We start from the raw sequence: 114,026 nt of genomic DNA, 5'->3' as shown, positions 1-114,026 counted from the left end.
ACCCATGATTTCCCAATGTCCTGTCATCGTATCCTTACCAGCTGAGATTTCTTCCATGCGACCATACGCACTCGGTGCATCCGATGCATCGATGCCTTGAATCGGCTTGATGTTCGAAAGTCCAAGTTTACCCATGTTCGGCATGTTCAATCCGTTATGTTCACGCGCGATATGCCCGAGCGTGTCGGCCCCTTTGTCACCGAACTGTTCAGCATCTGGTGCTTCACCGATACCGACCGAGTCCATGACGACTAAGAAAATACGTTTAAAATTCTTCACAAAAAATTCCTCCTTTTCGGTGTCTAGGCACGAGGGTGATGCTTACGATACACATCATGCAATCGTGATTTGTTGACGTGTGTATACACTTGCGTCGTCGCTAAATCCGCATGACCGAGCATCTGTTGAATGGCGCGTAAATCCGCACCGTTCTCGAGAAGGTGTGTCGCAAAAGAATGACGGAGTACGTGCGGTGTGATTTCTTTGTCAATTCCAGCAAGTTTGGCTCGTCGTTTGATCATCTTCCAAAATCCTTGGCGACTGAGCCGTCCTCCTCTGCCGTTTAAAAAGAGCGCTTCGGTCTCTCTGCCGCCAAGTCCGTTACGAGCTTGTTGGATGTAACGCTCGACAAAACTTTGGGCAACCGAGGATACCGGAATGATTCGTGCGCGCTCGCCTTTCCCTTCACATTGTAGATACCCCAATTCGAACTGCAAATCATCCAAATCCAAACCTAAAAGTTCACTGACCCGCATCCCTGTCCCGTAAAGCAATTCAAGCATGGCTCGGTCTCGTAACGAGAGCGGGTCCGACGTCGGGACGCTGTCCAACAGACGTTCAACTTCCGCTTGTGACCATGTATCCGGAAGTTGCTTTTCTGCTTTTGGAGATTCTAGGTAAAGAGACGGATCGGTCGTCGTGACTCCGGTCATTTTGAGATGATGATGAAACATCCGGATCGAACTGACAGCTCGTCTTAATGAGGACGAGGCACGCCCCGCCTGTGACAGTTCTTCGATATGTTTGACGATATGCGAACGTGTCACTTCATTCCACTCTTCTACCCCAAGTTGGGTCAAGGTCGATGCGTACTGCGTCAAATCGCTCGCATACGCCTGTCTCGTATTCGCGGACATCCGCTTTTCAACTGTCATGTATTGAAGAAATGACTCGATATGCGAACGCATCATACCCTCCTCCTTCCTTGTTTCACCTGAATACGCTTACAGCATATCACTTATGTAAACTGTTGTGAAGATGTCTGACCTCATTTTTTTTTCACTTTTTTGTGAACGTTTACGTGATAAAAATACATCTCAGAATTCTTATTTTTCTGGCATCTTCAAATGAGAAACGTTATACTACAAATAACTTATTAAAATATTTTAAAAAGTGGATAGGAGTTGAATCGTGATGAAAGATCCGCAACATGAATTACTAGTCGACATCCGAAAGCAAATTGCCCTACACAACGTTTCGACAATTTCCGAGTTGAGTAAGGCCACACACGTTTCATTCCCTACCGTTAAGAAGATGATTGATGACATGATTGAACACGGTGAAGTCATCGAACACGGTCAACTTGCCCCAAGAGGAGAAAAACCCGCAAAAAGTTATAAATACAATCCAACATTCCGATGTTGCCTGACCCTATATATCGAAGCGAGCGAGATTCACTATCGCTTGATTGACTGTCAAACTCAGAATGTTGAAGAAGGTGTAACTTTAGTCTCAGGCACGCATTTAGAGACGTTAGGCAAACTCGTCGATACATTCGATGAGCACACAATAAAAATCGGTGCCATCTCTGTCGGCGTCGCCGCTGCAGTCGATACGGGTCGAATTGTTTTCGCCCCAGAATATCCATCACTGGCGCATTTAGATTTGAAGAACTGGTTGATGGAACGAACTGGACTTCCGGTCGTCATTGAAAATGATATGAATGCCGCCGTCTATGGATTTTCCATACGAGATGAGACCACAACACATCAGTCCATCGTCTATCTCGGCCTCGGAAAGAATGGTCCAGGTGCTGGTATCTTGCTCGATGGACATGTCGCTCGCGGACAATCCGGGTTTAGTGGTGAAGTTTCATTTCTTCCGCTTTATGATGATGCAACTTTCTTTGACCGCATAAAAAACAAGCCTTATGGACCACATGTTCTGAAAAAAGAAGAAATCGATGCATTAGGAAGGCTCGTCGCTACATTTGCTGCGACACTAAACCCACACACATTCATCTTTTCAGACGTCGACCTCATTCCTGACGATCTGTCTCACATCGACCGCGCATGCGAACGATATCTTCCCTCTCGTCACCTTCCTCGTCTACGGATTGGGGAATGGGAAGAGGATTACTTTTCCGGACTGGCTCGCCTCGGCATTGAATTGATGCTCGAAACGATTCCGCGAGGTGACGTATGACGATTGTTTTGTTGGCCGTGATCTATCTCGCATTTATCAGCCTTGGTCTTCCGGATGCCCTCATCGGTGTCGGGTGGCCACTTATGCATCAAGAATTCTCCGCACCCGTATCGATGGTCGGATGGATTTTTATGACGATTGCTGGTGGAACGATTCTTTCGAGTCTACTGAGCGGTAAACTATTGAAACATTTTGATACGAAACAAGTCACGTTCGGTTCGACATTACTCACAGCGCTCTGTCTGTTCGGATTCTACTATGCTCCTTCAATCGGTTGGCTATTCGTATTCGCCATCCCGCTCGGTCTAGGCGCCGGTGCCGTCGATGCCGCTCTGAATCATTACGTTGCCGAACATTACGAAGCACATCATATGAACTGGCTACACTGCTTTTGGGGAATCGGCGCGACCGGGGGACCACTCGTCATGGCGGGTGTATTAACAGAGGATGGATGGCGTGACGGCTATTTGATTATCGCCGCCGTTCAGTTCAGTTTAGCTCTCGTATTGTGGTTGTCTTTCCCACTTTGGAAACAGAAAGAGGATTCCACTGCACATCCTCAAGAAACAGCCGTCACGACACTCGATCGCAAGCTACCGACCGGAGTGTCCTATGCATTGGCCACATTTCTACTTTACTGCGGGGTCGAAGCGTTGATTGGGTTATGGACGAGCAGTTATCTTGTGCAGATGAAACAGTTTTCCATTGCGACGGCTGCGGCATGGGTGTCCATCTACTACGGTAGTATCACAATTGGACGGTTTGTGAGCGGATTCCTCTCGTTCCGTTTCACGAACAAACAGATGATTCGGATGGGACAAATACTCGCCCTTGTCGGAAGCATCCTCTTCTTCATCCCAATCTCCGCGACGATGCTCGTCGGCTTGATGCTGATTGGCTTCGGATTGGCTCCGATTTATCCAAGTATGCTTCACGATACGCCGAATCGGTTTGGCTCGGCACAATCGAAACGTTTGATGGGGTTTCAAATGGCATTCGCCTACTCAGGGAGTACGTTTCTCCCCCCGTTATTCGGATTAATCGTGTCTATGACTTCACTCCGTTTTTTACCGTTTGTGATCATTCTAATCATGACCGGGATGCTCTTCAATACAGAACGGTTGAATCAAATGATTAGACGAACATCAGAGGAGGATTCTATATGAGAATTGAACATGTCGCCCTTTGGGTAAACGACATCGAAAACATGCGCAGGTTTTACGAAGTCTATTTTGATGCACAGTCAAATGATAAATATGAAAACGAGAAGAAACAGTTTGAATCGTACTTTTTAACGTTTCGAGGTTCACGTTGCCGACTCGAACTGATGAGACGACCTCACCTTAAAGAACATCCGAAAGAATCGGCCGGGTATGCACATCTCGCCTTTTCACTAGGGAGTAAACACGCGGTAGATGCCTTGACGGAACGCTTTCAACTTGATGGATACACACACGTTGACGGTCCACGGACGACCGGTGATGGTTATTACGAAAGCGTCATCCTTGATCCGGAAGGCAACATCATCGAATTGACAATCTAAACAGAAGGAGACAACACACATGATCCAGGCAATTTTACTTGATTTAGACGGAACGCTGTTAAATGACGAGAAAATCATCACGGAACAGACGAAGCGCACGCTACTTGCATTGCAAGAGCAAGGTGTCAAAGTGGTGCTTGCGTCAGGACGTCCAAAGCGAGGGATGATTCGCTATGCACAAGAGTTGAAATTGAACGAGTTCGGCGGGTTGATTGTCTCTTCTAATGGAGCATGTGTCACGGACGCTTCTACAGGCGACACGCTTTTTGAACAAGCAATGCAAATCGAGGATGTTCGCTCAATCTTAAAGCACTTAGAGCACTACGAGGTCATCCCAATGATTAACGATGATACGTATATGTATGTGCGCGACGTTTTCGAGGGACAACTTGAAGTGAATGGAAAATTGATTAACATCATCGAATATGAATCGAGAGGCGGTCAGTTCCAATTGCGAGAAGAACCGAACTTAATCGAGATTATCGACTTCCCCGTCCATAAGATTCTCGTTGCTGGCGAGCCTTCATACTTACGAGAGAATGCAACTGCATTAGCTGGTCCTTTCACAGGTCGGGTCACGAGTATGTTCACAGCGGCGATGTATTATGAATTCACCGATTTCGGCATTGATAAGGCGAAGGCGCTGCGTCACGTCTTCGAGGACTTGTGTATCAATCGTGACCACGTCATCGCTTTCGGAGATGGTCATAACGACCGTTCAATCATTGAATACGCAGGAATTGGGATTGCCATGGGAAATGCCGTCGATGCATTGATCGACATTGCGAGTGAGGTCACGACATCAAACAACGACGATGGGATCTCGAAGATTCTTGAGCGATATATCACACATTGAAAAAGGACAGATGACCTGTTGGGGTCGTCTGTCCTTTCTGCATTAACCGTTGATGACTGCTTTATGACCTTCGAGTGTGACGCCTTTTGCTTGGCATACTTTACAGATACCGTGAAACGTCAAGCGATGGTCTTTAATCAAAAATTCGTATTTACTCTCGACTTTTTTCTCAACATCGACGAGCAAGTCTTCCATGATTTCCTCGACCGAGCCGCATTCGACACAGACGAGATGGTGGTGCGAATGGTTCGCCCCTTCTGGACGTAAGTCAAAGCGTGCAACTCCGTCACCGAAGTTGACTTTATCGACCACGCCGAGCTCTGTCAATAATTCTAATGTGCGATAAACCGTTGCGAGTCCAATTTCTGGTGCGATGCTTTTCACGAGCATGAAGACGTTCTCCGCACTTAAATGGTCACTCTCATTCTCAAGTAAGATACGTACCGTCGATTCACGTTGTGGTGTTAATTTATATCCTTTGGCGCTCAATTGCTGTTTAATTCGTTCAATTCGCGTTTCCATAAGGCGCCCCCTCTTTACATAGTTCACTACTGAAAGCATACCGAAGTTTTACTCAATTTTCAATTTAAAATCATTACTATGTAAGTTTATCATATAAGTACTTAGATTAGAATTATTTCAATCTAGACAATTGCCACCATTGGATTGCCATAATTGTCTTGGCGTCGGTAATGATGCCTCGTTCCAGTAAATCGACGGCTTCATCAAATGAGTATCGTTTCACATTTAAAAATTCATCTTCGTCTAAATTCATCTCACCGGCAGATAACCCTTTTGCGACATATACATCGACCCGCTCACTGCAGAACCCAGGTGCCACAAAAAAAGAAAAAATCTTTTCAAGCGATTCCGCCGTGTAGCCCGTCTCCTCTTCGAGCTCGCGCTCGGCACTCGCCATCGGCTCTTCCCCTTTTTCCAACTTACCGGCTGGAATCTCAAGCGACATCGATTCAAACGCTTTTCGGTACTGCTCCACCATGACGATGTTGTCCGATTCATCAATGACGAGTACAGCGACGGCTCCGTTATGATAGACGAGTTCACGTACAGACGTGTTTCCGTTCGGAAGGGAAACGACATGCTTTTCCACATCGAAGATTTTGCCTTGATAAATGACTTCCCGCTCAATCGTTTTTTCTTCCATATGATTACTCCTCACTTTTCGATATACTCTGATTATGAGTCAAACCTACATTTCGAACAAGGAGGAATCCAAATGAGTGAACTCGGACTCGGAACGATGACGATTTTGAAACATGGGGAGAAAGAGGCAAAGAATATCCTGGAAACGGCCATTCAATCGGGGATTCGCCATATCGATACGGCAGACGTCTATAAACGACAAGCTGTCGAGCGTGTGATTGGGGAAACGTTGGGTCAAGAGCGACAACACTTATTTTTGGCGAGTAAAGGTGGCAACGAATTGACTGAGGAGGGCATGCGTTGGAATCCTGATCCGTCCTATTTAGAGGAAGCATTGCACGGATCGCTCGAGCGATTGAAAACCGATTATCTGGATTTATATTATATACATGGCGGCACGCTCGAGGATGACCTCGAAGCAACGATTGAATGGACACAAAAACAAAAACGAGATGGTCTAATCCGACAAATCGGACTCTCGTCGATTCGTCCGAACGTCATCAACCATTGGGTCAAATCCGGTGCCCTCGATGTTCTCATGACACCGTATTCCCTACTCGACCGCCGGGCAGAGACGCTCAACATTTCAATCCCCATCGTCGGTCGAGGGGTTCTTGCCAAAGGCCTATTAACGGATGAATGGGAGACTCGTCTCGGAGATAAGGGATTTGAGACGTGGCGAAAAGAGGAACTCGCAAGTGAATTGGCGATGATGCCGACACCGATTCAAGCCTATGCACTCGAAGCTGCAAAACGGTTCTGTGACGTCGTCTTACCAGGCGCCTCTTCAGTCAAGCAATTGAACGAAACGATTCGTTCATTTGAGACCAAAACCGATGATGAAGTGCTTGATCGCTTACTCGCTCGTTTACCGGTTCACCCATACACAAAACACGTGACCTGATCCGCTCAGGTCACGTGTTTTTCGTTGCGTGCTTGAATCTGTTCGATCGCCCAATCCGCCCATCCGGCATAGTTCTCCATCATTCGGATCGCATACTCGCTCGTCAGCAAATAGCCAAGTGTATCCTCGTCCGATTGATGTTCTTCTTGAAACATACGAATCTGTTGTGCGACCTGCTCATGGTGTGCCTTTGTCTCTTCGATATATCGGACCGCTTCTTCAACCGGCAACAATTGGAGCAGACTGACACGCAGGAGGTTTTCATCCTTCATTTTCGGTTGGAACGACGTTGGTTGACGTAACCAATTGATTAACTCTTCTCGTCCTCGATCCGTGATGGAGTATATTTTTTTGTCTGGCAACTCTTGTTGAGAGACATGTTCCGCCGAAACGAGTGCCTCTTCTTCCATCTTTAACAGTTCCCGATAAATCTGTGTATGATGGGCGTTCCAAAAATGAATCATCTGCGCCTTGAACGTCGCGTTCAAGGCGTACCCGGTCGCAGGCTGATGGGTCAATAACCCGAGCAATGCGTGACGTAACGCCATATCCATCACCTTTTCCTTCTCATGCTATTTTTATTAGTGTATCACATTCTCAAATGGTTTCGAGAATGCCAATCTGTTGACGACCCGTTAAAAACCCGACAAAATAGATAGAAGAAAGGAGAGTTGTCTATGCAACCGATTCATTCATCACAACAATTTGACGAAGCCACAAAAGATCATGGAATGGTGGTCTTCACTACATCATGGTGCCCGGACTGTAAACGTCTGGACATGTATGTCGATGAGCTTGTCAAAGACTATCCACAATTTAACTGGCACGTCGTCGACCGCGACGAACTCCCAGAGCTATCTGATGCACAAGAAGTTCGCGGCATCCCTTCACTTCTTTACTATAAAGACGGGGTAAAACAAGAACACCTCCACTCGGCGAACGCCAAGACGGAGATGCAAATCCGTTCTTTCCTCGATACGATCCAAGCATGACCTGATTCCTGCAGCCCATTCGACTGCAGGATTTTTTTGTACACACCTCTGTCATCCTCGATTATACTGTAAGAAATAACCAAATGAGAAAGGGAAACAATCATGACGTTTACACGCCTTTTCACTCCACTCTGTTTTACCATGTTGATGTTGGTCGGCTGCATACAACCATCCACGTCACCATCCATGCCGTCTGATGACGAGACGGCTATTATAAAAAGTGCTGTTACCTATCTACAAAATAAGAATTGGCTACCAACCGATGAAAACGGGAAACAGGCTACGATTCAATCCATTACAGTCGATGATCGTTATGACTTAGTCGATGATCGGTTTGAAGGAACACGTGCCTGGCTCGTCACGTTCCCCCCTGATCCACAGCGTACGGTCGAGATTCCACAAGTACTCGTTGAATCGGAATCGAACGACGTGATTGGTCATCTTTTAAGCGAATAACGTGAACCTCCGACTACTTGTAATGCCGAACATACCGCGAGTCAATCCACCGCTTCATATAATATGGAGTCCGACCATGCCATGTAAACTTTCCATATGTTAGCAAGGCGCGCCCTGGTGTCGTCAGTAATATATTCATCGATTGACGTCTCCGAAATGGTCGACTTGTTTCCTCTAGTAACCGTTTGCCGACATAGCGCCCTGACCTAACAGCATCGACGCCTCCATTTAAGGAGGATGCCATATCTCCTGTTACATATATATTTGTAAAATGATGATGACGTAAATATTTGTCTACCTCTATAAAACTCTCAGGTTTTGCAAGCCCTGATTCAGTCCACCATTCCACGGGAACAACCCCCGTCGCATCCAATAAAAGCCCTTCCGATGTGTCTGCATGAAACGCCTGTTTGACGACCATGACCCCTGTTCTGACCAACAATCGCTCGATGTGCTTTCTAGTATGGACCGAGACGTCTGGTAATATCTCTTTTGCATACAGTGTCACATCTTTTGTGCGAGCACACGTGAACGCCAATTCTACGCCGGCCTTCCCGCCTCCGACGATGGTCACTTGTGAACTCGATTCGATTTGGTCGAGTAAAGCTTGTGACATCGGTTTAAGTGGCGTGCCGATTCCCCGACTTTTCGCACCGGTCGCTAAAACGAGTTGATCGTATTCAAACATTCCGTTTTCTGTTTGAACCGTCTGCTGAATCGGGTCAATCGAGAGCACCCGCTTTGCGACCGGCTCTAGTTGAGGTGATCGGACCGTAGCTGAATCCATGAGCCCGGCAATCACTTGTGGAAACGCACCTGTATAAATCGTCTGGCAGTCTCCGATGAAGCGAACATCATAATGTTTGCATATCTCCTCAATACGATCGAGAATTTCTAGCTGTCCGTGTCCAAGTCCGGCCAACACCAACTTCGGTTTCATCGCAAAATCCTCCGCGCCTCAATGAATCGTTGTGTGATTGTCATGACTTCAAGCAATAAAAAGATAAGAGCAATCCCGCCGACCCAGTTCGGGAAGAGAATCATCAACGTGAACAAAATGAAGCACTCTGTTCGCTCGATAATTCCTGGCTGATAGTAAAACGTCTTCTCTGAGCGCTTTGAACTACTCGCACCGACAGCTAGGAACAGTGTCATGGCGATCACAAATGAAGCAATCAGAATGAGAAAAATAGGCATATATTCCGGGTAACGAAGGGCAAGGGCAATCACGACCGACAATTCGACGAATCGGTCCAAGACGAGGTCAAGCACCGTTCCAAACCCACTCGTTTTCGACTTTCGAGCCATCGTCCCATCTAAAACATCAAACAAGCCAGATAGCCACAGTAAGATGACGGCAGTCCAGTGCATATCATTATAGATAAAGATTCCGGTCGAGATTCCGATGATTCCTCCAAGTACTGTCACTTCGTTCGGCGTGAAATTCCATTTGAGCAACCGATTCGCTCCACGCTCGATGACCGGTTGAACGTAACGACTTCCGTATGTATCGAGCATACTATTCCTCCTTTCGTTTAATTCGATAAATCATTCCAGTTTGGTACGTTTCACACGTCGGTAACATGACGGATCGTCCATCCTTGAACTGATATTCCCCGAAACATTGACCGAATCGATAAATTTTCTTCATCAACTGAACCGACACACCAGTCGCTTCGGATACCTCCACTTCAGACAACGGTCGCAGTTCTCCATCGAGCATGACAAAGTCACCGAATCCAGGGGCCGTATCGTATAACTCCGCAACCGTCCCCGTACGTGTCACCTTGCCTTCATCAATCAGCGTCACCTGGTCTGCCATGAGCATCGCTTCTTCCCGATCATGAGTGACCAATACCGCCGTCAAGTTGAGTTCTTTCACTAAGTCCCGGATAAAACGCTGCAAGTCGAGCTTGAGTTTGGGATCAAGGTTTGTAAAGGGTTCATCTAATAACAGTAGTTCTGGTTCAGCAGCTAAAGCTCGGGCAAGACTGACCCGTTGTTGTTCGCCACCAGACAGTTCGTGTATCTCGGCATCATATCGGTCACCGAGTTGAACGACTCGTAGCCAATGTTCGGCTTGCTTACGAGAACGCTCTCGAGTCACGAGCGTGACATTCTCTCCGACTGTCAAATGTGGGAACAATAAAGCCGTTTGCGATAGCATCGTCACGCGCCGTTTATGCGCAGGGATAGGGATTAAAGAACGGTGATTCCATTTCACGTCGCCGCTGTCAGTCGACTCAAGACCTGCGATGATTCGTAGAATCGTCGATTTCCCTGAACCACTCACACCGACGATTGCGTGAATGTCGTGAGGTTTAACCTCGAAGTCGACACCATTTAGTATTTGTTTCGTTCCAAATTGTTTATATAGATTTTGTACATTCAAACTCATTGAAGACGTCCTTTCAGCATACGCACCATATACCGATCCCATCCTGAGAGCAGGAAATAGAGGAGAACGGGGAATAGGATGAGCATCCATGTGTTCGAGAGAGCTAGACCACGATTGTTTCCCGCATAAGATTGATACAATTCTGTCGTCACGGTCGGAATCAATCCCGCACCAATCAACTGGATCAGCGCAAATTGACTGAGCAAAATGACGGTCGTGAACAACGCGATGGTCCGCATCAATCTAGAAAAGAGCGGATACAGCACGTACATGACTCGCCGTCTCGATGGCAGAATCCGAGCTTGTTCCAAAAGTGGTCGACCGATGACCGCCATTCCGTTGTAGGCGAGGCGGATTGAATAGGGAATCGTCACGACGAGCAGAGCAAGGGTGACGCCGACATACGTCCCAATCAGACCGGCTTCCGCCAAGATCAGATAGAGGCCAAACAATGTGGCCAGCATCGGAATGAACAATGGTAAAAAGACGAGCCATTCGATGACATGTTTCCATCTAGAATCTGTCCACAATAGCCACCAGGCACACATCATCGAGAGCCACACATTGATCCCAGATAAAATCACAATCAATCCTATCGTATGAACGATTGCCATGTTGTTCTCGATTTCAAATGACGGGACTACGAAAAAGAGGCTGATAAACGGTATGAACGTCAAACAGATGAGAAGCCCTTGTCGAATCATCGTCTCACCCCACGTTCAATTCGTCGTCGTATGGATGCGGTCAATACGTAAGATAGGAATACGCCGATTCCGACAAGACATGTCCAGACGAGGGCGACCGCATAAGGCTCTGTCGCCTCTAAATAGAGTCCAGTCGACAGTCGTTCATACGCGAGGACACCGATGAGTTTCGGGTAAGTCACGCCGAGCAATGCCGGGATCTCGTATGCGAACGAGATAAAGGCGATTAAAATCCATGCCGAATCGAGTAATGGTTTCATCAGAAACGGCAACTCCCCATGTTTGAATTGGTCAAACGGAGAGAGTTGGAGCGTCTTCGCCATCTCGACGTAACCCCGATTCAATTGCTCATATGTCCCGAGCATCATTAAAAAGACGAACGGTGTCTCCTTCCATATATAGGTCAGGATGACCGTGACATAGTTTCGTTCGTTCGCCTCAATCCATCCGATGCCGTTCATTCCGGTGAACAATAACCAAAACAGGTATGCAGCGGCAATGTGAGGGACAAACATCGGAAGTCGGAGTACAGATGATAGGAAACGCCAACCTTTTTGGACGACCGTTCTTGCAAGCCACGTCCCGATTACAAGCGATAGACCGGTCGATACGCTGACGACATAAATCGTCGTGACGAAACTATCGCGCCACGTCTCATTTGTTAAAAGCGAGCCCCAATCCATTCCCATTGACTCTATGGCGAGAAAGACGAGAGCAGTGAGAGGAAGAAGCGACACCATGATCGTCACTGCGACACTACTTCGCAACACGTGGCCACTCCTCGCGGACGGTGTCAATCACGTTCGGTCCATAATCCGGAATCGAACGTTCGAGCAACTGCTCCGAGTCTGGGTACGTGACACCCTCCCCTAATTCTTCAAACGCTCGTTGGTCATTCACATCAAGCTTCGTTAAGTCGAGTGATGTGCCGTCTCCCCAATATTCTGGTCCTTGTTTGACAAGCTGTGCTTCAGGAGACAACAGTTCTTGAAGAAGGACTAACGCCCCATCTGGATTCGGGGCATTGAATGGGACTGCTAAAAAGTGTGTCGAGGCAATGGAGTGATCGAGGACGAGCGCGCGTGTCTCTCTCGGGAAAATCCCTTCCGTCACCTCCGCCTCGGCTCGACGTTCGTTGAATCCCATCGTCATCCAAACTTCTCCCGATGCATAGAGCTGATCGAGTTGTTCGAGCGTCTTTGGATACGTTTGTCCGTCTTTCCACAAATTCGGAGACCACGCTTTCAAGTCATCCCAGAACGAATCCTCAATGGTCGCTTTTTGGTCCAACTCGTCACCGTATCGTTCATACAATAGATGGCGGACGAAGGCATTCCCGGTGAAATCTGTGACTTCAGGATACGTGAATCGACCTGGATTGTCTTCAGTCCAGCGACGTAATTCTTCAAACGATTGCGGAGGATTGTCCACTTTCGAAGCATCGTAATGCATGATGAATTGTACATTCCCCCATGCGAGCTCCAAGTCCTCTGTCGGGGTGCCGGCATCTGATTGCTGGGCCGTTTCGTTTAATAACTCGGCGTTCGGGACACGTTCCATCAGTCCGTCTCGAAGAAGACCAGCCTCTTTCGCATTTCGGAAATTATCGCCATTGATCCAGACGGCATCAATCGTCCCGACTTGTCTGTCCGCTTTTTTATCGAGTGATAATTGTCGAATGAATTCTGCCGTATCCATTGCGACACGGTTCAATTCGACATTGTAAGATTCCTCGAGGCGAGGTGCCACGTAGTCATCGATGTAGCTGTTGATGCCCTCGTCCCCACCCCACATATATAGGTTGACGGTCGACCCTTCTGCCGTCGTCGCTGCTTTTTTATACTAGTCCGAAAACTCAACTGCCTGTTCACTCCCACACGCTGCCACGAATGTTAGCATGACAGTTGCGAGCAGTACTCTCCATTTCCTCATCATAATCCCCCTTTTTTTTTTTTTTCAAATCCCCGTTTTGCGAGCATTTCGAACATGGTTGGACAGATTGCATACACATTCGCCCCTACGTTCATCCACCACGGCGCATTGATTTCACGTTTTCGCTTACGACTTCCTCTGACAATCGCATCAGCCAATTGTTTCGGGTCAAGCATGATCCTTTGAACACTTTCAGCATATGTACCACTTTTATCAGCTCGATTAAAGAACGGCGTTGCAATCGGTCCTGGATTGACCGTCATGACGTGAATGCCACGGGGCTTCAACTCTAGCCTGAGCGCGTTCGAAAACTGTAAAAGTGCCGCCTTTGACCCTGCGTAGACGGCTGACTTAGGTGTCGGTACTTTCGCAGCCTGTGAACAGATGTTGACAATGATACCCTCTCGCTCCATCACGCGGGCGACATCTCGCGATAACAGCATCGGTGCGAGAGCGTTCACACGCATCGTTTCTTCTATCACATCCGTCGACTGATCGGTCACAAAATCAAATTCGGCCATGCCTGCATTGTTGACCCATACGTCAAATTTCCCGAACCGTTCGCTCACATCATGAACGAGAGCGGTTGACTTTGCGACATCCGCGCACATCCAATCCCCTTCACATGTTGCGGCAATCTTTTTTAACCGTTCTTCATTTCTTCCAATCAACAATACGTTGTATCCATATTCATAAAAAGAATGCGCCAATGCGGCACCGAGCCCGCTTGACGCACCAGTAATGACTACTCTTTTCACGACATCACTTCTTTCTTCGTATAAATCCATTTTTGATCTTTTCGACGCCTCTCGATGTCGCCACGTTCCTCGAGTAAACTGAGTCGTGCAAACACTTCACTGAAGACGAGCGGCATCCCACGTCGCATCTTTCGTCCATATAACTTCATTGACCAATCAAAAACGCTAAGTCCATCTTCCCATTCGGCAAGCAATTGTTCACTGCGCTCATACCGTTGGCGAATTCGACTCTCGATTAAATCATTCGGATGGTGAATCGGTTCACCGTGTCCACTGACGACGAGCTTTAAATCAATCCCACGTAATTTTTTAAGCGAATCGATATAGAGAATGACGGGGGATGCAAATCCTTCGTCATCATACGGCTGTTCGATGAGCGGATTTGGTTCGACCTTGTCGATGAGATGATCTCCGGCAATCAAGACTCCTCCGGGACCAATCAACCCGAGCTGGTCACTGGCGTGTCCAGGTAAATGGATTGTCTGCCACGCCCCATCCGAGGTCAATGCTTGCCCGTCCCCGAACGTCATCGTGACAGTCGTCGGACCAATCCAGCGAAGCGCTTCGCGATAGTCTGGTAATTTTTCCACGAGGGGAGCCGGGGCCCCGAAAGAGATGGCCAATTCATGTAAAAAGTGATTGCCACGCTTCAAAAAGTTTGGGGTTTGCTCTAAGTATCGAACGAGCTTTTCATGCCCGTACACGGGGATGGATGCGTCGCGAAGACGCCATGCTTGTCCGGCATGATCAGCATGATGATGTGTCAAAAATAAAAAGTCGATATCCGCCAACGAGAGTTCAAGCTCTTCAAGTTGACGGTTCAACGAGGTCCACGCCTCTTCTGTGTCTGGTCCACAATCGACCATGAAGAAGCGGTTCATATGTTCAACGATATATACGTTCACGTTCCCGACTTCGAACGGTGTCGGGATATCGAGTCTTGCCAGTTGGCTAGAAATCCAGTCCGCCATGTCATCACCACCCCTTCTTCCTGTCTTTCTCCATTATACCCGTCTGAAAGATGCGTTTAAAAACAAACAAAAAAGAGGGAGATGTCTCTCCCTCATGAATGATTCATATTATAGGTTGATGACCGTCACTTTATCACGTGTCATCGTCTCAAGGCTACGTCCGATTCCTTGAACGCCGAGTCCCGATTGCTTGACACCGATGAATGGGAAGTGGTCTGGACCGCGTTCTGTCCGTCCGTTCACTTGGACCGTACCGACTTCTAACTTATCAGCGACCGTGAAGGCGCTATTGACGTTTTGTGTGAAGACGCTCGCCTGAAGACCAAACTCCGATTCATTCGTGAGTGCGATCATCTCGTCGAGTGATTTCACACGGATGACCGGGAGGACTGGTCCGAACGGTTCTTCCCATGCGACACGCATATCTGTCGTCACATGATCAAGCAATGTCGGGTGAAGCAAGTTCCCTTCACGCTTATTACCGTAAACGACCGTTGCCTTTTTATTGACGGCGTCGTCAATCAAACCCTGTACATAATCCGTCGTCTTCGCATCAACTAAAGGAACGATGAAGCTGTTCTCTTCCGGTGAACCGACTGAAAGTTTTGCGACACGTTCTCTCAACATATCGACGAGCTCATCCGCTTGATTTTCAAGGACGAAGACGCGCTTGATTGCTGTACAACGTTGACCTGAATATGAGAACGCTCCGCTGACAATTTGGTCAGCTGCTAACGTCAAGTCTGCATCCTCTAAAACGAGGGCTGGGTCTTTCCCGCCGAGTTCGAGTACGACCGGTACCATCGACGCTTGTTGTGACAAATGTTGACCCGTACCCGTTCCACCTGTGAACGTGATCATGTCAATCCCTGGGTGTGATGTCAAGTAGTCACCGATGACCGAACCGCGACCTGTCACGAGGTTCAACAGACCTTTTGGAAGACCGGCATCGTGAAGAGCCTCGACCATCTTGATCCCACTGATTGCACCTTGCGTCGCTGGTTTGAAGACTACCGCATTTCCTGTGACGAGCGCCGGCGCAATCTTAGCAGCTGCCAAGTTTACCGGGTAGTTGAACGGTGAAATCGCGAGGATGACACCGAGCGCTTCTTTCTTGATAATGGCCATCTTGTTTTTTGAGCCACCTGGGAATGAATCGCCTTGCATGAAGCCGCCATTGAAGCGAATTCCTTCTTCTGCCGTATAACGAATGATTTCCGCCGTCCGTACGACTTCCTTCTTCGCGTCGTTCAAGTTTTTCCCGACTTCTCGCATGATGATTTGACCAATCTCATCCACGCGTTCTTCGAGTTTTTCTGCCCATGCATACAATAATTCAGCGCGCTTGTTGACCGGAAGCGCCGCCCATTCTTGTTGTGCACGTTTTGCGCCATGGATGGCTTCATCGACTTCATCGCGTGACATCGCTTGAACGCGACCTACGACTTCGTCTTTATATGGTGAAACGAGTTCAATCGTTTCGTTGCTTGAAGATTCCTGCCATTGACCATTCAATAAATATGGATATGTGTTCATACTCATCATCTCTATCTGCCTCCTGAGTAAGCTGTAATATCTCGTTGCCAACCCCATTGTATGCAGATTTTTTTGCATTGGACAACTATAACGATTCAGTTTATGAGATGTAAACGGTTACTATGAAACTTTTTGTGAATTCTGATGAGAGTTGACACTATTTTTACTGTAGATTTATCGATTGGATACCGATAGTAAAGATGAGAGTACGTGAAATAGGAGGGACTACCATTGAGCACTGATCATAATATTTTACTTGAAGCAGGAACGAACGAACTTGAAATCGTCATTTTCCAAGCTGGACCGTTCTTGTTCGGCATCAATGTCATGAAAGTACGTGAAATTATCACGATGCTTCCATTGACGCCACTCCCAGGTACGCCTGAAGCCATCATGGGATTAATCGAGCTGCGCGGTGAAGTCATGACCGTCATCGACCTTCCGATGGTCATCAGCCATCCGCGTGAAGTCGGAAGTGATGATCGTTTGATTGTCTGTGAGTTCAACGGTGAGAAGTCGGTTCTTCGTGTCGACCAGGTAACCGAGATCAAACGCATCTCTTGGGAACAAATTGATACCCCGTCCGATCTCGCACGTGGTGTTCAAGGCATTACAAACGGTGTCGTCAAAACAGGTGACCAGATGATCATCTTGCTCGATTATGAGCGAATCGCGCTCGAGTTGTCACGTAAGGACATCATGGCTCGCGAATCTGTGAAGCGACTCGGCGCTCGTGAGCGCTCGAACAAAAACATTTGGCTAGCTGAAGATTCAGAAATGCTCCGCACATTGATTCTCGACACGTTGGATGACGCGGGGTACTTCAATACGACTGTCTTCAATAACGGGAAAGAGGCACTCGATGCGTTTGAACAAGAAGGTGCCGAGTGTGACCTCCTCATCACCGACATTGAGATGCCACAGATGGATGGACTTCATTTGACGAAGCGTCTTCGTGAGATGGACCAATACGCAACACTTCCAATCATCATCTTCTCGTCACTCATTTCAGATGACTTGAAACATAAAGGGGAAGCCGTCGGTGCGAACGCTCAAATCACGAAACCAGAAATCGGAATGTTGATTGCGACGCTCGATGAATTTGTAGGATAATAAAAAAGTTTGCGACTTCTCCGTCGCAAACTTTTTTATGTGAATTGTTCAAAATGCGTATTCCATTCGGTTAAAAATCGCTTACTATGCGATTCGATGGTTGCCAATGTTTCGGTCGCTCCATCTAGATGTGCATTTTCTCCAGCCACTTCAAGGTCGTGGAAAAGAAGCGCCGTCTGTTCTAGACCAACTGAATAGGAGGCCCCTTTCAATAAATGGGCGAGTTGCTCGACGCGAGAATAATCTTTCGACTCGACTGCCGATTGAAGTTCAGGATACTTCGCCTCGAACTGCTGGATATATGTGGTTGCAATTTTATTTAAGAACTCAATGTTTCCGTTTGCGATTTGGTGAAGCTCTGCTAGTTTTTCTTCATTGAACAGAGCGTCTTCGGGCATTCTAGTCAATATAACCCCTCCTCAATAAACGATATTCCAATCGTTCCCTCTCACTGTAACACGTTTTCGAAAGAAAACAAAAAAACTCCTGCTTTGGATTGCACTCTTCATTTTGGCTACCTATAATAAGATTGAGTTAAGGTAGGAGGAAGATGCATGCTGACGATTTACCGTACTGACGCATCAGGCCATGTGGATGAAATCGAAGACTTTGATAAAGGAAGCTGGATCCAACTCGTGAACCCGACAAAAGATGAGGCCGATCAAGTCATCGAGGCGTCCGGCATTCCAGAAGACTTTGTATATGACCCACTTGATATCGAAGAGAAAACACGTTTTGAAAAAGATGATGAAGGACTTCTCATGATCATCGACGTTCCGTATGTGGAGGAAGATGATACAGGTCGCACGTATAATACGATCCCGCTCGGTATCATCGTGACCGGACGACATTTCATTACCGTCTGCTCGCGAGATCTCGACGTGTTGAATTTGTTCGCTAACGGGAAGGCAAGACTGTTCCGAACAAACTATCGTAGTCGCTTCGTCTTTCAGATTTTACATCGTGTGAGCATGACGTATTTGCGCTTCTTGCGTCAAATCGACCGAAGAATGGACGAACTCGAGCAAGAGTTGCAGCGTTCCATGCGAAACCAAGAGATTTTCCAGTTGATGAACCTTCAAAAATCTCTCGTCTACTTCATGACTTCGTTAAAAGCGAATGATAGCGTCTTGGACCGAATCGTCAAGACACCGAGTTTGGAGAAGCATGAAGAGGACGAAGAACTACTCGAAGACGTTTTTGTCGAACACCGACAAGCGATGGAAATGGCATCGATTTATAACGACATCATCAGCATCAAGATGGAAGCATTCGGATCCATCATTTCGAACAATGTTAACTTCGTCATGAAATTCTTGGCATCCATCACGATTGTCCTCAGCATCCCGACAATGATATCTGGAATTTTTGGGATGAACGTTCAAGTTCCATGGGAAGGACAACCGTTCGGATTCATCATGGCCATCACGATGATGATTGGATTTTCCGGTCTCGCCTTCTATATCCTTTGGCGAAAGCGATATTTCTAGCAAAAAAGAGCCTGACGCACATTGCGTCAGGCTCTTTTCATGTGATTTTGACCGTGACGAGACATAGGTCGTCTTCAATTTCAATCTTTGGCACAAGCTGTTCAGCGACGTGACGACTATAGTCAAGACCATATGTGGAAACGTCCTTTTCTAGCCATCGAATCCCATCATCGATATCTTTGCTGTAACACTCCATGAGTCCATCCGTATACATATGAAGCGTCATATTCGGTGTGATGTCAATCTCTTTGGATTCATAATTCGGTTCCTCGAACATACCGACTGGTACCCCTGTCGTCTCAAGACGACAGTTTCCTTCTTCTGACGTCACGATGACAGGCGGATGACCCGCATTCACATATTCGATTCGACGTTTTGTCGTGTCGATGTAGCAATAGACCGCCGTGAAGTAGCTGTGCATATCGTCACCCGAGAAGAGGAACGTCATCTGACGGTTCAACTCCGTCATGACGTCTACCGGATATTGCACGTTCCCGACAAGCCCCGGTAGGATTGAACGGATTCCCATCGTGATGAGCGCCGATGAGACCCCATGTCCCATGACATCAAAGATGATGACCCCGTATCGGTCCGGTGCGACCTGAAACCACGCGTACATGTCTCCGGCTAGTTTTTTAGAAGGCAGATAGAGCGCACGAACATCAATCTCTTCATTACTGATTGGTGGCGTAAGCGCACTCTGTTGAATCTTTTGGGCAAGGTCCAAATCATACTGAAGACGGGCCTCATAAATTTTCCGTTCATCAACAGCCGCCTTATAACGGAGGGCAGAACGGATTCGTGCGAGTAATTCTGTTATTTTGATTGGTTTGGTCGTGTAATCTGACGCCTCCGCATCGAGTCCCTCGGCAATCTGCTTCTCTTCCGTTCGTCCGGAAACCATGATGACCGGCAACTCTTCAAAGTCAGCCATCTGCCGAATCCGTTTGCACGTCTCGATTCCTGAAATTCCAGGCATTTCGACATCCAACAGGACGAGATCATACAGCGATGCGGCTTGTGGGGCCATCAGTAAATCGAGCGCTTCTTCCCCACTCGAGACCGATACCGTCTCATAGTCGTGCTGGTGAAGCAGTTGCTCAAGTACGAGCGTATTGACCGGTTCATCATCCACAATCAAAATCGCCATGACTATCCCTTCCTTCTCTACGTAGTAATCTATATCGTATTGTACCATATCTTTTCACTCGCACACGACATAACCGTCTATTCATTCTAGTTGAAGAACCTGTCCACTGTTTGGCATACTGAAGAGAGAAAGTGAGGGGTTCATATGGCCTGGATATTCGCCGTAAGCGGTTTAATTATTTTACTCGTCCTCATCGCATCCATCGTCGTCATCCAAAAAGGATACGCCTATAAAGACAATAAAGACGACATCGTGCTCGACTATGACGAAATCAATCGTCGCATTGAAGATGACAAGAAGAGAGAAAAGACTGACCAGACAGAAGGGCCGCTCTAATGCGCGACCCTTTTTTTTTTTTATTCAAATCTAAGTATACCTTTTTCTAAATACAATGAGGCATTGAATGTCTTGTCTCCCTTTTTGAACGTATTGACGTTCGACTGCCCGCCATTGATCATTTGCTTCAACTCATCTTTGACGAGTCCGACGCCAAGCACTTGTTTGGAGACGGTGAAGCGACATCCTTCCCGATAACCGCTGCACCCGATGAACTTTGGATGTTCGACAAGCCCTTTCCCACAATTCGGACAGACACCAAATGATGCCTTCGGTCGAGTCTTTCCTTTCTTGCCATAACGTTTCGCCTCAATCGTATAGCCCTTTGGATTAGCCGCCTCTACTCGCGATTTCGCTTCTTCGACCAAATGAACGGACATCTTCTTCGCTTGTTCAATGAATTCGGCAGCGGATGCCGATGCTTGACCGATCTCATGGAGTCGCTTCTCCCATTTCGCCGTCATTGCGGGTGATGCCAAAATACTATCTCCGAGGACATCAATCAACAGGCGACCCTTGTCTGTTGGAACAAGCTCTTTTTTTTGAAGTTGGACATAGCCTCGCTTCTTCAATCCATCGATGATGTTGGCACGTGTAGCCTCAGTCCCAAGACCCTCTACTTCTTTCATGATATGAATCAGCTCTTCGTCATCGAGTTGTTTCCCGGCGACTTTCATCGCCATAATGAGCGCGCCCTCCGTATATCGCTTCGGTGGCTCTGTCTGTTTCGACAACACTTCAACTTTCTTCTCTTTTAATTCTTCACCGACCATCATCGCAGGAAGCTCGACATCTTTTGATTTCATCTCAACGACTTGTCGATAGCCAGGACTCACAACGACGGTTCCTTTTGCTCGATACAAGTCGCTTCCATCAATCAAATCAACCGTTGTCTTCTCGAGCATCGCTGCGGGTGCAAAGGCCGCAAGGAAGCGTCGATTGATCAAATCATACAGTTTCGCATCATCCCCACCGAGTCGAGTGATGTCACCACATGCCTCCGTCGGGATGATTGCGTAGTGGTCACTGACTTTCTTGGCATTGACATAGCGTCGATTTTTTGACGGGTCCTCAGTCAAAAGGTCACGAAGTCCGGCATAGGCTTCGGACTTTAGCAGTCTTGCCTTTGTCTGTGGAAATAGCGTTGCCTCATCTGGTGTGACAAATCCCGAATCGGTCCGAGGGTAACTAATCCACCCTTTCGTATATAATTTTTGAGCGATATCAAGTGTCTTTTTCGCTCCGAATCCGAAGCGTTTCCCTGCCTCCGCTTGTAATCCGGATAGACTGAACCAAAATGGCGGTTGCTCAATTTTTTCTTCTTTGTCGATTGTCTTCACAATCGCAGTTCCAGATGCGCGTTTGACGACCGCATCAGCTTCCTCACGCGTTTTGAGCTTTGTTGTCTTTCCAAACGTGTACTTCGCTTTGAACGTGCCTCGACCTTTTGCAAGTGTCGCCTCGACTTCGAAGTATGGTTCTGGCACGAATTGTTTGATTTCTCGTTCGCGATTGACGATTAAGGCAAGAGTCGGGGTTTGCACACGACCGAGCGAGAATACGTCTTCAATCCCAATCGTCTTCAACAACGTCGTATAGGCACGAGACGCATTCATCCCAACGAGCCAGTCCGCACAGGCGCGGCTCATCGCCTCATGGTAGTATGGAATCGTCTGTTCACCTGGCAACAGTTGCGAGAATCCACGATCGACTGCTTGCTCCGTCAAACTCGAGATCCATAGTCGAGCAAGCGGTTTTTTGTTACCTGCGAGTCGGAGGATCAGACGAACGATTGCTTCCCCTTCCCTTTCGGCATCCGATGCGATGATGACATCAGTAATCGAGCGATCATGGAGCCATTTTTTGATGGCATAGAACGGTTTCGATTTCCCTTTTGAAATACGATAATCAAATCGTTCTGGGACAATCGGAAGTGAATCGTACTTCCACGACTTCCATTCCGGTCGATAGTGCGACGGTTCTTGAAGTTCACAAAGGTGACCGACCGCCCATACAACAATCGCCCCTTCCGGGAAACGGGGACAAGGTGAGATTTCAATCTCGTCTTTTCGCTTTTTTGATGGGTAGGGAGCAGCCAACTTTTGAGCTTGTGATGGCTTTTCCGCAATGATTAGTCTCATAAGAACTCCTTACTTTGCCTCCTACATAATGGCAAGACGTACATGATTAGCTAGCTTCTCCTATGTATTTTACTATATCAAGTCAAAGATGGACACATCGAGAGGGGAGCATTTGTTTGCTATTTTTGAATCGTGTATTGCCTCGTGGCTGTTTTCCGATATTATTAACAGAGAAGTACAACTGTGAAGGAGTGTCGCCATGTCTTATCTCATCTTGTTCGCTGCTGTCTTTTTCTTATCGACGAGTGTCCTCTTCGTCAAATGGACGTCGGCACCTGCCGAGACTGCCGCATTTTACCGTATGCTGTTCACGTGTCTCATGTTGTTACCGTTTGTCGATTTCAAATCACTCATCACCACGCGCCTCATGACTCGCTACGCTCTACTCCTTAGCGGAACGTTACTGGCGTTTCACTTTTGGCTTTGGTTTTTGTCACTCGATTACACGACGGTTGCCAGCTCCACACTATTTGTCACGTCGAGTCCAATTTTTGTGTTGATCGGGAATGCACTCATCTTTAAAAAGAATCCGACTCGAAAAGGACTTGCCTTCGCGCTCGTCGCTGTCCTTGGGGGCATGCTCGTTGCTGCGGGGGACATTCAACTCGGCCGTGAAGCCCTCTTCGGAGACCTACTCGCCTTGATTGCCGCCCTATTGATTGCAGGGTATTGGCTCGTTGGACAGCATGTACGAGCTTCGATGAACACGAATACATATTCTTTTAGCGTATATCTCGTTGCGACGGTCGTGCTTTGCTTCATGTTGCTCGTTCGCGGCACGACATTCACTGCCTTTGAATCCATCAACTGGTGGTACTTCCTCGCGCTCGCTTTCTTCCCGACAATCCTCGGGCACAACCTGTTCAACTATGCGCTTGCCCGTGTCAGTGCGACCGTTGTCAGTATCACGATTCTTGGAGAGGCGTTGTGGGGAATGCTGTTTGGATACGCCTTCTTCGGAGAGCGACTTGGACCGTTCCAATGGATCGGAGCCGTCGTCCTCCTCAGTGGGATATACTTGTTCCTAAAAGAAGACGCCCGCTCGACACGAGCGGACGTTTGATTATAAGTTTGTCGCTTTTGGATTTACATCATGTGCTTCTTTATCTTCTTCTGAAGGACGGAACAATAATTTACGGTCCCAGAATGCCAAAGCAACAGCCGTCAAAAATGTCATCGCATCAGCGATTGGGAATGCCAACCATACGCCGAACACTCCGAGGAACGACGGGAGAATAAAGACGAGCGGAATCGTGTAGAGCGTCTGACGTGAAAGGGACAAGAACATAGCGACGCGTGCTTTCCCGAGGGACTGATAGATTCCATTGACGAGCATCTGAACACTCGGAAGGAAGGAAACGGCGAACAAAATGTGAATCGCCGTCACACCGCCAGCAATGAGCGCCTCATCCGTCGAGAACCAGCCCATGAGTGTTTGCGGGAATAGCTGCAGAATCAACCAAATGATGACAGCAATCGCAATCCCGGCCCGCATCGCCGTCCAAATGGTTTCACGCATTCGGTCGAATCGCTCTGCACCGTAGTTATATCCAACGATTGGTTGCATCCCTTGGACGATTCCCATGATTGGCATACCAACGAGCGCCATGAACTTGTTGATAATGGCGAAAATGGCCAATTCTTCGGTCCCACCGTACGTACCGAGCATCACGTTGACACCAACGAATAAAATGGATTGGGACACCATCATGATGAACGAAGACGAACCGATTGCCATGATTTCTTTTATCTCATCGAATCGAATCCGGAACTGACTCCACTTGAAGCGCAGTTCCGTTTTTGGTTTTCGGGCGAAGAAGAAGCGCAGCATCAATACGGAACCGATGACTTGGGCGAGTGCCGTCGAAGTCGCTGCCCCGTACATGCCCCAGTCGAACGTGAAAATGAAGAGCGGGGTCGTCACGAGGTTGACGAGAACGGTCGTCAGCATGACCTTCATTTGATAAGGTGCCTGTCCTTCAGCACGAACCATCGCACTCGAAGCGAGTGTGAACATGAAGAATGGTGAACTGATCAAGACAACTGATAAGTACTGTCGGCTGAGATCCATGATTTCGGTCGTCGCACCGAACACTTTCAAAATTTCATCTAACATAAAGAAAGCAGAACTGACCGCAAGTGCCGCAAACAGACCGACGAGGACAAGTACGTTCAAGAATGTAACGGCTGCACCGGCATCGTCACCGCGTCCAAGCTTCCTCGAACTGATAGACGCCCCACCTAGACCAACGGCACTCGACACGGCCATTAAAATCATCTGAATCGGAAACGCAATCCCGATGGCAGCGACTGCCGATGCACCGATCCCTCGGGCGACAAAAATCGTATCAATGATATTGTAGAGCGCCGTCACGAGCATCCCAATCATCGCCGGAAGCGATAACTTGAAGAGGAGTCTGCCGATGGGCTCAGTCCGTAATTGCTCCGTATTTTGGTTCATTCTTCCATCCCTCCGTCTCTACTTCTTAGGGTAGCAGGATTGAACGGAACGGGCGACTATGTTGGCTCGGTGGATGTGTCAAACGAGCGAACGAGCACGCACACCTTTTCGCTTACGCATAATGTAATCGGTTGCGACCGGCCGATCCACTTTTACACGAATTGTCATCATCGCTTGGTTAGCAGACTCGAGGAGGTGACCGTCCACATCCTCCATCGTATCAATGACTTGTGAAAAACGAACAAATCCGGGTCCGAAAAATTCAACTTCTTCACCGATTGAAAAGTGATTCCGCTGTTCGAGCGTTGCCATACCCGTCACAGGGTCGTATGAGATGACACGAGCCGCAAACGCAAATTGCGGAATCGAACGAGGTTTCCCGAACAATTGCTCTTTTTCAGTCGGGATCCCGTAATAGAACCCGGTCGCGAGTTCACGTTGGGCCGCTTTCCAAATTTCTTCTTCCCATGCAGGGTCGAAGACGAAATGCTCTGGATCTTCACAGTACGCATCAATCACTTGACGATAGACGTTACACACCGTCGCGACGTAATGAATCGATTTCATTCGTCCCTCTATCTTCAAACTATCGACTCCTGCCTCCACCAAGTCAGGAATGTGGTGGACCATCGATAAATCAACTGAACTCATCGAGAACGGCTCTTCGTCACGCGCTTCCATCTCTTCTGTTAGAAGATCACCTTCTTCAAAGAAACCATATTTCCAGCGGCATGATTGGGCACATCCCCCACGGTTGGCATCTCGTAATGTCATGTGATTTGATAACGTGCATCGACCGGAATACGAGATACACATCGCCCCATGGACGAACGTCTCAATTTCGACATCGACTTCCTGTTTCATTTTAATGATTTCATCCATCGATACCTCACGAGCCAAGACGATTCGTTCGAGTCCTTCTTCCTTCCAGAAACGAAGGGTCTCGTAGTTTGTCGCCGAAGCTTGGGTCGACAAATGGACGGGCAACCCTTCTGCTTCCGTAAGACAAGTTTCAATCATCGCTGGATCCGAGACGATGACTGCATCGATTCCGATATCTCGAAGTGTTCGGAAGAAGTCACCTGCCCCCTCGATATCGCCTTCATGCGTCACCATGTTCGCAGCGACGTATACTTTCGCGCCGTACGCATGTGCGAAGGCTACCCCTTCACGCATCTCGTCATAACTGAAATTACCGGCACGTGAACGTAACCCGAACTGCTGTCCGCCGATATAGACCGCATCGGCACCATAATGGATGGCCATCTTTAATTTCTCTAAGTTTCCTGCTGGCGCTAATAATTCTGGACTTCGTTTCATCTTGATCCCTCACTTAATCTCTTCTGGTTTTCGTAACCACAGTCCCGTACCGAGACGGAACGTTTCCGGTTGAAGCTCGTGAAGACGATGTTCCATCTCTACACGATCAAATCGACCGTTCAACAAATTCGTCCGGGCATAAGTAAACAACTGAACGATTTCAACAAACTGGTCCCCGGCGTGCCATCCGTCTAGCTTCCACGTGTGAAGTCCATTTTTGACTAACGTCGGAAGCTGACCCATGAGCGTCAAATCCTCAGAGAAAATATGGGTGCCGTTCTCGTCCTCATAGATGGGATAACGACTGGTCGTATCTGCCGGTTCGCTCATATAAAATTCGCGTTGTTTTGCTTCTTCAACCGGTCTTCCGAGTTCATTAAAGTAATTCGTCACGAGTGGGCGTTTAGAGTGATGGATGCATGTCGGACCATATACTTGCACTTCAACAGGAAGTCCGATTTGCTGCTGGATCAAGACGAGTTCTTCGATTGTCACTTCGCGGGCGACGACCGCTCCAATCGCTTCGCGTTTCCCCCAAAATTGGATCTGTTTGGCGGATGTGACGAGCGTTTGGGCATCATACCAATACGGAATCTTTGCCTGTCGAATCAAGCGAATGGCGCCGGGGTCTCCAGCGGTGACATCATCGACTCCTATCGTTTTCAGCGTTTGCAAATAATCTTTTAACTCTTCAATGTGGTCATTGTGCATCAGGTTGTTGACGGCTACCGTCACTTCTTTCCCATACCGATGGGCAAGTTGTGTGACTTCTCTCACAGCATCGATTGTCCAGTCACCTTTTTGTCTCAACCCAAACCTTGAATTTCCGATATATAGTCGGTCCGCGCCGGCTTTGATTAACGCTTCTGCCTGATCAACGCTTTGCGCCGTAGTGACGAGCTGAATCATCATATTTGTTCTACTCCCTACTTTGTGAGTCTAATCACATTTTCTTGCTATACTTTAGCATATGTTTCAATGTGCGAACGGAGCAGGATTTTAACAACTCGTGAAGAATTCAGTAACAATGTATGACTTTTCATCAAAGGAGTGGATCATGTTGTCAAAGACAGCTTTAATCACCGGCGCCTCGATGGGCATCGGTCTAGACTTGGCCGTACTCGCCGCTCGCGACGGCTACGACTGTATTTTAGTATCTCGGAACGAACCACGATTGCATGAACTAAAAAAAGTACTTGAGACACGTTATCGCATCAACGTACATGTCTTTGCTCTAGATTTGGCAAAACATGGCGCAGCAGTCCGATTGACGGCGATGATTGCCGAAGCTGGCCTCACTGTCGACTTTTTAATTAACAATGCCGGGTTTGGCACGTCCGGCGCGTTCGCCGACCTTGATGCTGAGACGGAAGCCGACGAGGTCCGATTGAACGTCAATACGTTGACCGAATTGACGAAAGCCTATTTGCCTGGCATGCTCGAACGTGACCACGGATATGTGTTGAACGTTGCATCTGTCGCTGCCTTCCAACCTGGTCCATATATGGCCGTCTATTACGCGACGAAAGCCTATGTCCTCTCATTCACTGAAGCGATTCATGCCGAGGTGAAAGGTAGTGGCGTGCATGTGAGTGTGTTATGCCCTGGCCCGACGGATACGAACTTCTTTAATCGTGCCGGGAGTGAATTGTCATTCTCGAAAATGCCATCTCATCTCGTCGCCTTCTTCGGATACAAAGGGGTGATGAATAACAAGCGTGTGGTCATCCCTGGACTCTCTAATCAGTTATTGGTCGGGGTCGCCAAATTGATGCCACGAGCTCTCAGTCTCGAAGTATTAAGTCGCGTCCAAAAAACGGCTGATGGAACACCTGCTGAATCGACCACATGAAAAAGGAGCGACCGCATCGGGTCGCTCCTTTTATGGTTCAGAGTGTAAGCGAGAGACGTTCACAAGCCGGTGTAGAAATACACCTGCCGGAATCATAGTCATCAGCGCTGTAGCGATGACGACTCCCCACGCCATGACGGCATCGAGCGTCAGGTCTCCTGACGTGAGCTGGTCCATGATGCTCAGTTGTTCCACGGAAAGCACAATCATGAGTGCTGGCCACACGCTCGCCGCAAGGATGCTGATCATGGCTAAACGGGCTCTCGTGTAACGTTTTGCCAATAGAATCAGGTTTAATAAGATAAACAATAGTCCTACGAGTAGAAACATGCCGACTTCTGTGAGATTGATATACGCACCCATCCGTCGTTCACCTCACTCAAAATGATATGACTATTGTATATTTACCCGAGTTGACGAAGGAATATGCGCTCGAACAAGGGACGGATTAAAAAGAGGAAAACGACGTTCGATAGCCCATGTGCCAAGTCAAACGGGACGCTGAGTAGAAGTAGCTTCCAAAAATCAGCTCCAATCACTTCGAAGAACGCTAGATTGGTCGTCCATCCATATATAAATCCGGACAAAAAACAAAAAAAAAGAAAAAGGATGTTCGACTTCATCCATAACGGTCTAAAACTGCTGACGAGCGTTACGATAAGGAGCCAGCCTAAAAATTGATAGAAGACGAACGGTCCGATCCCGAGCAACAGACCTGACAAGATGGGTACGAAAAGCGCAAGGACCGCCGCAGCATTCAATCCAATACATAGTGCCGTCAGCATCAAAATGGCTGTCGTCGGTTGTACGTTCGGAATCGTCATGAAAAGCCAGCGACCGATGACTGCGAGTGCCAAAAGCTGCACGAGCGGTTGAACCGGGAGATCAGATTTCTCAAATCGATACAGCACCAGGATGGCAATCAGAATAGCGAGGACGTATGTGACCATAGCGTACTCCGTTCTTGAAAGAGTGACCGTTCTCCTTGAAAGACCACGCGACCACTCGCAAGGTAAATCACGTCCGACGCTTGGTCGACTAACGCCAAATCATGTGTCGCACAAAGCACGCGTGCTGATTCGGACTTTTTCAAGAGCGCTTCAAGGAACGCCGTACGTTCCCCATTCGTTAAATCCACCGTCGGTTCATCGAGCAAAAGGACGCTTGCCGAGTCGTTCAGGACGGCTTGTAGTTGAGCGATCCTCCGGTTCGATTCTTTCGGAAACGGACCGTATTCCGTTTCGGCAGGAAGATAAGCAGCTCGCTCCCCCCGCTTCACCCGTCCACGAAGAGGGCGTCTGCTCCTTGCTAAAAGTTCGAGCAACGTCGATTTTCCACTTCCGTTCGTCCCAATACAGACTGTGAGGCCAGGTTCATTCATTTGGACCGTCACTTCTTCAATGGCATAAGTCGCCTGAAGCGGATGACGATAGGATACATCGGTCGCTTCAATTCTTGGTATCGTCTCCGATTGTCGGAAAGTGATTTTCATGTCTTCAGACGATTCTTGCGCCCGTTCCGTATAACCAATCCGAACACCGAGACCGGAAGTACGACGAAGTAGCATCTCTAGATGTTCTCTACGGAATTGATCGAGGTGGCGGAACGGTTCGATAAGTACAATTGCTTCGGGCTGATCTAATAGAGCATAAGCGACTTGTACAATCTGTTGCTCACCGCTTGAACAGGCGTCAAACGCTTTTGGATACAGGGCATCGATTTGTAAGAGTGAGGCGAGTTCCGCCCCCCGAAGCGAATCAACACGGGATAATAAATGACCAACTTTTCCTGAGAATGGTTGATTCATTCTGATGACTCGAGGACGATACCGCTCGATATATGCCTCGAGCGACCCGTCAACGGTAGAAAGCCATTGCATCACGAACACCTCCTTTTGTGACGTATGGATAGATGAGCCATGGGATGATGGTCCACTCGAGTGATACGTAGCCAATCAAGCCAATCATAAAGAGTTGGAGAACATCCTCAAATCGGAATCGACGCATCGGCTCGACCGCAAATCGTGGCTCATGCCTTTGGCTATTAATGCCAATCTCGATTGCTTCTTGCCACGCTTTTTTGGGGTGACTTCTGAGCGACTGACGTACCGCTCGTTCCATCGAAGGAATAAGTGCCCACGCCCCGTACAAGAGGGAAGTTGAACGGGGCCATTTATAGAGAAGTGGGAGCAATCGTTCCAATCGAACAATCCGAGAAATCCACAGCATGCCAAGTAAGAAAGTAGCCAACTTCAATAGCTGACGCCATATGTAAGTGAGCGATAACTCCCATCCAAACAATGCAGGGAAGACCGAGACGAGAGCAAACGCAATCAATACGATGAGCATCGTCCATGGAAACCGACGTTCAAGCATGAGCAAAAGAACAAGGCCGATGACAAATACTGTGACATCATGGATATACGTCAGAATGAATAGATGACTAAATAGAAAGAAAAGGAGCGTGACAGGATGTCGCCGCTCCCAATCTGCCTCATTCGAAGAAAGCAATCGCATCTTCTTCAAACCGCCACTGAATGACATCCGTCGATTCTACTTCTTTAGCACCGGCCCCTTCATCTCCGGGCGCGCCATTAAAAGCAAATACCCAGCCTGACGATTGTCCTTCTGATTTTTCTTCGATGCCTTCGATTGCCGTCACGTACGACATGTCTCCGCTTCCTGTCACTTCTAGATCAAGCCCTGTCGCTTTTAATGCGTCGAGCACGGTCGCATCCTCTTCAAGACAAACACTCTTCTCTTGATAGAGCGTCTCCTCCGTCGCCGCATTGTATACGGAAATGGTTGGAGTTACATCGCAGGTCTCTTGTTGTGTTTCTTCTCCGCCACATCCGACAAGAAGTGCGGTCGCTAATAGGGAAATACTTAAATACGGTTTGATCATTCTGTCAAATCCTCTCGTTGATGTATCGAATAGTTATATAGTATCGCAAAACGTTCGCCTGAACTCCGTCCTTCCCTTGTCAGTCCGACGAGTTGGATGCTGTTTGCGAGGACCGGTTCGCGCTGGAGCCAGAACTTGACCAGTTCATTGTCCCGATTAATCATGAGCATCGATTCGTTTTCGAACGTATACATGTCATACAGTCCATCATAGGAAAGTTGTAACACTGGGGCAGAAACGACGTCAGTATACTCCTCCCACGAAGGACCTCGTAACGTCGACAGCATGTGGTCGAATTCGACTAGCTTTTCAAAGAAGGCCTGTCCAGATTCTTTACGTAATTCATCCACTTGTTCATACGAAAGTTGTCCTGAGCCGTATGTTACACGGATCTGTTGGAACGATTCGGCTCGTTCCACCATGAGTAAGTACTCAATGGATTGAACGTTCCCTTCTCGGTCAATCTGTAGTTTCCCACGATCTAATTTAATCGATTCACTATTGATTCGTTGTAACAACTTTTCAGTCATGTCATCAAACGATTCATCCGTGACCGAAACGGCGCCGATTTGTTGCGATTCGGAACGAAACCCGGATTGATCGAATAACGGGACAAAAAGCAAAAAAAGAAAAAAGAAGAACCCTAACAGTGCCCCATACCATTTATACCGGCTGTTCTGTTTCAGAAAGAACAAAAAAGACAATAGAAAGCCAATCGGAATGTGAAAACCGCCGATGGGGAAAGACACGATTCCAAGCAGTGAATAAAATAAGAACTTTGGAAAAAAGTTCGCTTCCGGCTCTTTTAATTGATTCAATCGAATCCCTAATAGAACGCTGATTACTAAAAAGGCTGCCCATACATAGAGTTGAATGGTCACATCAATCCCCCACTGTATATTCTAAAAAGTCCGTCGCAACGAGACTCGATGGAAAATCCGACACAACTTCTTGAACAAATTCTTCCTCTCGTCCGACATAGCGTGCTGAGATGTGTGTCACAATCAGCTTGCCGACGGCGCACGCATTCGCTAGCGCGGTCGCTTCACGTGTCGTCGAGTGACCATACTTCCGAGCGAGCGCTTGTTCCGCCTCCATAAACGTCGCCTCGTGAACGAGGAGGTCTGCTCCATCCGCCAACTTCTGCGCGTTCTCACACGGGATTGTATCTCCTAAAATCGCTACGATTTTTCCCGGAATCGGTTCAGTGACGTATTCTTTAGAGTCATACCATTTTCCTTCAAATTCAAATTGGTCTGATTCTTTGATTGTTCGATAAATCGGTCCACTTGGAATGCCGAGTTCTTTTACAAGGTCGACGCGTAACATGCCCGGTTTTTTTTGACCATCGATTCGGAAACCGAATGAAGGGAACCGATGCTCTAATTTTCGCACAGTGACGAGATGGTCGTCTTGTATGAATGTGTCCCCGTCGGAGTACTCGATCACGGTCAGCTCATATCCTAAATGTGAGCCCGTGACACGCAACGTAACTTCTAGCCATTTTTTCAATCCTTTTGGTCCATAGACGGTCAAGGGCGAGGCCCCATCGAGTGCCGAACGAGTCGACAAGAATCCAGGCAATCCGAAGACATGGTCACCATGAAGGTGTGTCACCCATACCGCGGTCACTTTCCTCGGTTTGATTTTCGTGTAGAGCATTTGATGTTGTGTGCCCTCTCCACAATCAATCAGCCAGGTCACGTTCGATAAATCGAGTGCAAGCCCTGATACGTTGCGCTGTTTCGAAGGCATCCCCGACCCAGTTCCTAAAAACTGTAACTTCATAAATATTTAAGTCCTTTCTTCAAACCGTCCATGCTATACTTGACGTAATCGCTGAAAAGGATGTGATTTGTGATGACCAAGGCAGAACAACCCGAATCGATTTATGAGACGATTCGAGAACGAGCAGCTTTGATGAATCGCTTGCACCAACAGGAACAAGGCACCTCTATCCGCATTCACGACATAGCGATCGAACTTCATTGCACAGACGAGTTGATTTTAGAATCACTGGAGTTCGCAGCATAACGAGTACGAACACATACGAAGAGCCGACGAATGGTCGGCTCTTTTTTATTGCTTAGGTGATGCGACTTCTTCAACGATTGTCACGACATATTCGACGAGTTTATACAACTCTTCAAGTGGCATGCGTTCGTTCGTCGTATGAATCTCTTCATAGCCTACAGCCAAGTTGACTGTCGGGATTCCGCCACCTGCGATCACGTTGGCATCCGACCCTCCACCTGAATGGAGGATTCGTGTCGGGCGTCCGATTGTCTGGGCCGCACGTTTCGCAACTTCAACGACTTCGTCGCCTTCTTCAAACTTGAATCCAGGATACATGATGTCGATGTCCACTTCGGCACGACCACCGAACGACTCAGCGACCTCGATGTACGCTTGTTTCATCGTTTCCGCCTGTTTCTCCATCTTCTCATGGATGAGGGAACGGGCCTCAGCAAGAACTTCGACATAGTCACACACGATGTTTGTCGCGCGACCCCCTTCGAAACGTCCGATGTTGGCTGTCGTCTCTTCATCGATACGACCGAGCGGCATCTTCGCGATGGCTTTCGCTGCGATTTGAATCGCCGAGATTCCTTTTTCAGGTGCGACACCAGCATGAGCCGTCTTCCCGTAAATCTTCGCGTTCACTTTTGCTTGAGTCGGAGCGGCGACAATGATGTCTCCAACTGGTCCATCCGAATCAAGGGCAAAACCGAACTTCGCATCGATTTTCGATAAATCCAATACTTTCGCACCGACGAGACCTGATTCTTCCCCGACCGTGATCACGAACTGGATTTGACCATGTGGAATTTGTTTTTCTTTCAATACACGCACGAGTTCGATCATCGCAGTGAGGCCGGTCTTGTCGTCTGCTCCGAGAATCGTCGTACCATCCGTGACGACATATCCGTCTTTGATGCTCGTCTTGATTCCTTTACCTGGAGTGACCGTATCCATGTGAGCCGTAAAGTAAATCGGATCAACATTTTCTTTCGTTGCAGGCAACGTGATGATCAAGTTGTTACCAGAGTGTGCCGTCTTCGTTGATGCGTCGTCCTCGTAGACGTCGCAGCCAAGCTCTGTGAATACACCTTTCAAATGTTCACAGATGACCGCTTCTTCCTTCGTTTCTGAATCGATGCCGACCAATCCTAAAAATGTGTCGAGCACGCGTGTCTCGTTTACCATAAACAACATCCCTCCATCCAAACATTTCTTGACCATTATATCAAACTCCCCTGGATTGCACGAATCTTTTCCATTCTGTACAATGATGGCAAACACGTATATGGAGGCAAAAAATGAAGAAAAAACAGAAAAGACGACAACGCATCATTCAAATCGGCGTCGTCGTCATCGTCTCAATCTTTTTAATCAGCACGTTTCTCTCGAGCATGACCATGTTCTTTTAAGAGCAAGATGTATCGCTCTTTCAAGATCAAGTAACTTTTTACATCAGATAAAATATTCAATAAGGATGAGCGTACCTCGAATTCCTCACGCGTCGTGGGGAGAGGTACGTTTTTTTGATAATGCTCAATCATCTCTTCAAGCTCCTGTAGAAAGACGGAGGCATCGGCCTGCTCGTTCACATGGTCCCCGACTCGACGTAAGAACGTCGCGACCGGTTTCGCTTCATTGACGACCATCGTGATTTCTCTGGCGTTATCCGCGACTCGTTTGAGAATATCATACTGCCGTTCACGCATCCGGAAGTATAGATAGTCCATGTCTTCATTCCGCTTTCCGATTGAGTTTCCCATACGGCGAAGGGCTAAATCTTTCCCCTCTTTCAGATAGTCCCGTGTCTTGATGAGCATCATCGAGTGGTTGTTATAGACTCCCGTCTCGACACATGCCGCCACGTCATAAAACAGTACTGCGAGCGAGCGGTCGATATTCTCTTTAATCCGTTCAATCTCACGGTCGAGCGTCGGCATGTACATGTTGACGACGAGCCCGACACCGACACCGATTGCAATGAGCAATAGCTCATTGATAAATAACTCCAGTGTAAACTGTGCCTCGGTGTAAAGATGGGTCAAGATGACGACACTCGTAATGAGCCCGTCTTGCAGTTTCAATTGTTGTACGAGTGGAATGAAAATGACAAAATAAAGTGTGAGCGTCACCGGTGAATAGCCGAGTAGCGTGAACATCGCCGCACCCATTCCGATGGCGAGAAGACTTGCCATGACTCGTTCATAGGAGGCGCGAATCGATTTTTTACGCGTCTCTTGAATACTTAAAATGGCGATAATGGCTGCAAATACAAAATAATCGAGATGAATTGTTTCGGAAATGAGCATCGCGATACCTGCTGCGACCGCGGTCTTTAACGTCCGCGTTCCAATTTTCATACTAATTTCCCCCTTCTCCATCAAATTGTTGACTAAATCAACTCGTTTGGCAATTCAAAAGTTTGGAAGTGATTTGATTGAAACGAAAGAAAAGACTTAAGGTTTGGCCGATGATTGCGACACTTAGTCTCGCCATCGCAGCCTTTTTATGGATTCAATCTTCCCGTGAAGACACCTATACCGTCGAAACGGTGACGAATGGCGACCGTGTCACGAGGTCGTTCGAATCTCTCGCAGAAGCAAAACGATACATGACAGCCGGTAAGAACCGGACATTGTTCTCCCCCTCTGGAGAAGTACTCGATTTTACAGGTACCGGAGTCGTCGTCACTCCGAGTGATGCTATCACAAACTTATATAAAGATGCATCATTTAAAACACGACAATCCTATGTCGCTGGTGGCACGAGACTTCAACTAATTGAACGCGGAGACGATCATCTTAAAGTACGTATCTCCGGGGCGGATGTGTATGTCAAACCGGATCAAATGGCGTTATTTCCTGAAGCAGTTGTGAAGAGACGTGGATTTTACGAGATTCGAGAAGGTGACGTCTACCATACGGTGGAAGCGAACGCCAATCTCGCCGGTACGTTCCTTGTAGATCCGACAGAAAAAAACTCGGATGACCGTTTTTACACAGAACGTGTCCAAGACGTCTTCGATTCTCCTTATCAATTTGCATCGATTCGCACGTCGTCCCCATATTCGGCTGACGAGTTTGATCAATATTTAAAATCCATCGATTCACCACTCGCTGGGGAAGGCAAGTCCTTTAAACGGGCAGAAGATACGTATAACATCAATGCCTTATTCCTGCTGGCGGTTGCCGGGCATGAGTCCCGATTTGGAACGTCCGATATCGCTCGAGACAAGCGGAACCTATTTGGGTTCCGCGCGACAGATGACGACCCGAGCGGGAATGCGACATCCTTTAAAACAATTGACGCCAGCGTACAAGCTGCTGCTGAATTGTTTGCGACTAAATATGTCACAGGGCCGTACGCTCGTGGCGATTATCCCGGGAACAAGCAGGAAGGCATCAATATCTTCTATGCATCCGATCCATACTGGGGCGAGAAAGTTGCTGGTACAATGTACACGATTGACCGTGAACTCGGTTTGAAGTACTTGAAAAAAATTCAATGAAAAGCAGCCCGGCTCATACGAGTCGGGCTGCTTGACGTCTGTATACGTTTCAGGACAAAGGAATGATTCAATATGAATCAACATCTTATTGAAGGATTTTCACATCACAAGACGAATAGTATAAATGAACGACCATTCATTTTTGAGGGGGAATTAAGATGAAAACGATTTGGATTACCGGGGGATCGTCCGGCATGGGGAAAGCGATGGCATTAAAATTTAAACAGGAAGGATGGAACGTCGCTATCAGCGGTCGAAACGAGGAACGACTACTAGAAGCGATGAACGATTTGAATTCAATCGATGCAGGTCAGGCGATGAGTGTGCAACATGACGTTCGTGACTATGAAGGATGCGCGAAAGCACTGGCTGACATCGTATCCGCTTATGGACCTGTACACGCACTCGTCAACAATGCTGCCGGAAATTTTGTGTGTCCGACTCTTGATTTATCTCCTAATGGTTGGGCAAGTGTCATCGACATCGTCTTGAACGGGACATTCAACTGCACCCATGTTCTCGGGAAACATTGGGAAGCAGATGAAATCCGTGGCGGCTCCATCATCAACATGGTCGCTTCCTATGCGTGGCAGGCAGGACCTGGTGTCGCACCGAGTGCGGCAGCGAAAGCAGGGGTCTTGAACTTGACGCGAACACTCGCGGTTGAATGGGGCTATCAATTCGGCGCGCGGGTCAATGCCATCAGTCCTGGACCGATTGAACGGACAGGCGGCGCTGAAAAGCTCGTCTCCCACGTAAAAGAAGTAGAGCGTATTCGCCGTAACGTCCCACTTGGACGTTTTGGGACACCGGAAGAGATCGCGGACCTCGCTTACTGGATGGCATCAGACGAGATGCGCTATTTAAACGGGGATTGCATCTCTCTTGACGGTGGTCATTGGTTGAACAAGCATCCATTCTAATCAAAAGGACGACCGAATATACTCGGTCGTCCTTTTATATGTCCACCCCATCCCATTCTTCATGAAACTGTTCTAGGAACTGCTGCATGAAAGCATGACGTGACATCGCTAGTTGTTTTGCTTTTGCGGTATGCATCATCGACGCCAGCTTCAACAGCTTGTCATGAAAATGTTGAATGGCACTCTCTTCCGACAAATCGAGCGGAGTTTTGCGAGAACCCGCGAACTGGAACGTTCGCGCAATCCCGATGGCCCCCATCGCATCAAGACGGTCGGCGTCTTGCAAGATTTCGCTTTCCCGGGTCGTCGGGGTCTTGCCTTTTGAGAAGGAGACCTCATCAATCACCGCCATCACCAATTCCACTTGCTCTTCAGTGATGTCAATTGAGGACAGATGCTGTTTGACGAGACCGTTCGGACGACCGAGCTTATGATCTTCCACGTCGTGTAAATATGCCGAGAGGAGGAGAACCGTCCGATTGACCGGTTCATCCTCCATTAAACGTTCCACTAGTCGGACGACACGCGTAATGTGGGCGACGTCATGACCCGACGCGTCATCTGCATGAATCGTTCCGATGAACTCTCGCGTCGCTTGAATCACGTCCATGCTTAAATCTCAATCGTCGTATTCGGTTCAATCAAGAGACCTCGACGGTGCAATTGGTCACAAAACGCCTGAGCATCTTGTTTAATCGGCGGGAACGTATCAAAGTGGATCGGAACGACACGTTTCGCTTGAAGCCACTGCGCCGCATCTAAAGCGTCTGTTGGCCCCATCGTGAAGTTGTCTCCGATTGGAAGGAACGCGACATCGATTTCAAACCGTTCACCGTACATCTTCATATCGGAGAATAGACTCGTGTCTCCAGCGTGGTAGAGCGTCAGTTCGTTCGTCTCGATGATGAATCCGGCAGGCATCCCCATATAGACCGGTGTATCCCCCATGTCAAAGCTCGAACTATGGAACGCTTGCGTCATCGTGACGCGTCCGAACGGAAAAGCATGACCTCCCCCGATGTTCATCCCGTGAACAGAGAAGCCTTTTTTCTCGTAATACGTTGCGAGTTCATGTGTCGCCACAATCGTCGCACCCGACGATTTCGCAATCAATTCGACATCCTCGATATGATCGAAATGAGCATGTGTGAGCAACAAATAGTCCGGACGTAGTGTAGAAGGGTCTATTTCCGTATGAGGGTTACTCGTCAAAAATGGATCGATCAACACGTTTACGCCATCAATCTCAAATCCTACAGTCGCATGTCCATAATAGGTGATTTTCACGTGTATTCATCCTTCCTTCGTAAGTTCAGATTACAACACTTTCTCCAAGAAACGTTTCGCCCGGTCTGTTTGCGGATTCAACAACAGGTCAGCCGGTTTTCCTTCTTCCATGAGAATCCCTTCATCCAGGAAGAGGACGCGGTCTGCCACTTCACGGGCGAAGCCCATTTCGTGTGTGACGACGACCATCGTCATCCCAGTCTCAGCCAACCCTTTCATAACGTCGAGTACTTCATTGACCATCTCAGGGTCAAGTGCCGATGTCGGTTCATCAAACAACATGACGTTCGGTTCCATCGCCAAGGCACGTGCGATGGCGACACGCTGTTTTTGTCCACCCGAGAGTTGGCTCGGATAGGCATCGATTTTTTCAGAAAGGCCGACACGTTCGAGTAATTTCTTCGCACGTTCCAGCGCTTCCGCCTTGCTAACTTTTAAGACGTTGATTGGTGCATACGTCAAATTGTCCAATACGCTCATATGAGGGAACAAGTTGAACTGTTGGAATACCATCCCGATGTTTTGACGCGCCTTCGCGACGTTCGCCCCTTTTTTTTTGAGCTCGAATCCGTCGACACTGACCGTCCCGCTCGTTGGAATCTCAAGCATGTTCAAGCAGCGTAGAAATGTCGATTTACCAGACCCGGACGGTCCGATGACAGCAACCACTTCACCACGCTCGATCGTCGTCGTGATTCCTTTTAACACTTCTAAGTCACCAAATTGTTTGTGTAGGTCTTTTACTTCGATCATCTTCCATCACTCTTTCTTAACCGTTTTTTTTGACGTTGTCCAAGATACGTCAAGATCATCACTATCGTAAAGTATATCACACCGGCGAATAGAAGCGGTTCGAAGTAGATTGCCTTCTGCCCACCGACGATTTGCGCACGACGCATGATATCGAGCACCCCGACCGTCGAGACGAGGGCAGACTCTTTCGTTAATGTGATCATCTCGTTCACAAGAGCAGGCAAGATGTTCTTGAACGCCTGTGGCAAGATGATGGAACGTAACTGTTTGACATACGGGACACCAAGAGCATCCGAAGCCTCCCACTGTCCTTTATCTACTGCTTGGATACCCGCTCGAATAATCTCTGAAATATACGCCCCCGAGTTGAGCGAGAAGGCGATGACCGCTGACTGGTACGGTGTCGTGATATATCCCGTCAGTTGCGGCAATCCGAAGTGGATGATGGCGAGTTGCAAAATGAGTGGTGTCCCACGGAACACCGCCGTATAAGCATGTCCGATAAAGTTAATCAGACGATTCGGGACAATTTTTAATGTAGCGACAACAATCCCAAGTGAGATCCCAATCAATGCCGAGACGATCACCACTTGGAACATGACTGGAATCCCCTCAAGTATATAAGGGATCGAATCATAAATCCGGCTAAAATCCATAGTGAGTTCCTCCTAAAAAAGGGCTGACCGATTCATCTTCAGTCAGCCTCGTACGATTCATTATTCGGCTGGCGCAGCCTCTTCTTCAAACCATTTCTGTGCTAACTCTTCGATTTCTCCACTGTCGATCATCTTCTTCAACTCTTCGTTGAATTGATCGCGGAGTTCATCATCTTTACGGAAGGCAGCAGCAGAACCTGCTTCTTCTTCGTCCACAATTTCAAATGTCGTCAATTCACTATCTTGCTCGAGGTATTTTTTCGCGACCGTATCTTCGATGACCATCGCGTCAATACGTCCTGTCTTGATTTCTTGAATGATCTCAGGAATCTTGTTCAACGAGACGATCTCAGCATCTGTGATTTGATCTTGTGCAATCCCTTCTTGAATCGAACCGAGCTGGACTCCGATCTTTTTCCCCTTCAAGTCTTCAAGTGATTGAAGCGAATCATCTTTTGACAAGATCAAGTTCACCGCTGTGAAATAAATATCTGAGAAATCGGCATTTTCTTTACGCTCTTCTGTCGGAGTCATCCCCGCCATGACGAAGTCGACTCGACCTGCATTGAGGGCTCCAAGTAAGCTTCCGAAATCCATATCTTCAATTTTCAATTCATATCCCATGTTCTCTGCCACTTTTTTGGCGATATCGATATCAAATCCGACAATCTCGTCGCCATTCGCTGTATCGACGAACTCATATGGGAAGTAATCGGCACTTGTACCCATGACGATGACTTTGTCATCCTCACCATCGGTCGATGTCGATCCTCCTTCGTTCACGTCTGCCCCACACGCGACTGAGAACGCGGCCAGTCCTGCTAAACATAATGCTAGAAAACCTTTTTTCATCTTCATCTCCCTTTCATAGTTGAATGATAATTATCAGAACTTTAACAAAATTATGACATATGTGTGAACGTAGCTCAACTGTTCTATGACACATCAGTTGTCCGACTTGTGTCTTCAACCACTATATACACATAATTATTACTTGTAAAGTATATTCATGAAAAAAATACAAAAAAAGAAGGTCACATTCGCTCGAAAGCGAAATATGTGACCGTTCCATTGTCGCGTGACCCATACGGTTGCACCTGTTTGACCGAAGTCATCGGAATGGCACTATACACATGTGGATAACGTTCTCCATCCTCATCCAACTCATAATGTAGCAGCTGACCAAGTCGGTTGACGTGTAACGATACGAGAACGACCGCTTCACCCGAATACGACTTTTTGACGACCTTTCCAATCTGTTGCGGCGTACAACATTTAATCGTCCCTTCAGATTGAAGTGACGGTTCATTGATCTCACCGCGTGACAGGGCAATCATATATTCTGCCTCCGTCATGATTTTGATGACTGGTTCCATATACCCTGCCCCTTTTCACAAAAGCGCAAAGGCAGTGCCTTTGCGCCGATGCTTGATTATGCGAAGTAGATGTCGAACAATGTTTGCAATTGGTCGACGAGCTCTTCAGCAGTCGATGACTCGATTTCACTACGCTCTACCATCGTCACGATGTTGCCATCCTCAAGAAGTGCGATTGACGGTGAAGACGGTGCATATCCTTCAAAATACTCACGTGCACGATCTGTCGCTTCACGGTCTTGACCAGCAAACACGGTCACGAAATGGTCAGGCTTCACACCTTCCATCTTGTTGACGTATGCGGCAGCTGGACGAGCAATCCCGCCTGCACACCCACAAACCGAGTTGACGAGGACGAGTGTCTTCCCTTCTTTTTTCAGTGCTCCGTCTACTTCTTCCGGTGTCGTGAGCTCTGTGTATCCTGCAGCACGTACTTCGTTACGCGCTTGTTCGACTACATCTTGAAAATATAATTGAAAATCCATGTTGTTTCCCCTTTCGACATTTCGTCTGTACTCCCTTATTTTACGTCTTGTTCTACCTCGAGGACAAGTCTATCGCTCAATTCACGTTCTAAGAACGGGTCTGCCCCTAACATCTGTTTGAAAGCAAGGTAACGTGCCTTCGTCTCTGCGCTCGCCTGACGGTTCGTCAAGTAGGCACGAATCATGATATTTTTCGGCGTATGCTCGAGGTCGATGAATTCGAGCAGCTGGACATCATACCCGACAAGTCCAAGCAGTTCAGCCCGAATGGAATCGGTCGCGAGTGAGGCGAACCGTTCTTTGATCAAGCCATGTTGGAGCATCACGTCTAAATTCGACGCTTGAATTTGACGATTCAATTCCTTTTGACAACACGGAACGCTCAAGATGACTTTCGCGCCCCAGCGGACGGCACGTGCCAACGCCATGTCTGTCGCCACATCACATGCATGAAGGGTCACGACCATATCAACAGCTGTTTCCCCTTCATATTCATTAATGTCTCCGACTAAAAATTCGAGCCGTTCATATCCTAAGTCTTTCGCAATCGATGCACACTCTTCAATGACCTCTTTCTTCAAATCGAGCCCTGTGATATGGACGTCATATCCTTTCATCTCATGAAGGAAATGATAGAGCGCGAACGTCAAATACGACTTCCCTGACCCGAAATCCAAGATTCGAACGGTACGGTCTGCCGGCAAGTATTTCAGTGAATCCTCAATGAACTCGAGGAAACGATTGATCTGTTTGAACTTGTCGTACTTTTGACGCTTCACTTTTCCGTCCGTTGACTGAATGCCGAGTCGAATGAGAAACGGAACTGGCTCGTCGAGTGGAAGCACATACTGTTTTTCCCGATTGTGGCTCAGTTGAACTTCTTTTTGAGCCGTCCGCTTTTCTTTCAATGTCACTTTGAACTTTTTCGATAATTGGAACTGGAGGTCGGAATCTTTTAACTGAAACTGTCCTTGTCGGAATGTTTCGAGAAGCTCATTCACTTCTGTGACGGCCTCATCTGGTGTCAAGTTTTTATGGTTCATCACCCGCTCATACTGATACTCGAACTGGATATGATACGCATTTCGTAACATGACCGGTTTCAATTTGACCCGTCTGAGATCGCTAGATTTTTGACGGGGTTGACTGATGGTCGCCGACACGAGATGATTTGATTGTAAGACGTCTGCGAGACGCTCTTGTAACGCTTTATATTCCAATGGATTCAATCCTTTTTTAGAAATTTTGAAACATATCGTTTCACCTGTCCGTACATACTATTACACGAAGACGACGTTACGTCAAAGGAGGATACACATATGTTTAAAAAGATTTTATCATCAATCGGAATCGGTGCCGCAAAAGTCGACACACGCTTGAATGAGAGCCACTGTTCACCCGGTGGAGAACTCACTGGAGTCGTCCATATCGAAGGTGGTTCGGTCGAACAATCCGTCGACAGTATCTATCTCTTCTTCAATACGTTGTATAAACATGAGGTGAACGATAAGTCGACATACTCGACGATAAAGATTGAAAAAATCTTATTGAATGAAGCACCGTTTATGATTGGTCCCGGAGAAGTGAAAGAAATTCCGTTCACAGTCAACGTCCCGTTCAATACGCCACTCTCTGTGAGCCAATCGAAATCATGGATTGAAACGGGCCTTGATATCGCCCAAGCTGTCGATCCAAAAGATGAAGATGCGATCACCGTACAACCGAATGCAGTTCAACAAGTCATATTAGATGCGATGGACGAGCTCGGATTCCGTTTGAAGAAAGCCGACACGGAGATGCTCCCGGCACGTCATCGTTCGGGACGTCTTCCGATTGCCCAAGAACTCGAGTATTCAGCGAACGGTTCGCGATTCGGTCGCCAGTTAGACGAGGTAGAAGTTGTGATTCTACAAGACGAGGATGCCATCGAATTGCTCATTCAAGTCGACCGCAGTGTCCACGACCTCGGAAGTCTCTTTGCTGACTTGACGGGAACGGACGAGTCGACTCATCGTGTACGCTATGACGCCGCACGTTTATCAGTAGCTGAAGTTCGTCGCGACATCGAATCGATGATTGAACAATCGATTTAAGGAAATCACCAACACGCCATTTCTATGAATGGCGTGTTTTTCTGAGGTATTGAATTTAATCATCCATTTTTTTACAATGAACATATGGAATAAACCCTTTTCTGGAGGTGACTACATCTTGTTTGCTTTAATAATGATTGGGAGTCTTGGTCTTGCAACGCTTGCCTTACCGATTCTAGAGACCAGTCTTTCTGATTCACTCGCCTATTTCACGCTTGGTGGACTCGAAGTCCTGATTGGTTTGATTGCCATGTGTCTCATGCGCAATCCGTCGACAAACGCCTTATCATTCATGAAGTTCATGCCCTATCTTGTACTATTGATTCATTTCCCTACCTCACTCCTTTTGCTTTGGATTTCTTCGGTCAGACATGATGGGGTTTCTGCATTTTCATTAAACTATATTTTTATATACTGGATGTTCCTTCTCGTGTTCGTCGTAGTCAGCAGATTGACGTACCGTGTCCATCAACGACGATTCGAAGGTGCATGATTAGAAAGGATGATTCTACATTGGATCTACTTCAATTTCTTTACGACCGAGCAATTCCACTCACACTATTCACGACGCTCGGCCTATTCAGTCTCATGTTTGCGTTCGCACTATATAAATCCAAACCACGACTCTCCAAAGGACTCGTCACAATGGGCATGTCTTTCTCGTTCCTTCTCTTACTGATCTCAGCCGTAAGCTTCGTCTTCACGGTATTCCTTGGCTATAACTCATAAGAAATGGAGGCACCCCACTGGGGCGCCTCCATTTTTTAATCAATATACGGTATATGTGTTCGGGTCAATCGACTCGAGTGAGTGCTTGATCGCTTGTAAGAACTGACCTGCGACGAGACCGTCAAGGACACGATGGTCGACAGACATACAAAGGTTGACCATATCGCGTGCCGCGAACATCCCGTTCATCCAGACCGGACGCTTCACAATCGACTCGACCGATAGGATTGCCGCTTGTGGGTAATTCAAGATTGGTGCCGATTGAATCGAACCAAACGCACCCGTGTTGTTGATGGTGAATGTCCCACCACGCATCTCTTCAGCCTTCAAGCGGTTCTCACGCGCTCGCGTTGCCACGTCTTGAAGGGAAACGGCTAGTCCTTTAATATTCTTCTCATCCGCTTGGCGAATGACCGGAACGTATAGGGCGTCGTTTGCCGCGACGGCTACCGAGAGATGGATGTCTTGGTGAACTTTGATGTGATCTCCTGCCCACTCCGAATTCATCATCGGATACTTCTTCAATGCTTCGATGGCTGCCTTCATGAAGAATGGCATGAACGTCAATTTGACGCCTTCCCGTTTCATGAACTCATCTTTCAACTTTGCACGGGCTTCGACGAGGTTCGTCACATCCACTTCAATCATGAGCCATGCGTGTGGCGCCTCATGCTTCGAGCGGACCATATTGTTCGCAATCGCTTGACGTACCCCGGCTGTCGGAATCGATTCATAACGGCCAGATGAAGTCGAGGATGATGCGATCGGTTGTGACGGTTCAACGACAGGACGTGGTGCCTCAGTCGGAACGTCCAACTTCGTCTGTACCATCGTCTCTTGGACAGGCGCTTGTGTCGCTTTCTCAGAAGTCGATGTCGGACGTCCTTCTGATAAGTAACGAAGAATATCTTTCCGCGTGATCCGACCGCCTAGACCGCTTCCGCTCAGTTCATTCAAATCGATATCGTTCTCATTGGCGAGTCGGATGACGGCAGGAGAGTATCGACCGTTTCCACTTTGTTTTTTCGGTGCAGTGGCGACAGCTTGCTTAGAGACGGATTCTGCAGGTGCCGTTTCTGCAATCGGTTCTGTCTTCGTCTCAACTGCAGCTTCCTCCGCGCTCTCGACTTCCATCGTCAATACCGGTGTCCCGACGCTGACGGTCTCCCCTTCTGGAATGAGAAACTCTTTGACGACTCCTGCGCTAGTCGCAGGAATCTCTGCCGTCACTTTGTCCGTCATGACTTCCGCGAGTGGTTCATATTCTTCCACACGGTCTCCCGGTTTGACGAGATAGGTCGTGATTGTTCCTTCTGTCACACTCTCCCCAAGTTGGGGCATAGTAATCGTTTGTTCCATGGAGATGCCTCCTTAAAACGCCGCGAGCTGACGCGCCCGCTCGGCAATTTTTTTTGGGGATACGATAAAGAATTTTTCCATCGGTGGTGCATACGGCATTGCCGGCACATCGGGGCCAGCCAAACGCTCAATCGGCGCATCGAGTTCGAAGAGCGCCTTCTCCGCGATAATCGCCGCCACTTCTCCGATGATGCTTCCTTCTTTGTTGTCCTCCGTCACGAGTAGCACTTTACCAGTCTTCTTGACCGATTCGATGATCGCTTCTTGGTCGAGCGGGTAGACGGTACGAAGATCAAGGATGTGCGTGCTGATTCCTTCTTCTTCGAGCGTTTTCGCAGCCTCTTGTGCCATATGCACGCAAAGACCGTACGTGATGATCGTGATATCGTCACCTTCCCGTTTGACAGCGGCCTTACCGATTTCAACCGTGTATTCGTCCGTCGGCAATTCCGCCTTCAAAAGACGATAGGCACGCTTATGTTCAAAGAAAAGAACAGGGTCGTTCGAACGGATTGCTGCTTTCAACAATCCCTTCGCATCGACAGGGTCAGATGGAATGACGACTTTAAGACCTGGCGTCGAACTGAACATCGCCTCGACTGATTGCGAGTGATAGAGAGCCCCGTGAATACCCCCACCGAAAGGAGCACGGATGACCATCGGACATGTCCAATCGTTGTTTGAACGGTATCGAATTTTTGCCGCTTCTGAAACGATTTGGTTCACTGCTGGCATGATAAAGTCTGCGAATTGCATTTCTGCGATCGGTCGCATGCCGTACATGGCAGCCCCGACTCCGACTCCGGCAATCGCACTCTCAGCGAGCGGTGCGTCGATGACACGATCCTCTCCATATTTTTCAATCAACCCTTGTGTGGCACGGAATACACCACCACGAACGCCGACGTCTTCCCCGACGACGAAGACGTTTTCGTCGCGCTCCATTTCCTCATGAATCGCTTCATTGATCGCTTCGATAAACGTTTTCATCATTTTTCCTCCTCATAGACGTAATCCAGTGCAGATTCAGGCGATGCATACGGTGCTTTGTCCGCATATGTCGTCGCTTCATTCACTTCAGCATCGATTTGTGCATCGATTTCAGCAAGTGTATCCGCCGTTGCGATTCCGTCGTTCACAAGTCGTTGACGGAACAATTGAATGCCATCCCGCTCTTTTAACCCTGCCAATTCTTCTGCTGAACGGTATGCTTTGTCATCATCATCTGATGAGTGTGGCACGAGACGTTCAACTTCTGCTTCGATTAGCGTCGGTCCTTCTCCGCGAAGTGCACGTTCACGCGCTTCCTTCACGACCGCATAGACAGCAATCGGGTCTGTCCCGTCGACTGTCACACCTGGCATGCCATATCCTTTCGCTCGATCTGACACGCGCTCGCATGCCAACTGTTTTGTAAGTGGAACCGAGATTGCATACTTGTTGTTCTCACAGAACAAGATGACCGGCAACTTATGGACACCTGCAAAGTTTGCGCCTTCATGAAAATCTCCTTGGTTAGAGGACCCTTCCCCGAACGAGACGAATGTAACGAGCTCTTCCTTTTTCATCTTCGCCGCAAGTGCAATTCCGACTGCATGTGGGACTTGTGTCGTGACCGGAGACGAACCCGTTACGATACGATGCTCTTTCGAGCCGAAGTGACCAGGCATCTGACGACCACCTGAGTTTGGATCTTCCGCTTTCGCGAATGCCGATAACATTAAATCTCTTGATGTTTGACCGAAGTGAAGGACGACCGCCACATCACGATAGTAAGGTAGGACATAATCAATCCCTTTCTCGAGGGCGAATGCCGCACCAACTTGCGCCGCTTCTTGTCCTTGACATGAGACGACGAATGGGATTTTCCCGGCGCGGTTCAACTTCCACATCCGTTCATCAATTTTACGTGCACGAACCATCGTTTCGTACATCGCCAATAAATCTTGTTTTGTTAAACCAAGCTCTTCATATGAGTTTACAGTCATTTGTTCCATCCTTGTTCCTCCTTAGGCGTGAATCGGTAATCCATCGACGGCGAGAGCCGCTTCTTGGAAGGCTTCGCTCAGTGCAGGATGCGGGTGTACAAGTTGTCCCATCTCCCAAGCCGTCGCATTTAAGACGAGCGCGAGGCCACCTTCTGTGATGAGTTCGGTCGCTTTCGGTCCGACGATATGAACACCGAGAAGGTCATCTGTCTCTTGATCTGAGACGAGTTTGACGAATCCGTCGGCTTGCCCTTCAATTCTTGCTTTTCCGAGCCCATTGAAACGGTACGTTCCTGTCTTGACGTCATGTCCAGCCTCTTTTGCCGCTTCTTCTGTCAAACCGACCGAAGCGACTTCAGGGACACTGTATACACAGCGTGGAATGAGCGCGTAATCGAGCGGTGTCGGCTCAAGACCGAGAATCGTCTCGACTGCCTTCACACCTTCTGCAGAAGCGACGTGGGCGAGTTGCAACTTCCCGATACAGTCTCCAATTGCGAAGATATGACGTTCCTTCGTCCGATACTGGCTATCGACTTGAATGATACCGTTCTCTACGACGATTGACGTGTTTTGAAGACCTAAGTCTTCCGTATTGGCGACACGCCCCACTGAGACGAGGACACAGTCCACGCTCAACATCTCCTCACCTACAGCGAGCTCCACCGCATCGTCGTGAATCGATGTACGTTCAGCGTCGACCGTCACGCTCTTCTTCATGCGGACTCCGCGCTTTTTCAAAAGACGCTCCACTTCACGCGAGACCGCCTTGTCCTCGAGTGGGAGTAATCGATCGCCTACTTCGATCAATGTCACGTTCACATCAAGGTCGACGAGCATGGACGCCCATTCGACTCCAATGACCCCTCCACCGACAATCGCAATCGATTCAGGTAGCGTTTCAAAATTGAGGAGGTCGTCCGAATTCAAAATCCGTTTGTGATCGAACGGCAATCCAGGAAGTTCACGAGGAATCGACCCTGTTGCGATAATCAGTTGATTCGGCAAAATCAGTTCTGATTCACCGCTTTCATCCTCAACGGATACAGTCCCTGGTTGTGGTGAGAAGATACTTGGTCCAAGAATAGAGGCCTTTCCGCGGAACACTTCGATTTTCCCTTGTTTCATCAAATGTTCGATTCCCTTTTCTAGTCCAGCCACAAGATCACGCTTATACGTTTGAGCGCGTTCCATATTGAACGTCACATCTCCCGTCTCAACGCCATATGTCGCACTTTGCTTCGCTGTTTGATAAACATGTGCAGCTTTTAAAAGCGCCTTCGTCGGGATGCATCCTCTATGTAAGCAGGTGCCACCTAACTTTCTCGCCTCGACGATTGCGACAGATTTTCCTGCCTGGGCCGCCTTGATTGCAGCCACATATCCTCCTGGTCCTCCACCGATGACGACAACATCAAATTCTCGTGCCATGTGTATCCCCCTCATAAACTCGTGCGGTCTCTTCGTTCTCGATGACGCGAAGTGCACCTTCAGCCAACGCTTTAAGCTCATCTTCACCCGGATACACGTGTACCGGCGCGAGATAAGTGACACGCTCCTTGATTTTTTCAGTCAGCCACTCGGAATATGCGATTCCGCCCGTCAGTAAGATGGCATCCACACGACCACATAATGTCGCGCCGTGTTTTGAAATCTCTTGAGCGACACGATAAGCCATCGTCTCATACAACAGTCTCGCCTCGTCATCACCTGATTCAACCCGTTGCTCGATTTCAATGGCATCGAATGTACCGAGATGAGCAAACAGACCACCTTGACCTACAATTTTCTTTTTCATTTCCGATTCTTTATACCTGGTACTATAACATAGTTCTACTACCTGTCCAACAGGAATCGAGCCAGCACGCTCCGGCGCGAGCGGTCCATCTCCGTCGAGACCATTATTCACGTCGATGACTCGACCTGCCGTATGGGCACCGACCGTGATTCCTCCACCAAGATGCGCAACGATAAGATTCAACTCATTGTAATCGCTTCCATTTTCGGCCGCGAATCGTTTCGCGACAGCCTTTTGATTGAGGGCATGGAAAATGCTACGACGATTGATTTCCGGCATGCCTGTCTTTCGGGCCAATTCGCCCATCTCATCGACGACGACCGGATCCACAATGAAACTAGGAATCCCTTCAGCTCCCCCGATTTTCGAAGCGATCAGACCACCAAGATTCGATGCATGCATCCCAAAACGTCCGCTCGTCAAATCTTCACGCATGAGTTCATTGACCGTATACGTTCCAGACGTCATCGGTGCAAGCAAGCCACCACGACCGACGATCGCGGTCAAATCATTGACCGCGATGCCCGTCTCTTCTAACAAGGCGCGTACTTCTTGCTCACGATGAGGCAACTGCTCTGGAAGTGTGAGACCCGTCACATCGATTGAATGTCGGACCGTACGTGTCATCACTTCTTCCTTCCCATCAAACAATCCAACTTTCGTCGAGGTCGACCCTGGGTTGATTGCAAGAATTAGCCGTTTTGTCATCTTAGCGTCTCCCTAGAATGCTTTTTTCAACTTTAAGGAACTGGCTGCGTGAACGCGACATCATGTGAATCCGCTCTTCCGCCATCTTATCGGCCGCTACATGCGTTGGTACACCATCACGTTCTGCGATCTCAAAGACGCGCATCATGTTGTCATAAATGAGTTCGACTTTCTTCATTGCCCGTTCACGGTTGTAGCCTTCAAGTTCGTCCGCGACGTTGATGACACCACCTGCATTGATGACGAAGTCTGGTGCATAAAGGATTCCGTTCTCGTCGAGCACGTCTCCGTGACGATCTTCTGCTAATTGGTTATTGGCAGCGCCTGCGACGATTTGTGCTTTCAATTGCGGAATCGTTTTGTCGTTGATGACGGCACCGAGAGCACATGGTGCAAAAATATCACATTCGACCGCATAAATCTCATCTGGTTTGACGACCGTCGCACCAAAGTCTGCTTCTGCACGTTTGAGTGCTTCCTCATTAATGTCGGTCACAATCAAATGAGCACCCTCTTCGTGGAGGTGACGGCACAAGTTGTAGGCAACGTTTCCAACACCTTGAACAGCGACGGTTTTCCCTGCGAGCGACTCAGTCCCGAATTTCCATTTCGCAGCAGCTTTCATTCCACGATACACACCATATGCCGTGACCGGTGAAGGGTTACCACTTGAACCGAATGCAGGACTGACGCCCGTGACGTAATCCGTTTCCATGTGAATGAAGTCCATGTCGGCAACTGTTGTATTTACATCTTCAGCCGTGATGTAACGACCACTAAGAGATTGAACATATCGTCCGAATGCACGGAAGAGCGCCTCTGATTTATCTGTCTTCGCATTTCCGATGATGACGGCCTTCCCGCCCCCAAGGTTGAGACCCGCTGCAGCATTTTTATATGTCATTCCTTTTGCGAGACGCAACACATCCGTGAGTGCCTCTTGTTCTGATTCATAGTTCCACATACGTAGTCCACCGAGAGCTGGCCCGAGCGTCGTGTCATGGATGGCGATGATCGCCTTTAGTCCAGACGCTTGGTCTTGGCAAAATACGATTTGCTCATAGTCCTCAGATTATAAGACATCAAAAATACGGAAGCGTGGCTCTGTGTTTGTTTCCATCATGATTAATTCCTCCTGTTAAGTATGATTAATGTTTAGCATGTAACAAAGCGAATGCGAGGGAATATAGCTTCGCTTCGGCAGTATCGGCACGACTTGTCAATACAACAGGGGCAGATGCGCCGACGACAATCGCCGCTACGCTCGCCTCTGCGAAATACATGATTGATTTATAAAGGACGTTGCCGACCTCTATGTAAGGTACGACTAATAAATCGGCTTGACCGGCAACTTCACTGTTGATTCCTTTTTGCTTTTCTGCGACCATGTCGACAGCGTTGTCGAGCGCGAGCGGTCCATCTACGACACAGCCCTTGATTTGTCCACGTCGATTCATTTGGCTAAGTAGTGCCGCATCGAGAGTCGCATTCATTTGTGGATTGACTACCTCGACTGCTCCAATGGCTGCGACTTTCGGCGATTCGTAACCGATGTCATGCATCGCTTCTACCGCATTGTGAATAATTTCGACCTTCTCTTCGAGTGTTGGTGCGATATGAATCGCCGCATCCGTCACTCCAATCAACTTTTCACGATTCGGAATTTGGAATAGTGCGATGTGGCTGAGCGTCCGCTTCGTACGGAGTCCAGCTTCACGATTAAGGACGGCTTTCATAAATGTCGATGTCGACACCATCCCCTTCATGAGGACGTCCGCCTCTTTATTTTTCACAGCTAATGCGGCACGTCGCGCAATCTCAACGTCACCTTTCGCATGTAAAATATCGACGGCTGACTCATCGATTCCATGCTGTTCACATAACTTTCGGATCTCTCGAGCTTCACCGAACAAAATGAAGCGTGACAGTCCATGATCCGTAGCGAGTTTTACGGCCCGGATGACTTCTTCGTCCGCTGCCCCCGCAATGGACACGGTACAGCCTTCTAACTCTTTTGCGTTCGTCAGCATCCGTTCAAAATTCATCATTGTCCCCCCTTGCTCTCTACACTATATCATAAGCAAGTTTGTTTCCTAAATTGTAAGCGCTTTATAATGCGGATGACCATGCAAATTAATGCTCACCGTGCATAAATTTTCCTGCAAATTATTGCATGGTGTCAAGCTTGTTGTATAATGTTCGAATCGAAATCTTCAATCGGCGGGCTGCTTCTGATTTGTTGCCACTTGCCTCTTCAATTGCTCGTTCAATCAAATCGCGTTCATATTTTGCAACGGCCTCGTGAAACGTTCCAGATTCGACCACTTTTTGACTCGTGGAACGATTGGATAACTGCAAATGATGTGGGGCGATCCACTGTTCGGAGCTTGCCATATAAATCATCGCACGACCGATCACATTCTCCAGTTCTCGCACATTCCCTTTCCAATGCTGGCTCTTCAGTAATGTTAAAGCATCTTCGTCAACGCCGCGTACACTCCGACCGTATTCTTGATTCAGTTTCCGGATCATCCGTTCACATAGTGCCTCGAGTTCATTCAGTCGCTCACGTAATGGTGGGATATGGATCGGCATCCGATTGATTCGGTAATACAAATCTTCCCGGAATGTTCCGTCTGCTACTTTTTGTTCGAGATCGGCATTCGTTGCGGCAATGATTCGGACATCGATTGGGATTGCCGTCGTCCCTCCGACACGGACAATTTCATTTTCCTGGAGGACACGTAAAAGCTTCACTTGGACATCAAGAGGGAGCTCTCCGATTTCGTCTAGAAAGAGTGATCCGCCATCCGCTTCTTCGAAATATCCGGTTTTCCCGCCTCGTTTAGCTCCACTGAAGGCTCCATCTTCATAACCGAATAGCTCACTTTCAAGAAGGGTAGGTGAAATCGCCGCACAGTTCACGCGAATGAACTTTTTATATTTTCGAGGAGATTCCCCGTGAATGGCATGGGCGAACAGTTCTTTTCCTGTTCCCGATTCTCCACGAATCAATACCGTCACTGGGGTCACAGCGGCAAGTTTCGCCTGCTCGATGACAAATCGCATGGCGTCACTCGTAGCAATGATATCGGCAAACTGATATTTGGCTTCTAGATTCCGGATGCGTGTTTTTGCCTCCTGCAATTCATCACGTAGGGCACGAATCTGAGATACGTCACGGATGACCCCAACCGAGCCTCGCAACTTACCTTCGACGATGATCGGTTCTGCATTCACAAGAATATCTCGTCTCGTCGCCCCAATTTGCATCCGAATGTCTCGAACGCCTTGCCCGGTCGATAGTACTTTCAAATGGACGCTTTCCTGCATTCCGATATCTGCCGTCGCTGGTTTGTCGACCACATCTTCTTTTTTGAATCCGGTTAACCGTGTATAAGACGGATTGATCAAAATCGTGTTACCGTGATGATCTGCGACCGATATGGCCTCACTCGTACATTCAATGATGGCCTCGAGCATTTGTTGATTCTGTTTCAATCTTTCAACCACAATCCGAATAAATTCCCCTGGTAAGACGACCGCATCCTTGAAATGATCCTTTAATTGTTCAAACGTTTGATGTTTCCCCGTCGTTTCGATGACAAAATCTAGTGTCGCATCCGCATACTGTTTCCAATCGTCCGCCACAGATATGCCATAACTTTTAGCAAGGGCTATTCCTTCTGCAGATGTATCAGAATCTACGACCGCTACAATCGTTGCAAGCGGCGAATCCATCAGCATATGAAGGACTTCGGTCCCCCCTTTTCCTGCCCCCACAATCATCAATCGTTTATTCATACATATTCCCCCATCATCATTCTTCTCTATTTTATGCTACTGAATCCTCACCTGATTCGCAAGCTGCCCAAAAATAGACCGTGTCGAACAGATCGATTTCTGTTAAAATAATGTATGGTAAAGGAGGAGATTGCATGCGTTTTATCGCGCTTCTAATCTTAATCGTCCCTGGGTTATTAGGTGTTTACGGAATCAAATTGCTACGCGATAGCTTCTTTTTGAAGACGAGCGCACCGTTTTCATGGTTCGATTCACTCGCTGCCGCCTCCATGTTGCAGGGCACCTTTGGGCTTCTGCTCGCCATGGGCGGGATCGGATTTGTAGCTGGCTATATTTTTAACAAAAACAAAAAAACAGGAAAAGTACAACGCCTCGACTCATAAAAACACAAAAAAAGGTTCCCTAACTTGACTTCATTTCAAGTGCGGAACCTTTTATTCATATTGAATTGTGATCACTACGGATGATCTCCTTTCAAACTACGTTACTTACTTTGACATGAAATCCAACGTCTTCTTAATGAAGAAGTATGAAAGAACTTTAGTAACTGCCGTCTTGCGTGAACGGAATCTTACCATTCGAGTTACTAACTGATTTACTTATCGGATCATGTCGAACCATCCATCGTGAAGTCGAACGCTTGCCATAAACTGTTCAACGGTTGACAACACTCCTTTTGGTTAACTGAACGATTGTTTTTTCCTATACCAACCCCTAGCTTCGAGTTGATAATAGAATCGCCTCGCGAATGAGCGACTGTCGCGACCTCACGTCGGGACATTAACGACTTGAGGTGTCGTTCCCACCTCTGAGCTATAATCGGATAGCGAACCGAGATGATTTTGGTTTCTTCAAACGTTGCTCCGGAACAAGTTTGAAAAGCGTTCATCTGACGCTTGTCCAAGTAACTTGGTACACCTTTATTATAACAAAGGTCCATCATTTTGCAAGCGCTTTCTTTCATAAAGTAAATAAATCTAAAAGTGAAAGTTTAATCAAAAAAGACTAAGTCCCATCACGACTTAGTCTTCATGAAATGATTCAATTATTTTTAAACGATACGTAGGTGACAAAGTACGAGATGAACTCCGAGTTTTTCGGGCTTCGTTCACGCTCTGGTCGCCCTTCGAACATCTCATGATCACGCATGCCGTTCTCCCATGCCGTCTTGATTGCATGACGCATTGCTCGTTCTACACGAGAGGATGTCGTCTCATGCTCTTTTGCGACCATCGGGTACAATTCTTTCGTGATGAGTCCGAGTAAATCTTGCCGTTCTCGCACGTAGATGACGGCTTGACGAATATACTTGAACCCTTTGATGCGCGGAGAGATTCCGAGTTGCTGAAGCAGGAGTGAGATTTCAATTTCTTCTGGCGTCATTCCGTCAAATTCTCGATTTGTCCCTTCTGACAATTCACGAATTTTCGTTAATAACTGTTGGATATTGAACGGTTTGACGAGGAAATAAGAGGCCCCGAGTTGCACGGCCTGTTTCGTCACTTCATCTTTTCCAAACGCACTCAACATGATCACTTCCGGCTTGTCATCACCTAATTCTTCATTTAGGCGTTGCAATACTCCGATTCCATCCAAATGCGGCATGATAATATCGAGTAAGAGTACATCCGGTTGGTGTGTCTTGACGACATCCAAGCATGTTTCTCCATCGTGTGCCGTACCTACGACACGAAGATCAGGCTCGGATTCTAGTTGTCGGCTCAACAAATCGACGATTTCTCGATTGTCGTCCGCAATACATAATGTAATCACTTATGACACTCCTTTGATGAACTTCTGTTTTACTTGTTGTGACATCTCAAGTAATTCTTCGACGTGTTGCTTCGTCAAGTCTGTCATTTGAGCGCCAGCAATCATGCGACCCAATTCGTCGATTCGACTTTCACGGTCGAGGGACGTCACATTTGTTTTCGTCCGTTCATTCGTTTCGGTTTTAGTAATGTAAAGATGTTGGTCTGCCATCGCAGCAACTTGTGCCAAGTGCGTGATACAGAGGACTTGAGAGCCGACAGAAAGTCGGAAGATTTTTTCACCCATCGCCTGCGCGACACGTCCAGAGACCCCTGTGTCGACCTCGTCAAAAATAATGGAGGCCACTCCCACCGTTCTTGAGAAGATTGATTTGAGTGCGAGCATGACACGGGAAAGCTCTCCTCCTGAAGCGACTTTTGCGAGTGGTTTGAACGGTTCTCCAACGTTCGTCATCATATAAAACTCTACGTCATCTAAACCATCTTGTTTAAGCGATGTGGTTTTGAAACGGACCTCGAACGCTGTTTTTTCCATATATAGTTCTTTCAACTCTCGATGAATCGCATGCTGAAGCGACTCCGCAGCCACCTTACGCGCTGAAGAGAGTCTCATACCAGCATCTCTTGCAATCTGCTCTAATCGAATGAGCTCATCTGAGAGCGTCTGTAAATGCTCCTCCCGGTTCGTCATCGACTTCAATTCATCCGATACTTGTTCGCCATAGGTGATGACTTCTTCGATCGTCGTCCCATACTTTCGTTTCAGTTGCTGGAAAAGAGCCAATCGTGACTCAATCTCATCCAATCGAATCGGGTCAAATTCGAGCGAATCTAACTGGTCCCGGAGTTGAAACTTTGCATCCTCCAACAAATAATAAGCGTTAGAGATTGTCTCCGATACAGATGTCAAAGACGAAGAGAGCTGTGACGCCTCTTCCATCTCGCGCATCGCCACTCCGATTTGATCGAGTCCATTTGACTCCTCGGCAACCGCCTCATACGAGAGACGAATGTGTTGATGAATGCGTTCAAAGTTGGCCAATTCATCCCGTTCTTCTGTCAACGCCTGTTCTTCCCCAACTTTTAATTCAGCCGCTTCGATTTCTTTCGTTTGAAACGACAAAAGATCCATTCGTTGAGCAAGCTCCTGCTCACTTTGACTAAGACGCTTCAATTCATCGGCGACTTGTTTCCAGGCCGCAAATGCCGTTTGATATTCCTCGACTAACGGACTGATTTCTTTTTCGGCGAAATGGTCTAATATGCCAAGATGAAATTCCGCATCCATTAAATGTTGATGTTCATGTTGACCGTGAATATCGACTAGGAGCCGTCCGAACTCCCGTAACGTCGAGAGCGGCATCATTTTCCCGTTCACACGGCAGACGCTCTTCCCGCTACTATGTAGGTCTCGACGTAAGATGACTGTCCCATCTTCAACATCGATGCCATATTGTTCGGCCGCTTCGATGACCGGGTGATCCGGTTCAATCATGAACAGACCTTCGATTTCAGCTTTATCTTGACCATATCGCACGAACTCACTTGAGCCACGTCCTCCAACAAGCAATCCAATCGCATCCAACAAGATCGATTTACCGGCACCTGTCTCACCCGTGAGCACAGTCATACCTCGATTAAACGGAATGTTTAATTCGTCAATAATCGCAAACTGTTTGATTGATAGTTCTGCTAACATACGTACGTTCACCTCATAACATTCCGAGTAGTCGATCGATGATTTGCTTCGCTTTCTCTTCATCACGTGCAATCATTAAAATCGTATCATCTCCACACACCGTTCCAATCAATTCATCCCATGATAGATGATCAATCAAGACACCGATTGCATCAGCATTCCCCGGAAGCACTTTCATGACGACCAAATTTTGAGCAGAATCGACCGAGACGAAACTGTCACTAAGGATTCGCTTCATTTTACCGTATGGATTAAAGCGTTGATCCGCAGGCAAGCTATATTTATACCGTCCATCGTTCAATGGGACTTTGACCAGATGTAACTCTTTAATATCCCGAGACACGGTTGCCTGTGTGACCGGATACCCCGAGCGACGTAGCTCATCCACTAACTCATCTTGCGTCTCGATTTCTCGATTCGTCACGATGTCTCGAATTTTAATCAATCGCTGTCCTTTGTTCATAAGCGCTGACACCTCATTTTTTGTTTCACATACACATTATCATTCTAAAATAATGTCGAAAAAAGGTCTAGCATTCCAGGTGGGGTTTCCACCATTCCCCATCTAGTAGACGAGTAAAGGAAAAAGCTACAGACGACGAGGTCTGTAGCATCATTTTATCCCTTAAGTTTGGCATGGGCCGCGTTTACGACCTCTTCGACTTGTAGCGATGGCGAGACGCCACCTACTCCTGTGTACCGAGCGAAGAGAAGAAACTCGATGTTCCCATCCCCTCCAGTGATCGGAGAGTAATCCAAAGCTTCGACAAAGAAGCCTTCCCATGCGAAGTATCGGACCATATCGCTTGCGACTCGTTCATGGACGTTACGGTCCCGAACAATTCCTTTTTTCCCGTCATCGGCCTTCCCTGCTTCAAATTGAGGTTTGACGAGCGCCATGACGACACCGTCTTGCTTCAAAATTTGTTTCAACGGTGGCACCATCAGACGAAGCGAGATAAAAGAGACGTCAATCGTTGCGAAATCTGGTTTAATCGGGAACTGATCGGCCGTCGCGTGGCGGAAGTTCATCCGCTCCATGACGACGACGCGATCATCGCTCCGTAGTTTCCAGGCAAGCTGATTATAGCCGACATCGACCGCGTACATTTGAGTCGCGCCGTTTTGAAGCGCACAGTCCGTGAACCCACCCGTCGATGAGCCGATGTCGATTCCGACTCGTCCAAAGACATCAAGCGGGAAGACGTCGAGCGCTTTCTCGAGTTTCAAGCCGCCACGTCCAACATAAGGAAGAACTTGACCCTTCACTTCGAGAGGGATATCATCAAACACTTTATCGCCCGCCTTGTCTAGACGTTCTGTCCCACTATAGACGAGACCGGCCATGACCGACCGTTTTGCCTTTTCCCGTGTTTCAGCAAGTCCACGTTCGACGAGCAATACATCTAATCTAGTTTTCTTTCTTTTTTCCATAATCCCTCACACATTCTGTCGATTTGTCTCCATGACGAACCGTTCAATCGATTCCGCCATTTGGGCAGGTCGCAGTCCAATCTCTTCTAGGAGCTGGTTGACACCGCCATGCTCGATATATCGATCCGGAATACCGAGACGTTGAATCCGTGGAAACGCTCCGGCTTCATTCGCGTGTTCAAGCACGCTACTTCCAAAGCCACCGGCGAGAGCAGCCTCTTCTAATGTCACGAGCGGAATCCCCTCTGCATAAAGTGAAGTCAGCATCGCATCATCGAGCGGCTTGATGCTACGACAGTTGATGACGCGCACACTGAGCTTACCTTCTAATAGTGCTCGGACTTCGAGGGCGTCTTGCACTTGGGGACCGAACGTCAAGATAGCGACATCTGTCCCTTCTGCCTCGACTTTCCAATCATCGAGTGAAATTTCTTGAAGCGTCTCACTCATCGGAACACCGATACCTTCACCACGCGGGAAACGAATCGCAATCGGTCCACCATCGTAACGGAGTGCAGAATAGACGAGTTGTTGTAATTCTTCTTCATCTTTCGCCATCAAAATTCGAATGTTTGGCACGTGACGCATGAAGGCGATATCGAACACACCTTGGTGCGTCTCTCCATCCGCTCCGACAAGTCCAGATCGGTCAATCGTGAACACGACGTTCAAGTTTTGACGACAAATGTCATGGACTAGTTGATCATACGCGCGTTGGAAGAAGGTCGAATAAATCGAGACGACCGGTTTCAACCCTTGCGTCGCCTGTCCCCCAGCGAGGGTGACCGCATGTTGCTCGGCAATTCCGACATCAAACATACGCTCCGGGAATTTCTTCGTAAAGCAATCGAGTTTCGAACCGACACTCATCGCTGGTGTGATCAACGTCACCCGTTCGTCTGACTCAGCCACTTTCGTGATTGTCTCCGCGACGACTTTCGAATAGCTTGGTCCTTTCGGTTTGCCTTTGATGACTTCACCGGATTCAATTTTATAAGGTCCAAGACCGTGCCATGTTCCGACACCGTCCAATTCAGCCGGACGATATCCCTTCCCTTTTTTTTTAATGACGTGGACGAGAACCGGACCGTCGATTTTCTTCGCGTACTCAAGCGTTTCGAGCAAGTCTTTCAAATCATGCCCATCTGTCGGCCCAAAGTAAGTGAAGCCAAGTTCTTCAAAGAACGTTCCCGGAATGAGAGCAGATTTTAAGAGGTCCTTCACCCGTTCCCCGCTCCGTTCAAGTGAACTCCCGACGAGCGGGATGTGTTTGATGAGTGACTCCATTTCTTCTCGAGCATGCTTCAACTTGCGCGATGCCCGGATACGACCAAGCATATTATGCATCGCTCCTACGTTCGGCGCAATCGACATCTCGTTATCATTTAGAATGACAATCACGTTCTGTTTCTCGGCACCGATGTGATTGAGGGCTTCAAGTGCCATCCCCCCAGTCAAAGCACCGTCCCCGATGATGGCGATGGCACGATCGTTGGCGCGCCCTTTCAATTCATTCGCAATCGCAATCCCCATGGCTGCAGAGAGGGAAGTCGAACTGTGCCCTGTTTCCCACACATCATGCTCGCTCTCACAACGTTTCGGGAAACCACATAACCCATTGTATTGTCGGAGAGTATCAAACTGGTTCGTACGTCCTGTCAAAATTTTATGAACGTATGCTTGATGACCGACGTCCCATACGAGTTGGTCTTTCGGACTGTCAAATACACGGTGCAAGGCAAGCGTCAACTCTACAACTCCCAAGTTTGGCGCCAAATGCCCTCCCGTCACTGCCAATTTTTCAATCAAGAATCGTCTAATGTCTGAACCGAGCGATTCGAGCTCTGATACAGACATCCGTTTCAGGAACGACGGGTCTTGAATGGATGTCAAGTCCATAATGACCATCCTTTCTCCTCACATTTTACTGATTCGTACCTTACATTTTACAAGAATGTGACGGCATATGCCACACATTCCCCAAAACAAAGGTGACACGATGTGCTCATCGTGTCACCGAGGTCAATGATTTCGTTTCACTACAAATGATAGCATCTCAAGAAGCAACGGCGCTGGAACTGAAAGTGATTCAATTGCAGCGTGTGCCGCTCCCACTTCTTGCTCAAGAGCTTGCTTCGCTCCCTCCAAGCCGAGAAGCTTCGGATAAGTCGTCTTATCATTCAATTCATCTGAGCCGACGCGTTTTCCGATTGTTTGTTCATCTCCGACGACATCGAGGATATCGTCTTGAATCTGAAAAGCGATGCCAAGATGACGTCCGAACTGTTTGAGGTGCATCCGATCTTCCACCGATGCCCCTGCCAAAATCGCACCGGCTTCAAGTGCATAGACGAGTAGCGCACCTGTCTTGCGTTCATGAATGGATTGAAGCTCTTCAAGTGTGACGTCGTTCCGCTTTTCAGCCAGCATATCATCCAACTGCCCACCTACCATACCTGAGCTACCGGCCGCCAATCCGAAAATACGAATAATCTCGACGACATCTAGCGCTGGGAGTGGCATCTGTGTGAGAATACGGAATGCGTCCGTCAATAATGCGTCCCCAGCCAAAATAGCGGTCGCTTCATCAAACTGACGATGATTGGTCGGTCGTCCACGACGAAGATCGTCATCATCCATGGCCGGCAAATCATCATGGATGAGTGAGTATGTATGAACCATCTCTAAACTCGCCGCCACCTCTCGTCCTCGCTCGAGTGACATGCTATACGTTTCAAGGACGGCATAGACGAGAGCAGGACGAATGCGTTTCCCGCCAGCCTCTAAAGAATACGTCATTGCGTCTCGTAATCGTTTCGGCATCTCACTCGACTCAATGAGTTCCTGCATCGCCAGTTCGACGGTCCGTTTCCACTTGTTCAAGTCATCGGTACGGTTCATGCGGATCCTCCTTTTTCACGAAGCGTCCCATCAAGTTCTAAAATTTCATCCATTTTTTTCTCTGCGGCAGAGAGTTTTGTCTGGCACAATGCAGACAAGCGGACACCTTCCTCATATAGGGTCATCGCTTCCTCTAATGGGACATCACCGCTCTCGAGTTGCGCGACGATCTGTTCGAGGCGCTCGAGCGCCGCCTCAAATGTCTGTTCTTTCTTTGTCACCGACAATCCTCTCCTTCACCTCAGCGATCGCATGACCATCCCGAAAACGAATCGAGACGTCACCATCGCGTAATTGTTTCACGTTCTGCACATAGGTCCCATCTTGTTCGATGAACGTATATCCACGTGACAAGACGGCGAGTGGACTGACTGCATGCAATCGTCCAACCTGTTGCGCAAATTGAAGCGTTGCTTGTTCTAATGGTTTCGTTCGACGGAGTCGCTCGACCATATGATTGACTTCTTCCCCTTGCTTGGACAACGTTTTTGAAAATCGTTTTACATCTAGCTGCTGTGACAACTGACGGAGCTGATGAGTGGCTTGGGTGAGATGTCGCCTCATCCCTTGCTCGAGACGGATTTCCGACTGGGCGAATCGTTCCCGTTTCTGAGATATCGTGTACCTCGGTGATTTTAATCCATAGCTATTGATCATCCGTTCCACACGGGTTCGCGAATCATCCAATTGGTCTCTGACGGCTTTGTGCAGATGGTTATCCAAACGTTCTACATCTTTTCGCTGCGCATCAATCATCGCGGTAGCGAGTTCAGCCGCCGCTGTCGGAGTCGCAGCCCGAACATCGGCAACGAAATCCGAAAGCGTAAAGTCTGTCTCGTGACCGACAGCAGAAATGATGGGAATCGTGGACGCATAGATTGCCTCCACCACAACATCCTCATTAAATGCCCAAAGTTCCTCGATGGAACCACCACCGCGCCCGACAATGAGTACATCACAATCGGTGCGTTCGTTCATCCAGCGAATGGCAGAAGCAACTTGTGGAGCCGCCATTTCGCCCTGTACAGCAACAGGGGCGAACGTAATCGCCACATGTGGTGCACGACGTCGAAGTGTGGTTGCGATATCGTGGAGCGCCGCACCTTTTGGAGACGTCACGATTCCAACGCGCTCTGGAAACGTCGGGAGCGGGTGCTTCCGCTCCTCGTCGAACCATCCCATCTCCTCTAATTCACGCTTTCTCGCCTCATATCGTTCAAACAATAGACCGATTCCGTCTTGTCGCATCAATTCGACATATAGTTGGACATCTCCCGTAGCCTCATACATCGTCACCTTTGAGACGGCGATGACTTTCATTCCATCTTTCGGTTCGAATTGAAGTTGTTTGGCATCGCGAGAAAACATGACAGCTTTCATCCGAGACGCGTCATCTTTCAACGTGAAATAACAATGACCGGATGAATAACGTTTGAAATTTGAGATTTCACCGATGACCGCGACTTGTCGAAGCAATACATCATCATCAAGTTGTCGCTTCACATATCGAACAACTTCAGAAACCGGAAGTGGATTAGCCACGTGATGCAACCTCGACCGTATTATGCATGAGCATCGTGATGGTCATCGGACCGACACCACCCGGAACAGGGGTGATGGCACTCGCCTTCTCCTTAACAGCTTCATAGTCCACGTCACCGACTAGACGACCTTCGACCCGATTGACTCCGACATCGATGACAAGCGCGCCTGGTTTGACCATGTCTGCTGTGACTAAACCAGCGCGTCCGACCGCGACAATCAAAATGTCCGCTTGTCGTGTCATCTCACCGAGGTCAGCTGTTTTTGAATGACAATATGTGACCGTTGCTGATTCATTCAAGAACAAAATGCCTACCGGTTTACCGACAATCTGACTACGACCGACGACGACAACGTGCTTTCCGGCGATCTCGGTCTGTGTTTTTGCGAGATGCAAGATGCCGTGCGGCGTGCACGGGAGTAGCGTATCAAGTCCGAGCATCATCTTCCCAACATTCTCAGGATGAAAGCCATCGACGTCCTTTTCTGGGGAGATGCGCATGATGACTCGTGATTCGTCGATGTTTTTCGGCAGAGGGAGTTGCACGAGAATCCCGTGAACTTCTTCATCCGCATTCATCAAGTCAATCAAGTCAAGCAATTCCTTCTCGCTAATCGTCTCATCAAAACGGAGGACTTGTGAATCGATTCCGATTTCTTCTGCCGCCCGTTCCTTCCCGCGTACATAGCTATGACTTGCTGGGTCATCCCCAATCAACACGACTTTCAGTTTCGGTACGATGCCACGTGCGCGAAGTGCTGCCACACGTTCTTTTAACGTTTCTCGATATGATGCTGCCACTTGTTTCCCGTCGATCACTACTGCCATCTCTCTCATCCCCCGTTGTCTTTAGGTTTTTCTGTAGTTGGTCTGGTGTCTTATCTCTATTTTTTTTGTCTTCTTTAATGATGTTACCGAGTACGCCATTCACGAGTTTGCCGGCTTCTTCGTCCGCGAACGATTTCGCGAGTTCGACCGCTTCGTTGATGGTGACGTTTTCTGGAATCGTCTCGACGTATAACAATTCGAACGTTGCCATTCGAAGAATCGTACGCTCGACGTTTCCGAGGCGATCTAACCGCCAGTTTTTCAAGTTTTCAACTAGTAACGCATCGATATCTTCAATATGTTCTAGCGTCCCTGTGACGAGTTGTTCGTAAAACGGATCAGACTCTTCTCCATCCAATGCGAACTCGATTGCTTCGTCCACCTCTAATTTAGATAATTCGATTTGAAAAAGCGTTTGAATCGCTTTCTCTCGTGCTTCATGACGTTTCATTCAGTTACTCTCCTTTTACATGCTTTCATTGTGATAGTTTAGCATAAAGCACTCATAAATTCAGTACAAAAAACCAGGAAACCGAAATAATGTTCGGGCTTCCTGGTTCACGTTATTTTGCCAATGACATTTCTTTTTCAACGAATTTCGTATCGAACGTACCGATGCGGAACTGCTCATGTGCCATGACTTGTTGATGAAACGGAATCGTCGTTTTAATTCCCGAAACCGTAAACTCATCCAAAGCACGCAACATTTTCAGAATGGCCTCATCACGCGTTGGTGCATGAACAATCAACTTCGCTACCATAGAGTCATAGAACGGCGGGATCATCGCTCCTGCATAGAGTCCGCTATCGACACGGACACCCATACCGCCTGGAACGATATATTGGTCAATCTTCCCTGCCATCGGACGGAAGTCCATAAATGGGTCCTCCGCGTTGATTCGACATTCGATGGAATGTCCTGAGAACGTAATGTCCTCTTGTGAGATGGCAAGTGGATGTCCGAGCGCCACTTCAAGCTGCGCTTGAACGAGATCGAATCCTGTGATCATCTCGGTGACGGGATGCTCGACTTGGATCCGGGTATTCATCTCCATGAAATAAAACTCGTTTGATTCTGGAACGTAAATGAACTCGATTGTTCCCGCTCCCGAGTACTGAATGGCTTTTGCCGCTTTGACGGCCGCATCCCCCATCAATTGACGTGTCGTTTCATCAATCGCAGGTGATGGCGCCTCTTCAACTAGTTTTTGCATGCGACGTTGGATTGTACAATCACGTTCACCTAAGTGAATGACGTTACCGAATTGGTCGGCAAGAACCTGCACTTCGACGTGACGGAACGACTCGATGAACTTTTCGAGATACACGTCACCATTCCCGAACGCCTGCTTCGCTTCTTTACGTGTCGCGACCAATCCTGAAACGAGTTCGTCCTCGTCTCGAGCGACGCGAATGCCACGTCCTCCACCGCCGGCTGTCGCCTTGATGATGACCGGATAACCCATCTCACGCGCGAGTTCCATCGCTTCTTCGTCTGTGACGACACCACTTGAACCTGGAACGACAGGAACCCCTGACTCGATCATCGTTCGTTTGGCTTCATCCTTGATTCCCATTTTGCGAATCGCATAGCTGCTTGGGCCGACAAATTGAATTCCACACGCCTCGCACATCTCAGCGAACTCGGCATTTTCAGCCAAAAAGCCGTAACCCGGATGTACCATCGTCGCATCCACGGCGCAGGCGACTGATAAAATATTTGGGATATTCAAATAGGAGTCTTTCGATGGATTCGGACCGATGCAATAAGCCTCGTCAGCCAGATGAACATGTAACGCTTCACGATCTGCCTCAGAGAAGACAGCGACCGTCGGAATATTCAATTCTTTTGCTGCACGTATGATTCGAACCGCGATTTCCCCGCGGTTAGCAATTAATAATTTCATAACGACCTCACTTCACGCTGAAGAGCGGTTGACCGAATTCGACGAGATCGCCATCGGCGACTAACACCTCTACGATTTCGCCACTGATTTCCGCTTCGACATCGTTAAACAGTTTCATCGCCTCTAGAATACAAACGATTTGTCCTGACTCGACACGGTCGCCGACGTTCACGAACGCTTCTTTATCCGGGGCCGGACGTGAATAGAACGTTCCAACCATCGGCGAGGTGATAGTACGATAAGACGCCTTTTCTTGCGTCGGTTCTTCTGTTTGTTCATTTACTTGAGGAGCAGGCGCAGGCGGTGCGAATGCTTGTGTCTGCATGATAGGCGCGCTCACTGTTTGTTGCGCTTCTTTCTTTAATGACAGTTTGAAATCAGATGTTTCAAGCTCCATTTCATGGACTGATGATTGGTCCAATAATTGAATAAGCTCTTTAATTTGATCGATTTGCATCTTTCTTACCCCCTGTTTATACCTGGTACTAATCTCTCCTTCACTATAACTGGTCAGACCAATGAAAAAAACGAGAAAAAAAGAGCACCCATTCATTCGAATGAGCACTCGTAAGGATTAACCGTTATAACGACCCATGAACTCTCCAGTACGTGTATCGACTGTCACTTTTTCACCTGGTTCGATGAAAAGTGGCACTTGAATGACATGTCCTGTTTCCACTGTCGCGTTTTTCTTCACGTTCGATGCCGTGTCACCTTTTACGCCTGGGTCTGCTTCGACGATTGTCAAGACAACGCTCGTTGGAAGCTCGATTCCAAGAATCTCCCCTTCGTAGTCCGCGATGCTGACTTCCATGTTCTCAAGCAAATATGGAAGTGCTGATTTGACTTGAGCGCTTGTCAATTCAAGTTGCTCGTATGATTCATTGTCCATGAAGACATACGTGTCGCCCATTGGATAAAGATATTGCATGCGTTTACGCTCGATGTGTGCGCGTTCGATTTTTTCTCCACCACGGAACGTCGTTTCTTGGATTGCACCGTTACGCAAGTTACGCATTTTCGTACGAACGAATGCCGCTCCTTTACCCGGTTTTACGTGTTGGAACTCGATGACTTGCCAAATCGAACCGTCAGACGTTTTGACCGTCAATCCTGTTTTTAAATCGTTAACTGATACCATATTGATTTCCTCCTAAATTCAGATGAAGCTTATGCCTCGATCGTAATTAACTCTTTTGGCGACTGTGTCAGACGGTAGCATCCGTCTTCTGTGATGACGACATCGTTTTCAATCCGGCAACCACCGACACCGTTGATGTAAATACCCGGCTCGATCGTTACGACCATACCAGGTTCGAGCACCGTTTCCGAACGGAACGATAATCCTGGGGCCTCATGCACTTCCATTCCAAGACCATGTCCTGTCGAGTGGCCGAAGTACTCGCCATATCCAGCTTCTTTAATAATATCGCGTGTCAATGCATCTGCTTCAATGCCAGTGATTCCGGCACGTGTGCCTTCTACACCAGCAAGTTGGGCACGAAGTACCGTATCGTAGATTTGACGCAACTCATCCGAAATCGGACCGATTGCAAGCGTACGCGTGATATCTGAGCAGTACCCTTTATAGTAAGCACCGAAATCAAGCGTAACCAATTCTCCAGATTCGATGACTTTATCACTTGCCACACCGTGTGGTAGCGCCGAACGGAGACCCGAGGCGACAATCATGTCGAACGATGACGAGTCAGCACCTTTTGAACGCATGAACATTTCGAGTTCGTTCGCGACTTCTCTCTCGGTACGACCAGGACGAATGAACGTCTGGATATGGGCGTACGCCGCATCAGCGATTGCCGCAGCTTCCTTCATAATCTTAATCTCTGATTCATCCTTAATCAAGCGCAGTTTTTCTACGATTCCAGACGTTTCGATAAGTTGAGCGTCGACATCTTTTTCATAGGCACGATATTGCCCCACTGTCATCGCATCCTGCTCGATGCCAAGGCGCTTGATGGATTCACGGGACACGACATCTGCTACCGACTTGATGAGTGATGTATCAAGCTCAATGATGTCGTACCCTTTTACTTGATCGTTCGCTTGTTCCGTGTAACGGAAGTCCGTGATGAAACTTGCCGAATTCGACGTGATGACGATGACACCGCTCGACCCGGTGAAACCAGATAAGTAGCGGATATTCTCACGTTTTGTGACGAGTAATGCATCAATCTCGTTTTTTTCTAACTGTGCTTGCAGTTTGTTTACGCGTTCAATCATGTCGATTCCTCCAATGTTCGATTAGTGCATGCAGCGCTAACGTATAGCTCGTGAGTCCAAAACCGGTAATGACACCGATACAGACGGCAGCAAGTTTCGACTCATGCCGAAAAGCCTCGCGTGCATGCACGTTCGAGATATGTACTTCAACGACTGGGGCAGCGATAGCGGATATGGCATCCCGGATCGCGATTGATGTATGCGTATAGGCACCTGCATTCAATATGACACCCTCATAATCAAAAGCGTCATGTAGCGCATCAATTAAATCTCCCTCATGATTCGATTGTTTAAAGGTGAGTTCGACGTCTTCTGGAGCGCGCAGCATCAGTTCTGCCGCCAAACCTTTCAACGACATCTCGCCATATACATTCGGTTCACGACGACCCAGTAGATTTAAATTCGGTCCATTTAAAACTAAAATCCGCAACCTTCTTCCCCCTCGTTCGTCAAGTCTCATCTATTGTAACAAATTTATCGAAAGAACGTGAATCGAGCCTTCTGCCCTTTCGTTTTTTTTACAAATCACGGTATAATTCAAGTACAACATTTGAAGAATCGAGGAAAGTGAATGAATTCCAAACCAACCATCCCAGTCGGGGGACAGGCGCTCGTGGAAGGCGTCATGTTTCAAGGCCGCTCTGAAAGCGCATCTGCCATCCGGCGAAAAGATGGCTCGATTGAAACATTCGAGCAAGCACGTATTCTTGTCCCTTGGGTAAAATCTTTAAAAAAAGTACCTTTCTTGAGAGGGATTGTCGCGCTGTATGAATCGTTAAAGAACGGTTCTGCACATATGAACTTTGCGAGCGATCGATATGATGTCGATCCAAGTGAAGATACGAACACGAAAAAAAACCAAAAACAGAGCATATGGATGATTGCCTTCATCGCAATCGTCGGTGTCATCTCGTACGTTTTTGGTAAATTGATTTTCAATGTGACGCCAGCACTTCTCGCGGCCATGTTTCAAGACGTACCTTTATTTTCCGGACATGTGATTCAAAACCTCCTTGAAGGGGGAATAAAATTAGTATTGTTACTCAGCTACCTTTACTTGATATCATTGACGCCACTCATTAAGCGTGTCTTCCAATATCACGGCGCTGAGCATAAAGTCATCAATTGCTATGAGTCCGGGCGTCCGGTCACGGTTGAACAAGTACGCCAAAGCTCGCGATTGCATTATCGCTGTGGCTCAAGCTTCATTTTATTCACCGTCTTCGTCGGGATTGGCGTTTACATGATTGTGCCAATCGATCCGCTCTGGTTGCGACTCATCAGCCGAATCGCGCTATTGCCGGTCGTCATCGGAATCTCATTTGAAGTCCTGCAGTTTACCAATCGTTTCCGCGACCATCGCTTTCTGTCATTCCTTGGCAAACCGGGCCTGTCGCTCCAATTATTGACGACACGAGAGCCAAATGATGAGCAGATTCAAGTCGCGATTGAAGCATTTGAGACATGGGAACGAAAAGAGTTAGGAGAATCGGTCATTCATAGAGAGGGATAAGAGGAGGAAGCACCATGATCAGACAAAGAGTCGGTTCGATCGCTGCAACAATCGTGTTTATCCTTGGCTTCATCGGGGTCGGGCATATGCTTGCCACCGATCCAGGTCACCTGTTTAGACAATTGTTGTTCATCGGGATATTCGGGTTAGTCTTTTATGTGATCTATCGCGTCTTCATGGCACCACGTATGTCTGCAGAAGATGCACGCTATCGTAAAACCGAAAAAGCCTCAAAAAAACGAATGCAGGGAAGTCGTGGTCCTCAAGTCAAACCTTCCGCTTCCGCTAAAAACCGGAAAGGGAAGAAACCTGGTTTGAACGTCACCAAGTTATCTAAACGTTCAACCGTACATCGTAGCAATCCTCCACACCTAACAGTGAATAAAAGAAAAAAAGGGAAGAAGAAAAAGAAAGCAAACATGTAAAAGGAGCGCCACGGCGCTCCTTTTTATGTTGTTTCTACATATCCGATATATGGCAGATTCCGATATTGTTCCGCGTAATCGATCCCATACCCGATGACGAACTCATCAGGAATCTCGAATCCGACATAGTCTGCGTCCAACTGAACGAGTCGACGCGCCGGCTTGTCGAGAAGCGTACAAATTTTCAACTGTTTCGGTTGATGGAGCTCCATATGTTTACATAAGAATTTCAACGTCTGTCCCGTGTCGATGATGTCCTCGATAATGACGACATACTTCCCTTCCACATCTAAATCCAAGTCCTTTCGAAGCTGTACACTCCCACTCGAGACCGTCTTTTTCCCGTAAGAAGACGTCGCGACCGTATCGAGCTGAACGCTGCCTTTCATATATCGCATCAAGTCTGCCGCAAAGACCATCGAGCCTTTTAACACGGCGACGATCACGATCGGTGTTCCCTCTGCATCGTTCTCAATTTCTTCAGCCAACTCTTTCACACGTGTTTGAATCTGCTGTTCATCAAACAGTTTTCCTTTAATTTGAATCTCCATTTATCCGGCGAATGTTCGCCGTCACCCCCAATCTATTCAATCCACGATTCATCTTAACATAAAGACGACTAAAAAATATACATTCTACGATAAATATGAATGTTTTGTTCGTATTTTAGCGATATTGAGCAAAATAAAAAGCATCAATCGAGTTAGATTGATGCTTTTCACATATTATTCTTCTGAAGCTCGTTCTTGTTCCCGAAATTCTCTAAATTGATTCATGAGTTCAGGCTTATCTTCAAAAAATTCCACAAACTGTGTCATGCAGTCGAGCGTGTTCGAACTGAGATGGTGTTCGATACCCTCGACATCCTCGTACACATCTGCTTCATCTACTCCGATTAGACGTAAAAAAGACTCGAGCATCGCATGACGCTCGACCAATCGCTTCCCTACTTTTTGACCCTTTTTTGTAGCATGAGACCACGATACTTTTCATACACAAGATATTCTTCACGGTCCAACTTTTGAACCATTTTGGTGACAGAGGAGGGATGGACCCCTAAATGTTCCGCAATATCAGATACACGCGCATAGCCTTTCTCTGACATCAATAAATAAATACGTTCTAAATAATCTTCCATACTCGGCGTCGGCATGGGCACGACCTCCCCTAATGTTCCGGTTTCCATTCCTTATTTTATCCTAATTAGAATGAAATCGAAAGGGAAAGCCCCGATTGATTGAGTCAATCATTGTCTCATGACCTTAATTTCATTATAATGAGATATGGTAACTTTGAAAGAGAAGGGAAGAACATCTATGGGACTCGAAACAATCCTCGTCATCCTCCTATGGGTTGCCTTGATCGCCTACATCGTATGGCGTTTCATGCCAGCAAGCGGGTTGAAAAAAATGAAACAAGAAGAATTCCGTGCCTCACTCCGTAAAGGTCAGTTAATTGACGTGCGTGAACCGAACGAATACAAAGGTGGACATATCGTTGGTGCCCGGAATATCCCGGTCGGCCAAATGAAACTACGCATGAAAGAACTGCGTAAAGATCAACCGATTTTAATTTACTGTCAAGGTAGTTCACGTTCAAACCAGGCGGCTAAACTCCTGATGAAGAACGGATACAACAATATCTACATGCTCGAAGGCGGCTTCAAGAACTGGAAGGGCAAGATTAAAAAAACATAAAAAAACGGGCGGGTCGATACAATCATCGACTCGCCCTTTCTTTATTTTACAGATGACGCCTCACGACGTTCATATTTCAAGACCGGTTTACGGGCAGCGAGTGTCTCGTCCATCCGTTTAACGACCGTCGTATGAGGAGCAGTCTGAACGATTTCCGGATTTTCTTCCGCCTCTCTGGCAATTTGGAGCATCGCATCACAGAACGCATCGAGTGTTTCTTTTGATTCTGTCTCTGTCGGTTCCACCATGATACATTCCTCGACATTTAATGGGAAATAGATTGTCGGTGGGTGGTAACCGAAGTCAAGAAGGCGTTTAGCGATATCGAGTGTACGAACACCAAGGGCTTTTTGACGCTTCCCTGACAAGACAAATTCGTGTTTGCAATACGTATCATATGGCACGTCGAACGCATCTTTTAGTCGCGCAAACATATAGTTGGCGTTTAAGACCGCTTCACGGGATACCCGCGTCAATCCTTCTGCGCCCATTGTCTTGATATAGCTGTACGCTCGAACATTGATCCCGAAATTTCCATAGAATGGTTTGATTCGCCCGATTGAATGTGGTCGGTCGTAATCGAGACCATATCCATCATCTGTTTTCGTCACGATTGGAGTCGGTAAGAATGGAATCAAGTCACGCTTCACCCCGACTGGACCTGAGCCTGGACCTCCACCGCCGTGAGGCCCCGTGAACGTCTTATGCAAGTTCAAGTGGACGACGTCAAAGCCCATGTCCCCAGGACGTGCGATTCCAAGAATCGCGTTTGAGTTCGCGCCATCATAATACAGCTTCCCGCCAGCTTCATGAACGACTTTTGAGATTTCAAGGATATCCGCTTCAAATAGTCCAAGCGTATTCGGGTTTGTCAGCATGAGAGCAGCCGTATCCGCTCCAACTTTTGACTTCAAATCATCCAAATCGACGAGACCGCGCTCATCCGACTTGACGGTCACCGTCTCGAATCCAGCAACGACTGCGGACGCCGGGTTTGTCCCGTGCGCCGAATCTGGGACGAGTACTTTCGTACGAGCCGTATCCCCATTACGCTCATGGAACGCTTTAATCAACATAAGCCCCGTCCATTCCCCATGGGCACCTGCCGCTGGTTGGAGTGTGACTTCGTCCATCCCCGTGATTTCAGCGAGTTGCTCCTGTAAGTCCACCATGAGTTCGAGCGCACCTTGAATCGTCTTAACCGGTTGCAATGGGTGAATATGTGCAAATCCAGGAAGACGAGCCATATCTTCGTTCACTTTCGGATTATATTTCATCGTACACGAACCGAGCGGATAGAAGCCTGAATCGACCCCATGGTTTCGAGTAGACAGAGACGTGTAATGGCGAACGACATCAAGTTCAGACACTTCTGGAAGTTCCGCCGCCTCTTTCCGAATCATCGTAGCCGGTAACAACGTCTCAAGGTCAACCTCCGGGACAGTCGGTGTCGGCAAATTATATCCAGTTCGTCCTTCACGTGATACTTCAAAAATTAGCGTTTGCTCGTGTTGCATTATTTCATCCCCCCAACCACTTCGACAAACTGATCAATCTCTTCTTTCGTGCGCAATTCCGTCGCGCAAACCAACATTTGTGTCTGACGCTCCCCTTCATACGTACCAAGCGGTAGACCACCGATCATGCCGCGCTCGAGTAGATGGCGCGATACTTCTTCTGCATCACGTCCAAAATCCACGACGAACTCATTGAACATTGGTCCTTCGTCCACGATGTTGAATCCTGCAGCTTTTAACGCTTCTTTCATATAATGAGCGGTTTGAATATTCCGAACAGCCATATCACGAATTCCGTATTTCCCTAGAGCGGACATCGTGATTGAAGCAGCCAATGCATTAAGTGCTTGGTTTGAACAGATATTGGATGTCGCTTTATCACGGCGAATGTGCTGTTCCCGCGCCTGAAGCGTCAACACGAATCCGCGTTTGCCGTCCTCATCGACCGTTTGACCGACTAGTCGGCCCGGTAGTTTACGCATCAAAGATTTTTTTACCTCGAAGTATCCACATGACGGTCCACCAAAACTTTGCGGAATACCGAATGGCTGTGCATCTCCGACCGTGATGTCCGCACCGAGTGCTCCTGGTGACTCAAGAATCCCGAGGGCGAGCGGGTTGCTCGAAACGACGAATAGCGCGCCGGCTTCATGAGCCAATTCTGCTAATTTTTCTAAGTCTTCAATACGACCGTAGAAGTTTGGATATTGTACGACAAGACACGATGCATCCGTCAAATCGAGGTCAGATACATCCGTCACCCCGTTCTCCACATCTGTGTAATCAACGGATAGACCTGGTCCGTCAGCATACGTACGGATTACATCCTTTGCTTCAGGATGCACTGCACCAGAGACGACGACACGTTTTTTCTTCGTCTGCGCGCTCGCTAGGTAAGTCGCCTCAGCGAGAGCCGTGATCCCGTCGTACATCGAAGAGTTCGCGACGTCCATCCCTGTCAATTCACAAATCATTGTTTGGAATTCGAACATCGCCTGAAGTTCACCTTGTGAAATCTCAGGTTGATATGGCGTATACGCCGTATAGAATTCAGAACGCAAAAGCATGTGGTTCATCACACTCGGCGAAAGATGGTCATACATCCCTGCTCCAAGGAAGCTCGGGTATGATTTCGTATGTTTGTTTTTATCAGCTAGCTTCGTCATATGACGAACGAGATCGACTTCCGGAAGCGGAGCCCCGATTGCCGCTAATGATGCTTGTTCGCGAAGTGTTTCTGGAATATCTGAAAGAAGCGCTTCGATTGAATCGACGCCGATTGTCTCTAACATGTCTCGTTCATCTTGTTCGGTCATCGGTAAATAACGAAATTCCATTCTGTTCATTCTGAATCCCCCTGTATCATTTCGTTCGTTTATAGAAAGGTGTCGGTACGCGTTCGGCTTCAATCTTTTTGCCACGGATGTCGATGACAAAACGCTCTTCATCTTTGTAACGTGCATCGACTCGTGCCCATGCGATTGATTCATTTACAGTCGGAGGCATCGTACCGGTCGTGACAACGCCGATTACATTCCCATCCAATTCGACTTGCGCCCCTTGACGGGCAATCCCACGACCTAACAATCTCAATCCAATCAATCGATTCGGAATGTTCTCTTTTTGAGTGACGAGTGCTTCCTTACCAACAAAGTCAGTATCTAGCTTGACGGCAAAGTTGAGATTCGCTTCGAATGGTGTGATTGACTCATCCAACTCATGACCGTAAAGCGGCAAGCACGCTTCGAAACGTAATGTATCGCGTGCGCCCAGCCCACATGGGGTAACACCCTCGGCTTCAAGCGCTTCCCAGATGGCAGAAATTGCTTCTGCTCGAGCATAAATCTCGAAGCCATCTTCCCCAGTATACCCACTTCTAGAGATGATCGATGGCACACCCGCCACGTCACCGTTCATGAATTTGAAGAACCCGATTTCGTCGAGTGCAACATTTGTGATGCTTTGAAGAACAGATTGTGCATTCGGTCCTTGAATCGCAATCTGACCATACTCATCAGATTCATTTGTCACAACCACGTCTCCCTTAACGTGTCGACGAATGTGCGCTTCATCCTTTTCAATATTTGAAGCATTGACGACGAGCCAATAAGCGTCCTCATCCAATCGATAGACAAGCAAATCGTCCACCACACCGCCGTCTTTTAGACAGAGAAGATTATACTGGGCTTGACCAACTTTAATCTTCGAGATATCATTCGTCACCAAGTTTTGAACTTGCTCAAGCGCGTCCGGCCCTTCGATTCGAATTTCTCCCATGTGAGATACATCAAACATCCCCACGTTTTGACGTACAGCCAAATGCTCTTCTTTAATCGAAGAGAACATAATCGGCATTTCAAATCCCGCAAAATCAACCATCTTCGCCTTCGGTTCGATTAATTCGAACAAAGGCGTACGTTTCAAAGTAACCTTTTCCATAATATCCCCCAATCCCGAACATAAAATGCTTTTGTTTTTGAAATCTTTCGTTTTCCATTCCACTTTAACAATTTTTATTCCTTCTGCATAGGTAAAAAGGCGAAAAAGAAAAAGGATGAAAAACGAAAACGTTTTCATCCTCATTATTTCATATTTTCGACTCGGTGGAAACGTCAGAACGTTCAATTCCAGCTGTCCGTTTGATTTCATGGGTTAGCTCAACGGCAGCTTGCTTTAATTCAATCGATTCATTCTTCGCATTGATCCCAAACTCTTTTATTTGAGTAACAGATCGATTGACCGCATCTACGTGTCCCTTGATTTCATTGACCTGTTGACCAATCACGTCTGCCCGAATTTTAAAACGTTCCGTCAGACGATTCAAACGACCAAATTCTGGTTTCATCTTGTTTTTGAACAAGAGATAACCGTATATCCCAAGTCCGATTAATGAAAATACGATGATGGCGAAATTAATCCAGATCATACTTTTTCCCCCTTTATACGGATGATTTGCTTGGCGATGTCTTCAGGCGGTTGAGATGCATCGATGGATACACTCGCTGTTCGATATAATCGATCGCGTCGTTGAAACAACGTCTGAACATCCTCCCGTCCTTTTTTAACAAGTGGTCGTGCAGAATCTTTGATTCGTTCCCAACACATGTCGAACGGAAGATTTAAATGGATCATCGTACCACGTTCTCGCATCCAACGTATATTTTCAGAGCGCTCCACCACTCCGCCACCTGTCAGGATATAGTCAGCAGTGACTTGTTGCAGTACTGTTGATTCAACATCACGAAACGCAGACTCACCAAAACGGTCAAAATATGTAGCGATATCCATTCCAGTCATGGACTCAATGACTAAATCAAGATCGATGACCTCCCCATATTCTTTTAGAAACGAGAATAAGGTAGATTTACCTGTACCCATAAACCCCACGATATAAAACGGGTTATCATTCATAAACCATCACCTCTTTATGCCGTTCGCCGGATGTTAACACAATGTCCACTTCAGTACGATTAGGTGCAATCGGACGACACGTCAGAGTTCCCGTCGGTTTATGCAACGTTAACGGTCGTTCAGCGCAACGCTCCTTCGCCAGTAACAAATGCGATTCAAAACGAATCGCTAAGATTTCCTCTGACAGTCGCCTCGTCGTTCGTTCCACATCAGTATACCAAAATAACGCGGCGCCGAGTAACCAAACAACAATGGTCAAGGTGATGACGAGAAAGAAGCCTGCTTCATGCACATGACATGCCGCTCTCTTCTGAACGATGAATCTTTCCATGAGATTCGAAATCCCTTTCCGACCGTTTCGACATGATACTGGTCGATTCCTCTTAAAAAGAGTAAGTTTCCTCCTCCATCTCCGACCATAACCAAATTGCCATTTACTTGTTTGATCGTCCATGACCATCGCTCCTCATCCGATTTGACGAAATCACCCCGTAACCGCCCTTCGTCAACACGACAGTTCTCGCTATCCATCAGACGGCGCACAATCAGTTGAGGTGTCGTATGATGATTCCATTTAGGCTGTTCATAAAGATGTTGACCGAGCGTGAGCAGTTCCACTAAAAGAAAAAGAAACATGGGAAGGATCAGCAAAACGAACGTCATTTCAATCATCGTAAAGCCTTTTTCATAATGTCGGCAGACAAAATCCTTTCTCACACACTTGCTCACGCCCTGTCGGTTCAGTGGCTTCAAGCAGAACCTCCCCTTGTAATCGTTCATAGATGAACAGCGTATCACTCAACCGTTGGATTCGTTCGTTCCCCTGCATGACAAATGATGTCAGAATGAAAATCCACCCCATGACCACCGCAAGACTGACACTTAGCTCCCATAATGAGAAACCCGATTCATCCACTTTCACGAATAATCACCTCCGGTTCATAAGTCCCGATTCGAAATTTGAGCGTCACCGATGTCTTTCCACTGACGAATTTCCACTGTCCCGCATAAGAAGCTGTCGCTTGTGAAAAGGTCAAAGTGTTGTACGTCGGAAGATATACATCCACACTATCAGGAACATCAACCTCCCTGACTACCTCTCGCCCACACACAATCAGATAAGTTTGTTGTTTCGAAATCCAAATCAATCGTGGTACACAATCTCCCTCTTCTGAAATATAGGGAAATTGCCCAGCTTCTTGAATATTTGCTACCAATGAGTCCGTAAAATTGTAGAGCTCCATTCGTTCGAACGGTCTCGTACTCGGTGCACTGATCAATAGTAAGAACGACAGCACGACAAGTACCCAAGTCATTTCGACCAAGGTGTAGCCTTTCATTGTTTTTTTAAGGAGCCGTCAGTCGGTGAATACGTATAGGCGGAGGATTGACAACTATAAACGAGTGGGTCTGCAGCCGACGCACGCTTAATCACTTCTAACGTTTCAGGATAGGCTTTATGTTCCGCGTAATGCAAATTGATTTCAGATTCAACGATTCGAACACTACCTTCGCAACTCACTTGATCAGCACGAGATTTCCCGTCCGACAAAGAAGGGACAAGTAACAAGAGAAGAACTGATATAATGAGTAATACTGCCGCCATCTCAACTAATGTGAACCCACGCTCTTCCTTCATTTCATCTTTCTCCTTTCACAATTGAGCCATAATGAGTTTGACCGGTAAATAGAGTGTGTAAAAAAGAACACCAACCATGACACTGAGGATGCCGTATAAAGACGGTTCAATTTTCTCAATCAAACCCCGACTATATTGCTCCATCTCTTCGAATACTAGATCTCGATGAAGAGACATCAATTTACCAAGTTCCCCACTCATCGAACCCACACCTAATAGACTCACAACCTCATGATCGATAAACGGTTCACACCTTGTCGCCGCTTCAATTCCTTCACCTTCAGACATGCGATGGTGAATTCGCTTGGCCATCTCTGCCATTTCCCCCTCTTCCTCAGCTAGCCGACTCATAATCTGCCTAATATTTGTTTCAGTATGTTGGAGCAAGGATAATTCACTGACAAATACATAGGTCATATAGAGTGTTTTCCCACGTCTCCATACGTAAAAAGGGAGCTCTCCTCCTCGACGATGAAATTCATATATGAGAACCGCGATTACCACGAATATAGAAAACAACATAGGAAAGAACCAATTCGACAATAGAATCGACTCTATGCCGTCATGCGACGAGACATCAACCATCCCCATTAATTTCGGGAAAATGTATAAGGCATAAATCATGCCTAATGCAAGTAGGATGAAAAAGATAATCAACGGATAGCGAATTAGCCTCCGCAACTCCTGCTTTAATCGTTGTCGCATCTCGAGTACCATTGCAACTTGCGACAATCCATCCATGAATCGTCCGTTGCGATCCGCCGTATGTAAAATCTCTTGCATTTGCCGATTCGTGATCAAGATGGAAAATACTTCAGACAAACTCACGCCCGCTTCTAGACGTACCCTCATCTCTCGAATACAGTCTTTCATTTTTCCCTTCTCATGAAGTTCAAGCGTCTCCATGGTCACCTTCAATGACACACCTCGTGATTGTAGACGAAGAAAACGATGAATCATTCGAATCGATGGGATTATCGGAACGTTGACCATTCGCAAGTCACCTCCTGATTTCGAGTCAGTACACACCAATGTCTTTCCACGGTCGCCATACCAAGAAGTTGTGTCAGCCGCTTTTCTCCATCTTGAATCGATGCGGTATGAAAGGTTGTAATCGTCAAATGACCACTGAGCGCGGCATCGTATGCGACCATCAATTCTTCATCTGTCCGCACCTCACCAATCACGATAATATCCGGGTCGGCACGAAGCGTCTCTTTCAACAAGTGTCGATGGCTAAGTCCAGCTTTAGCATTCACTTCCAACTGAATGACACCATCGACCATTTGTTCAGGAGGGTTTTCAATCGTCACAATCCGCTCATGCTTCAGCTGATTTAAAAGGGCATACAGTACCGTCGTCTTGCCCGCTCCGGTAGAACCCCCTATAAAGAAAAGACCATGATGTGATGCCACCACTTTCTGAAATCGTTCTACATCGTGTGATCGTAACAGATGCTGGAGTTCAAACGTGTCATGGGGAATGCGCCAAGACATTGACGTCTGGGCGAACGACGGGAGAAAGGTCACCCGGATGACATCCTGATTCAATTCATAGACACCTGATTGTGGAATACGTTGATTAGATTCAGGTAGTGAACACCAATATCGCATATGAAGTGTAAGTCGATCATACAGCTCGACATCCATCGATTGAAGTGCAGCAAGCTTACTAGCAGAGCGAACTTGAACCTTTACTTGGTTTGCATCGGGTATAAAATGAAGATCACTCGCACCGATTTGACGTGCTCCATCTAGTAAATCTTCAATGAGTTCCTTCATCTCGTTCACCTCGAGACAAGCATAAAAAAAAGCCCACTATGTTGAAAGTGGACTTGTTTTATGAAACTTGAACCGCTGCAGTGTTGTGGCGACGAGCATATGTTTCGATTGAAACCTTGTCATATCCGACAATCACTTCTTTTCCATCAGTTAAGATCGGACGCTTCAAAAGCTTTGGATTTTCGCTCATCAACTTAAGAAGCTCACTTAATTTCAAATCCTCCACGTCAACATCGAGTTGCTTGAAGGCCTGGCTTCGCGTCGCAAGGAGAGAGTCGACTCCTTCCTCACTAATAGCAAGGAGCTGCAACAATTCGTCAACTGTTGGTGCATCTCTGAAAATGTGACGCTCACTCACTTGAAGTTCTTGTTCTTGTAAAAACGCTTTCGTCTTCCGACAAGAAGTACAGCTTGGATACGTGTAAAACATTAGTTCTGATGCCATTTTTATGTTCCTCCCTCATTCAACTTTCACTTCGCTCATTTTGTATAAGTTGATTATACATCTCTATACCCCGTTTGTACATGTTTTGTGCAACTTTTTTATATATTTTGTACAACTTTATTTACCGAAATGATTTCACATATTTTTCACGATTATTTTGCTCAATTATCACGTTTCCATAGCATTTTTTTGAATGTGTTGGTAAAATAGTGAATGAGAATGGAATAATGCACGTATGGGGGGATTAACATGGCAAGAATGTTTCGTGTCCTAGGCTTTTGGACTGGACTAGTAGCGGCACTTGCTTTCGTAGGCGCACTAGGCGGCGACCAAAGTAGTAGTGAACATACTGGCGACTTTATCGTTATGGGACTTGTCTTCTTAGCACAAACGATTTTCTTCGTCGCTCTTGGTTACTTAAAAATAAATGAAAAAACGTATGTATATGTCTTCGGCGCGTATTTGACAATTTTCTTCGTTGTCTTTACGTATTGGAGCAACTTCCAAATGTAAAAAAAGATTGTCTCGCCGGAGACAATCTTTTTTTATGTGAAGAACGGATTTGTCCGCTTTTCTTCTTCTAGCGTCGTCATAGGACCGTGCCCCGAGTATAACGTCGTCTCATCGGAAAGGAGCTGCTTCATCCGATCGATGGACCCCATTAATGTCGACTGGTCTCCACCGAACAGGTCTGTCCGTCCGACGGATTGCTTAAAGATCAAGTCACCACAAAAGGCGATTCTTTCATCATCCATATACAATACGACACTCCCTGGGGAATGACCCGGCGTATGATAGATTCGAAATACGATGTTCCCAATTTCTAATACATCACCTTCGTAGGTTTTTTCTTTTTGTTTCATCGATGGTATCGGCAAGTTGAACGCAGAAGCGCCATTCTTTTCTCCATCTGTCAGCCAATCCGCTTCTAAGCGGTGTACATAGACTGGCACCTGGTAACGTTCACGGAGCGCATCGATTCCTCCGATATGATCGAAATGTGCATGAGTCAACAAGATTGCTGAAAGTGTACCGAAACGTTCGATTGTATCGAAGAACCTCGGGTCATCCGTTCCGGGGTCAATGACGACGACAGTGCCGCCTTTTTCAATCACATAGCCGTTCTCTTGTGCCAAGCCAGACGTAATCTTTTTGTTTTGCATAGGATTCATCCCCTTCTTATTCAAAACAATATTGTGGCAAAATTGTTTCGATGTCAACCTTTGCTCGACAGCGACTCTATAATCGGATAAAATAATAATGATATTTCAGTGAAATTTTTATGAATTTCATGACGTATAATTAAAGGGGGAACTCGTCATGCATTTGTATGAACCGTTCGGATGGATTTCCGTCATCGTCGCGATTGTGGCTATTTGGGGAATGCTTCGTTCATTCCAAAAACGCCAATTCTTTCCGCTCGTTTTTGCAGGTTTAACTGTACTCGTATTCGGATTCTTTGGTGTCGCCACGTTGATCTACGGTGGAATTCCAGGTTAATGATTCGCATATGCAATCATCAAGCGACTTCGGTCGCTTTTTTTATGCCTTTTTTTTTTTTCATTCCCTCTGTTACATAAAACGGACCAAATCACTATGTGACTCGGTCCGTACTCATTATTCTTCAGTTTGTTCTTTGAAACGGAGTAAGTCGGAGTAAATCAAATCATCGTTCATTTGCAAGATTTTTTCCGCTTCTTCCGTCATCGGACCACATAACGACGTATCTTCGACTACTTCACCAGAAGTCGCGTTATAACATGTCGACTGTGTCCAAACATATTCATCCGTCACGACCGTTCCGTCGCGGAAAATCGCGCGGCTGTTTCGATTTTCAGAGAATAAGTCGTTTCCGAATCCAATCGTATCTGACGTGTCGATTCCGAGTAAGTGCAGGATGGTCGGCTTCATGTCTACATGACTACCGATCGTTTCATGAACTTCCCCTTCTTTCTGGTCAGGCAAGTGAATGGCAAACGGAACTTGTTGCAATTTCGCCACGTCGAATGGTGTCAACTCATCTTTCCCAAGTAGCTCTGCCATCGCACTGTTGTGGTTCGTCGAAATACCATAATGGTCACCGTAGACGACAAAGATTGTATCTTCCCACATTCCATTCTCTTTCAACTGGTCGATGAAGAGACCGAGTGCGTAATCCTGATAAGCTAGTGCTTGCGGGAAGTTGTTCAACGTAGTTGAGCTCGTCTCAAATTTTGGTACAAGCTCATAGTCTTCACTTGGCATCGTGTACGGGAAGTGGTTCGTCAATGTGATGAACTTCGCATAGTACGGTTCAGGCAATTCTTGAAGCATTGGAATGGATTGCTCGAAGAAGCTATCATCTAAGAGACCCCATTCTGTCATATCTTCAGGATTCCCGAGGTCATAACTCTTTTCATCAAAGAATTGATCGACCCCAATATTTTTGTACATTTGATCGCGGTTCCAGAACGATTTGTTATTCGCATGGAACACGGCTGAGTAATAATTTTCATCCTTGACCAACTCAGGAAGCGCTTGATATTCGTTATCGGCGTTCGTAAAGTATACAGCACCACGCGGGAGTCCATATAGTGAGTTATCGAGTGCGAACTCAGCATCAGAAGTCTTCCCTTGACCGACCGTATGGTAGTAGTTCGGCCAGTAGTGAGACTCTTCAATCAGCTTGTTCAAGTTCGGCGTGATGTACTCTCCATTCGGCGCCTTCATATTGTGAGTGAAATTCTGCGCCGATTCGAATGAAACCACGATGACATTTTTCCCTTTATATTTTCCGAATAAATCCGGATTCGGTGCCGCATAGTTTTGACGGGTGAACTGCTCAATCGTTGCGAGCTCTGATTCATCCGCCATCGCTTTTTGAGCCGATGTTTTTGTCTGAAGCATCGCATCATACACATGGAAGTTAAATGTTCCGATGTTTTTCACTAACAGTTCACGGTCAAATGAACGAGTCAATAATTCAGGTCGTTCCGTTTCGGCCAACGAAAGGTTGAACAAGAAGACAGAGACCGCTACAACGAACGTGACGAGCGCACGTCGATGTGAAGCCGTATTCTCTTTCAAGTTCATTCGCCATAAGATAAACGGAAGGATAAACACATCACCAAGGATGATTAAATCTTTCCATTCAAGAAGCGAAGTGAATGATGTCGATAACGTCTCCATGTTCGATGGTTGCATGATGACAGGCATTGTCAAATAGTCCGTGAATTCCCGATAATACACGGCGTCCGCAAACAAGATAAACGATGCAATCGCATAGAGCGTGTAGAGCACCCATTTTTTTTTGTTTTCTTTAAAGAAGAAATGGAAGGCAAACAAGAATAGTGTCGAACTGATTGGGCTAATCAGTAAGATAAAAGCTTGTGCGGTGTTTTCAATCGGAATGTTGAAGAAAAATTGATAGACGATATACGTCTTCGTCCAAAGCAATAACGTAAAAATCCAAAATAGACGATATTCTTGAAACGAAGCGCGGACCGTGTCGTTCAGTCTCGTCGATAGCTTCGAAAAGCGTTGAGATGAATTCATCTGACGGTCTCCTCCTCTTTTCAGTTTTCGGCATGTTTTAGTTGCCATTCTTTTTTATATTTGTTCATTCATTGTACAATTCGGATTGAATAGTACACGTCCAGTATCAAGTCCAAATCTTACCAATTTTTTAATAAAAAATCAACTGTGACGTTACAAATTTTACAATATCCCATACCATTTCCCACAAAAAAACACGCCTGCAATGTGCAGACGCGTCCGTTTCATACCCGTGTCGGAAGGAAGTGTTTCCGTGCCAGCCACGCACATCCAATCACACCGGCATCGTTTTCAAGTTCAGCGATTTTGAATGTTGTCGAATCGTAAACGCGCTCGAGCGCAAACCGTTTGAACTGTGCATCAAGCGGATCCAATAACGCGTCGCCAGCTTTTGAGACACCTCCACCGATGACAATCATTTTCGGGTTGAGCGTGTTCGCGATGTTCGAGATGGTCAAGCCGAGGTATTCAGTCATCTCTTCAATGACTTCTGTGGCGATTGAGTCACCGGCTTTATATGCTTCAAACACGTCACGTGCTGTCACTTCTTTCAACTCGTTTAATGAAGTATCTTGATTCTTACGCTTCTGTAATGCCAGACGTGAGATGCCGGTCGCCGAAGCAATCGTCTCGATACACCCGAGGCGCCCACAACCACACTTCACAGCTTTCGACTCGTCTCGTTCCACGGTAATATGCCCGATTTCTCCAGCCATTCCTGCCGTCCCATGAACGATATTCCCGTTCGTGATCACGCCACCACCGACACCTGTACCGAGCGTGATCGCCAATAATTCTGAAGCCCCTTCGCCCGCGCCCTTCCACATCTCACCAAGGGCCGCGGCGTTCGCATCATTTTCGAGCACGGCCGGAAGACCGACTGCTTTTTCGAACTCACTCACGAGAGCAAAATCTTTCCACCCGATGTTCGGAGAATATTCGACAACTCCTTCTGAGAAGTTGACGAATCCTGGTGCCCCGATTCCCGCACCCGCAAAGTCTTCTTTCTTCTTACCTGATGTTTGTAAGTATGTTTCAAAAGAAGCTGCGATGTCTTTTGGAATATGTACACCATTCTCTCGAATATCCGTTTTGACTTCCCACTTATCCGAAATGATGCCGTTCATGTCTAAAACAGCCATCTTCACCGTCGTACCACCGATGTCGATACCTAATAACCATTTCATACCGTTCACTCCTCATCTCAACTAAATCGCTTTCATTGAATAGTGTACACTATTATCCCCTTAGTGCAACCCTTTGCACTAAGGGGATTTCTGTCAATCTGTTGAATTTTTTAATTCGTGGGTCAAAATGATTTTGGCCGTATCATACACACGTTGTTCGATGATGCCCCCTTCATACAATTCGTCGAGTTCCATCATCATGAGTGAGATTTCAGCATCCCGTTCTCCGATATAAATAATGGTACCGAACGATTTTAAAAACTGTTGGACATCATAAAAGTTTTTCATGCTTCTTCCTCCATCGTTGATTGTACATAACGATTTAACAATTCTCGTGTTGCTTCCATTGATGACACATGCGTTCGCTCATAACTATGGCTCGATTCGATTCCTGGCCCAACCAAAGCATGTCGCACATCATACCCTGCTCGAATCGCTGCCGAAGCATCTGAACCATAATACGGGTAAATATCTACCTTATATGCGATCTCATGAGTTTTACACAACGACGTGAACTTCCGTCGTAATCCGATATCATACGGTCCGGACGAATCCTTGGCACAAATCGAGACTGTATACTCATCCGAATGCTGTCCATCCCCAAGCGCGCCCATATCAACGGCAATGTATTCTACGACGTCTTCCGGGATACCCGCGTTTCCTCCAAATCCGACCTCTTCATAATTCGAAATCAAGAAATGAACGGTATGCGGTAAGTCATAACGGACCAAGTCTTTCGCAAGGTCCAATAGAATGGCGACAGAAGCCTTATCATCCAAGTGACGTGATTTCACGTATCCTGAAGATGTCACTCGAAAGCGAGGATCGAATGAAACGAAGTCTCCGATTTCAATCCCTAGTTCTGTCACGTCTTCACGAGAATGTACTTTTGCATCCAATCGGACTTCGATGTTTGATGCAGATCGCTCCGCTGAGTTCGTGTCTTTATAGACGTGAACACTCGACTGATGAATCAAGATTGTGCCTTCAATCGCCTCTCCTTCTTCTCGGTGGACGAGGCAGTTCTCTCCTTCAATCGCCGTCCATGCATATCCTCCTACTTGAGTCAAACGGAGACGCCCACTCGGTAAGATGTCTTTGACCATCGCACCAAGAGTGTCCACGTGTGCCGTCAACAGACGTGCCTTGCCAGAGCGACCTGAAAACGTGGCCAGTAGTGCCCCTTTATGTAGACGTGACGTCTTGACACCCAATGCATTCAATTCTTGCTCAGCGAAACGGATGGCCTCTTCCGTCATACCGGAAGGACTCGGGATGTTAACGAGTGTTTTTAATGTTTCAATCATTGAATTCTCCCCTTACCAAAATCCGTACCCGACGAATAGTCCAAACAGCGAGATGGTGAGTACGGAAAATAAGATTCGTTGTACGCGGTTCTTCTCATCCGGCAGCCCGACGACTCCAGAAACGACAAAACCACCAATCAGACCACCCGCATGTGCGAAATGATCAAGACCTGCACCTAATACAAAGGCAAGTCCTACATTTAATCCTAACATAATAAAGAGCGGAGGTCCGAGCGTCTTCATGAAGAGAGAACGATCACGTAACCCAAAATATAAGAGCGCACCGACCAAACCAAATAGTGCTCCTGAAGCGCCTGCTGATATCGATTCGCTGAATGCAAACGATGCGGATGTCGCTAATATTCCACTTAGCAGATAGATGATTAAAAATCGTATGGAGCCATACATCCGTTCAACGAGCGGACCGAGCGACCAGAGTGCAAACATATTAATCGCAAAGTGGAACCAACCAATATGCAGGAACATCGGTGTAATCAAACGCCACCATTCCCCTTGTTCAATCAACGGGTTCACTTTGGCCCCGAATGCGATTAACGTGTTTGGATCAAGAGTAGAACCGAACGATTCCGCTAAACACATGACTAAAAAAGTGATGAACAGTAGCCCATATACCACTTGTGGTTTCCCAAAGGAAAATCGTTTCTTCAGCTCTGCTTTCTTTTTTTTGTCGAGGGAGACCGCTAGCATTCGGAACCGGTCCTCTTCCATAGTCGGTGTGCAAATCGAACGAGACAATGTCACTTTCGCAGGGATTTGGAACGTCAACGAGTCCACACGCTCTTCATCCACAAGACGCTCGCCATAGACATGAATGGTCAATCGCTTCCGCCCGATACGAGATAAGCGAAATGCGTTCAAAATCGCGTCTATATCCGTCCCAACATGATTCGCCCATGCTTTTTCAGTCTGAATGAACAAATCATACCGATCACCTGCTTTTGTATCGAACAAGATGACCGCACGGGAGGGTTCGAGTATGCCTTCAATTCGCCCACCGTTTTCGACCTTTCGATATATATCTTCCCAAAAACAAGTTGTCGCCAACGAAACCCCTCCTCTCTCTCAATTCTATTGTAAATCACGAGACGACAGACGACCAAACGATGATTCGTTCTATATGTACAAAAACCCGTAACCATATGGCTACGGGTTTTAAATGGATGGAGATTACAAGACAGGTTCCATCGTTTTCATGAGTACGTTCGCAGAATGTTGCATTTTCTCATGCTCTTCTTGTGACAACTCAATCTCAACGACTTCACGAACGCCTTGACGGTTGATAATCGCTGGTACACCGATATGGATATCGTGCAATCCATACTCACCATCAAGATGGGCACCGACTGTCAACAACGTATTCTCGTTACGAAGGACAGCCTTGACCAACCGAAGGAGACCGAGTCCAATCGCATAGTACGTCGCACCTTTACGTTCAATGATATGATATGCTGCGTCACGAACGTTGACATAAATGTCTTCAAGGTCTTCCCAACTATACTCATCATGCTCTTCAAGTAGTTGCTCGACCGATTTTCCATATATACGAGCGTTGCTCCAGGCAGCAAACTCAGTATCACCATGCTCACCCATAATGTAGGCGTGACAGTTACGCGGGTCGACGTTGAAATAGTCTCCGAGCATGTAACGCAAGCGAGACGTATCAAGCACTGTTCCTGAACCAAAGACACGATGTTTCGGAAGACCAGAATATTTCCATGCGAGATGTGTCATGATGTCGACCGGGTTTGAAGCAATAATGATAATTCCGTCAAAACCAGAGTCCATGATGTCTGAAATCATAGATTTCATAATCTTCGCATTTTTTTCAACGAGATCAAGACGTGTTTCACCTGGACGCTGTGGTGCGCCAGCCGTGATGACTACGATGTCAGCGACGCCACAATCCGAATAGTCCCCTGCCCAGACGCGCATTGGTGATGAAGCGAATGAAACCCCATGGTTCAAGTCCATCGCTTCTCCTTCTGCCTTGGCTTTATTAATATCGATGATGACAAGTTCTTCACATAGACTAGCTGTCGTCAACTGGTAAGCAAAACTCGCACCTACTGCCCCTGCCCCTACAAGTGCGACTCGTGTTACTTTAGCATGATTTAATGTTTCCATAATGATTCTCCACCCTTCAAACAATCTGTTTCATGTTTTTGTTATCTCTGTTACAAATAGATTGTAACATCATTCACAAACTCTAACTACAGCGGAAACCGTTTTCACTTTGGCGATATTGTGACAATATTCACATTCATTTGGAACACCTTCATTTTCTGTACTACCCTCATACAAACACAAAAAAACAAATCATCGTCGCCCCACAAACCGAAAGAAAATTAACCGCATCATTTCCGAGAAAACGCCATCCCGACACGTATGTCGTCGGCACGTCGTGATGTATTTTTTGCTCGGTCAATTTTCCACAAACAGCACAACGAAACGTTCGTTGGACGGTCGCACCAAGTAGCGTATCAATCATACTACCAGTTAATCCAATCACCCATAATAAAAGAAGAAGCGTGATGCTTAAGTCAATGAAAACAAGAGAGGATATGACAATCAACATTGCACCAAACATCGACATGACGGTACCGAATGTCGAGACGGCCCCACTCGTTCCCGGTTCGACTCGCTTAAAGGTAAACATGAATCGAGGTTTCCGCTTCGAGAGGACACCAAATTCAGATCCCCACGTATCGCTCGTCGCTGCCGCGATGGACACGACATACATATAGAGGTAGACCGGATCATTTGTAAACTGATAACCGAGTGCACATAAAATCCCGACCCCACCGTTAGCCAACACTTGCATGGCATCACGAGCCCCCGTCTTCTCGACAATCTCATCTACTCCTTCTTTATCGCGAGAGCGATATTTCGAAGCGAGAGAAGAAGTCGAAAAAAACACCCCAAGCAAGTATAGACCGAACCATCCGAAGGAGAATCCAATCACCGTACCGGTCACTATCGTCAACAGTGCCCCAGAACGAGTCAACGAGCGTAACCGATAACCGAGATAGGCGACGAAACAACTTACAGCGAATATGGCGAACACTGAATCATCTCCTTCTCTGTCACGATCCATTGAACGGGTAGGTCGTGCGGCTCAGTTGGTACATGATCGACAATCTGAACGGTATATGCCAAAGCAAGCGTTCTACCGTAATAGGTTTTTAAAAAGCGATCATAATAGCCCCCACCCCAACCGATGCGATAACCGGTTCGATCGAAAACACGCCCCGGAACAAGACAAAGGTCGATCACTTGCGTAGTCGCTGGAGTGGTCGGCTCTAAAATATTCATGACTCCCTCTTCCAAATCATCAAATGAATGAATGATGTGAAACGTAAGTCCCCGCTCAGTTACTTTCGGGACGCAGACTGTTTTTCCTTCTTTAAAGGCCATATGAATAATCGGGGACGTATCAATTTCTAGAGGGAGTGACAACGTTAGCGCGATTGTTTGACTTTCAATCCATAAGTCCGAGGCAAATAATGATTGGTGAATGACTTCGTCCGCATGATGTCGATCCGCCATTTGTTTGATGTATTGATGAATCGTGCGCCGGAGCGCTGTTTTCTCTTCCACAACGTATACCTCCTTACAAAAAAAGCCGCCACATATGTGACGGCCGGTCCCTCATTACTTCACTTCGCGGTAAAGCGTGTGACGACGGAGACGTGGGTTGTATTTGCGCAACTCGAGGCGCTCAGGGTTGTTACGTTTGTTTTTCTTCGTGATGTACGTGCGATCGCCTGTTTCTGTGCAAGCTAATGTAATTTTAACGCGCATTTCTTTCACTCCCATCTTAATGATGTTGTATCAAGTGCTTTTGCTTTACAGTCTAAGCATACTCAATTATCCTACCAAGTTTCTTGTGAAAAAGCAAGGTTATTTCACGTTCTTTTTCATTGATTCCTGTCCATACGGAGAAGTCTCGAGAGGTAGGCATGTGTTGACGTTCTCACTCACGTTATACCATTGTTTCAGGTCGTGAATCGAGATCTCTTCACCGACATAAACGCGTTCTGATGCAGAAAACACGCTGTTTTCGATTCGATGGATCGCATCGAACAAACCACCGTGACCATGCGGATTGCGAGTCGCTTCAAAGGACAACATAGTTGAGTATAACGGAATCGCAAGGGATTGCGCAAGTTCTCTTGCAGCAGGAATTGTCATCCAATCGAAGTGATGAATCACTTTGAAGGAAACACGTTTCGAAAGTTCATGTACTAGTTTTACATAGGCGATATTTTGTGTAGCCACCTGGTTCATAACATGCTCTAAAAATGGGCTAGTTGGGCGAACACGATACACATGTATGTTTCCTTGACGTTCATACTCAGGCAACTCGTTATGATATGGCGTTAATACATAGACGACTTCGCCATCGTCCGCTCTCGCCTCGATTTCATCGACGACCCGTCTTCCGAGTCCCCCTACGATATGACCGTGATATTCAGGCGTGAGTACTAAAATAGCTGATTTTTTTTTTTCGCGCTCGATTGTCACATAGTAATCGTGAGGAGATAAGAACGAATCAATATCGATGTCTTCGTCTTGAAGGAATGGATATGCAGCATAATGATCATGTAGCAACTGTTCCGATACTCCATCCTGATAGAGTGCCGTTTCAAGTTCCGCAAAGAGTCGTGTGTGTTCACGGAACCGTTCGGCGGCATATTGCGCCGTCGTTTGCCCATCCAAGATGAACGCCCAGTCACTCGACACAGCCAATACGTAATGACGGATTAATTGTTTCAAGGCGCGATTCGTCGCTTCCGATTGATTACGATAGTCCGCCACATCTTTTACGAGTTGCATCTCCATCATGTGCAAATGACGAAGCATCCACTCATTTCTTTCGTTAATCCAAACTTCACCATAACCTTTACGCCCCCATGTATTCATCGATACGTGGACCGTCTGTAAATCTTTAAAGTGACGTTCAAGGAAGAGCGCTGGCGTGATGGTTTCAATTCCAAATTCAGCAAGTCTCTCTGCTACTTTCCCAAGAAACTCTGGCCCCTCAAACCACCAGTGACCGAACAACTCCGCATCGAACGGAGCCGTGACTAAAAATGGTGGGAATGTCTGAGCACCGTGCGCTTCAAGATGTGATTCTAACGTTTTGGCAAAATCGGTCGCATGGTTTTCAATTTGATGTTCCGCCCATTCGCGCACGTAGAAATCCTTTTGATCCGTATCACCTGTAATCCGGTGCATTTTTAAACCCGTATCAAAACGAATTCCTTCCGGATGCATGAAGGACTGGATATAGTCCCAGTCCCGATCGTATGCCAAATCGCGGTAAAACTCACGATAATCCGGATGGCCTGGATATCCGATCATTGAACTCCAAATTTTACCTGAGATGATTTGATCCCGAGGGAACAATGCGACGCCATGTGGTGAATAAACAGGGGCTCCAATTCCTTTCTCTGGCGTCGGATCTGCGTCGAGAAGAGCATGTTCATCGACAAATGTGTAGCGAATTCCTTCTTCATAAAGAATCCGATCAACTCCTGGTGTATAAGCACACTCTGGTAACCAGATGCCTGTTGGACGGAACCCATAATGACGTTCGAAACAGTTCAAACCTGTGCGAATTTCAGCGCGCGCCGCCTGTTCCGTGAAGAGATGTGGATTAAAGCCATGGGTTGCCGTACATGTCACCATGTCAATATAACCTGCCTCACGATATGTACGGAACGCCTCATTCAAATTTTTATTCCAATGAAGGAACGTATTTTTTTTTTCGTGGTATCGTTGACGATAAAAATGTAACGTCGCTGTTTCTTCGTCTGTTCGGTCCTCAGACAATTCGAGGGCAATCAATTCGAGCATATCGTCTAAGTGCTCCACATAGCGATCCTGAATGAGAGGATCGGCAAGCATTTCAACGACAGGTGGGGAAATACTAACCGTCCAATGCAAGGGACGCTTCAAGCGATCGACTTGCCATAGAATCGGAAGATATGTCTCAGAGATGGCCTCGTAAACCCATCTTTCTTCTAAACGGTGTTTCTCTTCATGCCTAACGTACGGTAAATGAGCATGAAGGACGAGTGAAAAGTACCCAGGTTTCATAATAAAAAGTCCTCCTTAACGCACGAGTCGGTATGCTGCATATTTTGGTAACGTATCAAGTAGTTCTGGAGAATCAACTTCCCCGTATTGCCAACGTCGGACCGGTTCTGCGAATCGTCCGACTCCTACTGGTTCTGCCCGCGGCGTATCAAGCGGATTTGATGCGACGATTGGGAGAAACTCCCCTTCCATCGTCCGAATCCCAAATTCAAACACATATGTCGTATTCGGGTCGAGAGGGCGAACGAACCAGCTGTTCGTCATTTCAGGAAGATCGAATGTATAGGAGCGGTTTGCGTGACCGCTATTGTAATCAAGTAACGTAACATCAAGGATGCGAAACGCCTTCGGCAATTCTTCCCAGCGTCGCATAAATTGAAGCGCTAACGTTTCTTTCACGAGATCAGATACTTCCCAGCATACATACACTGAGTTTGGAGACTGTACGACCGCATGCATAAAGTCCACGTTGTACCGATCGGGTAGCTTCCAGTATCCTTCCGGACCCTTTTCAAGAAGTGGAGAAGTCGACACGTTGGCCGTCTCTTTCGCTGATGCCACTTGTTTGCGTGAGGTCGTCACCGACGTCTTCGCTTTCTTCGTTTCACGCTTTTGTTTCACAGGGGCAACCGCCTCCACTTCCTGTTGCTGATTTCTCCATTTACGCCATGCGTATTGGACTTTGCCAATCGGGACGTCTAATTCTGCCGCAATCTGTTTTAACGTAAGACCTTGTTGTTTCAAGGATACGATTTTCTCTTCCATCTCTATATGGCTCCCTTCATGTAAAATCCATGTAGACTATTATTCGCTCCTTGAGTTTGTAAACCTGCCCAAAAAAATAAAGAACAACAGCACTGTTGTTCTTTACCACTAATCTTATTGATTCAAATCATAATGTTTCCCTTTTTCGAGGAAAATTAAATGTTCTCCGAAGTTCGTCACATGATCGCCCATCCGTTCGAGGTATCGAGCAATGTTCGAGAATTCGTATACATCGTTCGTCCCAACCGTCATGGCCGGAAGAGAACCGATATATTGTTTAATCACCGTTAGATTGATGTCATCAATCACGCGGTCCATCTCATTGAGTTCACGAACACGGCTCACTTCACCTTTACGATAGGCACGTGTCGCCAGTTCAAGCATGTCAATCAACTGCTCGGCCATCTTCTTGAGCGGTTGGATGTCAAGTACATAAGGAACGTGCTCGATTCGTGTCACTGCTTTTGCGATGTTTGTCGCATAGTCCGCAATGCGTTCAAGATCTGTCGCTGATTTCATGGTCACAATCAGACGTCGTAAGTCAGTCGCGACTGGTTGCTGTTTTGCAATCAATAGAATCGCTTCGTCATTGATTGTCAACTCCAACTCGTCTAACTCGTTATCGTTATCAATCACGGTTTTAGCCAATTCGAGATCATGTTTTTCCAACACTTCGATTGCCGTCGCCGTTTGGCGCATCGTCAAGTTTGCCAATCGTACAACTTTATCTTCTAATTCAGTCAACTTCGTATCAAAAAATGTGCGGTTTTGTGCCATCAATCCAGTCTCCTCCTTAACCGAAACGGCCAGAAATATAGTCTTCCGTCCGTTTGTCAGATGGATTCGAGAAAATCTTATCTGTTACATCGAACTCGACAACTTCTCCATTTAAGAAGAATGCCGTTTTATCCGAAACACGGGCAGCTTGTTGCATGTTATGTGTCACGATGATGATTGAATATTGTTCTTTCAACTCTTGTACCAATTCTTCCACTTTCAATGTAGAGATCGGATCAAGGGCAGACGTCGGCTCGTCCATTAAGATGACATCCGGTTCAATCGCTAACGTACGCGCGATACAGAGACGTTGTTGTTGTCCACCTGAAAGTCCGTACGCATTCTCATTCAATCGATCTTTTACTTCATCCCAGATTGCCGCACCACGTAATGAACGCTCGACAATTTCATCGAGTACTTTCTTATTTTTGATTCCGTGCGTCCGCGGTCCGTATGCCACGTTGTCATAGACCGATTTTGGGAACGGGTTCGGTTGTTGAAATACCATCCCGACCGACGTACGCAAGTCTTCTACTTTATATCCACGGTCGAAGATGTTACGACCATGATACAAGATTTCACCGTTCGTCCGAACCGATGGAACGAGTTCGACCATACGGTTTAGAGTCTTAATGAACGTCGATTTCCCGCACCCAGATGGTCCAATGATTGCCGTGACTTCATTCTTTTTAATATCGAGGTTGACGTCAATCAAAGCTTGGTCTTCTCCATACCACAAGTTCAAATTGTTGACGACATAGGCGCTATCTTTTTTCATCTCAGTCGTTGTCGGTTCTGTCGTAGTTGTATTCACGTTTTGATCTCCTTTGTTGAGCTCTTGTTGTTTCATCATCTCGAGCTTCCTCCTCAAACATCTGCAAAAAAGACTTAGTGTCGATTTGTATATTTGTTTCGAATATAGATTGCAACCGAGTTCATCGCGATGAGCATCGTCATAAGTACGATGATCCCTGCTGCCGCTAAGTTTTGGAACTCTGCTTGTGGTCGGCTCGTCCAGTTGTAAATCTGGATCGGGAGGGCCGTGAAGTCAGAGAAAATGTTACTCGGTGTCGTTGAAATGAATGTTGCCGCTCCGACCATGATGAGTGGAGCCGTTTCACCAATTGCACGGGAAACCGCTAGGATAATCCCCGTGATGATTCCTGGTAACGCCGAAGGTAACACGACGTTAAATGTCGTCTGCCACTTCGATGCCCCGAGTGCTAGCGAAGCGTGTCGTAATTCCATTTTGACTGCTCGTAGCGCTTCCTGTGAGGCCACGATAACAATCGGCAAACTCATGAGACCGAGCGTCAAAGCCCCGGCCATAATCGAGTTTCCTAATTCCATGACACGTACGAAAATCGTCAAACCGAGCAATCCGAACACAATTGATGGGACGCCAGCCAAGTTTGAAATGTTGACTTCAATAAACGAAGTCATGCGATTTTTTGGAGCGTATTCTTCCAAGTAAATTGCCGCTCCAACACCGATGACAAACACCATCGGTACGATCAATAGCATGAGCCATAACGACCCAATCAACGCAGGATATAATCCAGCCTGTTCAGGACGGCGCGACGGGAAGTTGCGCAAGAAATCGAGATTGACCCACCCTGCCCCTTTGGACACGATGTCATAAATCAACGTCGATAAGACAACGAGCGCAAAGAAAAGTCCCGCCAAAAAGATGTACTTAAATATTTCATTCAATTGTAAACGTCGTTTAATTCGTTGAGACACCGTCTCACGATTCATCAAGTTCTTCGTATTCTTGAACTCACTGTTCGGTAAAGCCATATTAGTACTCCTCTCTGAAGCGGCGCGTCACCCAGTTTGCGAGCAAGTTCATCAATAGAGTGAAGACGAACAACAGCGCACCGACCGCATAGATACTGTAATATTCGATTGTGCCATAACCTGCATCACCTTTGGCGATTTGAACGATATACGCTGTCATCGTCTGAATCGCATTGAGCGGATTGAACTCGAAGTTTGGCTGTGAACCACCAGCGATGGTTACAATCATCGTCTCCCCAATCGCACGGCTCATACCGAGAACGATGGAGGCAATGATTCCAGACGTCGCTGCGGGCATGACAACTTTTGTCGCCACTTCAAGACGTGTCGCACCTAAACCGAGCGCACCGTCCCGAATTTTCTTCGGAACAGCACTCATTGCATCCTCAGAAATCGAGGCAATCATCGGAATAATCATAATCCCGACGACAATCCCTGGGCTTAGTGCATTGTAAATTTGAAGTCCTGGGATGAGTGCTTGCAGAATCGGTGTAATGAATGACAAGGCGAAGAAACCGAATACGATGGTCGGCACACCGGCCAACACTTCTAGAATTGGTTTCAATACACGTCGTGCCCGTTCAGAGGCGTATTCACTTAAATAAATCGCAGACGCCAAACCGAGTGGGACGGCTACAATCATCGCAATCACAGTAATTTGGAGTGTTCCCATGACAAGGGCCCATACCCCGAAGCGCTGATCTGCACTAAGTGGGTACCATTCTGTCGATCCTAAAAATTCTGCGACAGGGACTCGTTCAAAGAACTTGAATAGCTCAAAGCCTAGTGTGAACGCAATACCAATGGTCGTGACGACCGATACGAATGCGCTCAAGAATAATAAGAACGGCATGATTTTATCAAACACGTTCGTCGTACTATATTTCTTTTGTTTATTTTGTTGAATCATCTCTCGAATCGAAAGCTTATTGTTCGGTTCATTCATCTCGTGTATCGCTCCCTACCTCTTCATACTAGAAAGCATGGCGAGAAGGCGAGACCGCGTCTCACCTTCTGCCACCTATCATCTTATTCTCCAGCGATTTCGTCGATCATCTTCATGTTTTCGTCGTAACGCGCTTGTTCCATACCGACATATCCTACTTCTTCAGAGAGCGCACCTGCGTTTTCGTTCATGAAGCGTGCGAATTCTGCAACTTGCTCTTTGTCTTTCAACGAAGCGTTGTTGACGTACGTGTAGATTTCACGTGAGAGTGGATAAGAAAGGTCATTGATTGTTTCTGGAGTTGGCTCTACACCCTCGACTGCCATGGCACGAAGCGTGTCTTGGTTTTCGATGTAGTATGCATATCCGAAGAATCCGATTGCACCTTCTGTTCCAGCTACACCCGTGACGAGGACGTTGTCATCCTCTGACAATTGTGCGTCTTCACGAATGTCCGTATCGTCAAGGACGGCTTCATTGAAGAAGTCAAATGTACCTGAGTCTTTACCTGGTGCGAAGAATGAAATCTCCTCATCTGGCCAGTCTGAACGAACGTCTTTCCATGTCTTGATGCTTGTGTCCGTCCACATCTTATTCAATTCTTCAATCGTGATATCTTGTGCCCAATCGTTCGCTGGGTTAACAACAAGCGAAAGTCCATCAAGTGCAACCGAGAGTTGCGTGAATTCCACACCGTTTTTCTCAGCTTCGGCTGCTTCTTCTTCTTTGATTTCACGTGATGCGTTCGAGAAGTCTGTCTCTCCCGTCACGAAACGTTTGAAGCCACCACCCGTACCAGAGACACCGACTGTCACTTCAACTTCTGGTTGTTCAGCTGAAAATTCTTCTGCGACTGCTTCCATGATTGGGAATACAGTTGATGATCCATCCATGACCACTTTTCCTGAGAGCGCATCGCCGCCTTCAGCAGCGCCACCTTCTTCATTGTTCCCACAAGCAGCACCTACGAGTGCGACTGAAGTGATTGAAGCGAGTAAAGCTGATTTTTTCATCCAAGACATTTGTGACGTCCTCCTTGAGTTTGCTTTGATTTTTGTTGTGGATTTGTTGTTCTGTCCTACAATTAATATCCTAATGAACTTCTATTAACGAGAAATAAACGGAACGTAAAAGAATTGTAAAGACAAAAAAAGAAGTCACCGAAGTGACTTCTTTTACTGAAGCATTGCATTGACGTCTTCTAGATTAAAGTAAGCTTTCATGATGTCGTGCGCGACACGCGTATTGATTCCTTCCGCCTCAAGTCCAGGCATGATGATCGCCCAAGCGATTTCCGGATCATCGAACGGTGCCCAACCGACATGGTTTGAGTTCAATGTCTTAATCGGTTCTCCGTTCGCATTTCGTTTCGCCTGACCATCTGCCCCTTCCGCGATTGCTTGAGCAGTTCCGGTTTTACCTGCAGCCGTCATACCGGTCTCCTGTAAAATGCGAGACGAACCGGACGCAGATTCAACCCCTTGACGATATCCTTCACGGACACGTTGAATGTATTCATCCTGGATATCGACTTTATTCAACGCATTCGGTTGGAACGTGCTCACGACTTGCTTATTGTTCTCATCAAGCGAACCCGGCTCAATGATTTCTTTCAGCAAGTGTGGTTGTACACGATAGCCACCGTTCGCCAATGCTGACGTATATTGCGCCAATTGAATCGGAGTATAAGAAATATACTGTCCGATCGACATATCCATTAGAAGCGTGACGCGGTCCGGGATGCTACGGAATCCGGTCGACTCAAACGGCAAGTCGATCCCTGTTTCGATTCCGAGACCGAATTGTTTATAGTAGTGTTCCATCGTTTCGAACGCCTGCGTGACATTTTCCCCGACAATTTGACCTGTCGAGTAATAATCAGCTAGACGCAAAGCAATTTGGAACATATAAATGTTCGATGACATCGCGAGTGCATCTAAGTCGTTGATGTTCCCCATATTCCGGTAGGAAGCTTTCACTGACGAACCAATCCGAATCGGAGCATCATAAATATATTCTCCCGGTTTCACGACGCCTTCTTCGAATCCATAGGCGACCGTCGCCCCTTTGATGGTTGATCCGATTTGGCTGGCGCGAAGAACCGTTCCGGTCGACACATCCTTGAATTCGTTCGTTTCCAAATCGAGTTCTTGTCCCGATAAGGCGAGCAATTCACCCGTTTGTGGATTCATGACGACAGCGAATGCTCGGTCGAAATGAGGACTTCCAGAGCGCCCTGCGCGAATCGCCTTTTTCAAGATCTCATCGATTTCTTTTTGGAACTCGATGTCGGTCGATAAGACGATGTCTTTGCCTGGATTCCCACTCACTCGTGTCGGTTCACCGACCGGCTCCCCTTTATACGTCGTGAACACATCATAGGCCGGCGTTCCCCGAAGGACGTCTTCATACTGTTGTTCCAAGTAGGAGGTACCAACCCGGTCGTTCAACCCGTAACCCTTCGCCTGATAAGATGCACGTTGTTCCGCCGGAATTTGACGATAACTTCCTAGAAAACTTTTGAACGTCTCATCATAAGGATAATCCCGTTGATAGTAAGGTTCGACACTCACTCCAGGCAACTGCTCTAAGTTCTCTTCGATGACCGCCATCTCTTTCGGGCTTGCACCGATTTTGATGACCTGTGGGTCGAGTGCATAGCCACTCTCCATATTGTGTTTAATGGCGATGATTTCTTCTGTCGCATCATCAAACGTGATCTCTTCTTCGGTGATTGAATCAAGCAAAAGCCGGTCCACGTCTTGGTTAGACAATGCGGCTCGCTCCTCTTCCGATAATTCTTCCAATAACGCTTGAGTCCGTTCTTGCGCCAATTCCGGATTCGTTGCAATCCAGTAATCCTTTCGATCTCGCTCCGTCATTTTACGGTCTTCTTTTGGAATGTCGACGATTTCCGCCAATTTTTTCGCGACGTCTAAACGTTCATCCGTTTTTGTCACTTGAGAGCGGCGATACATGACCGAGTAGTTTGAAATCGTATCCGCCAGCACTTGACCGTTCCGGTCGTAGATTTTACCTCGCGGCACTTCATATTTGATTTTACTCGACTCCGTTTTCTGTACTTCCCGAGCAATCAGTTCACCATTCACGATTTGTACGAAACCCAAACGAAAAATGAGGGTCGCAAATAGAATGAAGACGATGAAAAATAGTAAATTTAAGCGTAACGGTAAGTGGTTTCGCCGTTTTTTCGGCACTTTTACCCGATTTTTTGCCAAGTCCGTTTACTCCCTCCACGTTCATTTCCTTCTATATTATAGAGGACAGGAATCCCTGTCGTTTTGTCCGATTTTCACTATATCATAATTTGTTTACAAATTAAAAAAAAACACAAAAAAACCCGAGATTCGTATAAGAACCCCGGGTAAGACCAGCTTATTTTGCGTCAGCGTATAATTTCGCCACATAATCCCAATCGATGACATGGAAGAATGCGTTGATATAGTCAGGACGACGGTTTTGGTAGTTCAAGTAGTAAGCATGTTCCCATACATCAAGACCGAGGATTGGCGTAACACCTTCCATGATTGGTGAGTCTTGGTTTGGTGTAGACGTGACTTCGAGTTTCCCGTTCTTCACGACGAGCCAAGCCCATCCTGAACCGAAACGAGTCGTTGCAGCTTTCGTGAATTCGTCTTTGAACGCATCAAAGCTACCGAACGACTCATCGATTGCAGCAGCGAGATCGCCAGACGGTGTGCCGTTCTCATTTTTCTTCAAGAGCTTCCAGAAGAACGAGTGGTTCCAATGACCGCCACCGTTGTTACGGACAGCTGTTTGAATGTCAGCAGGAAGCGAATCGATTTTTTGAAGCAAGTCTTCGAGTGAAGAGTACTCCACACCTTTTCCTTCGAGTGCATTGTTTACGTTTGTGACGTAAGTGTTGTGGTGTTTCGTGTGGTGGATTTCCATCGTGCGTGCATCAATGTGTGGTTCGAGTGCATCATATGCGTAATCAAGTTGTGGTAATTCAAATTTAGCCATTACTAAAATCCCCCTTAAAAATTGTTTTGAACAACGTTCGTCTTAAATGTAACAGATATGTGACGGTCGACTCAATTGTAATGCTTTATTCGACATCTTCTTCTGGCAATGCCCAAACTGAAATCGACCCCGCCGACACTTTAAATACCCCAAATCCTTCTTCATCAATCTCAATTCGATCATCCAACGTATTCGTTAAATCGACCCATGTTTCACCGGCACGTTCTTCCCCGACAAACATTCTCTTTTCAGATTCATCAGAAGTTGAAATGAGGACGGCACATCCGGAACGTTCGATTTCCTCCACACCTTTTCGTACCCACCCGATGACGTTTGCATCATCAAAGTAATCATCCTGCTCCCCGTACGCTTTCTCTCGGCGCGCATATAGAAGCGTATCAATGGCGAGCTTCATCCCATCAGTCGGGTGAGGACCGTCTATACCGTAGTAATCGCCATAGAAGACACATGGATAACCATCTTTACGAAGTAAGACAAGACCATAGGCGATTTGCTTGAACCAATCTTTCACCCATGACTCAAGCGCCTCCTCGGGTTGTGAATCGTGATTATCTACGAACGTCACGGAATGAAGCGGGTGTGACTGAACGAGCGTATCATCAAAAATGGTTCGCATGTCAAACGCGGCCCCTTCCTCTGAGGCTTGATGTAATTTGTAATGGAGCGGGACATCGAATAAATCGACATGGTAATCGATATTATCGAGAAATTCACGACAGGCATCAAGGTCAGATTTCCAAAACTCGCCGACAAAATAGAATTGGTCACCTTTCTCTTCCCGCATCGTCTGACTGAACTCTTTTACAAAGTCATAGTTGATGTGTTTAATGGCGTCAAGACGGAATCCATCACATTTCGTCTCCTCGATGAACCATTTCCCCCAATTCAACACTTCTTCACGCACATCGGGATGGTGGTAATCGATGTTCGCAAACATTAAATAGTCATAGACACCGAATTCATCGTCGACGTTATCATTCCATCTTTTGTTTTCTCCAACAATAAAGAAAATACCGGAACGATCAGTCGCCGCATCATAATCCGTTCCGTTAAAGTGCGTGAAGTCCCATTTGAATGAAGAGTATTTCCCATCACGAGCTTCGTAATCAAATTTTGTCCATCCCTCGATTTCGAACGCTTCATCTGAAAGGACTTTCGTACGGTCGTCGGGATCTACTTCTAACACTTCAAACTTCTCGGTCGCATCCGCCCCGGCTTTATGGTTCATGACGACATCCATATAAATCTGCATCCCGAGTTCTTGTTGGCAATAGGCTGTCGCTTCAAGTAGTTCTTTTTTCGTACCGTATTTCGTGGCAATCGATCCTTTTTGATCGAACTCACCCAAATCATATAAGTCATAGATTCCATAACCGGTATCTTGATCACTTTGCCCTTTTGTGACAGGTGGTAGCCAAAGTGCAGTGATTCCTGCTTTATTTAAGTCGGCTGCTCTCTCTTTTAGTCGCTTCCAATGCTTTTGATCTGCCTCGAAATGCCATTCAAAAAATTGCATCATGGTGTGGTTTCGTTCCATTTTGTCCGCCTCGTTTCATATTTTTCAAAAAACAAAATGCTAACGAGTATTTACCCAGCAATTTTAAATTGAAAACAAAAAAGCGACGTTCACATTGTGACGTCGCTTACGAATGGACCCTGTAGGACTTGAACCTACGACCGGACGGTTATGAGCCGTCTGCTCTAACCAGCTGAGCTAAGGGTCCTTATAAATAGCGGCGGAGGGAGTCGAACCCACGACCTCACGGGTATGAACCGTACGCTCTAGCCAGCTGAGCTACACCGCCATGTTGTTATACAGTAATAATATACTGAATATGTCTTGGAGTGTCAAGGAGTATTCCTTGCCGAATAAGAAAAAGCACCCCAAATTTCATTTGGAGTGCTTCTGATTTATACGGTTACTTCGTTTGCATCTTCAAGTGTGATTTCCGTGATGTTCATAGCATGGTCGCCGATTCGCTCCAAGTTCGAAAGCATATCGACGAAGAACATACCTGCTTGTCCATCGCAAGCACCTGTGTTCAAACGAACGACGTGGTTCTTACGGAATTGACGCTCGAGCATGTCGAGTTTCGCTTCCATTTCAATGACTTTACGTGCTTCAATCATGTCGCCGCTCCCCAACGTTTGAAGAGATTTCTCTAATGTCGCACGTGTGAGGTCGTACATTTCAGTCAATTCTTTTTGTGCATCTGCCGAAAGCGTCACTTTCGTAGCTGTCTTATAATCAATCAACTCGATGATGTTCTCAACGTGATCACCGATTCGCTCGATATCGTTGATGGCATGCATGAGTGTTTTGTGTTCTTGAGATTCTTGTTCTGTCAAATCAACAGCAGCCAATTTCACGAGGTAATCTGTAATTTTCGCATTCAACGAGTTCAATGCTTCTTCGATATGTGCCGACTTTTCAGCGTGCTTCTTGTCGCCAGTCGTCAAATAGTTGCGTGCTTCATCAAGACCAAGTTTTGCGAAATCTCCCATGCGGATGACTTCATATTTCGCTTGCTCGACTGCAATCGAAGGCGACTGTTGAATGAAGATCGGGTCTAAATGTTGTGCTTTCGTATCGACAATCGAGTCTTCACCTGGGACCAACTTCGTCACAATCCAAGCAATCGTTCCGATGAACCAGAACTGGATCAATGTGTTGACGACGTTAAACGTACCGTGTGCGAATGCGATTTGCATCTTGTCTTCAATTACCAAGAGTTCTGTAATCCAATAGATGTATTTCGTGAATGGAATTAGCAAGATCATAAAGATTGTCGTACCAATCAAGTTAAAGATGACGTGAGCAGCTGCTGCACGACGTGCGGCAACTGATGCACCAATTGAAGCAAGTACTGCAGTAATGGTTGTTCCGATGTTATCGCCGAACAATACTGGAAGAGCAGCATCCAAATCAATCGATCCACCAGCATATAGTTCTTGCAAGATTCCGATCGTCGCAGACGATGATTGAACAATCACGGTAAATACTGTACCAACGATGACACCGAGGAACGGATTGTCACTCATTGATTGCGTCAAGTCGATGAAATATTCGCTTGAACGAAGTGGTTTCATCCCACTTCCCATCAATTCAAGTCCATAGAACAACATCCCGAAGCCAAAGAAGATTTGACCGAGGTGTTGTAATTTTTCTTTTTTAAAGAAGAACAATAGTACCGCACCGATTGCAATAATCGGGAGCGCGTACTCTCCGACATCGAATCCGATGATGAACGCCGTCACCGTCGTCCCGATGTTCGCCCCCATGATGACCCCGATTGCTTGACGGAGTGTCATGAACCCGGCGCTAACAAGTCCGACCGTAATGACGGTTGTACCTGAAGATGATTGAATCAATACTGTCACAATAATCCCGGCGAGTACACCGAGGAATGGATTCGTTGTATACTTATCAAGGATGTCTCGCAGGCGATTCCCTGCAGACTTTTGGAGTCCGTCTCCCATCGATTTGATCCCGAAGAGGAAGATCCCTAGACCTCCAAAAAACATGAATAACATTTCTTGCAAATTGTATTCCACGATTTTTGTACTCCTTTTAATTAAGAATTGGTTGGATTTGCTTGGTTTTTAATGCCCTACTCATTATGCCTTCATCGGCAGTATCATGTAAACACGTTTATTGTAAAAGTTTTATTAAAACACTGTACCACTTCATGCATCTTATTGACTTCTGTAATATAACAGATTGGAGTTTTTAGTATGTTGTCCACTATTTTGTCGTTTCTTCGAACAAGTCTTTTCCCATCTAAGCAAGTATTGCGTCTTCGTTTAGCCCCGCTCCATGCCTATATGGGAGCCACTCTCGTGTTGACGCTTCTGATCACTGTCTTGGACTTTATTGTGATTCGTCCTGATTTTTTCGTTCCGATGTGGCTATTCTTACACGGATTCGCCATTTTCTTTTTCTATTTACTTTGGGTCGCCATCATGGCTTTATACGTTCAGTTGGTTACAAAAGTCTACTCGAAAAACATGTGGGCCTACCGTCAAGCTTGGCCATATGCCGTGGCGATGACATTCGTCCCTACCGTTATATTAGTGGCGTTGTACCACATGAACCCGTCTCTTATATGGATTGGTTTCATCATTGGACTCGGATATATCACCTACCCTTTAACGAAAGTGCCAAAAAAAAAATAACGACAAGCGTCTTCGTAAACGCTTGTCGTTATTTTTATGCCGGAGAAAGTTCCTCGAGCGTCTGATTCAATGCTTCACTTTGGTCACTCAAGTCAGTACCTGCAGACTGTAAGGCAGACTGCACATTGGACCATCGTTCGACACCGTCGTTCAACTCGAATAACTTTCGTTCGAGTAACGAACTGATTTCTCGCAACCGCTCATTCGATTCGATTAATTGCAAGAGCTGTCTCCCCGTATGTGACGTTTGATCCGAGATGGACTGAAACTCATCTAACTGAACTTTGATTTCATGGTCGATTGTTCCGATTCCAATCTCTACTCGATAAACAGCATCTTTTAATAGATGCACTTCTTTGATAAAGTCATTGACTTCAAACAACAGGTCCTTTCGTTCTTCGTTCAATGCTTCGATTGCATCTACCGCGAGAAGTGTCGCTTCATTCGTCATTTTTGCTAACTTCCCAACTTCATTGGCAACAACAGCAAATCCTTTACCATGTTCTCCTGCGCGGGCTGCCTCAATCGATGCGTTAAGCGACAACATCTTCGTAGCTGTCGACACCGATAGGATACTCTTTAGCGCCTCATCCGCTTTTGAAGAGTTCGACTCACTCTCTTCAAGCTTTTGTTGAATACTCTCCACTTGTTGCTCAACATAATCACTCGCCTCTTTCACAGAATAGAACGTTTCAAGTTCTTCATGTAATATGGATTTCAGTCGATTGCCACGGTCGTCCACACTCGAAATTTGATGTTCCAGCATTTCGATTTGTTGTGTCACTTCTCTCATTTTGAATGTAGAATCGCTTGTCACCGACTGATATGAATGACTCGTATGTTCTACCGTAACCGCAACTTCACGGAATTGTTCAACCTGATGATGGCTGTTCATCAGTTCTTGTTGGAAGATTGGAAGACTTTGATGAAATGCACTCGCTGTCTTCCCCATCATATCCATGGACTGATTCCATAATTGAATGAACGTGTTGAACTCGGTTTCGAGTATATGGATTTCTTTGGATTTCGCTCCAAGTGCCACGTCATCGAAACGACGCGTTTCAACGGCACGGCGCAATGAATGGGCCAATACACTCAACGGTTTGACTTCACGATGAATCAATCGCGAAAAGAGGATGGCCATCCCAATCATCGCAATGAATAAAATGAACGTGATATATTTTCGCAGTTCAGTCATTGGACCAAGCGCAGATTCTTTCGTGACAACGAGAACGTAATCTGCTTTTAGCTCAGGGATCGAGACCGATGCCATTAGTAAACCATCTTTCTCTTCTACTTCAGATGTTGTCGTTTGTGAAACTATCCCTACAATCTGCTCTGTTTTCATTCCTTTTGACCCACTCAATTGCTCAACAGACTCTCCACGTACTAAAAATTGCGCTGCTTCAAAATCATCTCCCGATAGAATAGAAGCTTGTTGCATATAAGTAGATTTTAATGACCGGTTGAGTTGCTTCTCGTTTGCTACATATGCACTGTACGACGTCTTCACCGATTCTCGCATGACCGTAACTTCTCGCATAAGGCGCTGCTCGATTTCTGCGGACAATAGTTGTTCAGACTTTAGGGCGAACCAGCTAAACGTCACGATAAAGACAAGTAATATGATTGGCATGAGCGTCCATTGGAGGCGGTGCCCTATTTTAAAATGACGATTTAGTCGAGCGTTTCGTCCCGTACCCTTCATTTGATTTCGCTTGAAATTCATCTTCACGTTAAGCCACCTCTTTTTCTAATCTCGCCTATATATCGGTCTTGAGACGGTGGAAAATTATGAAGTAGATGTTAAGATAGCGTTAGAGTTTGTAAAGAGCACACATCCGTCACGCATCCTAGATGCTTTTTCACATTCTTTTCGTTATGATAATGAAGAAACCTTATCATCTTAAATCGATTGGATTCTTTCCAAAAGAAGGAGATTACGTATATGTCAGAAATTTTGCATCGTTCATTAACACGTCCGGTCCGCGTCGGTAACTTGATTATCGGAGGATCGAACGAAGTCATTATTCAATCTATGACCACTACGAAAACGCATGACGTCGAGGCAACAGTTGCCGAAATCAAGCGTCTTGAGGAAGCTGGTTGCCAAGTCGTTCGCGTGGCTTGTCCAGACGAACGTGCAGCTGACGCACTTGCAGAAATTAAGAGCCGCATCAATATCCCGCTCGTCGTCGACATCCACTTCGACTACAAGCTTGCTTTAAAAGCCATTGAAAGTGGCGTCGATAAAATCCGGATTAACCCGGGTAACATCGGTCGTCGTGAGAAAGTAGAGGCCGTCGTCAATGCGGCGAAAGCAAAAGGGATTCCAATTCGAATCGGTGTTAACGCCGGCTCATTAGAAAAACAATTCCTTGAAAAGTATGGATATCCGACCGCGCAAGGTATGGTCGAGAGTGCGATGCATCACGTGAAGATTCTCGAGGATCTCGGCTTCTATAACACGATCATCTCGCTCAAAGCTTCAGACGTAAACCTTGCTCTTGAAGCCTACACACTCGCTGCGAAGACGTTTGATTATCCTCTTCACGTCGGGATCACAGAGTCAGGTCCACTCTTCTCCGGTTCACTTAAATCGGCTGCAGGACTCGGTGCGATTCTTTCTCTTGGAATCGGTTCAACAGTTCGAGTTTCACTTTCAGACGACCCGGTTGAGGAAGTAAAAGTTGCGAAAGAAGTGCTCAAGTCATTTGGACTTGCAGCAAATGCCGCGACTTTGATCTCTTGTCCAACATGTGGACGAATTGAAATCGATTTGATTTCGATTGCAAAAGAGGTAGAAGAATACATCCAAAACATCAACGTCAACATTAAAGTTGCCGTTCTCGGATGTGCGGTAAACGGTCCTGGTGAGGCTCGTGAAGCGGACATCGGAATCGCAGGCGCACGTAATGAAGGACTTCTCTTCCGTCACGGAAAGATCATCCGTAAAGTGCCTGAGGCGACGATGGTCGAAGAATTGAAAAAAGAAATCGATGCGATTGCTGCTGAAAAAATGGCGGAACGTGAGCGCGAAGAACAAGAGCTCGCAAACCAATCAAATTAATGAATCTCATGCCCGTACGGTTGCAACCGTACGGGTTTTTGATAGAATAGAGGGCATGTGAGGAGGAGTGATGAGATGCGAATCGGCATTGATTTGGATGGAACCGTTACAGATCCTAAAAGTTGTTTTTTATATATGAATGAATCACTCGGCTATTCGATTGACTATCATCGTGCGACCGAGTACGAGTTGCACACGTATACGACGATGGAGCAACATGAATTTTGGAAGTTTATGATTGAAGAGGGGCATGAAGAAGCGATTTACCGTCGTTCACTTCCGCACTCTGATGTGTTGGATGTGTTATGGGAATTAAAGCAGCAACATCACCTGCATTACGTCACCGCCCGAAGTGAGGCGGTTCGACCGGTTACCGAAGAATGGATCAAACAGCATCGTTTGCCCCTTGATTCGTTGGTCATGACCGGTTCTCACGATAAAATCAATGTCGTCAAAGACTTGTCACTCGAACTGTTTATGGAAGACCGGTATGAGAATGCCATCTCGATTCATGAAGAAACGTCAATTCCAGTACTCCTATTCGACGCACCCTATAATCGTAAGACGTTACCTGAAGGCGTAACTCGCATTTCGACATGGCGTGAGGCGTATCACCATGTCGCGCAATTGGAGAAACAAATCGTTCTACAGCAACGTTAAAAGGCAAGCCCGACACAATCGGGCTTGCCTTTTAAATTCGTCCGAGCTCTTCGATTATATCGCTTGCGAGGACACTTGCGGGGTGTATACTCTGGCTAATCGACTTGGCAGCGAGCGCATGCCATAGCACCGCTTGCTCGTTCGGTGCCGAAGGCTTTTTTCTTCTAGCCCATAGCGCAAGTAGGATTCCGGTCAACACGTCCCCACTTCCACCTTTCGCTAACGCCGATGCTTCAACGGTATTGACGGCACCTGTTCCGTCAGGTGTAACGATGATCGTATACGTTCCTTTTAAAATCAAATGGACTCGGTGTTGCTTCGCGAACTCACAAGCGATGGAAAACCGATCTGCCTCGATCTCTTCAACCGATTTTCCGGTCAATCTTGAAAATTCACCTGGATGCGGTGTCAGCGTAAGCGGCCCCCGGGTTTCCAATCGTTTCGTCGATAGTGCCCCAGCGTCCAAGATGACAGGACAAGACTGCTGTTTTGCGTATTGCCAAATGAGATTCAACGCTTCCCCTTCGACCATACCGGGACCGATGGCAAGTGCATCGTACGGTTGTTCCACCACATCGATGTGTTGCTGATACATCGCTTCAGGCAGTGTTGAGATAAGCGGGATCGCTTCACGTGGAATGGAGAGACGTAATAAGCCGATACCAGAACGAGTTGCAGCACGACCACCCAAGAATGGCGCACCGAGAAAATGACGACTCCCCCCGATAAGCATCCCATGTCCATATGTCGTCTTATGGCTGAATTGATCGCGTTGTAATAGAGATCGGTCAAAGTCAGCATCGGTCAACACCTTCCAATCGGATGTATTCGGGAGCCCGATGTCAACCCGTTCCACCTTGCCATAGAACGGAGCCGTCCGATTTAAGAATGTCGAACGCTTGAAACCGTGTAACGAATACGTATTTGTCGCCCGAATTGCCAAGTCATCAAAGTCTCGAGTGTGATCACTCGGTATGCCTGACGGTACGTCTATCGAGATGACAGGTGTCGATTGGCGATTCACCCATTCAATCACTTCCCGCGCTTGACCAGTCACGGGACCGGACAACCCAACGCCAAACAAGGCATCAATGATGATATCTGTTTGGATTGGCCGTTCCACAAGGCGAAGGAATGAAGATGCATAGGAAGCATGGATTGCAGCCGCCTCCGTTTGACTTTTCCCTAACGGTGACCACACGCTGACATCATGCCCTTTCATAGCAAGCTCTCGAGCGACGACCCAACCGTCCCCACCGTTATTGCCTGTGCCACAAATCACCAAAATGGTAGACTGCGAATCGATTCGAATGTGAGGCACAATCGCCGAGGCCGCTCGCTCCATCAACACCTCTTCGGGCATCCCATTTTGAATCGCTGTGCGATCGATCTGCTTAATCTCAGCAGCTGTATAGATCATCTAACCTCCCCCTTCGATACAAAAAAGGGATTGAATCAAATCAATCCCTTTTGCTTACATTCTTTACAATACCCATATATCTCAAATTTATGATCGACCACTTCAAATTCAGGGTCGAGCGCCTCTACAAAGCGCATCGGACATAAATCGAGCAGTTTCGTCTTTCCACAGCTCCGACAAATCAAATGATGATGGTGATGTGCCGCACTGCAGGTGACTCGAAAGGATTTCTCACCATCGAGTTCCGTCGCTTCAAGTAATCCTTCCTCCGCAAACGACTTCAAATTTCGATACACCGTATCAAAACTCATCGTCGGATGTTTGTCTCGCATGTACTCGAGTACTTCCTTCGCACTGATATATCGGTCTTCTTCAGAGAGATAAGCATACATTTCAAGACGTTTCGGCGTCACTTTTAAAGAAGATGCACGAAGACGATTCAATTGTTCAGTCTCATTCATGTTGTACCTCCTTTTTCTTAAAACTCATGACTTTCTCGAGCGCCATGACTGCTGCTAAAATACCGACTGCTATCAATACGATAACACCGCCCGGAGCGACATCGAGATCATACGCAAGGACAAGTCCACCGATTGTCGCGACCTCTCCGAAGATGATGGACCACATAATGGTCTGTTTGAAACTCGAAGTAAAGCGTAGCGCCGCTGCGACGGGTAACGTAATCAAACTAGATACGAGAAGTGTTCCAACAATTCGCATGCTGACGGCAATCACAAGCGCTACGATGAACATGAATAAAAGGTGAAGCATCGTACTCGGTAATCCTGACACTTTTGCCTGTTCTTCATCAAATGACAAGAACAGCAACTGCTTATAGAAAATAAGAATCACAAAGACCGTCAAGACGGCCACACTGACAATCAATGTGATGTCCGATTGACTCACAGCTGAAATCGATCCAAACAAGAGTGTGGACAAGTCGACCGAGAATCCTCGTGATAGCGAGATAAAGATGGCACTAAGTCCCATTCCTGCGGACATCATAATCGGAATGGATAGTTCCTGGAAGTGCACATATTTACCTCGAAGCCAATTGAGTCCTAACGCAGCCAATACAGAGATGAGCGTTCCCATATACAGGGGGTTCAGGTCAGCGAATAGAGCGATATATTGTCCGAGAAATAAACTGAACGAAATTCCGGCAAGCGTCATGTGTGACAATGCATCGGCAATCAAGCTCATCCGTCTCACTACAATGAATGAACCGATGAGCGGTGCGGTAAACCCGATCACAAGTGCTGCAATGAACGCATAACGTAAAAAACTATATGTCCAAAGATCTGTGATCATGTCGTTCCCTCGTGAACAAGAACTTTGACAGGATAAGGTTTGATGGACGATGCGAGTTCTCCGAGCTCGCTATATTCTCTCAGTCCACAATTGCATGCTAATCGTCCGCGGTCGAGATGGACGACTTTCGTGACAAGATCGGTCACCACGTTTAAATCGTGGGTGACGAGGACGAATGTACAAGTCGTATGTTCACGAAGCATATGCAAGACTTCATAAAAATCTTGTAAGTGTTTTTGGTCCACGCCGACGGTCGGCTCATCGAGAATCAATAGATCAGGCTGGTTGACCATCGCCCGAGCGATAAAGACACGCTGTTGTTGCCCACCGGACAGATCTCCAATTTTCCGATGACGAAACTGCCACATGTTGACCGTTTGTAACGCATTTTGAATCGCTGCCTGGTCTTCCATTTTTAAACGTTTGAATAAACCGAGACGTCCATATCTGCCCATCGCAACAACTTCTTCGACGGTAACCGGGAATCCCGAGTTAAAGGAAGCCGCTTTTTGGGAAACGTAACTGATACGAGACTTGTCTTTAAACTGCGAAATGGGCTTGCCGAACAATTCGACCGACCCTTGTTGCGGGTTCAGTAATCCAAGAATGGTTCGAATCAAAGTCGACTTCCCAGAACCGTTTTCTCCAACGATTGCGACAAAGTCCCCTTGTCGAATATCAATCGATACGTTTTGTAAGGCTGGTGTCCCATCATAGAAGTAAGACACCTCGTTTAATTTGACGACAGATGTAGTCATCTAATCCCTTCTCTCATATGTTAAATCGTAATCATTTCTACTTTCTAGGCGTTTGTATTATACAGAATATCACGCATACCTTCAAGCAAGACCGGTTTCATCTAGCCAAATGATGAACTACTCGCCACTTATCTGTTTCACAAATTGAAGTGGGAGCTTCTTGGGAAGACCGTACTTTTACTAGCCACGGTTATGGACCAAGCTCGTCGGGCAGTCCCTGCCCTGAAGGATTTGTCAGTCAGCCAACATCAACAGGTTGATGCTCGCGTTGATGTCACGGTCATGATTCGCGCCACAGGCACACGTCCATTCACGGACATCCATCGCCTTCTTCTCGCCTTTCACGCCACAAGAAGAACAGATCTGCGTCGATGCGTACCAGGGGTCCGCCTTAATGAGCGTCCGTCCGTAGAAGTTTGATTTGTACTCGAGTTGACGGACGAACTCATGCCAGCTGACATCCCCAATGGACTTGGCGAGCTTATGGTTTTGCATCATGTCCTTCGACTTCAATGTCTCCAC

The 114,026-nt window shown here is 47.0% G+C and carries 127 protein-coding genes, 2 tRNA genes and 2 pseudogenes (1 of these 131 only partly in view); 27 read left to right on the top strand and 104 right to left on the bottom strand.

The window, feature by feature from the left end; translation table 11 throughout:
- Together deoB and xerD are read right to left on the bottom strand one after the other, a co-directional pair.
- A protein-coding gene (gene deoB / locus BBB58_RS08580; protein WP_074036806.1) for a phosphopentomutase crosses the window boundary here: on the bottom strand, positions 1-279 show its 5' portion. 888 nt of this gene lie to the left of the window's left edge; 279 of the gene's 1,167 nt are visible here — the first part of the coding sequence; it begins with the start codon at positions 277-279; the stop codon falls past the left edge of the window.
- Positions 280-302: 23 nt separating this feature from the next.
- Entirely contained in the window at positions 303-1,187 is an 885-nt protein-coding gene (xerD, locus tag BBB58_RS08575; RefSeq protein ID WP_167365518.1) for a site-specific tyrosine recombinase XerD, read from the bottom strand.
- Positions 1,188-1,413: 226 nt separating this feature from the next.
- On the opposite strand from xerD, the gene BBB58_RS08570 reads away from it, so the two are divergent.
- Genes BBB58_RS08570 through BBB58_RS08555 form a run of 4 tightly spaced genes read left to right on the top strand, consistent with a single transcriptional unit; the run spans position 1,414 to position 4,823 of the window.
- Positions 1,414-2,424, top strand: coding sequence for an ROK family protein (locus BBB58_RS08570; RefSeq protein WP_074036802.1), 1,011 nt, complete (start codon positions 1,414-1,416; stop codon positions 2,422-2,424).
- Positions 2,421-3,590: an MFS transporter gene (locus BBB58_RS08565; protein ID WP_074036800.1), complete on the top strand. Its 1,170-nt coding sequence runs from the start codon at positions 2,421-2,423 to the stop codon at positions 3,588-3,590. Before BBB58_RS08570 ends, BBB58_RS08565 begins: the two co-directional genes overlap by 4 nt.
- Entirely contained in the window at positions 3,587-3,967 is a 381-nt protein-coding gene (locus tag BBB58_RS08560) for a VOC family protein (protein WP_074036798.1), read from the top strand. The genes BBB58_RS08565 and BBB58_RS08560 overlap by 4 nt, the downstream gene beginning before the upstream one ends.
- A gap of 19 nt (positions 3,968-3,986) precedes the next feature.
- Positions 3,987-4,823, top strand: coding sequence for a Cof-type HAD-IIB family hydrolase (locus BBB58_RS08555; RefSeq protein ID WP_074036796.1), 837 nt, complete (start codon positions 3,987-3,989; stop codon positions 4,821-4,823).
- A gap of 42 nt (positions 4,824-4,865) precedes the next feature.
- On the opposite strand, the gene fur is transcribed toward BBB58_RS08555, so the two are convergent.
- Together fur and BBB58_RS08545 are read right to left on the bottom strand one after the other, a co-directional pair.
- On the bottom strand, positions 4,866-5,345 hold the full coding sequence (gene fur / locus BBB58_RS08550) for a ferric iron uptake transcriptional regulator (RefSeq protein ID WP_012726507.1): 480 nt from the start codon (positions 5,343-5,345) through the stop codon (positions 4,866-4,868).
- Between the two features lie 112 nt (positions 5,346-5,457).
- Positions 5,458-5,988 (bottom strand): NUDIX domain-containing protein, encoded by a 531-nt coding sequence (locus BBB58_RS08545; RefSeq protein ID WP_074036794.1) that lies wholly within the window; start codon positions 5,986-5,988, stop codon positions 5,458-5,460.
- A 72-nt stretch (positions 5,989-6,060) separates the two neighbouring features.
- Here BBB58_RS08545 and BBB58_RS08540 point away from each other — a divergent pair, with 72 nt between their 5' ends.
- On the top strand, positions 6,061-6,891 hold the full coding sequence (locus BBB58_RS08540; RefSeq protein WP_074036792.1) for an aldo/keto reductase: 831 nt from the start codon (positions 6,061-6,063) through the stop codon (positions 6,889-6,891).
- A 5-nt stretch (positions 6,892-6,896) separates the two neighbouring features.
- Here the strand turns inward: BBB58_RS08540 and BBB58_RS08535 are convergent, their stop codons facing one another.
- Entirely contained in the window at positions 6,897-7,445 is a 549-nt protein-coding gene (locus BBB58_RS08535; RefSeq protein WP_084543069.1) for a PadR family transcriptional regulator, read from the bottom strand.
- Between the two features lie 123 nt (positions 7,446-7,568).
- Between BBB58_RS08535 and BBB58_RS08530 the strand changes: the two genes are divergently transcribed.
- Positions 7,569-7,883 (top strand): thioredoxin family protein, encoded by a 315-nt coding sequence (locus tag BBB58_RS08530; RefSeq protein ID WP_012726511.1) that lies wholly within the window; start codon positions 7,569-7,571, stop codon positions 7,881-7,883.
- A 102-nt stretch (positions 7,884-7,985) separates the two neighbouring features.
- Entirely contained in the window at positions 7,986-8,339 is a 354-nt protein-coding gene (locus BBB58_RS08525; RefSeq protein WP_074036791.1) for a hypothetical protein, read from the top strand.
- Between the two features lie 13 nt (positions 8,340-8,352).
- On the opposite strand, the gene BBB58_RS08520 is transcribed toward BBB58_RS08525, so the two are convergent.
- From BBB58_RS08520 to BBB58_RS08480, 9 genes are all read right to left on the bottom strand, one after another.
- Positions 8,353-9,279 carry an NAD(P)/FAD-dependent oxidoreductase gene (locus tag BBB58_RS08520; RefSeq protein WP_074036789.1) on the bottom strand — a complete coding sequence of 309 codons (927 nt, stop codon included), beginning with the start codon at positions 9,277-9,279 and terminating at the stop codon, positions 8,353-8,355.
- Positions 9,276-9,857 carry a CDP-alcohol phosphatidyltransferase family protein gene (locus BBB58_RS08515; RefSeq protein WP_012726514.1) on the bottom strand — a complete coding sequence of 194 codons (582 nt, stop codon included), beginning with the start codon at positions 9,855-9,857 and terminating at the stop codon, positions 9,276-9,278. The genes BBB58_RS08520 and BBB58_RS08515 overlap by 4 nt, the downstream gene beginning before the upstream one ends.
- Before the next feature lies 1 nt (position 9,858).
- Positions 9,859-10,737 carry an ABC transporter ATP-binding protein gene (locus BBB58_RS08510; protein WP_074036787.1) on the bottom strand — a complete coding sequence of 293 codons (879 nt, stop codon included), beginning with the start codon at positions 10,735-10,737 and terminating at the stop codon, positions 9,859-9,861.
- Complete coding sequence (locus BBB58_RS08505; protein ID WP_074036786.1) at positions 10,734-11,441, bottom strand: ABC transporter permease subunit; 708 nt, start codon at positions 11,439-11,441, stop codon at positions 10,734-10,736. The genes BBB58_RS08510 and BBB58_RS08505 overlap by 4 nt, the downstream gene beginning before the upstream one ends.
- On the bottom strand, positions 11,438-12,211 hold the full coding sequence (locus tag BBB58_RS08500; RefSeq protein ID WP_074036784.1) for an ABC transporter permease: 774 nt from the start codon (positions 12,209-12,211) through the stop codon (positions 11,438-11,440). Before BBB58_RS08500 ends, BBB58_RS08505 begins: the two co-directional genes overlap by 4 nt.
- Positions 12,198-13,235, bottom strand: coding sequence for an ABC transporter substrate-binding protein (locus BBB58_RS08495; RefSeq protein WP_244150713.1), 1,038 nt, complete (start codon positions 13,233-13,235; stop codon positions 12,198-12,200). Before BBB58_RS08495 ends, BBB58_RS08500 begins: the two co-directional genes overlap by 14 nt.
- A 137-nt stretch (positions 13,236-13,372) precedes the next feature.
- On the bottom strand, positions 13,373-14,131 hold the full coding sequence (locus BBB58_RS08490; RefSeq protein ID WP_084543068.1) for an SDR family NAD(P)-dependent oxidoreductase: 759 nt from the start codon (positions 14,129-14,131) through the stop codon (positions 13,373-13,375).
- On the bottom strand, positions 14,128-15,102 hold the full coding sequence (locus BBB58_RS08485) for an MBL fold metallo-hydrolase (protein WP_074036782.1): 975 nt from the start codon (positions 15,100-15,102) through the stop codon (positions 14,128-14,130). Before BBB58_RS08485 ends, BBB58_RS08490 begins: the two co-directional genes overlap by 4 nt.
- A gap of 108 nt (positions 15,103-15,210) precedes the next feature.
- Positions 15,211-16,647 carry an NADP-dependent glyceraldehyde-3-phosphate dehydrogenase gene (locus tag BBB58_RS08480; protein ID WP_074036780.1) on the bottom strand — a complete coding sequence of 479 codons (1,437 nt, stop codon included), beginning with the start codon at positions 16,645-16,647 and terminating at the stop codon, positions 15,211-15,213.
- Between the two features lie 222 nt (positions 16,648-16,869).
- On the opposite strand from BBB58_RS08480, the gene BBB58_RS08475 reads away from it, so the two are divergent.
- A complete protein-coding gene (locus BBB58_RS08475; protein WP_074036778.1) occupies positions 16,870-17,751 on the top strand; it encodes a chemotaxis protein CheV in 882 nt (293 codons plus the stop codon).
- Positions 17,752-17,786: 35 nt separating this feature from the next.
- On the opposite strand, the gene BBB58_RS08470 is transcribed toward BBB58_RS08475, so the two are convergent.
- Positions 17,787-18,149 (bottom strand): Hpt domain-containing protein, encoded by a 363-nt coding sequence (locus tag BBB58_RS08470; RefSeq protein ID WP_230872919.1) that lies wholly within the window; start codon positions 18,147-18,149, stop codon positions 17,787-17,789.
- Positions 18,150-18,305: 156 nt separating this feature from the next.
- On the opposite strand from BBB58_RS08470, the gene BBB58_RS08465 reads away from it, so the two are divergent.
- Entirely contained in the window at positions 18,306-19,241 is a 936-nt protein-coding gene (locus tag BBB58_RS08465; protein ID WP_074036774.1) for a magnesium transporter CorA family protein, read from the top strand.
- Positions 19,242-19,278: 37 nt separating this feature from the next.
- Here the strand turns inward: BBB58_RS08465 and BBB58_RS08460 are convergent, their stop codons facing one another.
- Complete coding sequence (locus tag BBB58_RS08460; protein ID WP_074036772.1) at positions 19,279-20,391, bottom strand: PP2C family protein-serine/threonine phosphatase; 1,113 nt, start codon at positions 20,389-20,391, stop codon at positions 19,279-19,281.
- Between the two features lie 144 nt (positions 20,392-20,535).
- On the opposite strand from BBB58_RS08460, the gene ytzI reads away from it, so the two are divergent.
- Positions 20,536-20,727 (top strand): YtzI protein, encoded by a 192-nt coding sequence (ytzI, locus tag BBB58_RS08455; RefSeq protein ID WP_074036770.1) that lies wholly within the window; start codon positions 20,536-20,538, stop codon positions 20,725-20,727.
- Between the two features lie 20 nt (positions 20,728-20,747).
- Here ytzI and BBB58_RS08450 read toward each other — a convergent pair whose 3' ends face one another.
- Complete coding sequence (locus BBB58_RS08450) at positions 20,748-22,868, bottom strand: DNA topoisomerase III (RefSeq protein WP_074036768.1); 2,121 nt, start codon at positions 22,866-22,868, stop codon at positions 20,748-20,750.
- Between the two features lie 199 nt (positions 22,869-23,067).
- Here BBB58_RS08450 and BBB58_RS08445 point away from each other — a divergent pair, with 199 nt between their 5' ends.
- Positions 23,068-23,931: a DMT family transporter gene (locus tag BBB58_RS08445; RefSeq protein WP_074036766.1), complete on the top strand. Its 864-nt coding sequence runs from the start codon at positions 23,068-23,070 to the stop codon at positions 23,929-23,931.
- On the opposite strand, the gene BBB58_RS08440 is transcribed toward BBB58_RS08445, so the two are convergent.
- From BBB58_RS08440 to BBB58_RS08430, 3 genes are all read right to left on the bottom strand, one after another.
- Positions 23,932-25,329 (bottom strand): MATE family efflux transporter, encoded by a 1,398-nt coding sequence (locus BBB58_RS08440; protein WP_074036764.1) that lies wholly within the window; start codon positions 25,327-25,329, stop codon positions 23,932-23,934. It abuts the gene before it with no gap.
- A gap of 78 nt (positions 25,330-25,407) precedes the next feature.
- Positions 25,408-26,649, bottom strand: a complete 1,242-nt coding sequence (locus tag BBB58_RS08435; protein WP_074036762.1) for a peptidase U32 family protein — start codon at positions 26,647-26,649, stop codon at positions 25,408-25,410.
- A 9-nt stretch (positions 26,650-26,658) separates the two neighbouring features.
- Positions 26,659-27,555: a peptidase U32 family protein gene (locus BBB58_RS08430; RefSeq protein WP_244150779.1), complete on the bottom strand. Its 897-nt coding sequence runs from the start codon at positions 27,553-27,555 to the stop codon at positions 26,659-26,661.
- Positions 27,556-27,706: 151 nt separating this feature from the next.
- Between BBB58_RS08430 and BBB58_RS08425 the strand changes: the two genes are divergently transcribed.
- A complete protein-coding gene (locus BBB58_RS08425) occupies positions 27,707-28,501 on the top strand; it encodes an SDR family NAD(P)-dependent oxidoreductase (RefSeq protein WP_084543066.1) in 795 nt (264 codons plus the stop codon).
- A gap of 30 nt (positions 28,502-28,531) precedes the next feature.
- On the opposite strand, the gene BBB58_RS08420 is transcribed toward BBB58_RS08425, so the two are convergent.
- Genes BBB58_RS08420 through rnz form a run of 7 tightly spaced genes read right to left on the bottom strand, consistent with a single transcriptional unit; the run spans position 28,532 to position 33,193 of the window.
- On the bottom strand, positions 28,532-28,864 hold the full coding sequence (locus tag BBB58_RS08420; protein ID WP_074036758.1) for a hypothetical protein: 333 nt from the start codon (positions 28,862-28,864) through the stop codon (positions 28,532-28,534).
- Positions 28,865-28,905: 41 nt separating this feature from the next.
- The gene (locus BBB58_RS08415) at positions 28,906-29,451 is read right to left on the bottom strand and encodes a hypothetical protein (RefSeq protein ID WP_074036756.1); all 546 of its coding nucleotides are present in this window, start codon (positions 29,449-29,451) and stop codon (positions 28,906-28,908) included.
- Complete coding sequence (locus BBB58_RS08410) at positions 29,424-30,380, bottom strand: ATP-binding cassette domain-containing protein (protein WP_074036754.1); 957 nt, start codon at positions 30,378-30,380, stop codon at positions 29,424-29,426. Before BBB58_RS08410 ends, BBB58_RS08415 begins: the two co-directional genes overlap by 28 nt.
- Positions 30,358-31,044 (bottom strand): hypothetical protein, encoded by a 687-nt coding sequence (locus BBB58_RS08405; protein WP_230872819.1) that lies wholly within the window; start codon positions 31,042-31,044, stop codon positions 30,358-30,360. Before BBB58_RS08405 ends, BBB58_RS08410 begins: the two co-directional genes overlap by 23 nt.
- Positions 30,995-31,405, bottom strand: coding sequence for a DUF4430 domain-containing protein (locus BBB58_RS08400; RefSeq protein WP_074036750.1), 411 nt, complete (start codon positions 31,403-31,405; stop codon positions 30,995-30,997). The genes BBB58_RS08405 and BBB58_RS08400 overlap by 50 nt, the downstream gene beginning before the upstream one ends.
- Complete coding sequence (locus BBB58_RS08395; RefSeq protein ID WP_074036748.1) at positions 31,402-32,286, bottom strand: hypothetical protein; 885 nt, start codon at positions 32,284-32,286, stop codon at positions 31,402-31,404. The genes BBB58_RS08400 and BBB58_RS08395 overlap by 4 nt, the downstream gene beginning before the upstream one ends.
- Before the next feature lies 1 nt (position 32,287).
- Complete coding sequence (gene rnz, locus BBB58_RS08390; RefSeq protein ID WP_074036746.1) at positions 32,288-33,193, bottom strand: ribonuclease Z; 906 nt, start codon at positions 33,191-33,193, stop codon at positions 32,288-32,290.
- Positions 33,194-33,265: 72 nt separating this feature from the next.
- Here rnz and BBB58_RS15180 point away from each other — a divergent pair, with 72 nt between their 5' ends.
- Positions 33,266-33,439 (top strand): hypothetical protein, encoded by a 174-nt coding sequence (locus BBB58_RS15180; protein ID WP_012726540.1) that lies wholly within the window; start codon positions 33,266-33,268, stop codon positions 33,437-33,439.
- 45 nt (positions 33,440-33,484) lie between these two features.
- Here the strand turns inward: BBB58_RS15180 and BBB58_RS08385 are convergent, their stop codons facing one another.
- Both BBB58_RS08385 and BBB58_RS08380 read right to left on the bottom strand, forming a co-directional pair.
- A complete protein-coding gene (locus BBB58_RS08385) occupies positions 33,485-34,612 on the bottom strand; it encodes a M20/M25/M40 family metallo-hydrolase (protein ID WP_012726541.1) in 1,128 nt (375 codons plus the stop codon).
- A 182-nt stretch (positions 34,613-34,794) separates the two neighbouring features.
- Positions 34,795-35,784 (bottom strand): aromatic acid exporter family protein, encoded by a 990-nt coding sequence (locus BBB58_RS08380; protein WP_074036744.1) that lies wholly within the window; start codon positions 35,782-35,784, stop codon positions 34,795-34,797.
- Between the two features lie 77 nt (positions 35,785-35,861).
- On the opposite strand from BBB58_RS08380, the gene BBB58_RS08375 reads away from it, so the two are divergent.
- Both BBB58_RS08375 and fadH read left to right on the top strand, forming a co-directional pair.
- On the top strand, positions 35,862-36,932 hold the full coding sequence (locus BBB58_RS08375) for an N-acetylglucosaminidase (protein WP_244150712.1): 1,071 nt from the start codon (positions 35,862-35,864) through the stop codon (positions 36,930-36,932).
- A 158-nt stretch (positions 36,933-37,090) separates the two neighbouring features.
- Positions 37,091-37,855, top strand: a complete 765-nt coding sequence (gene fadH / locus BBB58_RS08370) for a 2,4-dienoyl-CoA reductase (protein ID WP_031423370.1) — start codon at positions 37,091-37,093, stop codon at positions 37,853-37,855.
- A 34-nt stretch (positions 37,856-37,889) separates the two neighbouring features.
- Here the strand turns inward: fadH and BBB58_RS08365 are convergent, their stop codons facing one another.
- From BBB58_RS08365 to BBB58_RS08330, 8 genes are all read right to left on the bottom strand, one after another.
- Positions 37,890-38,465 (bottom strand): HD domain-containing protein, encoded by a 576-nt coding sequence (locus BBB58_RS08365; RefSeq protein ID WP_074036742.1) that lies wholly within the window; start codon positions 38,463-38,465, stop codon positions 37,890-37,892.
- A 2-nt stretch (positions 38,466-38,467) separates the two neighbouring features.
- Positions 38,468-39,142 (bottom strand): metal-dependent hydrolase, encoded by a 675-nt coding sequence (locus BBB58_RS08360; RefSeq protein WP_074036740.1) that lies wholly within the window; start codon positions 39,140-39,142, stop codon positions 38,468-38,470.
- A gap of 30 nt (positions 39,143-39,172) precedes the next feature.
- Positions 39,173-39,895, bottom strand: coding sequence for an amino acid ABC transporter ATP-binding protein (locus tag BBB58_RS08355; RefSeq protein WP_074036739.1), 723 nt, complete (start codon positions 39,893-39,895; stop codon positions 39,173-39,175).
- Positions 39,892-40,551 (bottom strand): amino acid ABC transporter permease, encoded by a 660-nt coding sequence (locus BBB58_RS08350; protein WP_074036737.1) that lies wholly within the window; start codon positions 40,549-40,551, stop codon positions 39,892-39,894. Before BBB58_RS08350 ends, BBB58_RS08355 begins: the two co-directional genes overlap by 4 nt.
- Before the next feature lie 60 nt (positions 40,552-40,611).
- Entirely contained in the window at positions 40,612-41,403 is a 792-nt protein-coding gene (locus BBB58_RS08345) for a transporter substrate-binding domain-containing protein (RefSeq protein WP_012726549.1), read from the bottom strand.
- Between the two features lie 182 nt (positions 41,404-41,585).
- The gene (locus tag BBB58_RS08340; RefSeq protein WP_074036735.1) at positions 41,586-41,927 is read right to left on the bottom strand and encodes a DUF952 domain-containing protein; all 342 of its coding nucleotides are present in this window, start codon (positions 41,925-41,927) and stop codon (positions 41,586-41,588) included.
- A gap of 56 nt (positions 41,928-41,983) precedes the next feature.
- Positions 41,984-42,412 (bottom strand): BrxA/BrxB family bacilliredoxin, encoded by a 429-nt coding sequence (locus tag BBB58_RS08335; RefSeq protein WP_012726551.1) that lies wholly within the window; start codon positions 42,410-42,412, stop codon positions 41,984-41,986.
- Between the two features lie 35 nt (positions 42,413-42,447).
- Positions 42,448-43,632 (bottom strand): class I SAM-dependent methyltransferase, encoded by a 1,185-nt coding sequence (locus tag BBB58_RS08330; protein WP_074036733.1) that lies wholly within the window; start codon positions 43,630-43,632, stop codon positions 42,448-42,450.
- 99 nt (positions 43,633-43,731) lie between these two features.
- Here BBB58_RS08330 and BBB58_RS08325 point away from each other — a divergent pair, with 99 nt between their 5' ends.
- The 3 genes from BBB58_RS08325 to BBB58_RS08315 all read left to right on the top strand — a co-directional run bounded on the left by BBB58_RS08325 (position 43,732) and on the right by BBB58_RS08315 (position 45,234).
- Entirely contained in the window at positions 43,732-44,505 is a 774-nt protein-coding gene (locus BBB58_RS08325) for a sporulation protein (RefSeq protein ID WP_074036731.1), read from the top strand.
- Between the two features lie 118 nt (positions 44,506-44,623).
- Entirely contained in the window at positions 44,624-44,998 is a 375-nt protein-coding gene (locus BBB58_RS08320) for a hypothetical protein (protein WP_143180241.1), read from the top strand.
- A gap of 20 nt (positions 44,999-45,018) precedes the next feature.
- The gene (locus tag BBB58_RS08315) at positions 45,019-45,234 is read left to right on the top strand and encodes a hypothetical protein (RefSeq protein WP_074036727.1); all 216 of its coding nucleotides are present in this window, start codon (positions 45,019-45,021) and stop codon (positions 45,232-45,234) included.
- Positions 45,235-45,273: 39 nt separating this feature from the next.
- Here BBB58_RS08315 and BBB58_RS08310 read toward each other — a convergent pair whose 3' ends face one another.
- From BBB58_RS08310 to BBB58_RS08275, 8 genes are all read right to left on the bottom strand, one after another.
- Positions 45,274-46,593: a dihydrolipoamide acetyltransferase family protein gene (locus BBB58_RS08310; RefSeq protein ID WP_074036725.1), complete on the bottom strand. Its 1,320-nt coding sequence runs from the start codon at positions 46,591-46,593 to the stop codon at positions 45,274-45,276.
- Positions 46,594-46,605: 12 nt separating this feature from the next.
- The gene (locus tag BBB58_RS08305) at positions 46,606-47,583 is read right to left on the bottom strand and encodes an alpha-ketoacid dehydrogenase subunit beta (RefSeq protein ID WP_074036723.1); all 978 of its coding nucleotides are present in this window, start codon (positions 47,581-47,583) and stop codon (positions 46,606-46,608) included.
- Positions 47,583-48,590, bottom strand: a complete 1,008-nt coding sequence (locus tag BBB58_RS08300; protein WP_370148335.1) for a thiamine pyrophosphate-dependent dehydrogenase E1 component subunit alpha — start codon at positions 48,588-48,590, stop codon at positions 47,583-47,585. The genes BBB58_RS08305 and BBB58_RS08300 overlap by 1 nt, the downstream gene beginning before the upstream one ends.
- A 12-nt stretch (positions 48,591-48,602) precedes the next feature.
- Positions 48,603-50,012 carry a dihydrolipoyl dehydrogenase gene (gene lpdA / locus BBB58_RS08295; protein ID WP_074036721.1) on the bottom strand — a complete coding sequence of 470 codons (1,410 nt, stop codon included), beginning with the start codon at positions 50,010-50,012 and terminating at the stop codon, positions 48,603-48,605.
- Positions 49,996-51,087 (bottom strand): butyrate kinase, encoded by a 1,092-nt coding sequence (buk, locus tag BBB58_RS08290; RefSeq protein WP_074036719.1) that lies wholly within the window; start codon positions 51,085-51,087, stop codon positions 49,996-49,998. The genes lpdA and buk overlap by 17 nt, the downstream gene beginning before the upstream one ends.
- A gap of 1 nt (position 51,088) precedes the next feature.
- Positions 51,089-52,141, bottom strand: a complete 1,053-nt coding sequence (locus BBB58_RS08285; protein ID WP_074036717.1) for a Glu/Leu/Phe/Val family dehydrogenase — start codon at positions 52,139-52,141, stop codon at positions 51,089-51,091.
- A gap of 94 nt (positions 52,142-52,235) precedes the next feature.
- Entirely contained in the window at positions 52,236-53,132 is an 897-nt protein-coding gene (gene yqiS / locus BBB58_RS08280) for a phosphate butyryltransferase (protein ID WP_074036715.1), read from the bottom strand.
- A 121-nt stretch (positions 53,133-53,253) separates the two neighbouring features.
- The gene (locus BBB58_RS08275; protein WP_074036713.1) at positions 53,254-54,891 is read right to left on the bottom strand and encodes a sigma 54-interacting transcriptional regulator; all 1,638 of its coding nucleotides are present in this window, start codon (positions 54,889-54,891) and stop codon (positions 53,254-53,256) included.
- Between the two features lie 134 nt (positions 54,892-55,025).
- On the opposite strand from BBB58_RS08275, the gene BBB58_RS08270 reads away from it, so the two are divergent.
- Complete coding sequence (locus tag BBB58_RS08270) at positions 55,026-55,274, top strand: DUF2627 domain-containing protein (RefSeq protein ID WP_074036712.1); 249 nt, start codon at positions 55,026-55,028, stop codon at positions 55,272-55,274.
- A gap of 658 nt (positions 55,275-55,932) precedes the next feature.
- Here the strand turns inward: BBB58_RS08270 and spo0A are convergent.
- The 15 genes and pseudogenes from spo0A to aroQ all read right to left on the bottom strand — a co-directional run bounded on the left by spo0A (position 55,933) and on the right by aroQ (position 69,676).
- Positions 55,933-56,664, bottom strand: a complete 732-nt coding sequence (gene spo0A / locus BBB58_RS08260; protein WP_074036711.1) for a sporulation transcription factor Spo0A — start codon at positions 56,662-56,664, stop codon at positions 55,933-55,935.
- The gene (gene recN, locus BBB58_RS08255; protein ID WP_074036709.1) at positions 56,665-58,362 is read right to left on the bottom strand and encodes a DNA repair protein RecN; all 1,698 of its coding nucleotides are present in this window, start codon (positions 58,360-58,362) and stop codon (positions 56,665-56,667) included. It lies immediately after the preceding gene.
- A gap of 13 nt (positions 58,363-58,375) precedes the next feature.
- On the bottom strand, positions 58,376-58,825 hold the full coding sequence (ahrC, locus tag BBB58_RS08250; protein ID WP_012726567.1) for a transcriptional regulator AhrC/ArgR: 450 nt from the start codon (positions 58,823-58,825) through the stop codon (positions 58,376-58,378).
- A 155-nt stretch (positions 58,826-58,980) separates the two neighbouring features.
- Positions 58,981-59,796: a TlyA family RNA methyltransferase gene (locus tag BBB58_RS08245; protein ID WP_074036707.1), complete on the bottom strand. Its 816-nt coding sequence runs from the start codon at positions 59,794-59,796 to the stop codon at positions 58,981-58,983.
- Positions 59,797-59,802: 6 nt separating this feature from the next.
- A complete protein-coding gene (gene dxs, locus BBB58_RS08240; RefSeq protein ID WP_208606729.1) occupies positions 59,803-61,695 on the bottom strand; it encodes a 1-deoxy-D-xylulose-5-phosphate synthase in 1,893 nt (630 codons plus the stop codon).
- A 123-nt stretch (positions 61,696-61,818) separates the two neighbouring features.
- Positions 61,819-62,697: a polyprenyl synthetase family protein gene (locus tag BBB58_RS08235; protein WP_074036703.1), complete on the bottom strand. Its 879-nt coding sequence runs from the start codon at positions 62,695-62,697 to the stop codon at positions 61,819-61,821.
- Positions 62,694-62,918 carry an exodeoxyribonuclease VII small subunit gene (xseB, locus tag BBB58_RS08230; protein WP_012726571.1) on the bottom strand — a complete coding sequence of 75 codons (225 nt, stop codon included), beginning with the start codon at positions 62,916-62,918 and terminating at the stop codon, positions 62,694-62,696. Before xseB ends, BBB58_RS08235 begins: the two co-directional genes overlap by 4 nt.
- Positions 62,893-64,239 carry an exodeoxyribonuclease VII large subunit gene (xseA, locus tag BBB58_RS08225; protein ID WP_074036701.1) on the bottom strand — a complete coding sequence of 449 codons (1,347 nt, stop codon included), beginning with the start codon at positions 64,237-64,239 and terminating at the stop codon, positions 62,893-62,895. The genes xseB and xseA overlap by 26 nt, the downstream gene beginning before the upstream one ends.
- Positions 64,232-65,068 (bottom strand): bifunctional methylenetetrahydrofolate dehydrogenase/methenyltetrahydrofolate cyclohydrolase FolD, encoded by an 837-nt coding sequence (gene folD, locus BBB58_RS08220; protein WP_074036699.1) that lies wholly within the window; start codon positions 65,066-65,068, stop codon positions 64,232-64,234. The genes xseA and folD overlap by 8 nt, the downstream gene beginning before the upstream one ends.
- A gap of 79 nt (positions 65,069-65,147) precedes the next feature.
- Positions 65,148-65,519: pseudogene (gene nusB, locus BBB58_RS08215) on the bottom strand (transcription antitermination factor NusB); the annotation flags it as partial.
- A gap of 112 nt (positions 65,520-65,631) precedes the next feature.
- Positions 65,632-66,975: an acetyl-CoA carboxylase biotin carboxylase subunit gene (gene accC, locus BBB58_RS08210; protein ID WP_012726575.1), complete on the bottom strand. Its 1,344-nt coding sequence runs from the start codon at positions 66,973-66,975 to the stop codon at positions 65,632-65,634.
- 7 nt (positions 66,976-66,982) lie between these two features.
- The gene (gene accB, locus BBB58_RS08205) at positions 66,983-67,432 is read right to left on the bottom strand and encodes an acetyl-CoA carboxylase biotin carboxyl carrier protein (RefSeq protein ID WP_012726576.1); all 450 of its coding nucleotides are present in this window, start codon (positions 67,430-67,432) and stop codon (positions 66,983-66,985) included.
- Positions 67,433-67,549: 117 nt separating this feature from the next.
- The gene (efp, locus tag BBB58_RS08200) at positions 67,550-68,116 is read right to left on the bottom strand and encodes an elongation factor P (RefSeq protein WP_012726577.1); all 567 of its coding nucleotides are present in this window, start codon (positions 68,114-68,116) and stop codon (positions 67,550-67,552) included.
- A 29-nt stretch (positions 68,117-68,145) separates the two neighbouring features.
- Positions 68,146-69,213, bottom strand: a complete 1,068-nt coding sequence (locus BBB58_RS08195) for a M24 family metallopeptidase (RefSeq protein ID WP_074037910.1) — start codon at positions 69,211-69,213, stop codon at positions 68,146-68,148.
- Entirely contained in the window at positions 69,209-69,676 is a 468-nt protein-coding gene (gene aroQ, locus BBB58_RS08190; protein WP_208606706.1) for a type II 3-dehydroquinate dehydratase, read from the bottom strand. The genes BBB58_RS08195 and aroQ overlap by 5 nt, the downstream gene beginning before the upstream one ends.
- Before the next feature lie 111 nt (positions 69,677-69,787).
- Between aroQ and BBB58_RS08185 the strand changes: the two genes are divergently transcribed.
- Together BBB58_RS08185 and BBB58_RS08180 are read left to right on the top strand one after the other, a co-directional pair.
- Positions 69,788-70,729, top strand: a complete 942-nt coding sequence (locus BBB58_RS08185) for a DUF1385 domain-containing protein (protein ID WP_074036696.1) — start codon at positions 69,788-69,790, stop codon at positions 70,727-70,729.
- A gap of 14 nt (positions 70,730-70,743) precedes the next feature.
- Complete coding sequence (locus tag BBB58_RS08180; RefSeq protein WP_074036695.1) at positions 70,744-71,154, top strand: SA1362 family protein; 411 nt, start codon at positions 70,744-70,746, stop codon at positions 71,152-71,154.
- A gap of 23 nt (positions 71,155-71,177) precedes the next feature.
- On the opposite strand, the gene hpt is transcribed toward BBB58_RS08180, so the two are convergent.
- A complete protein-coding gene (gene hpt, locus BBB58_RS08175; protein WP_031423327.1) occupies positions 71,178-71,705 on the bottom strand; it encodes a hypoxanthine phosphoribosyltransferase in 528 nt (175 codons plus the stop codon).
- 174 nt (positions 71,706-71,879) lie between these two features.
- Positions 71,880-72,307 (bottom strand): annotated as a pseudogene (gene mntR / locus BBB58_RS08170) (transcriptional regulator MntR).
- A gap of 163 nt (positions 72,308-72,470) precedes the next feature.
- Between mntR and BBB58_RS08165 the strand changes: the two are divergent.
- The gene (locus tag BBB58_RS08165) at positions 72,471-72,851 is read left to right on the top strand and encodes a rhodanese-like domain-containing protein (protein WP_084543065.1); all 381 of its coding nucleotides are present in this window, start codon (positions 72,471-72,473) and stop codon (positions 72,849-72,851) included.
- Between the two features lie 41 nt (positions 72,852-72,892).
- Here the strand turns inward: BBB58_RS08165 and gcvPB are convergent, their stop codons facing one another.
- From gcvPB to BBB58_RS08100, 13 genes are all read right to left on the bottom strand, one after another.
- Positions 72,893-74,368 carry an aminomethyl-transferring glycine dehydrogenase subunit GcvPB gene (gene gcvPB, locus BBB58_RS08160; RefSeq protein ID WP_084543064.1) on the bottom strand — a complete coding sequence of 492 codons (1,476 nt, stop codon included), beginning with the start codon at positions 74,366-74,368 and terminating at the stop codon, positions 72,893-72,895.
- A complete protein-coding gene (gene gcvPA / locus BBB58_RS08155; protein ID WP_074037909.1) occupies positions 74,368-75,705 on the bottom strand; it encodes an aminomethyl-transferring glycine dehydrogenase subunit GcvPA in 1,338 nt (445 codons plus the stop codon). Before gcvPA ends, gcvPB begins: the two co-directional genes overlap by 1 nt.
- Before the next feature lie 25 nt (positions 75,706-75,730).
- Positions 75,731-76,807, bottom strand: coding sequence for a glycine cleavage system aminomethyltransferase GcvT (gene gcvT / locus BBB58_RS08150; protein WP_074037908.1), 1,077 nt, complete (start codon positions 76,805-76,807; stop codon positions 75,731-75,733).
- 148 nt (positions 76,808-76,955) lie between these two features.
- Entirely contained in the window at positions 76,956-77,294 is a 339-nt protein-coding gene (locus BBB58_RS08145) for a hypothetical protein (RefSeq protein WP_074036691.1), read from the bottom strand.
- Positions 77,291-77,779, bottom strand: a complete 489-nt coding sequence (locus BBB58_RS08140; protein ID WP_031423319.1) for a shikimate kinase — start codon at positions 77,777-77,779, stop codon at positions 77,291-77,293. The genes BBB58_RS08145 and BBB58_RS08140 overlap by 4 nt, the downstream gene beginning before the upstream one ends.
- Positions 77,772-78,071 (bottom strand): hypothetical protein, encoded by a 300-nt coding sequence (locus tag BBB58_RS08135; RefSeq protein ID WP_143180238.1) that lies wholly within the window; start codon positions 78,069-78,071, stop codon positions 77,772-77,774. Before BBB58_RS08135 ends, BBB58_RS08140 begins: the two co-directional genes overlap by 8 nt.
- Positions 78,035-78,451, bottom strand: coding sequence for a hypothetical protein (locus BBB58_RS08130; RefSeq protein WP_074036689.1), 417 nt, complete (start codon positions 78,449-78,451; stop codon positions 78,035-78,037). Before BBB58_RS08130 ends, BBB58_RS08135 begins: the two co-directional genes overlap by 37 nt.
- Before the next feature lie 13 nt (positions 78,452-78,464).
- Positions 78,465-78,701, bottom strand: coding sequence for a hypothetical protein (locus tag BBB58_RS08125; protein WP_074036688.1), 237 nt, complete (start codon positions 78,699-78,701; stop codon positions 78,465-78,467).
- Entirely contained in the window at positions 78,688-79,095 is a 408-nt protein-coding gene (locus BBB58_RS08120) for a prepilin-type cleavage/methylation domain-containing protein (RefSeq protein WP_244150778.1), read from the bottom strand. The genes BBB58_RS08125 and BBB58_RS08120 overlap by 14 nt, the downstream gene beginning before the upstream one ends.
- Before the next feature lie 20 nt (positions 79,096-79,115).
- On the bottom strand, positions 79,116-79,418 hold the full coding sequence (locus tag BBB58_RS08115; RefSeq protein WP_074036684.1) for a prepilin-type N-terminal cleavage/methylation domain-containing protein: 303 nt from the start codon (positions 79,416-79,418) through the stop codon (positions 79,116-79,118).
- Between the two features lie 15 nt (positions 79,419-79,433).
- Positions 79,434-80,411 carry a type II secretion system F family protein gene (locus BBB58_RS08110; protein ID WP_074036682.1) on the bottom strand — a complete coding sequence of 326 codons (978 nt, stop codon included), beginning with the start codon at positions 80,409-80,411 and terminating at the stop codon, positions 79,434-79,436.
- Complete coding sequence (locus tag BBB58_RS08105) at positions 80,393-81,199, bottom strand: ATPase, T2SS/T4P/T4SS family (RefSeq protein WP_074036680.1); 807 nt, start codon at positions 81,197-81,199, stop codon at positions 80,393-80,395. Before BBB58_RS08105 ends, BBB58_RS08110 begins: the two co-directional genes overlap by 19 nt.
- Before the next feature lie 58 nt (positions 81,200-81,257).
- Positions 81,258-81,644 carry a Spx/MgsR family RNA polymerase-binding regulatory protein gene (locus BBB58_RS08100; RefSeq protein ID WP_012726596.1) on the bottom strand — a complete coding sequence of 129 codons (387 nt, stop codon included), beginning with the start codon at positions 81,642-81,644 and terminating at the stop codon, positions 81,258-81,260.
- Between the two features lie 249 nt (positions 81,645-81,893).
- On the opposite strand from BBB58_RS08100, the gene BBB58_RS08095 reads away from it, so the two are divergent.
- Positions 81,894-82,157: a DUF2626 domain-containing protein gene (locus BBB58_RS08095; RefSeq protein ID WP_074036678.1), complete on the top strand. Its 264-nt coding sequence runs from the start codon at positions 81,894-81,896 to the stop codon at positions 82,155-82,157.
- A 32-nt stretch (positions 82,158-82,189) separates the two neighbouring features.
- On the opposite strand, the gene BBB58_RS08090 is transcribed toward BBB58_RS08095, so the two are convergent.
- Positions 82,190-82,807: an MBL fold metallo-hydrolase gene (locus BBB58_RS08090; RefSeq protein WP_074036676.1), complete on the bottom strand. Its 618-nt coding sequence runs from the start codon at positions 82,805-82,807 to the stop codon at positions 82,190-82,192.
- 157 nt (positions 82,808-82,964) lie between these two features.
- On the opposite strand from BBB58_RS08090, the gene BBB58_RS08085 reads away from it, so the two are divergent.
- Positions 82,965-83,144, top strand: a complete 180-nt coding sequence (locus BBB58_RS08085) for a DUF2759 domain-containing protein (RefSeq protein ID WP_012726599.1) — start codon at positions 82,965-82,967, stop codon at positions 83,142-83,144.
- 117 nt (positions 83,145-83,261) lie between these two features.
- Here BBB58_RS08085 and BBB58_RS08080 read toward each other — a convergent pair whose 3' ends face one another.
- The 22 genes from BBB58_RS08080 to BBB58_RS07975 all read right to left on the bottom strand — a co-directional run bounded on the left by BBB58_RS08080 (position 83,262) and on the right by BBB58_RS07975 (position 105,664).
- Positions 83,262-85,178 carry an LTA synthase family protein gene (locus BBB58_RS08080; protein WP_074036674.1) on the bottom strand — a complete coding sequence of 639 codons (1,917 nt, stop codon included), beginning with the start codon at positions 85,176-85,178 and terminating at the stop codon, positions 83,262-83,264.
- A 224-nt stretch (positions 85,179-85,402) separates the two neighbouring features.
- The gene (locus BBB58_RS08075) at positions 85,403-86,365 is read right to left on the bottom strand and encodes an ROK family glucokinase (RefSeq protein ID WP_074036672.1); all 963 of its coding nucleotides are present in this window, start codon (positions 86,363-86,365) and stop codon (positions 85,403-85,405) included.
- Between the two features lie 93 nt (positions 86,366-86,458).
- Complete coding sequence (locus BBB58_RS08070; protein WP_012726602.1) at positions 86,459-86,653, bottom strand: YqgQ family protein; 195 nt, start codon at positions 86,651-86,653, stop codon at positions 86,459-86,461.
- Complete coding sequence (locus tag BBB58_RS08065; RefSeq protein ID WP_074036670.1) at positions 86,650-87,672, bottom strand: M42 family metallopeptidase; 1,023 nt, start codon at positions 87,670-87,672, stop codon at positions 86,650-86,652. Before BBB58_RS08065 ends, BBB58_RS08070 begins: the two co-directional genes overlap by 4 nt.
- Before the next feature lie 12 nt (positions 87,673-87,684).
- A complete protein-coding gene (locus BBB58_RS08060) occupies positions 87,685-88,737 on the bottom strand; it encodes a rhomboid family intramembrane serine protease (RefSeq protein WP_074036669.1) in 1,053 nt (350 codons plus the stop codon).
- A 123-nt stretch (positions 88,738-88,860) separates the two neighbouring features.
- Complete coding sequence (locus BBB58_RS08055; protein ID WP_012726605.1) at positions 88,861-89,817, bottom strand: L-lactate dehydrogenase; 957 nt, start codon at positions 89,815-89,817, stop codon at positions 88,861-88,863.
- 169 nt (positions 89,818-89,986) lie between these two features.
- The gene (locus BBB58_RS08050) at positions 89,987-90,757 is read right to left on the bottom strand and encodes a DUF92 domain-containing protein (protein WP_084543063.1); all 771 of its coding nucleotides are present in this window, start codon (positions 90,755-90,757) and stop codon (positions 89,987-89,989) included.
- The gene (locus BBB58_RS08045; RefSeq protein ID WP_084543062.1) at positions 90,736-91,290 is read right to left on the bottom strand and encodes a 5-formyltetrahydrofolate cyclo-ligase; all 555 of its coding nucleotides are present in this window, start codon (positions 91,288-91,290) and stop codon (positions 90,736-90,738) included. The genes BBB58_RS08050 and BBB58_RS08045 overlap by 22 nt, the downstream gene beginning before the upstream one ends.
- Before the next feature lie 54 nt (positions 91,291-91,344).
- Entirely contained in the window at positions 91,345-91,509 is a 165-nt protein-coding gene (rpmG, locus tag BBB58_RS08040) for a 50S ribosomal protein L33 (protein WP_255313299.1), read from the bottom strand.
- An 84-nt stretch (positions 91,510-91,593) separates the two neighbouring features.
- Positions 91,594-93,795, bottom strand: a complete 2,202-nt coding sequence (locus BBB58_RS08035) for a 1,4-alpha-glucan branching protein domain-containing protein (RefSeq protein ID WP_074036662.1) — start codon at positions 93,793-93,795, stop codon at positions 91,594-91,596.
- Between the two features lie 15 nt (positions 93,796-93,810).
- The gene (locus BBB58_RS08030) at positions 93,811-94,560 is read right to left on the bottom strand and encodes a DUF4912 domain-containing protein (RefSeq protein WP_074036660.1); all 750 of its coding nucleotides are present in this window, start codon (positions 94,558-94,560) and stop codon (positions 93,811-93,813) included.
- Between the two features lie 114 nt (positions 94,561-94,674).
- A complete protein-coding gene (gene phoU / locus BBB58_RS08025) occupies positions 94,675-95,337 on the bottom strand; it encodes a phosphate signaling complex protein PhoU (RefSeq protein ID WP_012726611.1) in 663 nt (220 codons plus the stop codon).
- Between the two features lie 16 nt (positions 95,338-95,353).
- Positions 95,354-96,115, bottom strand: a complete 762-nt coding sequence (gene pstB / locus BBB58_RS08020) for a phosphate ABC transporter ATP-binding protein PstB (RefSeq protein ID WP_224862754.1) — start codon at positions 96,113-96,115, stop codon at positions 95,354-95,356.
- A gap of 110 nt (positions 96,116-96,225) precedes the next feature.
- Complete coding sequence (pstA, locus tag BBB58_RS08015) at positions 96,226-97,137, bottom strand: phosphate ABC transporter permease PstA (protein ID WP_074036658.1); 912 nt, start codon at positions 97,135-97,137, stop codon at positions 96,226-96,228.
- Between the two features lies 1 nt (position 97,138).
- Complete coding sequence (pstC, locus tag BBB58_RS08010) at positions 97,139-98,083, bottom strand: phosphate ABC transporter permease subunit PstC (RefSeq protein ID WP_031423281.1); 945 nt, start codon at positions 98,081-98,083, stop codon at positions 97,139-97,141.
- 83 nt (positions 98,084-98,166) lie between these two features.
- Positions 98,167-99,105, bottom strand: a complete 939-nt coding sequence (locus BBB58_RS08005; protein ID WP_074036656.1) for a PstS family phosphate ABC transporter substrate-binding protein — start codon at positions 99,103-99,105, stop codon at positions 98,167-98,169.
- A gap of 153 nt (positions 99,106-99,258) precedes the next feature.
- Positions 99,259-101,322 (bottom strand): peptidoglycan D,D-transpeptidase FtsI family protein, encoded by a 2,064-nt coding sequence (locus BBB58_RS08000; RefSeq protein ID WP_074036655.1) that lies wholly within the window; start codon positions 101,320-101,322, stop codon positions 99,259-99,261.
- A gap of 157 nt (positions 101,323-101,479) precedes the next feature.
- Positions 101,480-102,088 (bottom strand): superoxide dismutase, encoded by a 609-nt coding sequence (locus BBB58_RS07995; protein WP_074036653.1) that lies wholly within the window; start codon positions 102,086-102,088, stop codon positions 101,480-101,482.
- Positions 102,089-102,173: 85 nt separating this feature from the next.
- The gene (locus BBB58_RS07990) at positions 102,174-103,646 is read right to left on the bottom strand and encodes an alpha-amylase (protein WP_074036651.1); all 1,473 of its coding nucleotides are present in this window, start codon (positions 103,644-103,646) and stop codon (positions 102,174-102,176) included.
- Between the two features lie 113 nt (positions 103,647-103,759).
- Positions 103,760-103,833: transfer RNA gene (locus BBB58_RS07985), tRNA-Ile, on the bottom strand.
- Between the two features lie 7 nt (positions 103,834-103,840).
- Positions 103,841-103,914: transfer RNA gene (locus BBB58_RS07980), tRNA-Met, on the bottom strand.
- A 106-nt stretch (positions 103,915-104,020) separates the two neighbouring features.
- Positions 104,021-105,664, bottom strand: coding sequence for a Na/Pi cotransporter family protein (locus BBB58_RS07975; RefSeq protein ID WP_074036648.1), 1,644 nt, complete (start codon positions 105,662-105,664; stop codon positions 104,021-104,023).
- A gap of 180 nt (positions 105,665-105,844) precedes the next feature.
- On the opposite strand from BBB58_RS07975, the gene BBB58_RS07970 reads away from it, so the two are divergent.
- Positions 105,845-106,285: a hypothetical protein gene (locus BBB58_RS07970; RefSeq protein WP_074036645.1), complete on the top strand. Its 441-nt coding sequence runs from the start codon at positions 105,845-105,847 to the stop codon at positions 106,283-106,285.
- Between the two features lie 34 nt (positions 106,286-106,319).
- On the opposite strand, the gene BBB58_RS07965 is transcribed toward BBB58_RS07970, so the two are convergent.
- On the bottom strand, positions 106,320-108,014 hold the full coding sequence (locus tag BBB58_RS07965) for a methyl-accepting chemotaxis protein (RefSeq protein WP_143180268.1): 1,695 nt from the start codon (positions 108,012-108,014) through the stop codon (positions 106,320-106,322).
- 219 nt (positions 108,015-108,233) lie between these two features.
- Between BBB58_RS07965 and ispG the strand changes: the two genes are divergently transcribed.
- Entirely contained in the window at positions 108,234-109,355 is a 1,122-nt protein-coding gene (gene ispG, locus BBB58_RS07960) for a flavodoxin-dependent (E)-4-hydroxy-3-methylbut-2-enyl-diphosphate synthase (RefSeq protein ID WP_012726622.1), read from the top strand.
- 75 nt (positions 109,356-109,430) lie between these two features.
- The gene (locus BBB58_RS07955) at positions 109,431-110,015 is read left to right on the top strand and encodes a hypothetical protein (RefSeq protein ID WP_074036640.1); all 585 of its coding nucleotides are present in this window, start codon (positions 109,431-109,433) and stop codon (positions 110,013-110,015) included.
- Positions 110,016-110,046: 31 nt separating this feature from the next.
- Here the strand turns inward: BBB58_RS07955 and BBB58_RS07950 are convergent, their stop codons facing one another.
- The 5 genes from BBB58_RS07950 to BBB58_RS15400 form a co-directional block, all read right to left on the bottom strand.
- Positions 110,047-111,435, bottom strand: coding sequence for a bifunctional ADP-dependent NAD(P)H-hydrate dehydratase/NAD(P)H-hydrate epimerase (locus BBB58_RS07950; protein ID WP_074036639.1), 1,389 nt, complete (start codon positions 111,433-111,435; stop codon positions 110,047-110,049).
- A 35-nt stretch (positions 111,436-111,470) separates the two neighbouring features.
- Positions 111,471-111,896 carry a Fur family transcriptional regulator gene (locus BBB58_RS07945; protein WP_012726625.1) on the bottom strand — a complete coding sequence of 142 codons (426 nt, stop codon included), beginning with the start codon at positions 111,894-111,896 and terminating at the stop codon, positions 111,471-111,473.
- Positions 111,889-112,746 (bottom strand): metal ABC transporter permease, encoded by an 858-nt coding sequence (locus BBB58_RS07940; protein WP_074036637.1) that lies wholly within the window; start codon positions 112,744-112,746, stop codon positions 111,889-111,891. Before BBB58_RS07940 ends, BBB58_RS07945 begins: the two co-directional genes overlap by 8 nt.
- The gene (locus BBB58_RS07935) at positions 112,743-113,504 is read right to left on the bottom strand and encodes a metal ABC transporter ATP-binding protein (protein ID WP_074036635.1); all 762 of its coding nucleotides are present in this window, start codon (positions 113,502-113,504) and stop codon (positions 112,743-112,745) included. Before BBB58_RS07935 ends, BBB58_RS07940 begins: the two co-directional genes overlap by 4 nt.
- Before the next feature lie 234 nt (positions 113,505-113,738).
- Positions 113,739-114,026 (bottom strand): RNA-guided endonuclease TnpB family protein (locus BBB58_RS15400; RefSeq protein ID WP_244150711.1); only part of this gene is annotated, 288 nt, incomplete at its 5' end.

The sequence above is a fragment of the Exiguobacterium profundum genome, assembly GCF_001909285.1.
GTDB classification, from domain to species: domain Bacteria; phylum Bacillota; class Bacilli; order Exiguobacteriales; family Exiguobacteriaceae; genus Exiguobacterium; species Exiguobacterium profundum.
The sequence above is the reverse complement of the archived record's forward strand: the minus strand, read 5'-3'. Positions and strand labels throughout refer to the sequence as shown.

What these genes read in the sequence shown, in the direction of transcription:
- BBB58_RS07945 (WP_012726625.1), bottom strand. Translation starts at nt 111,896, where the DNA reads ATGAATGAGACTGAACAATTGAATCGTCTTCGTGCATCTTCTTTAAAA.
- BBB58_RS07950 (WP_074036639.1), bottom strand. Translation starts at nt 111,435, where the DNA reads ATGATCTATACAGCTGCTGAGATTAAGCAGATCGATCGCACAGCGATT.
- accB (WP_012726576.1), bottom strand. Translation starts at nt 67,432, where the DNA reads ATGCAAATCGATCAAATTAAAGAGCTTATTCAATTATTGGACCAATCA.
- BBB58_RS08300 (WP_370148335.1), bottom strand. Translation starts at nt 48,590, where the DNA reads ATGGAACAAATGACTGTAAACTCATATGAAGAGCTTGGTTTAACAAAA.
- gcvT (WP_074037908.1), bottom strand. Translation starts at nt 76,807, where the DNA reads ATGGAAAAGGTTACTTTGAAACGTACGCCTTTGTTCGAATTAATCGAA.
- BBB58_RS08545 (WP_074036794.1), bottom strand. Translation starts at nt 5,988, where the DNA reads ATGGAAGAAAAAACGATTGAGCGGGAAGTCATTTATCAAGGCAAAATC.
- BBB58_RS07940 (WP_074036637.1), bottom strand. Translation starts at nt 112,746, where the DNA reads ATGATCACAGATCTTTGGACATATAGTTTTTTACGTTATGCGTTCATT.
- BBB58_RS08520 (WP_074036789.1), bottom strand. Translation starts at nt 9,279, where the DNA reads ATGAAACCGAAGTTGGTGTTGGCCGGACTTGGACACGGACAGCTAGAA.
- aroQ (WP_208606706.1), bottom strand. Translation starts at nt 69,676, where the DNA reads ATGAGACTTGACGAACGAGGGGGAAGAAGGTTGCGGATTTTAGTTTTA.
- BBB58_RS08275 (WP_074036713.1), bottom strand. Translation starts at nt 54,891, where the DNA reads ATGAATAAACGATTGATGATTGTGGGGGCAGGAAAAGGGGGGACCGAA.
- gcvPA (WP_074037909.1), bottom strand. Translation starts at nt 75,705, where the DNA reads ATGGAATTTCGTTATTTACCGATGACCGAACAAGATGAACGAGACATG.
- BBB58_RS08450 (WP_074036768.1), bottom strand. Translation starts at nt 22,868, where the DNA reads ATGAGACTAATCATTGCGGAAAAGCCATCACAAGCTCAAAAGTTGGCT.
- BBB58_RS08005 (WP_074036656.1), bottom strand. Translation starts at nt 99,105, where the DNA reads ATGTCTTGGATGAAAAAATCAGCTTTACTCGCTTCAATCACTTCAGTC.
- BBB58_RS08105 (WP_074036680.1), bottom strand. Translation starts at nt 81,199, where the DNA reads ATGAAGGAACTCATTGAAGATTTACTAGATGGAGCACGTCAAATCGGT.
- BBB58_RS08165 (WP_084543065.1), top strand. Translation starts at nt 72,471, where the DNA reads ATGGGACTCGAAACAATCCTCGTCATCCTCCTATGGGTTGCCTTGATC.
- BBB58_RS08185 (WP_074036696.1), top strand. Translation starts at nt 69,788, where the DNA reads ATGAATTCCAAACCAACCATCCCAGTCGGGGGACAGGCGCTCGTGGAA.
- BBB58_RS08245 (WP_074036707.1), bottom strand. Translation starts at nt 59,796, where the DNA reads ATGGAAAAAAGAAAGAAAACTAGATTAGATGTATTGCTCGTCGAACGT.
- buk (WP_074036719.1), bottom strand. Translation starts at nt 51,087, where the DNA reads ATGACAAAACGGCTAATTCTTGCAATCAACCCAGGGTCGACCTCGACG.
- BBB58_RS07965 (WP_143180268.1), bottom strand. Translation starts at nt 108,014, where the DNA reads ATGAATTTCAAGCGAAATCAAATGAAGGGTACGGGACGAAACGCTCGA.
- BBB58_RS08035 (WP_074036662.1), bottom strand. Translation starts at nt 93,795, where the DNA reads ATGAAACCTGGGTACTTTTCACTCGTCCTTCATGCTCATTTACCGTAC.
- BBB58_RS08070 (WP_012726602.1), bottom strand. Translation starts at nt 86,653, where the DNA reads ATGAAAAACTTTTATGATGTCCAACAGTTTTTAAAATCGTTCGGTACC.
- BBB58_RS08075 (WP_074036672.1), bottom strand. Translation starts at nt 86,365, where the DNA reads ATGAAATGGTTATTAGGTATCGACATCGGTGGTACGACGGTGAAGATG.
- BBB58_RS08540 (WP_074036792.1), top strand. Translation starts at nt 6,061, where the DNA reads ATGAGTGAACTCGGACTCGGAACGATGACGATTTTGAAACATGGGGAG.
- pstB (WP_224862754.1), bottom strand. Translation starts at nt 96,115, where the DNA reads ATGAAAAAAGATAGCGCCTATGTCGTCAACAATTTGAACTTGTGGTAT.
- BBB58_RS08120 (WP_244150778.1), bottom strand. Translation starts at nt 79,095, where the DNA reads ATGACTTGGGTACTTGTCGTGCTGTCGTTCTTACTATTGATCAGTGCA.
- BBB58_RS08055 (WP_012726605.1), bottom strand. Translation starts at nt 89,817, where the DNA reads ATGGAAACATTAAATCATGCTAAAGTAACACGAGTCGCACTTGTAGGG.
- BBB58_RS08480 (WP_074036780.1), bottom strand. Translation starts at nt 16,647, where the DNA reads ATGATGAGTATGAACACATATCCATATTTATTGAATGGTCAATGGCAG.
- BBB58_RS08525 (WP_074036791.1), top strand. Translation starts at nt 7,986, where the DNA reads ATGACGTTTACACGCCTTTTCACTCCACTCTGTTTTACCATGTTGATG.
- BBB58_RS08410 (WP_074036754.1), bottom strand. Translation starts at nt 30,380, where the DNA reads ATGCAATGGCTTTCTACCGTTGACGGGTCGCTCGAGGCATATATCGAG.
- BBB58_RS08270 (WP_074036712.1), top strand. Translation starts at nt 55,026, where the DNA reads ATGCGTTTTATCGCGCTTCTAATCTTAATCGTCCCTGGGTTATTAGGT.
- BBB58_RS08140 (WP_031423319.1), bottom strand. Translation starts at nt 77,779, where the DNA reads ATGAATGATAACCCGTTTTATATCGTGGGGTTTATGGGTACAGGTAAA.
- BBB58_RS07955 (WP_074036640.1), top strand. Translation starts at nt 109,431, where the DNA reads ATGCGAATCGGCATTGATTTGGATGGAACCGTTACAGATCCTAAAAGT.
- BBB58_RS08505 (WP_074036786.1), bottom strand. Translation starts at nt 11,441, where the DNA reads ATGATTCGACAAGGGCTTCTCATCTGTTTGACGTTCATACCGTTTATC.
- rnz (WP_074036746.1), bottom strand. Translation starts at nt 33,193, where the DNA reads ATGAAGTTACAGTTTTTAGGAACTGGGTCGGGGATGCCTTCGAAACAG.
- BBB58_RS08565 (WP_074036800.1), top strand. Translation starts at nt 2,421, where the DNA reads ATGACGATTGTTTTGTTGGCCGTGATCTATCTCGCATTTATCAGCCTT.
- BBB58_RS08355 (WP_074036739.1), bottom strand. Translation starts at nt 39,895, where the DNA reads ATGATCGAAGTAAAAGACCTACACAAACAATTTGGTGACTTAGAAGTG.
- BBB58_RS08560 (WP_074036798.1), top strand. Translation starts at nt 3,587, where the DNA reads ATGAGAATTGAACATGTCGCCCTTTGGGTAAACGACATCGAAAACATG.
- BBB58_RS08470 (WP_230872919.1), bottom strand. Translation starts at nt 18,149, where the DNA reads ATGCCCGAAGACGCTCTGTTCAATGAAGAAAAACTAGCAGAGCTTCAC.
- lpdA (WP_074036721.1), bottom strand. Translation starts at nt 50,012, where the DNA reads ATGGCACGAGAATTTGATGTTGTCGTCATCGGTGGAGGACCAGGAGGA.
- BBB58_RS07935 (WP_074036635.1), bottom strand. Translation starts at nt 113,504, where the DNA reads ATGACTACATCTGTCGTCAAATTAAACGAGGTGTCTTACTTCTATGAT.
- BBB58_RS08100 (WP_012726596.1), bottom strand. Translation starts at nt 81,644, where the DNA reads ATGGCATCAGAACTAATGTTTTACACGTATCCAAGCTGTACTTCTTGT.
- BBB58_RS08485 (WP_074036782.1), bottom strand. Translation starts at nt 15,102, where the DNA reads ATGGCGGACTGGATTTCTAGCCAACTGGCAAGACTCGATATCCCGACA.
- BBB58_RS08495 (WP_244150713.1), bottom strand. Translation starts at nt 13,235, where the DNA reads ATGTGGGGTGGGGACGAGGGCATCAACAGCTACATCGATGACTACGTG.
- BBB58_RS08340 (WP_074036735.1), bottom strand. Translation starts at nt 41,927, where the DNA reads ATGGAACCAGTCATCAAAATCATGACGGAGGCAGAATATATGATTGCC.
- BBB58_RS08425 (WP_084543066.1), top strand. Translation starts at nt 27,707, where the DNA reads ATGTTGTCAAAGACAGCTTTAATCACCGGCGCCTCGATGGGCATCGGT.
- ytzI (WP_074036770.1), top strand. Translation starts at nt 20,536, where the DNA reads ATGGCCTGGATATTCGCCGTAAGCGGTTTAATTATTTTACTCGTCCTC.
- BBB58_RS08405 (WP_230872819.1), bottom strand. Translation starts at nt 31,044, where the DNA reads ATGTCATTCAGTGGCGGTTTGAAGAAGATGCGATTGCTTTCTTCGAAT.
- BBB58_RS08445 (WP_074036766.1), top strand. Translation starts at nt 23,068, where the DNA reads ATGTCTTATCTCATCTTGTTCGCTGCTGTCTTTTTCTTATCGACGAGT.
- BBB58_RS08400 (WP_074036750.1), bottom strand. Translation starts at nt 31,405, where the DNA reads ATGATCAAACCGTATTTAAGTATTTCCCTATTAGCGACCGCACTTCTT.
- BBB58_RS08420 (WP_074036758.1), bottom strand. Translation starts at nt 28,864, where the DNA reads ATGGGTGCGTATATCAATCTCACAGAAGTCGGCATGTTTCTACTCGTA.
- BBB58_RS08235 (WP_074036703.1), bottom strand. Translation starts at nt 62,697, where the DNA reads ATGAACCGTACCGATGACTTGAACAAGTGGAAACGGACCGTCGAACTG.
- BBB58_RS08440 (WP_074036764.1), bottom strand. Translation starts at nt 25,329, where the DNA reads ATGAACCAAAATACGGAGCAATTACGGACTGAGCCCATCGGCAGACTC.
- BBB58_RS08570 (WP_074036802.1), top strand. Translation starts at nt 1,414, where the DNA reads ATGAAAGATCCGCAACATGAATTACTAGTCGACATCCGAAAGCAAATT.
- BBB58_RS08460 (WP_074036772.1), bottom strand. Translation starts at nt 20,391, where the DNA reads ATGGCGATTTTGATTGTGGATGATGAACCGGTCAATACGCTCGTACTT.
- BBB58_RS08310 (WP_074036725.1), bottom strand. Translation starts at nt 46,593, where the DNA reads ATGGAACAAACGATTACTATGCCCCAACTTGGGGAGAGTGTGACAGAA.
- ahrC (WP_012726567.1), bottom strand. Translation starts at nt 58,825, where the DNA reads ATGAACAAAGGACAGCGATTGATTAAAATTCGAGACATCGTGACGAAT.
- BBB58_RS08030 (WP_074036660.1), bottom strand. Translation starts at nt 94,560, where the DNA reads ATGGAAGAGAAAATCGTATCCTTGAAACAACAAGGTCTTACGTTAAAA.
- BBB58_RS08435 (WP_074036762.1), bottom strand. Translation starts at nt 26,649, where the DNA reads ATGAAACGAAGTCCAGAATTATTAGCGCCAGCAGGAAACTTAGAGAAA.
- BBB58_RS07970 (WP_074036645.1), top strand. Translation starts at nt 105,845, where the DNA reads ATGTTGTCCACTATTTTGTCGTTTCTTCGAACAAGTCTTTTCCCATCT.
- BBB58_RS08530 (WP_012726511.1), top strand. Translation starts at nt 7,569, where the DNA reads ATGCAACCGATTCATTCATCACAACAATTTGACGAAGCCACAAAAGAT.
- BBB58_RS15180 (WP_012726540.1), top strand. Translation starts at nt 33,266, where the DNA reads ATGACCAAGGCAGAACAACCCGAATCGATTTATGAGACGATTCGAGAA.
- BBB58_RS08130 (WP_074036689.1), bottom strand. Translation starts at nt 78,451, where the DNA reads ATGATTGAAATGACGTTCGTTTTGCTGATCCTTCCCATGTTTCTTTTT.
- BBB58_RS08555 (WP_074036796.1), top strand. Translation starts at nt 3,987, where the DNA reads ATGATCCAGGCAATTTTACTTGATTTAGACGGAACGCTGTTAAATGAC.
- BBB58_RS08385 (WP_012726541.1), bottom strand. Translation starts at nt 34,612, where the DNA reads ATGGTAAACGAGACACGCGTGCTCGACACATTTTTAGGATTGGTCGGC.
- BBB58_RS08415 (WP_074036756.1), bottom strand. Translation starts at nt 29,451, where the DNA reads ATGGTCACATACGTCCTCGCTATTCTGATTGCCATCCTGGTGCTGTAT.
- BBB58_RS08080 (WP_074036674.1), bottom strand. Translation starts at nt 85,178, where the DNA reads ATGAATTCATCTCAACGCTTTTCGAAGCTATCGACGAGACTGAACGAC.
- BBB58_RS08180 (WP_074036695.1), top strand. Translation starts at nt 70,744, where the DNA reads ATGATCAGACAAAGAGTCGGTTCGATCGCTGCAACAATCGTGTTTATC.
- BBB58_RS08510 (WP_074036787.1), bottom strand. Translation starts at nt 10,737, where the DNA reads ATGAGTTTGAATGTACAAAATCTATATAAACAATTTGGAACGAAACAA.
- BBB58_RS08095 (WP_074036678.1), top strand. Translation starts at nt 81,894, where the DNA reads ATGGCAAGAATGTTTCGTGTCCTAGGCTTTTGGACTGGACTAGTAGCG.
- BBB58_RS08365 (WP_074036742.1), bottom strand. Translation starts at nt 38,465, where the DNA reads ATGGACGTGATTCAAGCGACGCGAGAGTTCATCGGAACGATTCATGCA.
- BBB58_RS08145 (WP_074036691.1), bottom strand. Translation starts at nt 77,294, where the DNA reads ATGATCTGGATTAATTTCGCCATCATCGTATTTTCATTAATCGGACTT.
- BBB58_RS08090 (WP_074036676.1), bottom strand. Translation starts at nt 82,807, where the DNA reads ATGCAAAACAAAAAGATTACGTCTGGCTTGGCACAAGAGAACGGCTAT.
- yqiS (WP_074036715.1), bottom strand. Translation starts at nt 53,132, where the DNA reads ATGAATTTTGAACGGATGCTGACGAACGCAAAAGAGTTAGAAGGCTGT.
- accC (WP_012726575.1), bottom strand. Translation starts at nt 66,975, where the DNA reads ATGAAATTATTAATTGCTAACCGCGGGGAAATCGCGGTTCGAATCATA.
- BBB58_RS08380 (WP_074036744.1), bottom strand. Translation starts at nt 35,784, where the DNA reads ATGAAAATTGGAACGCGGACGTTAAAGACCGCGGTCGCAGCAGGTATC.
- recN (WP_074036709.1), bottom strand. Translation starts at nt 58,362, where the DNA reads ATGTTAGCAGAACTATCAATCAAACAGTTTGCGATTATTGACGAATTA.
- BBB58_RS08535 (WP_084543069.1), bottom strand. Translation starts at nt 7,445, where the DNA reads ATGGATATGGCGTTACGTCACGCATTGCTCGGGTTATTGACCCATCAG.
- BBB58_RS08335 (WP_012726551.1), bottom strand. Translation starts at nt 42,412, where the DNA reads ATGGATTTTCAATTATATTTTCAAGATGTAGTCGAACAAGCGCGTAAC.
- fadH (WP_031423370.1), top strand. Translation starts at nt 37,091, where the DNA reads ATGAAAACGATTTGGATTACCGGGGGATCGTCCGGCATGGGGAAAGCG.
- ispG (WP_012726622.1), top strand. Translation starts at nt 108,234, where the DNA reads ATGTCAGAAATTTTGCATCGTTCATTAACACGTCCGGTCCGCGTCGGT.
- BBB58_RS08115 (WP_074036684.1), bottom strand. Translation starts at nt 79,418, where the DNA reads ATGAAGGAAGAGCGTGGGTTCACATTAGTTGAGATGGCGGCAGTATTA.
- BBB58_RS08110 (WP_074036682.1), bottom strand. Translation starts at nt 80,411, where the DNA reads ATGGTCAACGTTCCGATAATCCCATCGATTCGAATGATTCATCGTTTT.
- BBB58_RS08350 (WP_074036737.1), bottom strand. Translation starts at nt 40,551, where the DNA reads ATGGATTTTAGCCGGATTTATGATTCGATCCCTTATATACTTGAGGGG.
- rpmG (WP_255313299.1), bottom strand. Translation starts at nt 91,509, where the DNA reads ATGGGAGTGAAAGAAATGCGCGTTAAAATTACATTAGCTTGCACAGAA.
- BBB58_RS08345 (WP_012726549.1), bottom strand. Translation starts at nt 41,403, where the DNA reads ATGAAAAAAGGTTTTCTAGCATTATGTTTAGCAGGACTGGCCGCGTTC.
- pstC (WP_031423281.1), bottom strand. Translation starts at nt 98,083, where the DNA reads ATGAATGAACCGAACAATAAGCTTTCGATTCGAGAGATGATTCAACAA.
- BBB58_RS07995 (WP_074036653.1), bottom strand. Translation starts at nt 102,088, where the DNA reads ATGGCTAAATTTGAATTACCACAACTTGATTACGCATATGATGCACTC.
- folD (WP_074036699.1), bottom strand. Translation starts at nt 65,068, where the DNA reads ATGGCAGTAGTGATCGACGGGAAACAAGTGGCAGCATCATATCGAGAA.
- BBB58_RS07990 (WP_074036651.1), bottom strand. Translation starts at nt 103,646, where the DNA reads ATGGAACGAAACCACACCATGATGCAATTTTTTGAATGGCATTTCGAG.
- dxs (WP_208606729.1), bottom strand. Translation starts at nt 61,695, where the DNA reads ATGGACTTGACATCCATTCAAGACCCGTCGTTCCTGAAACGGATGTCT.
- pstA (WP_074036658.1), bottom strand. Translation starts at nt 97,137, where the DNA reads ATGGCTTTACCGAACAGTGAGTTCAAGAATACGAAGAACTTGATGAAT.
- BBB58_RS08325 (WP_074036731.1), top strand. Translation starts at nt 43,732, where the DNA reads ATGTTTAAAAAGATTTTATCATCAATCGGAATCGGTGCCGCAAAAGTC.
- BBB58_RS08085 (WP_012726599.1), top strand. Translation starts at nt 82,965, where the DNA reads ATGCATTTGTATGAACCGTTCGGATGGATTTCCGTCATCGTCGCGATT.
- BBB58_RS08515 (WP_012726514.1), bottom strand. Translation starts at nt 9,857, where the DNA reads ATGCTCGATACATACGGAAGTCGTTACGTTCAACCGGTCATCGAGCGT.
- fur (WP_012726507.1), bottom strand. Translation starts at nt 5,345, where the DNA reads ATGGAAACGCGAATTGAACGAATTAAACAGCAATTGAGCGCCAAAGGA.
- BBB58_RS08065 (WP_074036670.1), bottom strand. Translation starts at nt 87,672, where the DNA reads ATGATTGAAACATTAAAAACACTCGTTAACATCCCGAGTCCTTCCGGT.
- BBB58_RS08305 (WP_074036723.1), bottom strand. Translation starts at nt 47,583, where the DNA reads ATGAAAACGTTTATCGAAGCGATCAATGAAGCGATTCATGAGGAAATG.
- gcvPB (WP_084543064.1), bottom strand. Translation starts at nt 74,368, where the DNA reads ATGCAACACGAGCAAACGCTAATTTTTGAAGTATCACGTGAAGGACGA.
- efp (WP_012726577.1), bottom strand. Translation starts at nt 68,116, where the DNA reads ATGGTATCAGTTAACGATTTAAAAACAGGATTGACGGTCAAAACGTCT.
- BBB58_RS08465 (WP_074036774.1), top strand. Translation starts at nt 18,306, where the DNA reads ATGCTGACGATTTACCGTACTGACGCATCAGGCCATGTGGATGAAATC.
- phoU (WP_012726611.1), bottom strand. Translation starts at nt 95,337, where the DNA reads ATGGCACAAAACCGCACATTTTTTGATACGAAGTTGACTGAATTAGAA.
- xerD (WP_167365518.1), bottom strand. Translation starts at nt 1,187, where the DNA reads ATGCGTTCGCATATCGAGTCATTTCTTCAATACATGACAGTTGAAAAG.
- hpt (WP_031423327.1), bottom strand. Translation starts at nt 71,705, where the DNA reads ATGGAGATTCAAATTAAAGGAAAACTGTTTGATGAACAGCAGATTCAA.